At 48.4% G+C, this 115343-nt stretch carries 90 protein-coding genes (1 of these 90 running past the window's edge); 23 read left to right on the top strand and 67 right to left on the bottom strand.

The features are described 5' to 3' along the window. The 8 genes from DXB18_RS05245 to DXB18_RS05210 form a co-directional block, all read right to left on the bottom strand. Nucleotides 1-817: the 5' portion of an undecaprenyl-phosphate glucose phosphotransferase gene (locus tag DXB18_RS05245; protein WP_118540385.1), read on the bottom strand. 605 nt of this gene lie to the left of the window's left edge; only the first 817 of its 1422 coding nucleotides appear in the window; the start codon lies at nucleotides 815-817; its stop codon lies off the left edge, out of view. Between the two features lie 217 nt (nucleotides 818-1034). Further along, complete coding sequence (locus tag DXB18_RS05240; protein ID WP_118706419.1) at nucleotides 1035-2024, bottom strand: glycosyltransferase family 2 protein; 990 nt, start codon at nucleotides 2022-2024, stop codon at nucleotides 1035-1037. Between the two features lie 15 nt (nucleotides 2025-2039). Then, nucleotides 2040-4244, bottom strand: coding sequence for a glycosyltransferase family 2 protein (locus DXB18_RS05235; protein WP_118706417.1), 2205 nt, complete (start codon nucleotides 4242-4244; stop codon nucleotides 2040-2042). An 82-nt stretch (nucleotides 4245-4326) separates the two neighbouring features. Beyond that, a complete protein-coding gene (locus DXB18_RS05230; RefSeq protein ID WP_118540386.1) occupies nucleotides 4327-5268 on the bottom strand; it encodes a glycosyltransferase family 2 protein in 942 nt (313 codons plus the stop codon). A 115-nt stretch (nucleotides 5269-5383) separates the two neighbouring features. Then, on the bottom strand, nucleotides 5384-6331 hold the full coding sequence (locus DXB18_RS05225) for an NAD(P)-dependent oxidoreductase (RefSeq protein WP_118706469.1): 948 nt from the start codon (nucleotides 6329-6331) through the stop codon (nucleotides 5384-5386). A 103-nt stretch (nucleotides 6332-6434) separates the two neighbouring features. Then, on the bottom strand, nucleotides 6435-7775 hold the full coding sequence (locus DXB18_RS05220) for a class I SAM-dependent methyltransferase (protein WP_118706415.1): 1341 nt from the start codon (nucleotides 7773-7775) through the stop codon (nucleotides 6435-6437). After that, nucleotides 7723-8661 (bottom strand): NAD(P)-dependent oxidoreductase, encoded by a 939-nt coding sequence (locus tag DXB18_RS05215; protein WP_118540288.1) that lies wholly within the window; start codon nucleotides 8659-8661, stop codon nucleotides 7723-7725. The genes DXB18_RS05220 and DXB18_RS05215 overlap by 53 nt, the downstream gene beginning before the upstream one ends. Continuing rightward, a complete protein-coding gene (locus DXB18_RS05210; RefSeq protein WP_118706413.1) occupies nucleotides 8661-10616 on the bottom strand; it encodes a thiamine pyrophosphate-binding protein in 1956 nt (651 codons plus the stop codon). The genes DXB18_RS05215 and DXB18_RS05210 overlap by 1 nt, the downstream gene beginning before the upstream one ends. A 470-nt stretch (nucleotides 10617-11086) precedes the next feature. On the opposite strand from DXB18_RS05210, the gene DXB18_RS05205 reads away from it, so the two are divergent. Then, on the top strand, nucleotides 11087-12595 hold the full coding sequence (locus tag DXB18_RS05205; protein WP_118706411.1) for a cell wall-binding protein: 1509 nt from the start codon (nucleotides 11087-11089) through the stop codon (nucleotides 12593-12595). A gap of 282 nt (nucleotides 12596-12877) precedes the next feature. Then, a complete protein-coding gene (locus DXB18_RS05200) occupies nucleotides 12878-13201 on the top strand; it encodes a hypothetical protein (RefSeq protein ID WP_182430481.1) in 324 nt (107 codons plus the stop codon). 73 nt (nucleotides 13202-13274) lie between these two features. Here DXB18_RS05200 and DXB18_RS05195 read toward each other — a convergent pair whose 3' ends face one another. From DXB18_RS05195 to DXB18_RS05185, 3 genes are all read right to left on the bottom strand, one after another. Beyond that, on the bottom strand, nucleotides 13275-13628 hold the full coding sequence (locus DXB18_RS05195) for a hypothetical protein (protein ID WP_118706407.1): 354 nt from the start codon (nucleotides 13626-13628) through the stop codon (nucleotides 13275-13277). Between the two features lie 141 nt (nucleotides 13629-13769). Next, nucleotides 13770-17090: a CocE/NonD family hydrolase gene (locus DXB18_RS05190; protein WP_182430480.1), complete on the bottom strand. Its 3321-nt coding sequence runs from the start codon at nucleotides 17088-17090 to the stop codon at nucleotides 13770-13772. Between the two features lie 44 nt (nucleotides 17091-17134). Next, nucleotides 17135-18436 carry an SLC13 family permease gene (locus tag DXB18_RS05185; RefSeq protein ID WP_118706403.1) on the bottom strand — a complete coding sequence of 434 codons (1302 nt, stop codon included), beginning with the start codon at nucleotides 18434-18436 and terminating at the stop codon, nucleotides 17135-17137. A 215-nt stretch (nucleotides 18437-18651) separates the two neighbouring features. On the opposite strand from DXB18_RS05185, the gene DXB18_RS05180 reads away from it, so the two are divergent. Next, complete coding sequence (locus tag DXB18_RS05180; protein ID WP_118706401.1) at nucleotides 18652-19692, top strand: LacI family DNA-binding transcriptional regulator; 1041 nt, start codon at nucleotides 18652-18654, stop codon at nucleotides 19690-19692. A gap of 12 nt (nucleotides 19693-19704) precedes the next feature. Here the strand turns inward: DXB18_RS05180 and spoVT are convergent, their stop codons facing one another. The 12 genes from spoVT to DXB18_RS05120 all read right to left on the bottom strand — a co-directional run bounded on the left by spoVT (nucleotide 19705) and on the right by DXB18_RS05120 (nucleotide 42737). After that, the gene (gene spoVT / locus DXB18_RS05175) at nucleotides 19705-20253 is read right to left on the bottom strand and encodes a stage V sporulation protein T (RefSeq protein ID WP_118540293.1); all 549 of its coding nucleotides are present in this window, start codon (nucleotides 20251-20253) and stop codon (nucleotides 19705-19707) included. 146 nt (nucleotides 20254-20399) lie between these two features. Next, a complete protein-coding gene (locus DXB18_RS05170; RefSeq protein ID WP_243103184.1) occupies nucleotides 20400-22418 on the bottom strand; it encodes an ATP-binding protein in 2019 nt (672 codons plus the stop codon). 157 nt (nucleotides 22419-22575) lie between these two features. Then, entirely contained in the window at nucleotides 22576-24774 is a 2199-nt protein-coding gene (locus DXB18_RS05165; RefSeq protein WP_118706397.1) for an ATP-binding protein, read from the bottom strand. After that, nucleotides 24764-25573: a transporter substrate-binding domain-containing protein gene (locus DXB18_RS05160; protein ID WP_118540388.1), complete on the bottom strand. Its 810-nt coding sequence runs from the start codon at nucleotides 25571-25573 to the stop codon at nucleotides 24764-24766. Before DXB18_RS05160 ends, DXB18_RS05165 begins: the two co-directional genes overlap by 11 nt. Nucleotides 25574-25769: 196 nt before the next feature. Next, nucleotides 25770-29357, bottom strand: coding sequence for a transcription-repair coupling factor (gene mfd / locus DXB18_RS05155; RefSeq protein ID WP_118706395.1), 3588 nt, complete (start codon nucleotides 29355-29357; stop codon nucleotides 25770-25772). A gap of 5 nt (nucleotides 29358-29362) precedes the next feature. After that, nucleotides 29363-29938 carry an aminoacyl-tRNA hydrolase gene (gene pth, locus DXB18_RS05150; RefSeq protein WP_118706467.1) on the bottom strand — a complete coding sequence of 192 codons (576 nt, stop codon included), beginning with the start codon at nucleotides 29936-29938 and terminating at the stop codon, nucleotides 29363-29365. A gap of 13 nt (nucleotides 29939-29951) precedes the next feature. Then, complete coding sequence (locus tag DXB18_RS05145; protein ID WP_118706393.1) at nucleotides 29952-31658, bottom strand: AAA family ATPase; 1707 nt, start codon at nucleotides 31656-31658, stop codon at nucleotides 29952-29954. 178 nt (nucleotides 31659-31836) lie between these two features. Next, nucleotides 31837-38016 carry a doubled motif LPXTG anchor domain-containing protein gene (locus DXB18_RS05140; protein WP_118706391.1) on the bottom strand — a complete coding sequence of 2060 codons (6180 nt, stop codon included), beginning with the start codon at nucleotides 38014-38016 and terminating at the stop codon, nucleotides 31837-31839. A 151-nt stretch (nucleotides 38017-38167) separates the two neighbouring features. Beyond that, nucleotides 38168-39631, bottom strand: coding sequence for a BTAD domain-containing putative transcriptional regulator (locus DXB18_RS05135; RefSeq protein ID WP_118540299.1), 1464 nt, complete (start codon nucleotides 39629-39631; stop codon nucleotides 38168-38170). Nucleotides 39632-39919: 288 nt separating this feature from the next. Next, a complete protein-coding gene (gene spoVG, locus DXB18_RS05130; protein WP_118540300.1) occupies nucleotides 39920-40201 on the bottom strand; it encodes a septation regulator SpoVG in 282 nt (93 codons plus the stop codon). A gap of 143 nt (nucleotides 40202-40344) precedes the next feature. Next, nucleotides 40345-41466 (bottom strand): glucose-1-phosphate adenylyltransferase subunit GlgD, encoded by a 1122-nt coding sequence (glgD, locus tag DXB18_RS05125; RefSeq protein WP_118540301.1) that lies wholly within the window; start codon nucleotides 41464-41466, stop codon nucleotides 40345-40347. Next, nucleotides 41463-42737, bottom strand: a complete 1275-nt coding sequence (locus DXB18_RS05120; protein WP_118540302.1) for a glucose-1-phosphate adenylyltransferase — start codon at nucleotides 42735-42737, stop codon at nucleotides 41463-41465. Before DXB18_RS05120 ends, glgD begins: the two co-directional genes overlap by 4 nt. 417 nt (nucleotides 42738-43154) lie before the next feature. Here DXB18_RS05120 and asnS point away from each other — a divergent pair, with 417 nt between their 5' ends. The 3 genes from asnS (at nucleotide 43155) to DXB18_RS05105 (ending at nucleotide 47678) form a co-directional block, all read left to right on the top strand. After that, nucleotides 43155-44546: an asparagine--tRNA ligase gene (gene asnS, locus DXB18_RS05115; RefSeq protein ID WP_118540303.1), complete on the top strand. Its 1392-nt coding sequence runs from the start codon at nucleotides 43155-43157 to the stop codon at nucleotides 44544-44546. A gap of 159 nt (nucleotides 44547-44705) precedes the next feature. Next, nucleotides 44706-45776, top strand: a complete 1071-nt coding sequence (locus DXB18_RS05110) for a metallophosphoesterase (RefSeq protein ID WP_118540390.1) — start codon at nucleotides 44706-44708, stop codon at nucleotides 45774-45776. A gap of 3 nt (nucleotides 45777-45779) precedes the next feature. Next, nucleotides 45780-47678: an AAA family ATPase gene (locus DXB18_RS05105; RefSeq protein WP_118540304.1), complete on the top strand. Its 1899-nt coding sequence runs from the start codon at nucleotides 45780-45782 to the stop codon at nucleotides 47676-47678. Nucleotides 47679-47762: 84 nt separating this feature from the next. Here DXB18_RS05105 and DXB18_RS16515 read toward each other — a convergent pair whose 3' ends face one another. The 7 genes from DXB18_RS16515 to DXB18_RS05070 form a co-directional block, all read right to left on the bottom strand. Then, the gene (locus DXB18_RS16515; RefSeq protein ID WP_118706389.1) at nucleotides 47763-49568 is read right to left on the bottom strand and encodes an ATP-binding protein; all 1806 of its coding nucleotides are present in this window, start codon (nucleotides 49566-49568) and stop codon (nucleotides 47763-47765) included. Continuing rightward, a complete protein-coding gene (locus tag DXB18_RS05095; RefSeq protein WP_118706387.1) occupies nucleotides 49565-50248 on the bottom strand; it encodes a response regulator transcription factor in 684 nt (227 codons plus the stop codon). Before DXB18_RS05095 ends, DXB18_RS16515 begins: the two co-directional genes overlap by 4 nt. Before the next feature lie 12 nt (nucleotides 50249-50260). Beyond that, on the bottom strand, nucleotides 50261-50908 hold the full coding sequence (gene phoU, locus DXB18_RS05090) for a phosphate signaling complex protein PhoU (RefSeq protein ID WP_118706385.1): 648 nt from the start codon (nucleotides 50906-50908) through the stop codon (nucleotides 50261-50263). 1 nt (nucleotide 50909) lies between these two features. Beyond that, nucleotides 50910-51659: a phosphate ABC transporter ATP-binding protein PstB gene (gene pstB, locus DXB18_RS05085; RefSeq protein ID WP_118540307.1), complete on the bottom strand. Its 750-nt coding sequence runs from the start codon at nucleotides 51657-51659 to the stop codon at nucleotides 50910-50912. 91 nt (nucleotides 51660-51750) lie between these two features. Next, the gene (gene pstA / locus DXB18_RS05080; protein WP_118706465.1) at nucleotides 51751-52623 is read right to left on the bottom strand and encodes a phosphate ABC transporter permease PstA; all 873 of its coding nucleotides are present in this window, start codon (nucleotides 52621-52623) and stop codon (nucleotides 51751-51753) included. A 32-nt stretch (nucleotides 52624-52655) separates the two neighbouring features. Further along, complete coding sequence (gene pstC, locus DXB18_RS05075; protein WP_118706383.1) at nucleotides 52656-53507, bottom strand: phosphate ABC transporter permease subunit PstC; 852 nt, start codon at nucleotides 53505-53507, stop codon at nucleotides 52656-52658. A gap of 75 nt (nucleotides 53508-53582) precedes the next feature. Continuing rightward, nucleotides 53583-54539, bottom strand: coding sequence for a substrate-binding domain-containing protein (locus tag DXB18_RS05070; RefSeq protein ID WP_118706381.1), 957 nt, complete (start codon nucleotides 54537-54539; stop codon nucleotides 53583-53585). Nucleotides 54540-54750: 211 nt separating this feature from the next. Here DXB18_RS05070 and DXB18_RS16325 point away from each other — a divergent pair, with 211 nt between their 5' ends. Beyond that, the gene (locus DXB18_RS16325; RefSeq protein WP_207664481.1) at nucleotides 54751-54954 is read left to right on the top strand and encodes a putative holin-like toxin; all 204 of its coding nucleotides are present in this window, start codon (nucleotides 54751-54753) and stop codon (nucleotides 54952-54954) included. Nucleotides 54955-55079: 125 nt separating this feature from the next. Here the strand turns inward: DXB18_RS16325 and DXB18_RS05065 are convergent, their stop codons facing one another. Genes DXB18_RS05065 through DXB18_RS05055 form a run of 3 tightly spaced genes read right to left on the bottom strand, consistent with a single transcriptional unit; the run spans nucleotide 55080 to nucleotide 58958 of the window. Then, the gene (locus DXB18_RS05065; RefSeq protein WP_118706379.1) at nucleotides 55080-56258 is read right to left on the bottom strand and encodes a M20 family metallopeptidase; all 1179 of its coding nucleotides are present in this window, start codon (nucleotides 56256-56258) and stop codon (nucleotides 55080-55082) included. 9 nt (nucleotides 56259-56267) lie between these two features. Continuing rightward, nucleotides 56268-57650, bottom strand: a complete 1383-nt coding sequence (locus DXB18_RS05060) for a Na+/H+ antiporter NhaC family protein (RefSeq protein ID WP_243103175.1) — start codon at nucleotides 57648-57650, stop codon at nucleotides 56268-56270. Continuing rightward, nucleotides 57651-58958: a CapA family protein gene (locus tag DXB18_RS05055; RefSeq protein ID WP_182430478.1), complete on the bottom strand. Its 1308-nt coding sequence runs from the start codon at nucleotides 58956-58958 to the stop codon at nucleotides 57651-57653. A gap of 143 nt (nucleotides 58959-59101) precedes the next feature. Here DXB18_RS05055 and DXB18_RS05050 point away from each other — a divergent pair, with 143 nt between their 5' ends. Continuing rightward, complete coding sequence (locus DXB18_RS05050; protein WP_118706375.1) at nucleotides 59102-60052, top strand: LysR family transcriptional regulator; 951 nt, start codon at nucleotides 59102-59104, stop codon at nucleotides 60050-60052. 42 nt (nucleotides 60053-60094) lie between these two features. On the opposite strand, the gene glyA is transcribed toward DXB18_RS05050, so the two are convergent. After that, on the bottom strand, nucleotides 60095-61342 hold the full coding sequence (gene glyA / locus DXB18_RS05045; protein WP_118706373.1) for a serine hydroxymethyltransferase: 1248 nt from the start codon (nucleotides 61340-61342) through the stop codon (nucleotides 60095-60097). Between the two features lie 245 nt (nucleotides 61343-61587). Continuing rightward, the gene (gene recJ, locus DXB18_RS05040; RefSeq protein WP_243103172.1) at nucleotides 61588-63315 is read right to left on the bottom strand and encodes a single-stranded-DNA-specific exonuclease RecJ; all 1728 of its coding nucleotides are present in this window, start codon (nucleotides 63313-63315) and stop codon (nucleotides 61588-61590) included. Between the two features lie 245 nt (nucleotides 63316-63560). On the opposite strand from recJ, the gene DXB18_RS05035 reads away from it, so the two are divergent. After that, the gene (locus DXB18_RS05035; RefSeq protein ID WP_118706369.1) at nucleotides 63561-65198 is read left to right on the top strand and encodes a polysaccharide biosynthesis protein; all 1638 of its coding nucleotides are present in this window, start codon (nucleotides 63561-63563) and stop codon (nucleotides 65196-65198) included. A gap of 107 nt (nucleotides 65199-65305) precedes the next feature. Here DXB18_RS05035 and DXB18_RS05030 read toward each other — a convergent pair whose 3' ends face one another. The 15 genes from DXB18_RS05030 to DXB18_RS04960 form a co-directional block, all read right to left on the bottom strand. Continuing rightward, nucleotides 65306-66196, bottom strand: coding sequence for an ABC transporter permease (locus DXB18_RS05030; protein WP_118706367.1), 891 nt, complete (start codon nucleotides 66194-66196; stop codon nucleotides 65306-65308). Further along, nucleotides 66174-67139, bottom strand: a complete 966-nt coding sequence (locus DXB18_RS05025; RefSeq protein WP_347560854.1) for an ABC transporter ATP-binding protein — start codon at nucleotides 67137-67139, stop codon at nucleotides 66174-66176. The genes DXB18_RS05030 and DXB18_RS05025 overlap by 23 nt, the downstream gene beginning before the upstream one ends. Continuing rightward, complete coding sequence (locus DXB18_RS05020) at nucleotides 67136-69595, bottom strand: hypothetical protein (RefSeq protein WP_118706363.1); 2460 nt, start codon at nucleotides 69593-69595, stop codon at nucleotides 67136-67138. The genes DXB18_RS05025 and DXB18_RS05020 overlap by 4 nt, the downstream gene beginning before the upstream one ends. A 3-nt stretch (nucleotides 69596-69598) precedes the next feature. After that, complete coding sequence (locus tag DXB18_RS05015; protein ID WP_347560853.1) at nucleotides 69599-70747, bottom strand: HAMP domain-containing sensor histidine kinase; 1149 nt, start codon at nucleotides 70745-70747, stop codon at nucleotides 69599-69601. Beyond that, nucleotides 70737-71441 carry a response regulator transcription factor gene (locus DXB18_RS05010; protein ID WP_118540323.1) on the bottom strand — a complete coding sequence of 235 codons (705 nt, stop codon included), beginning with the start codon at nucleotides 71439-71441 and terminating at the stop codon, nucleotides 70737-70739. Before DXB18_RS05010 ends, DXB18_RS05015 begins: the two co-directional genes overlap by 11 nt. 262 nt (nucleotides 71442-71703) lie before the next feature. Next, on the bottom strand, nucleotides 71704-73845 hold the full coding sequence (locus DXB18_RS05005) for an RNA degradosome polyphosphate kinase (RefSeq protein ID WP_118706361.1): 2142 nt from the start codon (nucleotides 73843-73845) through the stop codon (nucleotides 71704-71706). A 3-nt stretch (nucleotides 73846-73848) separates the two neighbouring features. After that, nucleotides 73849-75408, bottom strand: coding sequence for an exopolyphosphatase (locus DXB18_RS05000; RefSeq protein ID WP_243035146.1), 1560 nt, complete (start codon nucleotides 75406-75408; stop codon nucleotides 73849-73851). Between the two features lie 126 nt (nucleotides 75409-75534). Continuing rightward, nucleotides 75535-76659 carry a prephenate dehydratase domain-containing protein gene (locus DXB18_RS04995; protein WP_347560852.1) on the bottom strand — a complete coding sequence of 375 codons (1125 nt, stop codon included), beginning with the start codon at nucleotides 76657-76659 and terminating at the stop codon, nucleotides 75535-75537. A gap of 3 nt (nucleotides 76660-76662) precedes the next feature. Further along, nucleotides 76663-77421 carry a lysophospholipid acyltransferase family protein gene (locus tag DXB18_RS04990; protein WP_118706359.1) on the bottom strand — a complete coding sequence of 253 codons (759 nt, stop codon included), beginning with the start codon at nucleotides 77419-77421 and terminating at the stop codon, nucleotides 76663-76665. 159 nt (nucleotides 77422-77580) lie between these two features. Further along, entirely contained in the window at nucleotides 77581-78048 is a 468-nt protein-coding gene (locus tag DXB18_RS04985; RefSeq protein ID WP_118706357.1) for a hypothetical protein, read from the bottom strand. Between the two features lie 62 nt (nucleotides 78049-78110). Continuing rightward, a complete protein-coding gene (locus DXB18_RS04980) occupies nucleotides 78111-78992 on the bottom strand; it encodes an MBL fold metallo-hydrolase (RefSeq protein ID WP_118706355.1) in 882 nt (293 codons plus the stop codon). A 117-nt stretch (nucleotides 78993-79109) separates the two neighbouring features. Next, complete coding sequence (locus DXB18_RS04975; protein ID WP_118706353.1) at nucleotides 79110-79946, bottom strand: MBL fold metallo-hydrolase; 837 nt, start codon at nucleotides 79944-79946, stop codon at nucleotides 79110-79112. 21 nt (nucleotides 79947-79967) lie between these two features. Then, nucleotides 79968-81458 carry a tripartite tricarboxylate transporter permease gene (locus tag DXB18_RS04970; RefSeq protein WP_118540329.1) on the bottom strand — a complete coding sequence of 497 codons (1491 nt, stop codon included), beginning with the start codon at nucleotides 81456-81458 and terminating at the stop codon, nucleotides 79968-79970. A gap of 13 nt (nucleotides 81459-81471) precedes the next feature. Beyond that, entirely contained in the window at nucleotides 81472-81960 is a 489-nt protein-coding gene (locus tag DXB18_RS04965) for a tripartite tricarboxylate transporter TctB family protein (protein ID WP_118540330.1), read from the bottom strand. Between the two features lie 63 nt (nucleotides 81961-82023). Further along, nucleotides 82024-83016, bottom strand: a complete 993-nt coding sequence (locus tag DXB18_RS04960) for a tripartite tricarboxylate transporter substrate binding protein (RefSeq protein ID WP_118706351.1) — start codon at nucleotides 83014-83016, stop codon at nucleotides 82024-82026. 166 nt (nucleotides 83017-83182) lie between these two features. Here DXB18_RS04960 and DXB18_RS04955 point away from each other — a divergent pair, with 166 nt between their 5' ends. Continuing rightward, on the top strand, nucleotides 83183-84175 hold the full coding sequence (locus tag DXB18_RS04955) for a LysR family transcriptional regulator (RefSeq protein ID WP_118706349.1): 993 nt from the start codon (nucleotides 83183-83185) through the stop codon (nucleotides 84173-84175). On the opposite strand, the gene DXB18_RS04950 is transcribed toward DXB18_RS04955, so the two are convergent. Then, the gene (locus tag DXB18_RS04950; protein WP_118706347.1) at nucleotides 84114-84293 is read right to left on the bottom strand and encodes a DUF4250 domain-containing protein; all 180 of its coding nucleotides are present in this window, start codon (nucleotides 84291-84293) and stop codon (nucleotides 84114-84116) included. The two genes, DXB18_RS04955 and DXB18_RS04950, sit on opposite strands and share 62 nt — an antisense overlap. 175 nt (nucleotides 84294-84468) lie before the next feature. Between DXB18_RS04950 and DXB18_RS04945 the strand changes: the two genes are divergently transcribed. Next, nucleotides 84469-85485 carry an asparaginase gene (locus tag DXB18_RS04945; RefSeq protein WP_118540394.1) on the top strand — a complete coding sequence of 339 codons (1017 nt, stop codon included), beginning with the start codon at nucleotides 84469-84471 and terminating at the stop codon, nucleotides 85483-85485. Nucleotides 85486-85491: 6 nt separating this feature from the next. On the opposite strand, the gene DXB18_RS04940 is transcribed toward DXB18_RS04945, so the two are convergent. Beyond that, nucleotides 85492-86925, bottom strand: a complete 1434-nt coding sequence (locus DXB18_RS04940; protein WP_118706345.1) for a spore germination protein — start codon at nucleotides 86923-86925, stop codon at nucleotides 85492-85494. Between the two features lie 714 nt (nucleotides 86926-87639). Here DXB18_RS04940 and DXB18_RS04935 point away from each other — a divergent pair. Both DXB18_RS04935 and asnA read left to right on the top strand, forming a co-directional pair. Then, nucleotides 87640-88695 carry an ATP-binding protein gene (locus tag DXB18_RS04935; protein ID WP_118706343.1) on the top strand — a complete coding sequence of 352 codons (1056 nt, stop codon included), beginning with the start codon at nucleotides 87640-87642 and terminating at the stop codon, nucleotides 88693-88695. Nucleotides 88696-88839: 144 nt separating this feature from the next. Beyond that, entirely contained in the window at nucleotides 88840-89847 is a 1008-nt protein-coding gene (gene asnA, locus DXB18_RS04930; protein ID WP_118706341.1) for an aspartate--ammonia ligase, read from the top strand. Between the two features lie 72 nt (nucleotides 89848-89919). Here asnA and rpiB read toward each other — a convergent pair whose 3' ends face one another. The 3 genes from rpiB to DXB18_RS04915 form a co-directional block, all read right to left on the bottom strand. After that, nucleotides 89920-90363 (bottom strand): ribose 5-phosphate isomerase B, encoded by a 444-nt coding sequence (gene rpiB, locus DXB18_RS04925; protein ID WP_118706339.1) that lies wholly within the window; start codon nucleotides 90361-90363, stop codon nucleotides 89920-89922. A gap of 24 nt (nucleotides 90364-90387) precedes the next feature. Continuing rightward, on the bottom strand, nucleotides 90388-91467 hold the full coding sequence (aroC, locus tag DXB18_RS04920; protein WP_118706337.1) for a chorismate synthase: 1080 nt from the start codon (nucleotides 91465-91467) through the stop codon (nucleotides 90388-90390). A gap of 90 nt (nucleotides 91468-91557) precedes the next feature. Further along, nucleotides 91558-92619: a beta-propeller fold lactonase family protein gene (locus DXB18_RS04915; protein ID WP_118540342.1), complete on the bottom strand. Its 1062-nt coding sequence runs from the start codon at nucleotides 92617-92619 to the stop codon at nucleotides 91558-91560. Nucleotides 92620-92872: 253 nt separating this feature from the next. Between DXB18_RS04915 and DXB18_RS04910 the strand changes: the two genes are divergently transcribed. The 6 genes from DXB18_RS04910 to DXB18_RS04890 all read left to right on the top strand — a co-directional run bounded on the left by DXB18_RS04910 (nucleotide 92873) and on the right by DXB18_RS04890 (nucleotide 98604). Then, nucleotides 92873-93406 (top strand): cupin domain-containing protein, encoded by a 534-nt coding sequence (locus DXB18_RS04910; protein WP_118540343.1) that lies wholly within the window; start codon nucleotides 92873-92875, stop codon nucleotides 93404-93406. Nucleotides 93407-93540: 134 nt separating this feature from the next. Further along, nucleotides 93541-94617: an ABC transporter ATP-binding protein gene (locus DXB18_RS04905; protein WP_118540344.1), complete on the top strand. Its 1077-nt coding sequence runs from the start codon at nucleotides 93541-93543 to the stop codon at nucleotides 94615-94617. Further along, on the top strand, nucleotides 94610-95422 hold the full coding sequence (locus tag DXB18_RS04900; protein WP_118540345.1) for an ABC transporter permease: 813 nt from the start codon (nucleotides 94610-94612) through the stop codon (nucleotides 95420-95422). The genes DXB18_RS04905 and DXB18_RS04900 overlap by 8 nt, the downstream gene beginning before the upstream one ends. Continuing rightward, on the top strand, nucleotides 95422-96216 hold the full coding sequence (locus tag DXB18_RS16510) for an ABC transporter permease (protein WP_243103169.1): 795 nt from the start codon (nucleotides 95422-95424) through the stop codon (nucleotides 96214-96216). Before DXB18_RS04900 ends, DXB18_RS16510 begins: the two co-directional genes overlap by 1 nt. Before the next feature lie 126 nt (nucleotides 96217-96342). Further along, nucleotides 96343-97470 (top strand): ABC transporter substrate-binding protein, encoded by a 1128-nt coding sequence (locus DXB18_RS16505; RefSeq protein ID WP_243103166.1) that lies wholly within the window; start codon nucleotides 96343-96345, stop codon nucleotides 97468-97470. Nucleotides 97471-97497: 27 nt separating this feature from the next. Further along, complete coding sequence (locus tag DXB18_RS04890; protein ID WP_118706335.1) at nucleotides 97498-98604, top strand: ABC transporter substrate-binding protein; 1107 nt, start codon at nucleotides 97498-97500, stop codon at nucleotides 98602-98604. Between the two features lie 72 nt (nucleotides 98605-98676). On the opposite strand, the gene DXB18_RS04885 is transcribed toward DXB18_RS04890, so the two are convergent. The 10 genes from DXB18_RS04885 to DXB18_RS04840 all read right to left on the bottom strand — a co-directional run bounded on the left by DXB18_RS04885 (nucleotide 98677) and on the right by DXB18_RS04840 (nucleotide 109608). Beyond that, nucleotides 98677-99576 (bottom strand): sugar phosphate isomerase/epimerase, encoded by a 900-nt coding sequence (locus tag DXB18_RS04885; RefSeq protein ID WP_118540349.1) that lies wholly within the window; start codon nucleotides 99574-99576, stop codon nucleotides 98677-98679. A gap of 60 nt (nucleotides 99577-99636) precedes the next feature. Further along, the gene (locus DXB18_RS04880; protein ID WP_118706333.1) at nucleotides 99637-100752 is read right to left on the bottom strand and encodes a Gfo/Idh/MocA family oxidoreductase; all 1116 of its coding nucleotides are present in this window, start codon (nucleotides 100750-100752) and stop codon (nucleotides 99637-99639) included. A 19-nt stretch (nucleotides 100753-100771) separates the two neighbouring features. Next, nucleotides 100772-101266, bottom strand: coding sequence for a D-ribose pyranase (rbsD, locus tag DXB18_RS04875; protein WP_118540351.1), 495 nt, complete (start codon nucleotides 101264-101266; stop codon nucleotides 100772-100774). Nucleotides 101267-101289: 23 nt separating this feature from the next. Continuing rightward, nucleotides 101290-102210, bottom strand: a complete 921-nt coding sequence (locus DXB18_RS04870; RefSeq protein ID WP_118540352.1) for a ribokinase — start codon at nucleotides 102208-102210, stop codon at nucleotides 101290-101292. Nucleotides 102211-102245: 35 nt separating this feature from the next. Further along, nucleotides 102246-102947 (bottom strand): deoxyribose-phosphate aldolase, encoded by a 702-nt coding sequence (gene deoC / locus DXB18_RS04865; RefSeq protein WP_118540353.1) that lies wholly within the window; start codon nucleotides 102945-102947, stop codon nucleotides 102246-102248. A 168-nt stretch (nucleotides 102948-103115) separates the two neighbouring features. Continuing rightward, nucleotides 103116-105323, bottom strand: a complete 2208-nt coding sequence (locus tag DXB18_RS04860; RefSeq protein ID WP_118706331.1) for an extracellular solute-binding protein — start codon at nucleotides 105321-105323, stop codon at nucleotides 103116-103118. A gap of 187 nt (nucleotides 105324-105510) precedes the next feature. Further along, entirely contained in the window at nucleotides 105511-106455 is a 945-nt protein-coding gene (locus DXB18_RS04855) for an AEC family transporter (protein WP_118706329.1), read from the bottom strand. A gap of 191 nt (nucleotides 106456-106646) precedes the next feature. Then, complete coding sequence (ttdB, locus tag DXB18_RS04850; protein ID WP_118706327.1) at nucleotides 106647-107273, bottom strand: L(+)-tartrate dehydratase subunit beta; 627 nt, start codon at nucleotides 107271-107273, stop codon at nucleotides 106647-106649. After that, nucleotides 107273-108175: a L(+)-tartrate dehydratase subunit alpha gene (ttdA, locus tag DXB18_RS04845; protein ID WP_118540365.1), complete on the bottom strand. Its 903-nt coding sequence runs from the start codon at nucleotides 108173-108175 to the stop codon at nucleotides 107273-107275. Before ttdA ends, ttdB begins: the two co-directional genes overlap by 1 nt. A 164-nt stretch (nucleotides 108176-108339) precedes the next feature. Continuing rightward, nucleotides 108340-109608 (bottom strand): SLC13 family permease, encoded by a 1269-nt coding sequence (locus tag DXB18_RS04840; RefSeq protein ID WP_118706325.1) that lies wholly within the window; start codon nucleotides 109606-109608, stop codon nucleotides 108340-108342. A gap of 300 nt (nucleotides 109609-109908) precedes the next feature. Here DXB18_RS04840 and DXB18_RS04835 point away from each other — a divergent pair, with 300 nt between their 5' ends. Beyond that, entirely contained in the window at nucleotides 109909-110790 is an 882-nt protein-coding gene (locus DXB18_RS04835) for a LysR family transcriptional regulator (RefSeq protein WP_118540367.1), read from the top strand. A 157-nt stretch (nucleotides 110791-110947) separates the two neighbouring features. On the opposite strand, the gene DXB18_RS04830 is transcribed toward DXB18_RS04835, so the two are convergent. After that, entirely contained in the window at nucleotides 110948-111490 is a 543-nt protein-coding gene (locus tag DXB18_RS04830; RefSeq protein WP_118540368.1) for an NADH peroxidase, read from the bottom strand. 160 nt (nucleotides 111491-111650) lie between these two features. Next, entirely contained in the window at nucleotides 111651-112844 is a 1194-nt protein-coding gene (locus DXB18_RS04825; RefSeq protein ID WP_118706323.1) for an aminotransferase class I/II-fold pyridoxal phosphate-dependent enzyme, read from the bottom strand. Between the two features lie 169 nt (nucleotides 112845-113013). Between DXB18_RS04825 and DXB18_RS04820 the strand changes: the two genes are divergently transcribed. The 3 genes from DXB18_RS04820 to DXB18_RS04810 all read left to right on the top strand — a co-directional run bounded on the left by DXB18_RS04820 (nucleotide 113014) and on the right by DXB18_RS04810 (nucleotide 115036). Next, nucleotides 113014-113223 (top strand): DUF378 domain-containing protein, encoded by a 210-nt coding sequence (locus DXB18_RS04820; protein ID WP_118706321.1) that lies wholly within the window; start codon nucleotides 113014-113016, stop codon nucleotides 113221-113223. Nucleotides 113224-113318: 95 nt separating this feature from the next. Continuing rightward, nucleotides 113319-114140 (top strand): MBL fold metallo-hydrolase, encoded by an 822-nt coding sequence (locus tag DXB18_RS04815; protein WP_118706319.1) that lies wholly within the window; start codon nucleotides 113319-113321, stop codon nucleotides 114138-114140. Then, nucleotides 114137-115036 (top strand): threonine/serine exporter family protein, encoded by a 900-nt coding sequence (locus tag DXB18_RS04810; RefSeq protein WP_243103164.1) that lies wholly within the window; start codon nucleotides 114137-114139, stop codon nucleotides 115034-115036. Before DXB18_RS04815 ends, DXB18_RS04810 begins: the two co-directional genes overlap by 4 nt. Nucleotides 115037-115343: the final 307 nt, after the last annotated feature.

Raw genomic sequence — 115343 nt, 5'->3', positions numbered from 1 at the left:
GGATATTGATGACCGGCAGTCCCTGTAAATCCTCCGTATATGGCCTGGTCGGGATCACATTGTTATAGTCCGGAATGAACTTCGTGTGAACCCCGGATTTCTCGCAGACTGCCACGATCTTTTCCAGACCGGCATACTCCTTCAGGCTTAAGGTAATGGCAATCTCATCCAGGCGGTTCATGTCCAGGATCGGCTTTAAATCCTTTAATGTGCCGATGACTTTGATCCCGCGGTAATCATATCCCCACTGCTTATGCTCATCGAGAATGCCGCGCACGCGGTATCCCCACTCCGGGTTTGCCAGCACACGGTCAATATAACCTTCCGCTGCCCGGCTGTAACCCACCAGAATAATATGTTTCTGATTGTAGCCCTTTGCACGCATGGAGCGCAGCACAGTGCGGATCAGATTCCGTTCCAGCGTTTCCGCGGTAATGTTGGTCAGAAAGAAGCCTGCTACAAGCCTTGCCGAGAACTCCCGCAGATAAGGGTTCTTTCTTCCTACATACAGGATTGTTCCAAACAGGAACAGTCCGATCAGATTTGCCTTGCAGATGTTCGCAAACTCCTGACGTCTGCCCTGCACCCGCTTCGGCGTAAACAAATGAAAGATTGTATACAAAAGCAGATAGACTGGTATGATCACCACAAGGACCCGCATATAAAACCAGGTCGGCAGGATACCAGCCTCCAAATCTGCTCCGAACAATCCGCTTTTCAATGTAATAAACCAGCTGAACACATAGGCGGCTGCAATCACCAGTGCATCCAGAAGCACATGCAGCCGGTTCAGTCTGGTCTGATTATCTTTTATCATATAGTCCACCCTGATTTTCAGATTACTGTCCATGTATGGCACAGACAGCAACGGATTTTGCCAGGATCCGCGCAAACTGGCGGTCTTTCGGCATCGTAATGGAATCGTAACGATTATACACGAATTTACTGGATTGAGATATTAAATTTCTCTTAACTTTTCTCCCTGCAGCCAGAATCTGCCGTCTGTTCACGCAAGGATGTGCAGCCGGCAGCGCTTAAGCACGCTTGCCTGCCTTCTTCACCTGGCGTCTGGAAAACTCGTAAATATACAGTGCCGCGCCATAGATCAGCTCCCACTCAATGGCAAGATAATTCGTGAAATCTTCCTTGCGGTAAGGAACCTTGCGCGTCTTTTTTACGGTTTTGATTCCCTCAAAAATCCCGGCAATATAGTCTTTTTCAAAACCGAGTTTTTTGAAAAACAGGTACTTTCCGACGATGCCCATGGCGATCGGGATGCTGTTCACCAAAAGCTGTGGTGCCGGCATATTTTTGTAATTCAGATATACGTTATTGCGCGCTGCCAGCTTCACCTTAAAGGAATTATACTTAGAGCCGCTGGTGCCGCTTCCCACATGGAACACCTTCGCAGACGGGCAGTAACGGTTATAGTATCCCGCAATTTTTGCCCGGTATCCCACATCGATGTCTTCCAGGTAGGCAAAATGCATCTCATCGAAGTATCCGATCTCGTCAAATACCTCTCTGCGGTAGATTGCCGCACCGGCACAGGCCGAAAAGATATGGCAGGGGCGGTCATATCGTTCGATTTCCTGCCCCACGCCCCGCTGGTATGCCCAGCCCATAATGCTGTACATATCACCGCCGTCATCCATCAGATCCTTATGGTAAAGCTGGATCATCTTCGGGCTCACGGAGAAGATCCTCGGAGAGCTTTCTATGGCTTTTAAAAGTTCTCCGACATACTCCGGCTCCGCTTCCGTGTCATTGTTTAAGAGGATCACATACGGTGTTTTTGCTGCGCGGATTCCCACATTGACCGCACCGGAAAAACCAGTATTGGTTTCGAGGAAAATCGATGGAAGCCCATGCTCCTTCAGCCATTCCACGCTGCCATCGGTGGAACCGTTGTCCACCACCAGCAGCTCAAAGTCCCGGCAGATCTGCCGATCCAGCGCCGCCATACAGGGTTCCATGAATTTCAGACCATTATAGTTTGGAATGATGATCGTTACTTTTTTCATACGTGCTCCTCCATCCTACTGCTCTTTCAGATCCGGAAGCTTATATGGCTCACCGATCTTCTCTTTTAAGAGATCCCGCAGGGAAAAGTCTGATTTTCGCAGGGTCAGGTTCGGATTGTAGTAAGGATCCCCGTTCTTTAAGATATCCGGCCAGCGGCTTGCCACCAGTGCCCACTCCCGGTTGAAGCGTGCTACCTTCTCCGGTGTATCCTCCAGACCGCGGGACTTGGACTCATAGTGATGCATCACTGCATACGGTGCGTAAACCACCAGATATCCGGCTGCCCGCACTTTCAGGCAGAAGTCCACGTCATTAAATGCCACAGCCAGCTCCTCAGTCAGACCACCGACTTCATGGAAAACCGACTTTTTCACCATCAGGCAGGCTGCCGTTACGGCACTGTAATCCTGTGCGCACATTGCACGGTGGAAATAACTGTTTTCCGCTTCATGCAGACCAATAAAGGTATGACCTGCCACGCCGCCAAAACCGATCACAACTCCGGCATGCTGGATCGTGTCATCCTCATAGAGCAGTCTGGCACCGACAATGCCGACCTCTTTCCGCTGGCAGAAGCCAAGCATCTCCTCAAACAGGCGCGGGGCAATGATCTCGGTATCGTTGTTTAACAGCATCAGGTACTCGCCCTTTGCAAAGGAAGCTCCGAAGTTGTTGATCGCGGAATAGTTGAACTCCCGTTCCCAGCGAACGACCTTCACCTGTGGGAATTCCTTCTGGATCTTCTCATAATACGCGAAGGTCTCCGGCTCGGTGCTGTTGTTCTCCACCACAATAAACTCCAGGTTTTTGTAGGTGGCACGCTCGATGATGGAGCGGATGCAGAGGTCTAAGTCCACGCTGTGATCCTTGTTCGGAATGATAACCGACACCAGCGGGTCGCCCTGGATCTTAAAGGTCGTGTGGTAGATTCCGTAATCGACGCCCTTTTCCACTTTCTCAGCCGGGATGCCCATGCGCTCATAGTGTGCCATGATCGCGCGTGCACCTGCCTCAAACGCATACAGCTTGCTCTCCGGGTTGCTGGCTGTAGACTCCTGGTGACAGCGCCAGTGGTACAGCACCTTCGGGATATGGCAGATTTCTTTCGCATTCTCCGTGCAGCGGAAAATGAAATCGTAATCCTGGGCACCGTCAAACTCGTGGCGGAAGCCGCCTACTTTGTTCAGCAGTTCCTGCTTCACTACAAACAGATGGCAGATATAATTGACGCTGGTTAAAAGGTCCGGGTTAAAATCCGGTTTGAAATGCGGGTCAAACAGCGCACCGCCGTCCATATCCAGCTTATCTTCATCGGAATAGATGACATCGCAGTCCGGGTGCTCGTTGATGGTCTTTGCCACCTCATACAGAGCATGCTCCGGAATGGTATCATCGTGGTCAGCCAGAATGATAAAGTCACCCTTTGCCATCTCCAGGGCCGCATTGGTGTTGCCGGAAATTCCCAGGTTTTCCCCAAGCTCCGACACATGGAATCGGCTGTCCTTCTTTGTATATTCCGCCATAACGCGGCTGACAATGGCTCCCTCGCCCTTCGGGCTTCCATTTGCCACGCAGACTTCCCAGTTTTTGTAGGTCTGCGCCAGAATGGAATCCAGCATCTCCCGCAGGTATTTCTCCGGAGTCTTGTACGCCGGAATGACAATGGATAACAGCGGCTCCTTCGCAAATTTTGTCTCACGCTGGGCAGCCAGTTCTTCTTCCTTCGGGCGGGTCAGCTCATACCACTCACCATAGTCATAATCATTATCCAGACCCTGCAGCTTGTGGCGGGACTTCAAAATCAGTGCCTTTAAGCCATACTTCTTTCCAAACTCCAGTGCCACATGAACCGTTTCCATGTTCATAAGATCCTTGATCTTTTCCATGCGCTTGTGTGCCACACTGGCGCGCTTTGCGATCAACTCCTCATTGTATTTCACACGGGCAGTCTTTCCATCACAGCGGATCACCAGCCAGTAGTCCGCCCCACGCTCATACGGGAACTGGATGTCAAAGCCATAATCCCGGTCATAGACCTGCTTATAGTAGATCTGGCTCACATCATCCCTGCGGGTTGCCACATATTTGATCGAAAGCGGCTTTTTTTCCTGATCCAGAACCTCAAATTCCGCTTTGGACTCCGGTGTCTTTCCGATAACCCAGCCATTTAACTGAATCGAATTTTCCCGGATCCGCACTACGTCAATCTTGTATTTCATATGAATTTTTCTCCTCACAACGGCTCCACACCGTTTCCGCATGGACCGTTATTCCTCCTCAAACAGTTCTGTGTTCGAACCATTATTTCTCCTCAAAATTCAGGCGTTCTTCCTCCACGACCAGCGGACGGTGCATCACGCGCTGGTTAATGGAGAGCACATACTCGCCCACCATGCCGATGAAGAAAATCTGCACTGAGCCTAAAAACAGCATACCGATCAACATCGGTGCCATGCCTGCCGGGAAACGGTCCCACCAGATCAGCTTCATGACCAGGTAAATGATCGCAACTACTATACTTAAAAATGCGCTGATGGCTCCCACAAACGTAGCCAGACGTAAGCCTGCTTTCGTGTAAGAAGTCACACTGAGCATGGCTGCATCGTACAGACGGTAAAAGTTATTGTGCGTTTTTCCGGCACGGCGTTTCGGCTGCTCGTACGGGATTTCCTTCCGCTTATAACCAAGCTCCGCCACAATTCCGCGCAGAAACGGGGTCGGATCATCCAGATTTCTCAGCACCTCGATAAAATCCCGGTCATACAGTCCGGAACCGGTAAAGTGCTCAATCTGCTCCACGTCAGACAGCTTCTTGATGGTTTTATAATAGAAACTTCTGAGCGCATACATGATCTTGTTTTCCTTGCTGCTTGTCTTGATGCCGATAACGATCTTGTAGCCCTCTTCCCAGGCTTTCACGTATTTCGGGATCATATCCACCGGATCCTGGAAATCTGCCACCATCTCAATGACGCAGTCTCCAGTCACCTGCAGCATGCCATAATACGGAGAATTGAACTGTCCGAAATTGCGGGCATTGAAGATGGCCTTGATCTTCGGGTTTTCTGCACAGAGTCTGCGCAGGATCGGGCGGGTTTCATCGGTAGAATCGTTGTCGATGAACACCAGCTCATAGTCGTACTGCGGCAGATCCCGTGTCAGGGTCTCCAGTACCGCCTTGCTGATTGCCTCTACATTTTCCTGCTCGTTATAGCAGGGGATCAGCACACTGATCTTTTTCATAATCGTTTCCTTCCATATCGTTTCTTGTAACTTGTTTGCCATCGCTGTCATTGTCCAGATCCAGAATGACAATTTTCCACAGAAGTTGATGCTTCTGTTTGTTTTTTCCACATTTTTATGCCAGTATCTGTGGAAGCATCCTTCGGATTCCCTCCGCAAAAGAGACCTCTTCCTTCCAGGTTCCGTCCGTCAGTTTCTTTATATTTTCATTGACCGGACAGATGGAAAGGGCACCTTCCTTTGCCTGGATGAAGCTTCCGTATTCCAGGTTTCCGCGACCGCCGCACAGCGTGTGGATCTCCTCAACAAAGTCCCGCAATACCCGGGTATCTTCCGAAGCCACATTCACAGCATGGCATTCGCCCGGATGGCTGTCGCTGTAGCGATACAGTTCTACGACTGCCCGGGATGCATCTGCGATATCCATAAAATTCCAGCGGTGCCTGCAGGCACTTAAGGAAACCGTTTTTCCTTCCGGCAGTTCCCGCGTCAGCGTGGAAATGATGGACCACGGATGGTCCCCTTTTCCGTAAACGCTGAAGAAACGCAGGTGATAATAGGTCATCTGCATGTCCCGGCAGAGTTTTTCTGCCTGTTCAAAAAAAGCAAGCTTTGCCTTCCCATATTCATTGACCGGATGGCACGCCATGGACTCTTCCATGGTGCCATCGGAAGTAATGCCATATTCTACCCGGGAACCGGCATCCATAAACACCTGGCAGCCCAGAAGCTTTGCTGCTTCCAGGCAGCGAAGCGATCCATCAATATTCGTTTTCTGTACTTCAGGTGAGTCAATCTCCTGGCGGTTCACGCCGCGCCACGCAAAATGCAGAAACGCGTCCGCATGTCCGATCTGCGGGACACACGCTACCGCCTCATCCATCTGTGCGGCGATCCGGTGCAGGTGCTCATGCACCGGAAGACAGTCTGTTTTTTGCGACTGCGGGCGCACCAGGCAGTAAACCTCCGCACCCTCTTCCAAAAACCACTTTGCCACATGGCTTCCGATAAAGCCGGTAGCTCCGGTCATCACGATCCGTTTTCCGGAAAAATTCTGTATCATATTCCATACTCCTGTCGTTTTCTGCCGTTCCTGCTTTTTTACTCCATGCCAGATCCTGTGCAGGCACTGCATGAATCAGTAACGTTTCTTCTTCCTTGCGGTCTCAGAGATGCTCAATCCGGTTCGTGCGCAGAGTCATGACCTCCACACCCGCACCGAACTTTGTTCTTATGATGCCCGCGATCTCATCGGTATAACCCGGTGCCACGATCAAAACTGCATCCACCGGTTCCTCAAAATAATGGTCCGGTGCCACGATCGGCACGTGGGAAGCCGGTGCAAAACGCCCCTGTTTAAACGGAGCAGAATCGATGATATAAGTCAGAGACTCCCCAAGACCAGAAGTCGATGCCAGGGTAAATCCCTGATGGCTTGCTCCCCACATGGCAAGACGTCTGCCTTCCCGGTTCAGACGTTCTGTCAGTGCGCGGATTTCTCCGCTTACCACCGCATAGCCGTCGGTCAGAGGGGCGATGATGCCTGCATCTGCAGCGTCTTCACGCTGTGCCTTCGCTGCTTTTTCTGCATGTTCTCTCTGTGCACCAGTTTCTGCTTCCAGACATTTCGAAGTTGTCTGTACACCTGATGCTGCGCGTTCCAGACCCGCAAGATCATCCTGCTCCATTTTCCCGTCTTCCGGCATGGCGGTTTTTCTCACCACCATGGAAAGTGTATCGCGGTTGATCATCTCCTCCTCGAGCACCTCAAAACCGCAGTGGTTTAATAATGCACGAAGTGTATCAAACGTGTAATAAGCGATATGATCACGGATCAGTTCATAATAGCTTTCCTTCTCCAGAATGTATTCCAGGCTCGGCACGGTGACCAGCCCCATGCCATCCTCAGCCAAATTGTTCCAGATGGCTTTCAGCATAACATCCGGTCTTGGCTGGTGCTCTAAAAAGTTAAAGGATAAGAACACATCAAACGGTTTTTCCGGTACGCTCCAGCCACGCTCCGGCAGCATGGAGGCTTCCTCAGAATATCCGAATTTCTGGTTTTCCCGCTCCGGGAACTCTCGCCAGACACGAAGTCCCTCTGCCTGCGCTGCCGCAACCAGATCCGCCTTGTGCTCTATTCCGTAAATCTCAACCGGAAAGTCCTGTAAAAACTTCAAAAATTCACCCCGGCCGCAGCCAGCCTCCAGAAAGGTCTTTCCCTCCAGATGGTAGGTTTCGATCAAATGACGGTACTGGCTGGTCCGTAATTCCCGCATCGTGGAAGAACCGCCTCCGGCGCGGATCACATCGCGGTAATAAGCCACCGGTTCACAGTCAAACTGAACCAGTCCGCAGCCGCTGCACTGATGCAAATGCAGGGCAATGCCCTGATCGTCCTTCACTTCATCCGTATCCGGAATGTCCTGCGCCGATGCCGGTGCATTTTTCAAACTAAAGAGACTCTTTTCCGGCAGGATCTTCCCGCAGGCTATGCAATGTTTCATAAATTCCCTCCGCAAATGTCCTGGCAGGGCGCCAGCTGGTTTCCCGCAGGATTTTGCTGATATCCGGCATCAGATCTGCCGGACCTTCCGCATTCTGCGGCCGTTCTCCATAGGTAAAACTCCCCCGATGTCCGCACAGTGCATACATTTCTTCGATATAATTCCTAAGCGGTCTGGTATCGCTGCTGCCAATATTATAGACGCCGGTGCTGCCTTCTGTCAGCAAAGCAGCGAGTGCCGCCACCGCGTCATCGATATAAAGAAAATTCCAGTTCTGTGTACACTCGCCCAGTTTCATGCTGCCGCCCTCCAAAAATGTGCGAAGGCAGGACTGAACCAATGAATATGGGTGGTCTCCCGGACCGTACACGCTGTATATTCTCGTATGAATATACTCCATATTCTTCCGTTTGCAAAGTATTTTCGCTTTTTCGCAAAAATCAACCTTTGCCTTGCCATATTCAGACACCGGATGACAGGGGGTATCCTCTGCTACTGTCTGGTGCCAGACTCCGTATTCCGCCTGGGATCCGGTAAACAAAAAGCGGCGGCACCCAAGCGCTGCTGCTGCCTCCACTGCATCCAGGGCATATGTTACGTTTTTCTGCTGCACGTCACGTTTGGTCCGGTTGTCGCTTCCGGCACCATCCCAGCCGGTGTGGATCCAGGCATCCGCAGCAAAACCGGTCAGTTCCCGGATATTTGCCAGGTCCAGCTGGCGGATGACAAGAGACCCACGGTCTATGCCCTCCGCCATCTTTTCCAGATGCTTCATATTAGAAGAAGCGGGGCGGACCACCGCAAAAACCTGGTGCCCCGCCTCTAAAAGTTGTCTTACTGTTGCCGCGCCGATAAAGCTGGTCGCGCCTGTTACTACAATTCGCATTATTTTATCCTCGGAATGATCATCAGTTTGTCCATCTCCTCATCTGGAAGGAATGGAGAAAGATCCTCAAGCGGCGGAGATACTAAAGTACCGTCCGGCAGACGCTTTGCGGAGGACTTCGGCTCAAAGTTCTGGTCCGTCGTCACAAACAGCTCACAGATAGCCGGTCCCTCCATGGTCAGAGTCTTTTCTACTGCATCAGGCAGCTCCTCATTGTGATATGCTGCCACATACGGATAACCGTAAGCCGGGGCAAGTTTTCCCATATCCGGGAAGCTTAAATCGTGGCTGTCTACGCCGATTCCGACCAACGGCTCCCCGAAGAAATTCCGCTGGGTCTGGCGGATGGAATGATAGCCGCCATTGTTGATCAGGAAAATCTTGATCGGCATCTTGTGGTGGATGATGGTCTGCAGTTCCTGAAGATTCATCTGGATGCTGCCCTCACCGGTCAGCAGGATGATGTCGTGCTGGCTGTATCCGTCCCCCTCAAATTCCGGATCATGGGCTGCCATGCAGGCACCGATCGCTGCCGGCAGATCGTAACCCATGGAAGCAATCGCGGAGTTGGATAAGAACCGCTGTCCTTTCTTCATGATATAAGCATGTCCTCCGACCACGCAGGCAGAACCATTTCCGACTACCGTGATCTGATCCTCGCTCAAACGGCTGCTGAGTGCTTCTACCACCGCGTAAACATTCGCCTCGCGGGTCGGATCCGGTTTTAACTGTTCTTTGCGGATCGTCGGATATTTCTCCCGGTACATCCGGCAGGTCTCGCTCCAGGTCATACCCGGAAGGCCCTCGCCGCCGTCAAATACCGGGGTTTTGTCGTATTCTTCCCGAAGAACAGCTGCCATCGTCTCCATGAGATCCTTTGCATCTGCCTGAACCGGCATATCCACATGGACACTCGGCTTCTTTAACTCCTCCGGATCGATATCGTTCATGATCACATACGCCTCGCGCGCCCAGGTCTTATAATTGTATCCGACCTGACGGATGCTTAAGCGGCTTCCCACGGAAAATACCAGGTCACTGTTCTGTACAGCCAGGTTGCCCGGACGGTCGCCCATATTGCCCGGTCTGCCCACATACCACGGACAGTCATCGTACATGCAGTCATTTGCATTCCAGCCTACGACTGCCGGAATTCCCAGACCGTCTGCCACTTCCATAAAGGCATCAAACGCACCAGCAATGCGGATTCCGTTTCCGGCATACAAAATCGGACGTTTCGCACTGCGGATTTTCTCGATGATCTCTCTTGCCAGTTCTTTCGAAACCGGTTTCGGAAGTACCTGACGGTGCTCCCCTTTTCCAGCGTAATCCTCCGGGATTGCATGAGCCGGTTCAGCTTCTGCCCAGCCGGTGCCGCCAGCCTCATAATCTGCCGCATCAAATCCAACCAGGTCATCGGTATCTACATATGCGCCCTGGACATCTAACGGAATGTCCAGCCAGGTCGGACCTGGACGCCCGGAATAAGACAGATAAATGGCTTTTTCCAGACAATAGCGGATACGCAGCGGATCGATCACCATCTCGCTGTACTTGGTCATGCAGTCGATGGATTTTACAATATCAAACTCCTGGTCACCCATGGCACGGATGCCGACACCAGACCAGCGTGCAGTGGTGTCGTAGCGCACCTGACCGGATAAGATCAGCATCGGGATGGAATCGAGCCAGCCGCCAACTACGCCGGTGATGGCATTGGTACCGCCAGGGCCTGTCGTCACGCACAGGGCTCCGATCTTGTTGTGGATTCTGGCATAGGCCTCTGCCGCAATGGCACATGCCTGCTCATGGTGCTGGTACAGGCAGTGCAGCCCTTCCTGATGGCCCAGTGCATCGTTCAAATGCATGGCGCCTCCTCCTGTAACCGTAAAGACCTGATTGATCCCTGCCTCAACCAGCTTTCCGGCAATGTAGTTTGATACCTTGATCTTCATTTGGAATCTCCTCCTGTTTTCATATTCTCTCATTCTTATATCGGTTCCTGTTCACGCGTTGCGCAAACAGAAACTTATATCGCACATCTGCCACTTCACGTTTTCCGTTCCCGTTTGCATCTGCGCGTCAATAACATCTTTAATAGCAATAGTATACCATATTCTCCCGTATCCTGCACCCAAAAATCACAGCGCTTCACACGTTGCGCAGACAACCGCGGTTTTTTCCAATTTCTGCATTCCAGATCAGCCGGTTTTCCCTGTTGGCAGCACGTGGTTTTCTTTCCAGTAACCTTCACTTTTCAAGATGTATGAAATCCGCTATAATCAGCACCGTAATGCAACTGCGGATTTTCGGCCAAACTGCAAACCGGCTTCGTCCGTCTGTAAATGCTTTCCTTTCTGACAGGCAAACATCCAGGCATCAGACGTTCTCGGTTTCCACAAGAAAAAAGGAGAATCATAAAGTTATGAACAAACATTGCAATTTACTGGCTGTATTATCCACCGCGGCAGCAATGTCAGCGGCAACCCCTGCACTCGCGCTTTCCATTCCGGGCAGCGTTTCCACCGTTCTGGCATCAACTGCCGGATGGCTCACGGAAGACGGAGAACTCCGCTACAAGGACAGCGAAGGCTACTACCTGACCGATTCCTGGAAAAAGAAAGATGGCGAGTGGTATTACTTAAACGAAGACGGCTACCTTTCCCGTTCCTGCAAAATTGATGAATATTATGTAAACGAGGACGGCCGCCGCGTCATGAACCAGTGGATCAGCGAAGCAAACGAGGATGAGTGGGATTCTGACGCCCCGGATACTTACTGGTACTACTATGGAAAAGACGGAAGAAACGTCATCTCCAAATGGCAGGAGATTGACGGAAAGAATTACTATTTTAACGAAGAAGGCCACATGCAGACCGGCATGCTGGAATTAGACGGTTTTACCTACTACCTCGGAGAAGAAGGCGACGGCGTCATGAAAACCGGCTGGATCGAACTGGAAAATGAAGACGAGGAGCTGGATCAGGATACCGTATGGCATTTCTTTGACAACAATGGCCGTATGGTCATGAACCAGATCGACCGCAAGATTGCCGGTTCCTACTACACCTTCCAGAACGGGATCCTGCAGACCGGATGGTTCCGGGTACCGGAAAGTGTTGCTGACAGCGCAGCAAATGCTGCTCTAGCTGCTGACGACACAAACTCTGAGATCAGCGCAGACACAGCCGACAGTTCTGTTTCCAGTGACATCGCAAGCGAAAAAAACAGCTCAGATGCTGAAACCGCAAGCAATGCCAACGCTGAGACAGTCAATCACACCGACAACATTGACAACGTCCAGGTCACTGCTCCGCTCATCGCATCCTACCAGTTCTACGAGGCAGACGGAAAGCGCGGAAACGGCTGGTACCAGATGGAAGGTGCACCGGAGATCAGCGAAGAAGGCGAGACCTTTATCTTCTATATGAAGAATGGTCGTCCTTACTACGCAACCCAGGGTGTACAGGTCTTCACAGTCGATGGAAAACGCTTCGGCTTCAATGACCGTGGCGAACTGCAGACCGGACTTCAGAGTGTCATTACCGAAGACGGACAGATCTGCAATTACTACTTTGGTACTGACGGTATCATGAAGACCGGCAAGCAGACCATCTACGATGAAGATCTCGGTGAAAACCAGACCTGGTTCTTCTACACCGACGGCGGAAACAAGGGACGCGGGTTCCACGGCGTCCGCGACAACAATGTTTACGTGCAGGGACTCCGCCAGGATGCAGACCGCGACCTGCGTTTTGCTCCTGCCCAGTTAGACGGCGTATCCTACCTGGTCGGTACCAATGGTGCCATTCAGAAAGCATCTTCCTCCTCCAAGTCTGCAGTAAGACCTGATCTTGGAAGCGGCTATAAAGATGTCAAAGACTCCAACGATAAAATCTGGACCGTTGACGTCAATGGAATCATCCAGGAATAAAAACCATAAACCGCAACCTGAAATTAAACAAAAGGACATTCCTGTACAAACGAAAAAAGTAAAAATATTTCATCCGTTCACACAAAGAGGGCATGTCACCGGCATGTCCTCTTCTCTTTGTTCTTTTCCCTGATCTTCTCACTGCCTCCTCTCTTCATCTTCTCTCTGTTCATAACGTTTTTCTTACGATTCCACCTATTTCCTTACAATCCCGCCTTTCCTCTTGTCAGCAGAAAACATGGCTGTTATAATGAATTTGCAGAGAGAGAAAGGATGATCACTATGAAGAAAAAAACAGGACTCACCCTCATCTTAACCATCCTGTGTTTTCTGATGAGCGCATTCCCTGCTATGGCAGGTGAGTGGCACAAAACCGCAGAAGATCAATATCAATATATCAAAGACGACGGAACCAAGGCAACCGGTCTTCTGGAACTGAAGGACGGCACTTATTACCTCGACGAGAAAGGCAACCGTAAAACCTCCTACTGGCTTCGCTACAAAGGCGACTGGTATTTCTTCGGAGAAGACGGACAAATGGTTACCGACGCCTGGGTCGACAATTACCATGTTGACTCCGATGGACAGATGGATAAGATGCGTTAGGCGAAAAAACAGGGCAGCAGATTTCCCTATTTGGAATCTGCTGCCCTGTTTTTATTATGTCACCAAACCAGACCTATCCCAGCAGGATCAGCCGCGCTACTGCCAACGGATCATCCTCCGGGAACGACTGGACGCAAACCATGATATCCCGCACCAGTTGTCCCTCGATACCAAGCATGGAGGCGATTTCCTCTGCCTGATGTCCTGCCCCGGAAAGCTCCATGACCTGTTTTACCTGTGCAGCCATTTCTTCTAACTGTCCGGCAATCCCAGTCCCATCTGACAAACCAGACTGCTTTTCCGGTGCTTCTTCCGGCTCCAGGAAATCCTCCAGACGAAGTTCTTTTTTCCCTGTTTCTTCTTTATAATAGTCTTCGGACAGTTCCCAGTCTTCCTGCTGTCCACCATTTATCTGTTCTTTCTGCATAAGCGATCCTTTCCTCTATATTCTTATTGCAGTTCATGCGCTGCATAAACTGCAACGAATTTTTCCTGCTTACGCACATTCTACCATAAAACTCCCTGGCATACAAAAAGAAGTTCCGCAAAGCAGAACTTCCTTTTTGTGTTATTTGTCGTATATATCCGGCATTACAATCCGGCAGCCATCTTTCCCACCTAATACCAGATGGTATCCAGGTGCCACTGTATCCGGATTTTCCTCATAGGCCGATCTTCCAGCATAATAGGTTCGGTCCATCGAGTTGGTGATTGTCACCATAAGGCTATGCCCTTTTCTGATCCGGTAAAATACAGGCGTCAGATCGATTGTCACCTGATATGTTTCTCCCGGCTTCAAATACTCGTTGTCTCCCTTTTTATTTTCATGCCATGGTAAACCAAGAAAATCATACGGGCAATTCGGACTTTCCTTACGAAGAGAAGATCTCAGCCAGCCATTGCCAAACTGGAACATTTCCTTTCTTTCCGGATCATAATCGGAAAGAGAAATGAAAAAGTCCAGATCACACTGCTGATCCATATTTCCCATATCATCCAAAACAAACGTCAGATTTGCAATCGGATGACCAATATACTCCGTATCATTCCGGAATGGTTCTGTGAAATAATTCAAGCCAAGCTGAGCGGCTCCTTTCCCTGAGCTGTCCGAAAGAGAATTCGACTCCACGCTGGATTTTACCCCGTAAGCTGCCCGGTAAAACTGCTTTGCAGACTGGACAGCGGAATCGGAAAGCAAATACGAGGAGGAAAACTCTTTATCACCGGAAGGTTCTTCTGACAAATAAAACATATCACGTCGTCCCTCATGGAGCGGCCATTGGGTTTCTCTCCGATAATATCCGGTTCCATCTCCCTGATATGTATGATTTTCAAAATCGTACTGTACCACCCGCAAGGTTATTGGTTTTTCAGCCATCACGCCATTTTCAATGCCTTTTAGCCAGTAATCTGCCCAGCGCAGCATCTGGGTCCACGGTTCCGGCGTTTTCTTTGGTCCTACATGATCCCACGGACCAAAAATCAGTTTTTTGTTCAGGGTCAGATTATGGTACAGCATGATCGTATCCCGCTTAAATACGTCCTGCGTACCTCCATCCAGATACACTGCCACCCCAGAATCATTGATATCTTTCACATAAGTACTTGCACTTAATATGTTCCAGAACTCTCCGTCACATTCCGGCGAATAACTGTCGCGCCATAAATAATCGCGCTGAGCCTTGGTCTGTGTTCCATTTTCCAGATGCTCTTCGATTGCCTTATGCAGCAAAACACGGTCTTCATCACCATCTACAGGCACAGTTGACGCTGTAACCCGGTCTACCGTTTTTTGTTTTTCTTCCTCTGTAGTTCCCCAGTCAATATCCGGTCTGCTGCCAAATGCTCTCGGAATTCCATTTCTTACCCAGCCATCATATCGGTTAAAATCCGTCTTTCCAATATAAGAAGCCACAAGATGCTCCGGCTTTTGGGATATGATTTCCAACTGTGTCTGACCATTATAGGACTGTCCTGCAGTCATGACTTTTCCATTGCAAAATGACTGTTTTGCCAGCCACTCTACTATAAATGCCCCGTCCTTCGCTTCCTGCCTGGAACATACGACTTTCCTGACTCCAAACGAAGCTCCGCAGCCACGTACATGTGCAAATACCACAACATATCCATATGGCAGCAAATTTCGGATTCCTATACTGTCTGCGAACGCAATCACAGTTTCTCCGTTTTCATCCTTTTTATAGACGAGATGGTCATATGGTGTATATTGCATCACAACCGGAAGCGGTCCTGCGTCAACCTTATTTTTTGTCGGAATATGAATGACTACGGAAAGTTTCGTGCCGTCCTCCACTTCTACATAACGGTGAATATATCGACTCCCATCATATTCTGATTTTGGAAATGACCGGTCTGGTGCTTTCTCAATTTCATGGTATTGCTGGAAAAACGGAGCAAATACCTCATAATCTTTTCTATGCCATGCCATTTCCTGATGCCACGGCACGTCAATCAGCATACATGCTTTATTCTCCAGACGATGCGGATCCCAATGCGGAATTCCGTCATGGTTTGGATCACCGGTTCTCAGAAACTGTCCCCAGGTATGCTGTACCTGACGTCTCAACTGCTTGGGCGCTGCTGATGGGATTTTCTTATTTCCAAACACAAATGCGCTGGGCGCCCCATGCGGTGCACGTCTGTGGAATTCATCCTCCCACCACTTAAACCAGAACTGATAACAGGTGCTTCCTCCTTTTACCAGTGCATCTGTCAGCATCTGCTCTGAAGAATGCATAAAGAATTCATTGTAAATATCAAGATATGCCTGTTTTCTGGTACGTTCCGGATCATGCTCCGTAAATGCTTTTATCATGTCTGGTGTCACATTTTCTGGAATGCGTGACAGGATTACGCGAAGCATCTCCTCCTCATCCGGTTCCCGCATAAACATCTGGTCATACTCACCATCACTGCATCCCAGCATGATAATCTTATCTGCCAATCTTCCACCCAAAATTTCCTGAATCGAATCTTGCGGAACCGTAAGCCCATCCGGGACAGGCGAAAACAGCTTTCCTTTAAATCCCTCAAATTTCACGGTAAATAACTGCTTTTGGACCTCCAGGATACGTTCTACAGGAATGGTTTTTAGTTCTTCTTTACTGTGTACAGAAAGCAATTCTAAAACCTTATCGCTGATTTTTCTGCTCCACTCCAAAGAGGTCTGGCCACATCCCGTAAAAAAAGAACTCTGGCAGATTGCTTTTTTATAATATTCTCCCGTCTCGCGTGAAAGCAGCAAATGCGTTACGGAATTGGAACCGGAAGAATGACCATACAAAGTTACGTTTTCCGGATCTCCGCCAAATGCAGCAATGTTTTCATGGCACCACCGCAGTGCCTGGATCTGGTCCATAATGTAAAGGTTATTGCTGTAGCGATATTCTCCCTCCGGGTCTATGGAAGAAAAATTCATGGTTGCGAGCAGACCTTCCCGGTGATTGATCGTAACCAGCACAATATCTTCATTTTCGACGAGATTTCTGCCGTCAAACTGCGGGCTTCTTCCATAACCTTTGATAAAAGCACCGCCATAAATCCAAAACAATACCGGTTTCTTATCTCCAGGTTTTCCTTTTGTCCAGATATTTAAAGTGAGGCAGTCTTCTGACATTTGTTCAATTGGTTCATATCCGCCAAAATTCATAGGATCGACTACTTCATCAAAGTTCTGGCACGGAATATCGCCAAACTCATACGCCTCGAAATCATCTAATTTTTGTGCAGGAACCGGCGGCTTCCAGCGAAGCTCGCCTACCGGAGGACATGCATACGGAATTCCCTTAAAGATGGAAATACCCTCTTCTGATATTCTTCCTTTGATTGTTCCTGCATCACAGCTTACTTTGCATATTTTATCATTCATTTCTATCCCCGTTCCTCCTACATTACACATCGATCAAGCATCCATTATAACGGCAGTTTTCCGATCAGAAGCATAAACACGGTAGTCATAATAGAGAAGCCCCAGCACGGAAGGAACGAATATTTCAAATGATCTTTCATTTCCACACCAGCCAGTCCAAGTGCAAGGTACGGGCTTGCATTAAACAGGGAAAGGTTTGCTGCAACCATACCTGCAGCCCAGGTCGGCGGCATGATCTGTACAGGCGTAAGTCCTGATCCTGCTAACACTGATACCAGTGCAGGAACAAGAACAGCTCCCTTTGCGTTTCCAAACACCATGGAAAGCGGAAGAGAAAAGATACAAAACACAAGCAAAATCCAGGTAATGGAACCAGTCGGAAGATTTGCCACAATGGTATCAGCCAGTTCATTCATTGCACCGGTCTGACCGTTGATACCAACCAGAACACCGACACCAAGCATCGTAAATGCCATTTCAAATGCAGTCGGTGCATTCCGCTTAATATATTCTTTCTGATCATTTACTTTCGGATAATTCACAAACAGCAGGATTACAAAGCCAAGACCAAAACCAAGATTCGTCGGCAGTTTCCCGGCAAGAATTAAAGCTACCATAAGAAGTGTAAATACACCGTCAAAAATTGCAATGCCTTTGCCGAATTTGAAATCGATCGGCTCATCCATTTCTGCTTTTACTTTCTGGAACTCTTCATCTGTCATTCCAGCGCCATGGCGAATTTCCACCATAGAAAGCGGAATATTTAAAAGAAGAAATGCAATCACACAGAAGATCAGCACTGGAATCATATACTGGTATGCCTCATAAACATCCAAATTTACATAAGCAGTATTTTCCACAAATCCAGGCATGTACGGCAAAAGTAAAAGTACGCCAGAACCGATGGACTCTACCAGCAGCAGCGCCTCCATACGAATATGCTGTCGTTCAAATAACGGCTTCATACTTGGGATAGTCAGCAATGCTGTCGTTGCACCAGAACTGTCAAGCTGGGTCAGCATAGAAATTAACTGTGCGATAAAAATGGTGCTTGGAACGCTGTTCTTTAAAAAACGGGTCAAAAACTTGATCAACGCCTTAAAAACTCCAGCATCATGCAGCATTCCAAAAAACATAACCGCAAATACCATCAGGAAGGTAGTTCCAGAAATAGACTGAAGACCTTTTCCAATAAACCCATTAATATCTTTCAACGAAAACCCCATTAATAAAGCAGCAATAATCGGAACTCCCGTAAAAATAACACCAGGTTTGCTGACATTTTTCAGCAGCAGTACAAGAATCACAACAAACATCAATAACGTGATGATAACATTGAGTGACATCTTCTTTCCCCCTTTTTCTTGTTTTATTTTCGCTTGTTGCTTTTGGTTAAACGTTTAACTTTGTATCTATTATACTTTTCTTCTTTTTTGTTGTCAATATTGCTGTTTTCATTAATATTTCTTCGTATTTTTGTGCATTTTAAACACCTTATTTTTTATATCCGCATTCATTTAATTTAATCGTTTCACAATTGATTATTTTTTCTCTTTCGTTTATGATAGAATTAACTTATGATATTACATTAGAATTGCAGGTTAATTTTATGAAAGTTAAGATTACTGATGTGGCAAGAAAGGCCGGTGTTTCCACTGCGACCGTTTCCTATGTCATCAATAACAGCCGAGCAGTCGGTGCCGAAACGAAAAAGAAAGTAGAAGACGCAATCCGGGAATTAAACTATGTACCAAACCTGTCTGCGCGTAAATTAAAAAAAGGGAAAAGCCATCTGATCGGACTCATTCTGCCAAACTGCTACAGTATTTCCAGCATTTCTATTATAGAATCTTGTGAACAATATTTATCCGAGCACGGTTACCATATATTGCTCATGACTACCAATCAAAATCATGATGCCGAAAAAGAAGCACTTCAAATTTTCAGCAGCGGTATTGTCGATGGGATCTTGCTTGAAAGTTTATGCGATACTCCTGATGCTATCATACAAGAACTTCCGGTGTATCTGCCTGCCGTAGTAATCGATAACTGCTACAGCGGTTTGCCTGTCGATCGAATTGGATATTCTGCAAATTCTGTTATGCAGGAAGCGGTTGCCTCATTGATAGCAAAAGGACATAAAAAAATCGGATTACTTTCCGGTCCCCGGTATTTAAGTGGTACACAAGATACTCTGACCAGTTTTCAAAATGCCACTGCTCATTTCGGTCTTTCAAAAGAAAACAGCCCTTTCGTCTGCACCCGTCGAAGTGAGGGGCGCATCCGTCAGGCTGTTTCGGAATTGCACGCAAATGGCTGCAGTGCTGTTATTTTTTCAAACTTTAACATGCTGCTCGATAGCTTTCAGGATCCTTTAACCGGACAAATTTCCATTCCATCAGATATGGAAGTACTCAGTTTTTACGAATCTTCCACCGACAAGGGTTTTTATGAATCCATTTCAAAAATCTATCGTCCCAGCGACCAGATGGCCAAAATTGCCTGTCGGCTCCTGCTTAACCGAATCCAGGGCGATACCAGTCCAATACAATCGATTAATCTCGAATGTGTATTTTCTCCTCACACCAAAGCCAATCTGTAAAAACCTTATTTTTTACCCTTCCATCTGCCGCCCCAGAAAACCGGCGGCAATGGAAACCAGCTTAAGTTCCGTATCTCCCGGCTTTGTTTTTGGATCGCGGCTCAAAAGTGCAACCGCTCCGATCGAGTCACCCTCACAGATGATCGGCGCGATCACCTCTGCGGTCACTCCGTCTATCTCATCTCCCGCAACCGGAATAAAGTTCTTGCTATCCCGTTCTGCCACAATGGTTTCCCGCTCATGGATCGCCTGCTCCAACGGCTTACTGATCATCTTCTGTAGCACGTCTTTTTTCGGGCCGCCGGAAACCGCGATCACCTGATCCCGGTCTGTGATACAGACCAGCATGCCGGTGGACTGCGCCATCGCATCCGCGTACTGCGTGGCAAATGCCGCCAGCTCCACCATGGGAGAATATTTTTTCAGGATGATTTCTCCCTCGCGGTCTGTAAAAATCTCCAGCGGAGTCCCCTCCCGCAGTCTCAGTGTCCTTCGTATCTCCTTCGGAATTACGACACGTCCCAGATCATCGATCCTTCTCACAATTCCTGTAGCTTTCATAATGTTCCTCCTGCATACCGCTTACTCTGTCAAGAAACGGTTCATACCGCTTCTTAACATCCTTTCCATATCGTGTGTCTTATGGACAGTATGTGGAAACATCTGAAATTTATGCATAAATTCTGGTCAAAAACCGGATTCGACCATCAATATCCGGTACCAATGATCTGCTCCAGCGTGGTAAACAGCGCCTGCACGTCCACCGGCTTTGCAATGTGACCGTCCATCCCTGCTGCAAACGCTTTCTTCCGGTCTTCCTCAAACGCATTTGCCGTTATGGCAATGACCGGAATCTTGCGGTACCCATTCTTCATGGCACGAATCGCTCTGGTGGCTTCATAGCCGTCCATGTTCGGCATCTGAATATCCATCAATACTGCATCGTAATAATGCTCCGGTGCGCTGTTTAACAGTTCCAGACACCGTACACCATCTTCCGCACGCTCAGTCTTTACCCCATGCTCTTCCAGTATCGTCATGGCAATCTCCGCGTTTAAGTCATTGTCCTCTGCCAGAAGAATGCGTTTTCCCTGAAGATTCTCCGCCATGATCTCTTTCTGCTTCTCCAGACTCTTTTGAATCTGACCTTCCGAAGCGATCGGGAAGGACAGGTAAATGAGAATTGTAGTTCCCACGTTCACCTGACTTTTTACAACGATTCTGCCATCCATCAGATCGATGAGGGTCTTTACGATCGGAAGTCCCAGACCGGCACCCAGCACTTTACTTTCTGTGCTGCTCCGCTCCCTGGTAAACTCCTCGAAAATATGCGGCAGATACTCTTCACTCATGCCAATTCCGGTATCTTCTACCAGAATCCGGTAAGAAGCATACTCCGGATGTTCTGGCTCTGTTTCCGTGATCGTAAGGGTCACCGTTCCGCCCTCCGGCGTATATTTGATGGCATTGCTCACAATGTTCATAAGAATTTCCCAAAGTTTGGTCTTATCACAAAGCACATATTCATGCTTCTGCTCTAACGTACATTGGAATTTCAGGTTTTTCTGTACTACTACCGGTTCAAATGCTGCCTGTACCGCATCCATGAGCCGTCTTAACTGACCCACCTCCGTTTTCAGCGTCGTTTTTCCGCTCTCAATCCGCGCTATCTCCAGCACGTAATTGATGAGGGAAAGCAGCATTTCGCTGGAGGAACGGATTTTTTCGATATACTCGCTCACCCGGTTTTTTTCATCCAGATGCTTCTCCAGAAGATTGGAAAAACCAATAATCGCATTCATCGGTGTCCGGATATCATGGCTCATGTTGAAAAGGAACCGGCTTTTTGCTTCGCTTGCCGCCTCGGCGCGCTTGGCCGCCTCTTCCATTTCCATGGAATGGAGCACATCTTTTCTGCGCCACTGCTCAAACTGCCAGTACACAACCGTCAGAAGAAATGCCATGCTTCCTGCCAGAATCAATTCCGCAATCCTCTGGGTCCGGGTGATCCAGCCGTTTTTCGGTACAATTTCAAAATACCAGGTATCATTTGGAACGGCACAGGGCACCTGATACGTATCCCCCTTTGCAGGTGTGGTGCACTGCGCAATGACGATCTGTTCTTCTGTCTCCAGGTTTTTCTTCCAGATCTGGTAATGATAAGACGCATCTTCCAGACGGTCCAGATCAATTTCCTCCAAAAAACGCTCCCAGTTGATCACCAGAATGGAAAATCCCCAGAACCGGGACTGACCATCCTGATCCGGCAAATAGATCGGATCAAACAAAAGTGCTCCCGTACCGCCCTGCTGCAGCGCAAACGGTCCGGCAATGGTATACTGTCCGCTGTCCCGTGCCAGCCGTGCTTCTTTGCGGCGCGCCGGATGCTCCAGCATATTTAAGCCCATGGCTTCCTCATTGCCCTCAAGCGGATAAATCCGGTTTACGATGCCATCTTTTGCGAGCTCATGTGCCTCAATCACATGATTTTCATCCTGCATCAGAGCGGAAAGAATGTCAAATTCTTCCTCAGTCACCTCATAGCCGCTCTCCAGCATCCGCTTCATCAGATTGGACTCTGCCAGATATTTATTCAGTTGAGATTCGACCCGGCTTACCGTAGATTCCGCGGTAAATGCCGCCTGGATTTTTTCATCGTTTTCCTGATTTTTATTCACCAGACTGGCACAGCCAAGAACTGCCAGAAATGTGAGCATAAATACCATCACAATACGCAAAAAAGCCATTTTTTTGTTCTGTATAAGAAATCTTCGCACAACAGAACCTTGTCCTTCCTGTGCTTCCTGCTTTTTCAATTCATCTTTCATCTTACTGTTTTGTCCCACTTGTCTTTTCATTTTCCTGCCGCATTGCACCGTCCTGCTATGCTTCGTGCTCTGTCTGCGATTCCCCGCCCGGCTGCGCCTTCTCCCTGCGGTAGTTTGCAAGCACTTCTTTCATCTGCCGGCTCTCAAGGGGCTTTGCCAGATGCTCATTCATGCCTGCCTCAAACGCACGCTTACGGTCCTCCGCAAATGCATTGGCTGTCATGGCAATGATCGGAATTGTTTTCGCATCTTCCCGGTCAAGCGCACGGATCGCCCTGGTTGCCTCAAATCCATCCATGACCGGCATCATCACATCCATAAGGATCACATCGAACGTTCCCGGTGCAGAAGCCTGAAAACATTCCAGGGCTTCTTTTCCGTTCATGGCACGACTTAGTACTGCCCCGGCACTCTCTAAGACAAACTGGGCAATTTCCATGTTCAGTTCATTGTCTTCCGCGATCAGGATATGCATGCCGCAGATCGATGTGTTCTTTTCTTCCGGCACCATGTTTTCCCGTGCTGCGGCATTCTGATCAATCTTTAAGGGCACTGTGAGATAAAACGTACTGCCCACGCCTGGTTCGCTCTCAAACGTAATGGTACCACCCATTTTTTCTATCAGGTTCTTTACAATGGCGAGGCCCAGACCGGTGCCGCCGTAGGAAGTCCGCGCCGTATTGGATTCCTGCACAAACGGGTCAAACACGTGCTTTTGGAACTCCGGTGTCATGCCGATACCGGTATCCCGGCAGATAAATGCAATCTCGGCAATATCTTCCCGGTTGCTGATCTCCCGGCACTCCACAAAAATTTTTCCTTTATCCTTATTATATTTCACGGCATTGCTCATGATATTCATATAAAGCCGTTTCAGATGAAGGGGACTGCCAAGCAGATGCCAGTGACGGACTTCATATTCCCGGACCACGATCTCGATTCCACGCTCTCTCGCCTGTTTGGATACGATTTCTACCATGCCATCCAAAAGTTCTTTCAGTTCAAACGGCCGCTCCTCCAGGGTTACTTCTCCGGATTCCAGCTTTCCCATATCCAGTACATCGTTGATCAGTTCCAGTAAAAAGCCCGATGCCTCCCGTATTTTATTCCGGCACTCCGTCTGCTTTTTCAGGTCATCCTGATAATAATCCGCCATCTCCAGCATACCGCGGATTCCGTTGATCGGAGTCCGGATATCATGGCTCATGCGCTGTAAAAATTCCGTTTTCGCATGATTTGCCCGCTGTGCCTCCCTGGCTTTTTCCTCCAGATTTTTCTGGTATTCCCAGTCACGGCGACTCTGCTCCTGCTGGTACTCCTTTGCCGCTTTCTGACGCAGCATCAGCGCCACCAGAAGCACCAACGTATACAAAATCAGAACAGAAAATACGTTGGATTTCAAATTTTTAAAAATAGAAGCTTCATTAAAATACACATAAATATAGTAATTCCGCCCAACAGCCCGGCCGCCATAGTAGCCGGCAGAATCCGCATGAATATGGATCAGCTCACCAGCCCGCTCATCCTGACCGCGCAGCTGCGCAAGGACCGGCTGGTCTTCCACCTGCATCCCAACCAGGTTTTCTTTATTCGATGCAATGATCCGGTTTCCATCGGTAATGGCTATGGTACTGCCTGCATAGGCACTGTAACCGGAAAGCACACTCTGGATCGACAGCTTATAATTCCGGCTGTACTGAAGCGGCGTGTGATAATAACACACAACCACACCCGGCACATTTCTGCGCGCAGTTGCTGCCAGATCCGTCAGGGAACCATCGGAAATATCCAACCGGGTCGTATAATATTTCAGTGGATAACGGGCAGCATTCAGAAGCGCCTCTTTTTTCAAATGCTCTTCCAGTTCGTCCCAGCCTTCATCATTCTGGCGATATTCACAGGTAATGTTTCCTTCTGGGTCCAGAAGAACAATTCCGGTCAGACGAAGATCTTCCGCACAAGCCTTCAGCACTTCCTCGTTCACATGATCTCCCGCCAGTTCCAGGTCCCTTCGCACCTGGCGCACCCGCTCTACCATACGGTCCAGGCTCTTGGTCGTACTGTCTGCGTTGAATTTATCGCAGATGATATACTGACCGCCAACATAATTGATGGTATCCTGCATAACCCAGGCTGCACGTCTTAAATCCGCACGGTATGAGACAAAACCAACGCCGCAAAGAATCATAACACCAAGCAGCATCATAACACGGAAAAATCGTTTATCCTGAAAAACCAGCTTATTAATCTTCACTTTGCCCTACCTCCAGATATTTTTCCGCATCTGGCAGATAGTGCCCTATGATCTGTGCGGATGTCCCATCACGCCGCATCTGCTCCAGCGTTTCTGACAGCTGCCCGGCAAGCTGCCGGTCATCGTCCCGGTCGAATGCCACTCCGATTCCGGTCGTCAGGATTTCCTCGTCCAGAATGCGGAAATCTGCCCCGTAGTCTTTCATGTACTGGGCTATGGCAGTCTCGTGGGCCGCGATAGCATCCACATACCCTTTTCCCAATGCTGTGTAGATCAGTTCCCGATCCTCAAAGCTGTATACACCGCCCACTTCCGGAATTTTGCCCTCATGCTTTAAGAAAATATCCTCCGGCTTTGTGGTCGACTGGACTGCGATCATCTTTCCCTTCAGGTCATCCAGATGGTAGATCTCGCTGCGCCGGTCCACAGCCACAACCTGGCGGCTTACCATATACGGTCCAGCCCAGAGATAACGGTCCTCCCGCCCATTCATCGAAAAACAGCCCCAGACACAATCCACGGCTTTTTCCTTCAAAAGACGGTCTTTTTCCTCCCAGTCTATGCCGACAAACACAGCCTGGTAGCCCATCCGCCCAAACGCCTCCCGCGCCAGTTCCACATCGATTCCGGTTGGGGAACCATTTTCATCCATATAATTATAGGGCGGGTATACATCACTTCCTACGATGATTTCCGGACGATGATCCACCTGTCTGGTCCCAATCGTCGAAGAAGTACAGCCACAGACTAGACACGCTCCCAGCCATGTCAACACCAGAATCCTGAACATTTTTTTCATATCACCAGTTCCTTTTTTCCTGATATTTCTGAACTGCCACACATTTTATAGAAATATCAGGGATTTTCATTCCTTACTTCCTATCATTATAAAAAAAACCAATGCGTTTTGTCCATTGCGTTTTCCGGTAACGTCGTTCATTTTCTGACAAAAGCATGCACGGAAATGACAAATATTTTTTTTGTCTTGTCATCCGTTATTCCAAAGTCTCCGAACCCGTGACTTCCCTGTTCTCCCCGGTCTGCACAGTTCCAGGCGCAGCCAGCGCTCCTAACTGTCCAAGCATCGTCCGCGCAAGCTCCATCATCGCCACGCAGTCCTTCTGTTTATTTCTGCGGTCCACATATAAGAAATACGGCTGCTCCGTCATGGCAAACTTCAAATCTCCGCCATAGGAAGCTACAAAATCCGGGATTCCCTCTGTATTTAACTTCGCATTCTGGTACATGGTAAGGCGGATTTCCTGCCGGTTGATGCGCACCTCGGTCACATACGCCCTGTGCGCCATCGCTTTTAAGAGCGCTACCTGCAAAAGATTTGCCACCGCCTTCGGAATATCGCCGAAACGGTCCAGCAGCTCATCCTGCATGTCCAGGTACTCTTCCTCATTCTCAATGCCGGAAATACGCTTGTACACATCCAGCTTCTGATACTCATTCTTAATATAGGAAACCGGAATGTAGGCATCCACATCGCACTCCACCGTGGAAGTAAAGTCTTCCGTCTCGTCCCGGCGCCCCTGGATCGCCTGCACGGCCTGGTTCAACAGCTTACAGTAAAGATCGTATCCCACCGCTTCCATGTGCCCATGCTGCTCCGCACCGAGGACATTGCCCGCGCCGCGGATCTCCAAGTCCCGCATGGCGATCTTGACACCGGAGCCAAGCTCCGTAAATTCACGGATCGCCTGCAGACGCTTCTCCGCCTCTTCTTTTAACAGCTTGTCACGCTTATACATCAAAAATGCATAAGAAGTCCGACTGGAACGTCCCACACGACCGCGCAGCTGATACAGCTGGGACAGACCCATGCGGTCCGCATCCTGGATGATCATGGTGTTGGCATTGGGGATATCCAGCCCCGTTTCAATGATCGTGGTGGATACCAGCACATCAATGTCGCCGTTCACAAAGTCAAGCAGGATCTGCTCTAACTTATGCTCCGGCATCTGCCCGTGCGCATAAACGACCGTGGCATCCGGCACCAGTTCCTGCACATGATGCGCCACTTCCTCGATGTCCTTTACCCGGTTGTATACATAGTAAACCTGTCCGCCGCGCGCCAGCTCCCGGTTCACTGCCTCGCGGACCATCTCATCGTTATGCTCCATGACGTAGGTCTGGATCGGTACACGGTCCACCGGCGGCTCCTCCAGCACACTCATATCGCGGATACCGACCAGGCTCATGTGCAGCGTCCGTGGGATCGGTGTTGCTGTTAAAGTCAGCACATCGACATTTTCCTTCATCTGCTTGATCTTTTCCTTGTGCGCCACGCCGAAGCGCTGCTCCTCATCGATGATCAGAAGACCAAGATCCTTGAATTTCACATCCTTGGAAAGCACACGGTGGGTACCGATGACAATGTCCACCTGCCCTTTTTTCAGATCCTCAATCGTCTTTTTGATCTGCCCCGGCGTGCGAAAACGCGACATAAGCTCAATGCGCACCGGGAAATCCTTCATGCGCTGCACAAAGGTATTGTAATGCTGCTGCGCGAGAATGGTCGTCGGCACCAGGTATACTACCTGCTTGCTCTCCTGCACCGCCTTGAAAGCTGCGCGCAGGGCAATCTCGGTCTTGCCATAGCCCACGTCCCCGCAGATCAGACGGTCCATGATCCGGCGGCTTTCCATATCGCGCTTCGTATCCTCGATCGCCGTCAACTGATCCTCCGTCTCCTCGTAAGGGAACAATTCTTCAAACTCCTGCTGCCATACCGTATCCTCGCCGTACTGGTAACCGCCCAGCTCCCGGCGTGCCGCATAAAGCTGCACCAGATCCCGTGCGATTTCCTTCACGGCCGTCTTGACCTTCGCCTTCGTGCGGTTCCACTGCTCCCCGCCCAGCTTGTTTAACTTCGGCGCCTTCGCATCGGAGCCCGCATACTTCTGGATGCCATCCAGCCGGGTTGCCGGAAGATAGAGACTGCCGTTGTCCGCATACTCCACTTTCAGGTAATCTTTCACGACACCGTCGCGCTCAATCTTCTCGATTCCGCGGTAAATACCAAGACCGTGATCCTCATGCACCACATAGTCCCCCACGGAAAGTTCGGTGAAACTCTGGATCTTCTTGCCCTCGTACGAAGTCTTCTTCCGCTTGCGCTTTTTCTTCTCCTTGCCGAACATATCGCCTTCGGTGATGACCGCAAACTTGATCTGCGGGTACGCAAAACCGCGGTGCAGGTTTCCGAAGGTCACCAGGATCTCGCCCGGCTGCACCTGCCGCTCCTCATCGTCCGTGCAGAACGCACTTAAGTCATACTCCCGCAGGTCCTCCGCCAGACGGCTGGCACGCGTGCGGGAACCCGACAACAGGATCACCCGGTAGCGTTCCTTTTTCCAGCTGGTCAAATCCTTGATCAGCATCTCGAAGCTGTTCTGGTAAGAATTCATGTTCTTAACATCGAACGAGAACCGCGCCTCGGTCGTCATGCCCGGAAGCTTCTGCTCCAGGCCGGTCAGATAAACCGTATCCTTGCGCTGCGCCCTTGCCAGAATCTCACGCGCCGGATACAAAAGCCCGGTCTGTCCCGGAAGCAAATATCCCTTCTCCAGACGGTGCTCCATACTCTCCCGAAACTCCAGCTCCACGGCCTCGCCCTGCTCCTTTAAGCGCAGCGGCTCATCGATAAAGATCATGCTGCGCTCCGGGTCAAAGTAATCCAGAAACGAAACCGTTTCCTTATTAAAATACGAAATCCAGGCATCCAGACCAGTCTGTGTCAGACCTTCCCCGATGCCCTCTGTCAGTTCCTGTGTAATTCTGGTAATGCGGTACGCTTCCTCGGTGCTTCCCTGCTTTCTCAGCTTTTCCGCAAAGGTCTTCGCCTCTTTGCGGATGCGCTCCACACCTTCCTTCGCCTGCTTCTTCGTCAGCACGATCTCCGTAGCCGGGTAGATGTCGATCTCATCTAACTGCTCGATGGAACGCTGGCTCTCGATATCGAACGTGCGGATGGAGTCCACCTCGGTATCCCACAGTTCAATGCGCACCGGAAGCTCCTCCGTCAGCGGATAAATATCGAGAATGCCGCCCCGCACGGAAAACTGCCCCATGCCGTCCACCTGCGCCATGCGCTCATAACCGAGCTCTGCCAGGCGGATTTTCCACGCCTCCAGATCCAGCTCCTGTCCCGCTTCCAGATGCAGCACCTGCTCTTTCATGCAGGCAAGCGGAAGCAAATGGTCCATCAGGCCGTCCATAGTGGTCACCACCACGCCGCCCGCATCCTCCATCAGATGACGCAGCACCTGCAGGCGCTCCCTTGTGATCAGGTTTCCATGGATATCCGCACTGTAAAACAGCAGGTCCTTCGCCGGATACAGCCACGCGTTCTCCGTAAAGCATCCGAAATCCTCATAAATCTCTTTCGCCCTGGCATCGTCATAGGTCACAACCAGCTTCCATGGACACTCCGCCATGGTCTCGTGCATCAGGTGCACCTTCTGGGAATCCAGACAGCCGCTGACCTGCACCGGTCCCTTCTTCTTTTTCAGACTCTCCTGAAGCTGTTCAAACTCCGCCAGCTCTGTAAGTGGATTTGCAAATCCTCTGCTCATGATACCTACTCCGCTTTCTTTTTGGCGTTATAATGATTCATGGCACGCTCCGCTCCTGTCGTCATCATCATGACAGCCGCCTCAGCCGCCTCTTGAAACGCCTCATCCATCACCTTCTGCTCCTCCGCGCCAAAGCGGCTCAGCACATAGTCCGCCAGATCCATCTTCGGCGGCTTCGCGCCGACGCCAACCTTAATGCGCGGAAACTCCTGCGTCCCCAGGTGCGCGATGATGTTCTTAATGCCATTGTGCCCGCCGGCACTTCCCTTTAACCGGATGCGCAGCTGCCCCGGCTCCAGGCTGATATCGTCATAAATGACAATGATCTCCTCCGGATCGATCTTGTAATAATCGACCGCCTCCCGGATGCTCTCGCCGCTTAAGTTCATGAAGGTCTGAGGCTTTAAAAGAAGCACCTTCTCCCCCTCGATCACGCCCCTGCCGCACAGCGCCTTGTGCTTGCGGTCGCTCACATCAATATTATATTTGTCCGCCAGCACATCGATCACTGAAAAGCCAACATTATGTCTCGTTTTATCGTATTCCCGTGTGGGATTCCCAAGTCCTGCAATTAAATACATCATTTTATCCTTCCTATAGTTGTTCAGCAATAACCCGGCACCGTTTTTTACAAAACGCGATTCCATATGCCAGAATATCACTACGACCGTCCTTTTTTAAACGGTCCGCATATCTTCGGTCTTTAATCTGCTCCATCGCCTTTTTACAGGCATTTTCCAAACCGGAAAAATCAGATGCGTACTTTAACTCAATCACAATTCCCATATCCGGATCTTCCGGTTCAATCAAAATATCACTGAATCCATCGCCAGACTCTGCATTTGACAAGATCAGCCAGTCAGACTCACTGCGCAGCAAGCCAAGCAGCAGCCCATGATAAAATATTTCTTTTTCCTCATTTCGTGCCTTTGTATCCAAAATGCTGATCATATTGTTCAGAATCCTTGTTAACTGCTTTTGAATTTCATCGGAATCCCGCTCCAGAAATGCCTTGCAAAATGTCTGCATGGATCCCGTTTCTTTTCTGATTTTTTCTTTAAACCACTCCTGTATCTGGGTGATATAAACCTCCCGCACCTCTCTGTTTGGAATAGCCAGCCGATAAATGCCATTTACAGGTTTTCCGATCCTTGTCAGATAACCGGTCGTAAACAGCACACTCCATAAATTGTCAATGCTCTGATCAATCTCGTCATACGTTAATTCCAGACGTATTTCTTTTTCCACGGATTCCCCGGCAATCAGTCGTTCCATTTCATCACGCGTTGTCTTATCTGCCCTGTTCACAAACCGCTTCACCAGATCATTCCCGCTGGTATTGATCCAGTAGGATTGCGGCTGCGCCCCCGGTTCTCCGCGAAGCCTGTCCACATGATTGATCACATCCCATGGACAATAAACATCTGCACCGCCAATATGATATCCATCGTACCATTCTTTTGTTTCCGCCTGATGTTCTTCCAGGTGATACGTCTCCAACAATTCTGACACTTCCTGTTCCGTAAAGCCAAATTGTTCATCAAAACGGGCATCCGTAATAGCGAGTACTTTAAAATTATTCAGTCCTGTAAAAATACTTTCCTTCGATACCCGCAGACATCCCGTCAATACCGCAAACTGCAGCGCATCATTGGTTTTTAAAGCCTGTCCGAATACTCCACGGATCAGGGAAACCATTTCCTTATAATAACCATGCTGGAATGCTTTGTCCAGTGGAACATCGTATTCATCTATCAATATTATGGTTTTCTGTCCGTAATGCCTGTATAAAAGCTGTGACAGCAGCTGCAGACTGGACACAAGAATTGTCTCATCCATAGTATAACGCCCATGGTCAAGCGCAATCAGGGCCTGATACCTGCTTTTTTCATTTTCAGAAAGCTTTTTACTATCTGACAAAAATAAAAAGCGTTCCGCTTCCGCAGCAACCAGTTCTGTCAGGCGATACTTTGCATCTGCAAAAGTAAGACCATCCACATTCTTTAAAGAAAAAAACACCACCGGAAACCTTCCCATATAGGCATTGCAAAGTTCCTGATTTTTTGAAATGTCCAAACCGTCAAACAAAGAACGATCTGCTCCTATTTCAAAAAAACAGCGAAGCATGCTCATATTCAAAGTCTTTCCAAAACGGCGCGGCCTGGTAAACAGATTCACCTCTCCCCACTGTTCCAGAAGCTGCTCGATCAATGTGGTTTTATCCACATAATAAAATCCATCTTTCCGGATTTTCTCGAAGCTGTCTACCCCCACCGGCAATTTTAATAATGAAGATTTCATGGCTCACATTCCCTTCTATGCTGCTTTCTGTAAACATGGTTTTTATGAATATAGAATAGCAAAATTCGGAATGTATTGCAATGAGAACGGCTCGACAAACTTTTAGATACCAGAAAAGCACCGGGAGCATTCGCTCCCGGCGCTTTCTCTGTATTTCTTATGGTTGAAAACGATTCCATTACTTATCGTCTTCGCGTTTCTTGGTCACTGCCACAAATGCTGCAAGCATCATGCTGGACAGGAAGAATACCAGTCCGTTTGTTCCGCTCTGGCCGGTCTTCGGAAGTGCTGCTAACGGCACATCCTCATCATCGATCATAAGCAGATTGTCTGCTCCGTCTTCGTTCGGCAGGTTTGCTAACGGAACTGCATCCGGGTCAATGGTTACGGTTGTTGTTCCCGGGCCGCCGGACGGTGTAGAACCGTTGTCTCTCGGGCCAGAAGAACTTCCGCCGCCACCGCCAGAGGAGTTTCCGCCACCTCCGCCGCCATTGCCGCCGCCATTACTGTTGGCAGCCCACTGTGCGGTGTAAACAATGTCACCAGTTACTCTGGATTCAATGGTCTTATCCCAACCAGTGAATCTGTAGTTACCATTTGCAGTCTTGTCACCACTGAATCCCGGAGTCTGACTTCCGTAAGATACGGTGTAGGTCTGAGATTTGAAGGAACCATGATCACCAGGTGCATAAGTTACCTTGAATACCTGTTTGTAGTAAACCTTCAGTACCAGGCTGTTGTCTCCAGCAATTGTGCCTTCCAACACATTTCCTGCATTCTGGTCAAATACATATCCACTTGTCGGCAGATAAGTCTCTGCTGCTACAGTTGCCTTAGTATCAGTTGTACCTGCCAGAGTTTCGGTCTTGCTCGGAACTGTTGAATACTTGCCCTCATGCTCGTAATATACCTCTACCTTATAACCTGTGTCGCTATTTGCTGTAAACGAACCACTGATTACGACATCCTCAGCCGGCATCGTAAAGTTCTCGCTTCTGCTCCAGCCGCTGAATGTGTATCCAGGTGCGTTTGCCGCTTCTGCCACTGTTACTTCTGCTCCATACTTATAGGTTTCTACTGCCGGAAGGCTACTTGCCCCTACAGGTACCGTTCCTGTATACTCATAGGTTACCTTATAAGTATTTCGAACGTAGTACAGTTTCAGAACGAGACTTCCATCTCCAGCAATGATTCCGCTGCGTTGAGTTCCTTCTACATTTGCATCAAAGGTATAACCTTTAAAGGTTGTTCTCGGATTTGCGGTAGCTTTTGTATTAGTTTCACCTTCCAGGTTTTCTACAACTCTCTCTGTATAAGTTGTTCCATCCAGGTTCTGCAGATAATGAATTACTTTATATGGTGTATCACCATTTGCTGTAAACGAACCGCTGATTACAACATTCTCAGCCGGCATTGTAAATGTCACTGGCTTATTCCAACCACTGAATGTATATCCAGGTGCGCTTGCTGCTTCTGCTACTCTTACCCGTTCTCCATACTTATAGGTTTCTACTGCCGGAAGGCTACTTGTCCCTACCGGTACCGTTCCTGTATACTCATAGGTTACCTTATAAGCATTTCGAACGTAGTACAGTTTCAGAACAAGGCTTCCATCTCCGGTTACTGTTCCGGATGCTATGGTTCCCTCTACGTTAGAATCATAGGTAAAGCCTTCGTAGTTTTTCTGAGTTGCTGTTACGGTCGTATCAGTTGTTGCCTTCAGATTGTTATCTGTATCAGCAAGTTCATAACTTCCGTCCAGCGTCTCCTTATAGTGCTCTACCTTATAACCTGTGTCGCTATTTGCTGTAAACGAACCGGTGATTACGACATTCTCAGCCGGCATTGTAAAGTTTTCACTTCTGCTCCAGCCACTGAATGTATATCCAAGTGCGCTTGCTGCTTCTGCTACTGTTACTTCTGCTCCATACTTATAGGTTTCTACTGCCGGAAGGCTGCTTGCCCCTACCGGTACCGTTCCTGTATACTCATAGGTTACCTTATAAGTATTTCGAACGTAGTACAGTTTCAGAACGAGGTTTCCATCTCCGGTTACTGTTCCGGATGCTATGGTTCCCTCTACATTAGAATCATAGGTAAAGCCTTCGTAGTTTTTCTGAGTTGCTGTTACGGTCGTATCAGTTGTTGCCTTCAGATTGTTATCTGTATCAGCAAGTTCATAACTTCCGTCCAGCGTCTCCTTATAGTGCTCTACCTTATAACCTGTGTCGCTATTTGCTGTAAACGAACCACTGATTACGACATCCTCAGCCGGCATCGTAAAGTTCTCGCTTCTGCTCCAGCCGCTGAATGTGTATCCAGGTGCGTTTGCCGCTTCTGCTACTGTTACTTCTGCTCCATACTTATAGGTTTCTACTGCCGGAAGGCTACTTGTCCCTACCGGTACCGTTCCTGTATACTCATAGGTTACCTTATAAGCATTTCGAACGTAGTACAGTTTCAGAACAAGGTTTCCATCTCCGGTTACTGTTCCGGATGCTATGGTTCCCTTTACGTTAGAATCATAGGTAAAGCCTTCGTAGTTTTTCTGAGTTGCTGTTACGGTTGTATCAGTTGTTGCCTTCAGATTGTTATCTGTATCAGCAAGTTCATAACTTCCGTCCAGCGTCTCCTTATAGTGCTCTACCTTATAACCTGTGTCGCTATTTGCTGTAAACGAACCGCTGATTACGACATCCTCAGCCGGCATTGTAAAGTTTTCACTTCTGCTCCAGCCACTGAATGTATATCCAGGTGCGCTTGCTGCTTCTGCTACTGTTACCTGTTCTCCATACTTATAGCTCTTTTCTGTCGGCAGTTCACTTGCTCCTGACGGCACTGTTCCGCTATAAGTATAAGTGACCTTATAGCTATTCTTTCTATAATAGAAATTAATCTCATTCTTGCCATCTTCCTTAACAACAATTTGCTGTTGAGCATTACTTACCAAGGTATAACCAGGAACTGAAATTGCATTTTCTTTTATAATTGTTCCTGGTGTTCCTGCTGGTTGATTTTCCTTAGAAAACGCAACTTTCGTTGTTGTACCTTCCTCATAATAGTTAACCGTATATTTCAAGTCTGATCGCACATATTTCGCATAAAAATCAAGATTTGTGCTACCTACTTTATACGGGAACTTTACCGGGGTTCCAGTACATGCCTCATTGTCATACCAACCTACAAAAGTATAGATTTTGTTATTAACAGTCTTAGTAGCTGGATAATTTTTCTGAGGCTGTGTTTCACCTGTATTAACCTTAAAAGTCTTTGCCTCAACCTGATCGAACTGTGTAGCGCCTGCATCTAACAAATGATATTTAGCCGTTACTACTTTCTTGCAATTGATATCAATTGTGCAATCCACATGGTATCTCTCATTATCAGATATCTTATACGGTTTCAGTATAATACTTTCGACATCTGCACTCTCAATATCTACTCCAAGTTGCTGAGATAACTGCCCCTTCCAGTAGCTCACAATTTCATTCCATGCTTCACTGCCGCGCACCACATTGTAAGATGTACCAGTGCTTCCATCAGGCCATGCTACAACACGATTTGCTACATTATCATACGAATTCTTGCCAGTAAATGTTGCGCCAGTAAGATCGATTTTTCCGAAAGCATTTGATCCACCAAGCTGTTTTCCCCACTGATCCTTGCTATTAGAATCCTTATCCGATGTCGGAGTTTTAAGATAATAGAATTCTGTTTTATCGTAGGTATATATTCCAGTGACAGTTACAGTTGTTGATGCCGTCAAAGTACCAGACTGAGCTGCTATCGTCACAGTTCCCGGCTTTACTCCTGTTACCTGCCCATTTGCATTCACAGTTGCTATGCTGCTATCGCTTGTTGTCCATGTAATGATTGCATTCTGTGGTTCCAGTACTGTCGGAGTAATCGTTATATTCGAGTTGCGGACAACCGTCGCTGTTTCTGGAAGTTCTAACTTTGTCGCCGATACAATTTGGTCTTTCACAGTGATAGTTGCAGAATCCGATTTCAGCTTTCCATAATCATTGTAATAACTGCATGTAATCTCTGTTTTTCCAGCTGTTTTTGCTGTCAAAGTCGCTGTTGGTCTCCATTTATAACTATCAGTTGATTTTACATCTGCAATATCCGGGTTCGAAGATGACCACTGACCATCTCCATAAGCTTCTGATGTATAAATAATAAGACTATCGCCAACATAAATAGTCATATTTTTCAATTTTACATCTGCATCCCAATAATAACTACCTGTAACCGCATAAATCGTAAAGTGCTCTGCCTTAAATCCAACTTCGTCTACTGCAGTTCCCTCTACGTTCTGCTCGCCGACAGTCTCCAGCTTCAGTTCGCTTGCTTCTACCTCAGCTGCGTTTTCTGCGCTGAGTTTGGTTGCGCTGGTATCGTCAACTGCTACGATCTCTACGGTGTCAGCGGACTCGGACATTTCCTGGATCGGAGCGCCGGTGAAGGTTACGTCTACGTAGCCGTTCTCGGACCAGCTGTTGTCGAGTTTGTTTCCATCATAAAGAAGATTGATGTCGTATGCTAATACGGTGTTGACTGCAGCACCCTCGGACTCGCTCTCCATCTTTTCCTTGATGGTGTCGCCCAGTTCTGCGGTTACTTCGGTTACTTCAAGCTCGGTGCCTTCCGGAAGGATGCCTTCTTCTGCATGCAGGCTGATGGTTACGCCATCGCTGCTCACATAAGATGCGTTGAATTCCGGATGTGCCACGCCGTCGATCTCTTCCAGGGTTGCAACAATTTCCAGATCCTCGGTTACTTCTGCTACGGCATAGACATGCTCGTACTTTGTAAGGTTGGATGCGCTTGCTACGCCTGCTGCATCGACTTCTTCTACGTCTTCACCGTTGGCGGTTACTTCGGTGATCTCGTAGCCCACCTGCGGGTCTACTGCAAAGTACAGGGTCTCGCCTTCGTTTACGGTGTGTGCGCCTTTGATCGTTGCTGCACCCACCGGATCTACGGAGTAATCTACGCTGTACTGACCCTCTACTGCTGCCTCACCGGTCAGGTCCTCGGCCTTTACCACATACGCTCTTGCGTTTGCGCTGCCCCAGATGGTTACGGTGTTGTATGCCTTACCATTCAGCTCGCCTGCCAGTTCAATGGAGTCATCCTCCAGGAACTGCTCGTCGTTGTCAAAACCAATATTCTCGCTGCCGTCGTTGTCTGCCGGCTCTTCTCCGTTTGTTTCATCCGGAGCGGTAACGTCTTCAGTCGGAGCCTCAGTCTCATCGGTGAGCTCGCCGTCTGTCTCATCGGCTGCGGTGGTCTCGTCTGCCTGAGTCTCGTCTGCAATGGTTTCCTCCGTGCTGTCATCAGCAACGGTTTCTTCTGCGGTAGTCTCTACAGGAGCCTCAGTTTCTTTTTCCGGCTCCTCTGCTTCGGTCTCTTCCTCAGCGTCTGCTGCCGGAGCTTCCCCTGCTGCTTCTGCGCTGGTGCTTACACGGAATACCTTCTTTGCGGAGATGGATGCGCTTGCGCTTCCCTCTTCCGGAGTAAGTTCAATTTCTTTCTCAGCCTCGTCTGCTGCCGGTGCCTCTGCCTCGGTTTCCGGCTCAGTCTCTGCTTCGGTCTCGGCTGCTTCGGAGGTTTCTGTCTCAGCAGCTTTCTCTGCGCCGGTGGTCTCCTCTGCCTCGCCGTTCTCGGAAGCGTTTTCGCTCTCGGTTACGTCTGCTTCGGTCTCGGCTGCTTCGGTTTCGTCAGAAGTGCTCTCGGATTCAGATGTTTCGCCTTCCGGCTTTACAACCTCTGCCTGCGGCTTCTTTTCATCGTCCACCATGGTGGTGCCGCTGTAGTCTTCCGCGTTCTCCACGCCCTCTGCATCTTCGATGTTGGTGGTGTTCGGATTTACGGTGACACGTGCAGTTTCATATCCACTTACGTTTGCGCGGAAGGTGACTGCCATGTCGCTCTCGTTGATGAACAGGAATACCACATCGTCGGTGCCTGCGTTGTAGAATACCTGCAGATCTGTATGCTCTGTCGCATAACTGCTGTCGATATCTACATCGAGCTGATACACCTTTCCGGCCTTGCTTCCTATCAGCTTTTCATAGGAAGTCTTAAGGCTCTTTTGTTTTGCTTTCAGCTCCAGAGATGAAAAATCGAACACATCTCCACTTTCCAGAGCTGCGCTGATCGCATCCTCAAGTTCGCTGCTGTTAAGCAGGAACAGAGAGCTTTCTTCTTCGCCTGCCGCAAATGCTACGGTCAGGTTGGTGCCAAAGTTGGTCACAACCATGGCTACCGTCAGCATAAACGCCACGATGCGTTTATACTCGTGCCTGAGCATTTTTCTCAGGCCCAATGTTTTCGCTTCGAGTCCTTTCATACTTCTCTCTCCTTTTCCCTTAAATTTGACTATCTGAAGGTGAATAATAGTAAAAATCAGACAATGGTTTCATTGTCATTTTTAGTATACGCTGCCAGGCGTTACATGAACTGTTACTTTCTGCATTTTTCCTAACTTTTTTTCACAAAAATCAGTTTTCCCAGTCTGCCTGTGCGGCACGTTCCTGAGCCTGCGTTTCCAGTTCCTTGACGTTCTTTCCCATGTTCTTTTTTAAGCTGTCCCCGTTTACCGCCATGGCCGGTCTGCAGGCATAGTATACATCGATTTTCCGGCGGCGGTTGACGTTGTGGAAGTTTTTGCATACACGGTCTGCCGCGATCTTGCAGCCTTTCTGGTCGGTGCTGGTCACCAGGACCAGGAACTGGTTTTTGCCGTAGCGGGTATACAGATCGGAGCGGCGGACTGACCGGATAATGGAACGTTCCAGCCGCTGCCGTACTTCTTCCAGCTGCTCAGAGGATTCCAGCGGTTCTCCTTCCCGGTCGATGAGGGTAAAGAGTACCAGATGCGCCCTGGTATCTTCACGTCCCAGTACCCAGACAATATAACGGTAAATATCAATGAACGTCAGGTAATCGCACCGGGTTGCGCCAAATACATTCGGATCCGGTCTTAAGTGCTGCTGGATCTCATCGAGGTTGTTCATCTCGTACTGGATCATATTGCGGATGGCGCGGTAATGTTCCATCATCTCTTCCGACATGCTGATGCCGTACTCCTGTTGGGATTCCTGCGCGATCTGTTCGTAATACTCGACCGCTGTCTGATACTCCTTCATGGCGGTCAGGCATTCCAGTTTGACCAGCTGCCACTCCTCATACGGATAACGGCTCAAAGCCTGCTCACAGTACGGGAGCAGTTCCGTGTAACGATTCTGTTTTTTCAGCAGCCGGGTCAGTTCGCGCAGCACCTTAAAATAAAGCTCCTGATACTTCCAGTTTGCGGCAGAAACCCATTCATCCGCGATCATGAGCGGCAGGAACTCTCCTTTATAGAGGGCACAGGCTTCTTCCAGCAACGCGATCTCCTTCATCGGATCTTTTTCTTCCAGAGCTGCCATCACCTGCTTCTGGAAGATTTCCACATCCAGTTCCACATCGACATGATCTGCTGTCCACATGTATATGCCGCCTCTGGTGGAAATATACTCCCCATCCGGAAGTCCGGCCGCTACCAGGCTCTTTCTCAAACGGAAGATCATGGCGCGCAGGGAATTGGCTGCCTGCTCTGTGTCGCTGTCCCCATAAAGCTGCTCCAAAAGTCTGGTCCGGCGGATCCCCTCCCCGCGGCTGTAGATCAGAAGCATTAGAAGATGAAGCATTTTGCTGCTGAGACTCTTTCCCAAAAGGATCGGCTGTCCCTGATAGGTCATACTGAAGCCCCCGAGCATCTGGATATAGATCACATTCGGATCGTTCTGTGGTCTCTGCCATTTGGATGCCGTGGCTTCTTCCCTGTTTTCATCCTCTGTTTCATTTTCTGTCATTTCTGCCATTGCATTCTCGTTCTTGTTTTCCGTTATTTTCTCTGCCGTCTGGCGGTCTGTTTCCGTTACTTCTATGTTCAACCGGTCAAGGTCTTTTGTCTTTTTCATAATGTTCCCCTCCTTTTCCTCCAATATAGCGCGCAATTCCAGACGATGCAAGCACTTCGCCAGAATTGGTCAAACTTCGGCAAAATTGGTCATATTTTTGATGCAAGAAAGAATGTGCCTTGGCACATTCCCGCGCCGAGGCGCGGTTGCCGAGGCAACCATCTACCCTTGCGCCGAGTGCGCATCCCCGCGGAGCGTTTTTGTTTCATAGGACGCACTTTCCTATGAAATAAAAACGCCCGGCAGTTTTTCTCCTGCCGGGCATGTCTTTTTGTTATTCGCTGATGATTATGCCAGTTCTTCCTGCTGACTTTCCAGTGCCGCACTCTCGTATTTATCAAGAATAATGGTCTGGATCATATCGCGGGTTCCTGAATTGATCGGATGAGCGATATCGCGGTACTCACCATCTGCAGCCTTGCGGCTCGGCATGGCAATGAACAACCCTTTCTCTCCTTCGATGACTTTAATGTCGTGAACGACAAATTCGTTATCTATGGTAATAGAAACGATTGCCTTCATTTTCCCTTCTTTTTCAATCTTTCTCACTCTCACATCTGTTATCTGCATGTGGAAACCCTCCCCCGATTTTGCACGGTCACTGCAGGCAGGTTTCAATGCCTGTCCAGGTCAACCGGCTGTGTGTTTGATCATGTCACTACGATGTCTGCATTCTGTTCTGTGTCAGTCGCATGTCTGCACAGACAGTTCGTCTACAAAGTATAGCGCTCGTTTTTCTCAATAACGATCTTAATATCCTCCGGAGTACCGATGTACGTGGTATTTGCACGAATGGTATCCCGGCTCTCTACGATACAGTTTTCAATGACGGTATTGTCGCCAATGTAAACATCGTTCAAAATAATGGAATTCTTGATCACACAATTGTTTCCGATATATGCTTTCTTAAACAGAATTGAGTTTTCAACGGTTCCGTTAATGATGGAGCCGCTGGAGATCAGGCTGTTTTTCACCAGGGCACCCGGGTTATACTTGGCAGGCGGAAGGTCGTCCACCTTGGAGTATACATCTGGATATTCTTTGAAGAAGTAGTTGCGCACTTCCGGTTTTAAGAAGTCCATGTTGGTCTTGTAATAGGAATCTACGGAAGCGATGTTGCTCCAGTAGGTGTCCAGTTTGTATGCGTAGATACGTTTTAAGTTCTTATAACGTACCAGAATATCGCGTACAAAATCCACACGGTCTTCTGCTGCGCAGCGCTCGATGAGTTCGATGAGCTGGCGTCTGCGGACAACGTAAATACCGCAGGAAATGGTGTTGGATGTGGAAACCATAGGCTTCTCGTCGAAGTCGATGATGCGGCCGTCATCGTTCAGCTTTACCTGACCGAAGCGGGTGACATCTTCTGTCTCCGGCATATCCTTGCAGACTACGGTAATGTCTGCTTTCTTTTCGATGTGATATTCCAGAACCTTGTTGTAGTCCAGCTTGTAGATACCGTCGCCGGCAGCAATGACCACATAAGGCTCATGGCTGTTCTTTAAAAAGGTAAGATTCTGATAAAGGGCATCTGCGGTGCCGCGGTACCAGTCACTGTTCTCTGCGGTGATGGTCGGAGTGAATACATAAAGTCCGCCCTGTTTTCTTCCGAAATCCCACCACTTGGAGGAGCTTAAATGCTCGTTTAAGGAACGGGAGTTGTACTGGGTAAACACCGCCACGTTCTGGATATGGGAGTTGCTCATGTTGCTGAGCGCAAAGTCAATGCTGCGGTAGCTGCCTGCAACCGGCATTGCGGAAATCGCACGTTTGTTGGATAATTCCCGCATTCTCTTACTGTTTCCGCCTGCTAATACAATACCAATCGCTTTCATCGTACGCCACCTGCCTTTATAATGTAGTCTCCGCTTGCCAGTGCTCCGTCGGTATAGTCCTCCGGAGTGGTGACGCCGGAAATTGCGGTATTCTTACCAATTTTTACATGATCCGGGATCACGCTGTGCTCACCGATGGTAACCAGGTCGAACTGGTAAACCTTCTGGTCATATTTACTCGGTGCGTACTCGCCAACACCAAGCTCAGCGCCTTCGCCCACTGTGGTATCTTCTGCGACGATGGCCTTGTTCACTTTTGCGCCTGCCTTAATCACACAGTCACGCATGATGATGGAATCGTGTACCTCTGCCCCCGGCTCAATGGTAACGCCTGCGCCGATGACGGAATTGGTAATAGTTCCATGTACCTCGGTTCCCTCGCCGATGATGCTGCGCTCAATGACTGCGTCTGCCGCTACATACTGCGGCGGGATGATGTCGCTCTTGGTGTAGATCTTCCAGTATTCCTCATAGAGGTTGAACTCCGGAATAATATCGATCAGCTCCATGTTTGCTTCCCAGTAAGAGCCTAAGGTACCGACGTCCTTCCAGTAACCGTTGTACTCGTAAGCGAAGATGCGTTCGCCCTTTCCGTGGCAGTACGGGATGACATGCTTACCAAAGTCACAGCCCGGCTCCTCGGACATAGCGATGAGTGCTTCCTTTAATGCCGGCCAGCTGAATATGTAGATACCCATGGAAGCCAGGTTGCTGCGCGGATGCGCCGGCTTCTCCTCAAACTCGGTGATACGGTTATTGTCGTCGGTGATCACGATACCAAAGCGGCTTGCCTCTTCGATCGGCACCGGCATACATGCGATGGTGACATCTGCGTTGTTTGCTTTATGATATTCCAGCATAACCTCGTAATCCATCTTATAGATATGGTCGCCGGAAAGAATCAGAACATAATCCGGATTGTAGCTTTCCATATACTCCAGGTTCTGATAAATCGCGTTTGCAGTACCGGTATACCAGTCGCTGCCTTTGCTGCGCTCGTATGGTGGAAGAATGGTAACTCCTCCGACATTACGGTCTAAGTCCCACGGAATGCCAATTCCGATGTGACTATTCAGACGTAATGGCTGATACTGTGTTAAAACGCCAACTGTGTCAACGCCAGAATTGATACAGTTGCTGAGTGGAAAATCGATGATTCTGTATTTGCCGCCAAACGACACTGCCGGTTTCGCGACTTTTTGTGTTAATACCCCAAGGCGGCTGCCCTGTCCCCCTGCCAAAAGCATGGCAATCATTTCCTTTTTAATCACGTTATCACCTCGCTGTAGTGTTTTCTTGTATCTACCATTATAACACACATTTCAGAAATAGTGAACAAATAATTGTATTATTTTCAATAATTTTTGTACATTTTCCGACACTTTTTGTGTTATTTCGAGCATTGTCTATATATGGTAGCTGGTAAAAAATATAACACTATTTCTGCGATTGGCCGGGCCACTTTGCAAAACGGTGCTTCCAGCTTGCTGCATCTGTACGTGGGGCATGCCCGGCGGCACCTGCAAAATGCCTGTATTTCGATAATTTTTCTTGAATCACTTAATAAAATGAAGTATAATCTTGATTAAGTGTGGAAATCATTCCATAAATATCTGTTAAAACAGGAAAACACAGGGATTCATCGAAGAATCTGCTGCGAAAAGAACACAGATCAAAGGAGAAGCATCATGAATTTAGTTACTGTAAGAGAACTGTATAAGAACCGGGAGGCTTACCTCGACAAAGAAGTTTCCATCGGCGGCTGGGTGCGCAGCGTGCGTGCTTCCAAAGCGTTTGGCTTTATCGTAGTCAGCGACGGAACCTATTTTGAGACCCTTCAGGTCGTTTATCATGACAATATGGCAAACTTTGCTGAGATCAGCAAATTAAACGTAGGCGCTGCCATCATCGTAAAAGGCACCCTGGTTGCTACCCCGGAGGCAAAGCAGCCGTTCGAGATCCAGGCGGCTGAGGTTACCGTAGAGGGTCCGTCCGCACCGGACTACCCTCTTCAGAAAAAGCGCCACACCCTGGAGTACCTGCGTACCATCACCCATCTGCGTCCGCGCACCAACACATTCCAGGCTGTATTCCGCGTGCGTTCCCTGATCGCATACGCCATTCACCAGTACTTCCAGGAGCGTGACTTCGTATACGTTCACACCCCACTTATTACCGGAAGTGACTGCGAGGGTGCCGGCGAGATGTTCCAGGTAACCACCATGGATTTAAACAATGTTCCGAAGAACGAAGACGGTTCTGTTGACTACACTCAGGACTTCTTCGGCAAACCAACCAACTTAACTGTAAGCGGCCAGTTAAACGGCGAGACCTACGCTATGGCATTCCGCAACATCTACACCTTCGGGCCGACCTTCCGTGCTGAGAATTCCAACACCACCCGCCACGCTGCCGAGTTCTGGATGATCGAGCCGGAGATGGCATTCGCTGATCTGGACGACAACATGGAAGTTGCAGAAGGCATGTTAAAATATGTCATCCGCTATGTGCTGGAGCACGCTCCGGAGGAGATGGCATTCTTCAATAACTTCATCGACAAGGGTCTGTTAGACCGTCTGAACAATGTTGTAAATTCCGAGTTCGGCCGCATCACCTACACCGACGCGGTGAAGATCCTGGAAGAGCACAACGACCAGTTTGACTACAAGGTATCCTGGGGCTGCGACCTTCAGACCGAGCATGAGCGCTTCCTGACCGAGCAGATCTTCAAGAAACCGGTATTCGTGACCGACTACCCGAAGGAGATCAAAGCCTTCTACATGAAGATGAACCCGGACGGAAAGACCGTCGCTGCAGTAGACTGCCTGGTACCGGGCATCGGCGAGATCATCGGCGGCAGCCAGCGTGAGGATGACTTAGAGAAGTTAAGCGCACGTATGAAAGAGCTTGGTCTGAAGGAAGAAGATTACAGCTTCTACCTTGACCTGCGCAAATACGGTTCCGCACGCCATGCAGGTTTCGGTCTTGGCTTTGAGCGCTGCGTGATGTACTTAACCGGCATGGGCAACATCCGTGACGTGATCCCGTTCCCGAGAACCGTTGGAAACTGCGATCTGTAAATTTTGAAAATCAATGCGGGTATACTGCGCAGGACGAACTGCCGGCATACCCGCATTCTATTATAGTGCATATCAGGAAGGCGCCATGGCACACTTGCTATCGCACCGCATATCATGGAGGCGCCAGCAGCGCATCCGCTGATCAACAAGGAGAATCCCATGAAATTTATTCACATTGCCGATGTCCACTGGGGCATGAACCCGGACAGTGACCGGCCCTGGAACCGCGAGCGGGCCCAGGCCATTCACGACAGCTTTGCTGAGGTCGTACGACAGGCCAAGCTGCGGGACGCGGACTTTCTCTTTATTGCAGGAGATCTGTTTCACCGTCAGCCGCTCCTGCGCGATTTAAAAGAAGTCAATTATCTCTTTTCCACGATTCCCGGTGTGAAGATTGTCATCATCGCCGGAAATCATGACCGCATCCGCTTAAATTCCGCACTCATGAGTTTTACCTGGTGTCCCAATGTTACCTTCCTCATGTCTGAGGAGCTGAGCTCTGTCTATTTTCCAGATTTCAATCTGGAGGTACACGGATTTTCCTACTACACGGCTGAGATCAATGAAGCCCGCTTAAACGGCATCAAAGCGCCGGATGATTCCCGCATCCATGTACTGCTGGCACACGGCGGCGATGCTTCCCATCTTCCGCTCGACAAGGGCAGTCTCGCCCGCACTGGTTTTGCCTACACGGCACTTGGGCACATCCATAAGCCGGAACTTGCACCGGATTTTTCCTACGCATATCCTGGTTCCTTAGAGCCGCTTGACAAAACTGAGACCGGTCCGCACGGCATGGTAGTCGGCGAGATCCAGCCCGCCTCCGGCCAGGTCATCTCCCTGGAGTTTGTCCCGGTAAGCCGCGTCCAGTACATTCCGCTGGTCGTCCATGTCACTCCGGCTACCACGAATGCCGAGCTTTGTGACCGCATCACAGATGCCGTAAAAGAACGCGGACTGGAAAACATTTACCGTTTCCGCATCCGCGGCATGCGCGACCCGGACATTGTCTTTGACTTAGAACCACTGGAGCGCCGCCTGCAGATTGTGGAGGCGGTCGATGAATCGGAGCCGCAGTACGATTTCTGCCAGCTCTTTGCAGAACATCCAAGCGACATGATCGGTTTTTATATCCAGGCATTTCAAAAGGATGATCCCAGTCCGGTTGAAAAAAAGGCGCTGTACTACGGGATCGATGCCCTGCTTCGCACCAAAGACGAGAGGAGTTAGACTATGCGGATACTAGATTTACATATCGACGGATTCGGCAAGTTTCACGACCTCTCCGTCTCTTTCGACAAAGACTTAAACGTAGTTTACGGCAAAAATGAAGCCGGAAAATCTACCTTGCATACGTTCATCCGCTGTATGCTGTTTGGTTTGGAACGCGGGCGCGGACGTGCTGCCCGGGGCGACCTTTACAGCAAATATGAACCATGGAAGAACAAGGGCGTCTACGGCGGTCAGATGCGGGTAGAAAAGGACGGGGTCATCTACCGCCTGGAACGCAATTTCCAGAAGGATCAGAAATCCTTTGTGATCGTAAATGAAACTGCCGGAAAACAGGTGGAGCCCACCAAAAGCTTCCTGGACTTTCTCTTAGGCGGGCTCACAGAAACCGCCTACAACAACACCATCAGCATCGGTCAGCTCAAATGCGTGACCGAGGGCGGCATGGTGACCGAACTGCGCAATTACATTGCCAACATGAATACCACTGGCAATCTTTCCTTAAATATCACAAAGGCTTCTTCCTATTTAAAAGGGCGCCGGAAAGAGTTTGAACGGCAGCTCACCCCGGAGGCAGCACGCACCTACACTGCGCTGCTCACCGAGATCAAAAACATGGAAAAAGAAATTTCCGCGCCGGAATACGAAAACCAGCTGCGGACCTACCAGGATCTGCGCTCGCAGGTAAAGAACCAGCTTTCCGAAAAGCAGACCGAGCGCGAAACCCTGCTCCAGAAAATCGCAAAGGGCCGCCAGGCTTTGGAAGGCGCGCAGTTTACCGATGAGGCTTCCATCCACGCTTACCGGGAAAATGCGCAAAATACTTACAACCATTATCAGGAGTTGTCCGAAACCGCCTCCAAAAAAGGGCGCGCGCTCCTGCCGGTCATCATGCTCGTGCTGGCTGTCTGCTCTGCCATTGGCGCGGGAGTCCTTGGTTTTTTCAGTTCCCAGCCAATCGATACTGCCGCATCCGGCGTGGGGGCACTGATGTCCGTATCGACTGGCGTGTCCCGCTACACCATATGGCTCATCTGCATCTTAAGTGCTGCTGCAGTCTTCTTCTTCGCTGTCGGGCTCATCTTCTTTATGAAGAACCGCAGCCTGCGCCAGGAACTCTCCATGACGGAAAAGCTGCTGCAGGAAATTTTCTCCCGCCACTTAGGCGATTCCTCCATCTCTGAGGAGGCAATGAAGGCTCTCGAGGGACGCATGGAAGAATTCATCCGCTTAAGCCAGGTACTGGAACGCTCTGAGCAGTCCGTAAAAGAACAGGCTGCCGAGATCGCCGCCCTGCAGGAGAAAGAAACAAGCTGCGACGATGTCATCTCCCGCCAGCAGAAAACCCAGTGGGAGCTGGAGAAAAAGCTGGACCACCTGGCTCACTGCAAGGACCAGACCGAATCCTTAAAGCAGGTTCTGGCTGAAAATGAGCGGATCCGCGAAGAGATCACTGCCATTGACCTGGCTTTGGAAACCATGACCGAACTCTCCGCCACCATCCGGGATTCATTCGGGCTTTACTTAAATAAGACTGCATCCGACTTAATCTCCGGCATTACCGGCGGAATCTACGACAGCATGAGTGTCGATGAAAACTTAAATGTCTTCATGAACACCCGCACGCGCCTGGTTCCGGTGGAACAGGTATCCAGCGGCACCATGGACCAGATCTACCTCGCCCTGCGTCTCGCCGCGGCAAAGCTCATCCAGCCGGATGGCGACTACATGCCGCTGATCTTCGACGACAGCTTCGTGCTCTACGATGAAGACCGGCTGCACACCGCCCTCAAGTGGCTGAAGAAGGCGTATCCGGGTCAGATCATCATCTTTACCTGTCACCAGAGGGAAGCACAGATGATGACCGCCGACCAGATCGCATATCACCTCGTTACAATGTAACAATTTATTTCACTTTAATAGGGCCGTGTGAGTTGCCTTTCGGCAACTCACACGGCCCTTGTCATATACTTAAATTGTTATTTTTTAGAACGTAATCCGCACAGTGGTTCCTTCACCGAGCGCACTCTTGAGCTCTACCTTTGCCTTATGGTAGATGGCTCCGTGCTTTACGATGGAGAGTCCCAGTCCGGTGCCGCCGATCTGGCGGGAATGGCTTTTATCGACCCGGTAAAAACGCTCAAAGATGCGTTCCTGGTCTTCCGGCGGAATGCCGATTCCGTCGTCTTCCACGGTGAGGACCGGGTGGTCTTTGATCATGGCGACATTGACTTCGACTTCACCAAACGGCTTGTTGTATTTGATGGCGTTGTCGCAGAGGTTGTAGATCATCTCGTCGAGGATCTGCGGGTTGCCGTTTACCACGGTTGGTTTTCCGGTGAGCATCAGTGTAACCTGATTTTTCTTTGCCACGTCCTGCAGGCGTTTTACCACGTCGGAGGCAAGGAGGTGTAAGTCGACCGGACTTTTTTCCATCTGGACTTTTTCTTCATCCAGCTGGGACAGGCGGATGATATCACCTACCAGCGTGATCAGGCGCTGGGCTTCTTTGTAGATCTTTCCAGAGAAGCGGCCCATGTCGGCGGGCTGTACCATGCCGTTCATCATGATTTCTGCGTAACCGGAGATGGAGGTCAGCGGAGTCTTTAATTCGTGGGAGACATTCGCGGTAAATTCGCGGCGAAGTTCCTCGCGGCCCTGCTGCTCGGTGACATCCAGAATGACTACGACGGCACCGCTGCGTTCTTCGGATTCTGCCACCGGGTTCGCGATGATCTGGTAATGACGGTTTCCGACATCCAGCATTTCCTCACAGTGGCCGCCCTTTAAGGCTTCATCCACGACCCTGCGGAAGTTTTCGGAACGGTTGATGCTGATGATGTTTACATTCGCTTTATGTCGTTCCGCGTCATTATGAGTTCCTGTGTTTTGACTGTTTGCAGGTAAATCCTGTGACAGTGTGCCTTCCTTGCCCGGATCGGTATGTTCTTCCCACGCCGCATTTCCATGGCGGCTTAGCATTCCTTCCTCTCCTTCTGGGATTCCCAGCAGTTTCAGCGCACTCTTGTTGTAAGACATCACATCGCCTTTGCTGTCTACCACAAGAAAACCTTCGCGCATATTTTCTGTGATCGCAGAGAATTCTTCCTGTTTTTCTTTTAATATCTCCATCTGCTGACGGATGGTTTCCTTCTGTTTTTCCAGGCGGCGCACCAGCGGTGCCAGCTCATCGTACACATCTCCTGCCTGCGGATCGTCCGGATTCATCTGGTTGATCGGCGCGATGATCCGCTTGGTCTGGAACTCAGCCAGGATCAGGACTCCAAGCACAATCAGAATCGCCATGGCAATCATGATCGGAACGGTGTGGAACACGGTTGCAAGAGCGCTCTTGGTGGTGCTTGCCACGCGGATAACGCTGCCGTCTGTTAAACGGGCTGCGTAATAGTAGGTCTGTTCCGCAAGGGTGCGGGAAGTACGGACACTCTCACCGCGTCCATTCTTTAAAGCTGCCGCGATCTCCGGGCGGTCTTTGTGGTTTTCCAGGCTCTCGCTGTCCGCATAGCTGTCATAGAGCACGCTGCCGTTTTCATCGACCCAGGTAATGCGGTTGACGCTGTTGCCATCTCCACGGCTTTTTAAATGAACCAGGTAATCTTTGCCGGATACCTCCATGGCGGACTCCAGATACCGTACCTCGGTCATGACAGCCTGGCGCATCTGGGTCTGCAGATCCTGGCACAAAAGGAGCGTCGTGATCAACGCTGACACCACCATGGTCAGAAGTGCTACCAGACACAGATTCCAGTAGATTTTTCGTTTGATCTTCATGTTTCTGATTCCTCCAGCTTATATCCAACCCCGCGGATGGTCTCGATACAGCGGCTGGCCTCGCCAAGCTTCTGTCTGAGTGTCCGGATGTGGACATCCACCGTGCGGGTTTCTCCATCAAAATCATATCCCCAGATTTTGGATAACAGCTGATCCCTGGTTAAGACCATGCCCTTATTTTCGATCAGATAACAAAGCAGTTCGAATTCCTTGTACGTGAGTGCCACAACAGTTCCGTCTACTGTTACCACATGGCGGTTTAAGTCCACATGGATCGGTCCGGCAGTGCAGGCATCGGTGCGTTTTTCGTGTTCCGGCTCTGCCCGGCGCAAAAGGGCACGCACCCGGGAGACCAGCTCCATCATGCCAAACGGCTTTGGTATGTAATCGTCTGCGCCGCTGTCTAAGCCGACTACCTTGTCATACTCGGTTCCTTTTGCAGTCAGCATAATAACGGGAAGCCGTTTTGTGGGACCGGCATCCCGCAGCTTCTTTAAGATGGTCAGACCATCTTCATCCGGAAGCATAATATCAAGGAGCACCAGGGACGGGTACTCCTGCTTCATGGCATTCCAGAAATCCTTCGCGCAGGGAAACCCCTTTGCAGTAAGACCCGTGGTCTGCAGCGTATAGATTACAAGTTCCCGGATACTTTCATCGTCTTCAACCAGATAGATCATGTTCTTCTCCTTTTATTCCAGGTGGGTTCCCGTGATGGAATACTCCACCCACTCTGCAATGTTGGTAGCATGATCTCCGATTCGTTCAAAGTATTTGGCGATCATCAGCATATCAATGCAGAACTCGCCCATCTTCTCATCGGTGCTTCCGGCACTCAGCATGCCGATCAGCTCCTCTTTTACTTTGCCGAACAGATCATCCACCACATCATCGTACTGGACCACTTCTTTTGCAATGTTGAGATCCCGTTTTACATAGGAATCGATGCTCTGGGTCACCATGCGCATGGTCGCGTCGGCCATGTCGCGGATGTGCAGACGGCTCTTTGCCTCACGGTCACCCACGAAACTGCAGATTTCCGCGATGTCGGATGCCTGGTCGCCGATTCGTTCCATATCGGAGATCATTTTCAGTGCGGAAGAAACCTGACGCAGGTCCTTCGCTACCGGCTGCTGCTGCAAAAGAAGACGCATACAGAGATTCTCGATATCGCGCTCCTTCTGATCAATCTCGTGGTCGGCCTTGTAGACATCCTTGGTAAAGTCACCCTCACCCATCAGCGTGCGGGACGCGTAAGAGATCGCATCCTCACACAGTGCTCCCATGCGGATCAGCTCCACATTCAAAAGCTCCAGCTGTTCATCAAATCGATTGCGCATATCAGCCAAACCTCCCCGTAATGTAATCTTCTGTTTTCTTGTTCTTCGGCATGGAGAAGATCTGCTCGGTCTCGCCGAACTCGATCACTTCGCCCATCAGGAAGAACGCGGTCTTGTCGGAGATTCGTGCTGCCTGCTGCATGTTATGGGTTACCATGACGATAGTATAATCTTTTTTCAGTTCCACCGCAAGGTCCTCGATCTTGGAAGTTGAGATCGGGTCCAGCGCGGAGGTCGGCTCATCCATCAAAAGTACTTCCGGCTGCACGGCCAGTGCTCTTGCGATGCAAAGACGCTGCTGCTGTCCTCCGGAAAGTCCCAGCGCGCTCTTTTTCAAGCGGTCCTTTAACTCGTCCCAGATTGCTGCGTCGCGCAAGGATTTCTCCACGATGTCATCGAGCTGTGCCTTGGAGCGGATGCCGTGGGTACGCGGTCCATAGGCAATGTTGTCATAAACACTCATCGGGAACGGGTTTGGTTTCTGGAACACCATACCGACCCGCTTTCTGAGAAGGTTGATGTCCATATCGCCGTAGATGTCTTCGCCGTCAAGCAAAATGCTTCCGGTGATGCGGCATCCTTCTACCAGGTCATTCATGCGGTTTAAGGATTTTAATAAGGTGGATTTTCCGCAGCCGGACGGACCGATAAACGCCGTGATCTCGTTGGCCTGGATATTTAAATTGATTCCTTTTAAGGCTTTAAAATCGCCGTAATACAATTCCATGTTGCTGATTGTTAGCTTATCCATACGTTACCTCTCTGTTTTTGGATGCCGCGGCACCTTTTGCGCCGCAGCCAGAATACTGAGCCGTCTTTCCAGATTGTTCTTCCACCGGAAATTAAGCGGTCTTTCCGGATACTTTCTTTGCAATGAACCCGGATACTGCGTTGATACAAACTACGATCACCAGCAGCACTACTGCCGTAGCGTAGGACTGGTTGGTGTAAAGTCCTTCATTGGTCAGCACGTACATGTGCACTGCCAGGGTTCGGCCAGAGCCGAATAAGTTGGATGGAATGCCTGCAACGGTTCCCGCTGTATACATCAGTGCCGCGGTCTCGCCTACAATACGGCCAACCGCCAGAATGATACCTGCCAGAATTCCAGGTACTGCCGATGGCAGGACCACCTGGAAAACGGTGCGGAGACGTCCGGCACCAAGGCCGAAGCTTCCTTCCCGGTAAGAATCCGGGACCGCTTTTAATGCCTCCTCCGTGGTTCTCATGATCGTTGGAAGGATCATGATCGCCAGTGTCATGGCGCCGCCTAAGATGGTGTAAGACCAGCCAAGCGCCACGGCAAACAGAAGAAATCCAAACAGACCATATACAATGGATGGAATGCCGGTCAGGGTCTCTGCGGTGATCCGCACGATGCTCACCAGCCGGTTGCCGCGTTTGGCATATTCCACCAGATAGATGGCCGCGAAAATGCCAAGGGGAACTGCGATCAGCAGGGAAAGTCCTGTCATGATCACCGTATTGACGAGTGCCGGCATGAGAGATACATTTTCACTGTTGTATTCCCACGCAAACAGGCTCGGAGTCAGATACGGGATTCCCTTGATCAGAATATAAGCCAGTAAAAACAGTAACGTCATCACCGTCAGAAGTGCCGATGCCGATACCAGGATCAGAAGCACCAGAGACTGCGGACTGCGTTTATAGGACTTTAACCGCTGCCCGAAGGTCTGGCGGTTGATCGCCTGCATTTCGATATTTTTCTTTTCCATAGCTGCTTCCATTATGCATTCGCCTTTCTGCTGATAACTGAAAACGACAGGTTAATGATCAGAATGAATACGAAGAGGACTACCGCCGTGGCGATCAGCGCTTCCCGGTGGAGATCCGTTGCGTATCCCATTTCCAGAACGATGTTTGCCGTCATGGTGCGGACGCCCTGTAAAATGCCCTTCGGCATACGTGCCTGGTTTCCGGCTACCATGATAACTGCCATGGTCTCACCGATGGCACGGCCAACACCTAAGATCACACCGGCCAGAATACCGGATTTTGCCGCCGGAAGTGTAGCGAAGAATACGCTTCGCTCATGGCTGGCACCCAGTGCCAGGGAGCCTTCGTAATAACTGGACGGTACGGCATTGATCGCGGATTCTGACACGCCGATGATGGTCGGCAGGATCATGATTCCAAGCAGGATCGATGCGGTCAGCATGCTCTTGCCGCTTCCGCCAAACAGGGTGGAGACAACCGGTACGATCACAACCATACCGAAGAATCCATATACAACCGAAGGAATTCCGGCCAGCAGATCAATTGCCGGCTTTACAATCTTGTAAACACGCTTCGGACAAAACTTCGACATAAAGACTGCAGTCAGAATGCCAATCGGCACTCCGATTATGACGGCACCGGCTGTCACGTAAATGCTGCCTAAGATCATCGGCAGGATGCCAAAGAGGTTATTGCCCGGTTTCCACTTTTCGCCGGTTAAGAAGTTCAGGACTCCGATCTTTCCGATCGCCGGAATACCATTTGCGAACAGGAATACACAGATCATGGCAACACACAGAATGGACACGCAGGCACTGAATAAAAATACCGCGTGCATCAGCTGTTCTTTCAGATTTTTCATGGTTCTCACTTTCTTTATAAAAAAGCAGGGCAGCTTGTTTTGTCTTCCTAGCTGCCCTGCCGCACATTTCTACTGTTACTGAACGTCTGCCCAATCGGTAATCTCACCGGTGAAGATGTCTTTTACGTTCTCACTGGTCAGCTCGGTAACCGGGCTCTCATTGTTGACTACAACTGCGATACCATCCATTGCGATGACGGTCGGGGTCAGACCAGCTTCCAGTTCGCTGTCCTTTAAGTCTCTGGATGCCATACCGATATCACAGACACCTTCGATTGCGGAAGTCATACCAGTGGTGGAATCAGACTGCTGAACCTCGATCTCCACATCCGGGTTTACAGCTACATAAGCCTCTTTCAGTTTCTCCATAACCGGAGTTACGGAAGAAGAACCTGCAACAACAACCTTGCCCTTTAAACCAGAAGCGGTGTAAGCACCCTCGTTGCCCTGGCTGATGTAACCGTTATCCTCAACAACCTTCTGACCATCCTCGCTCATGATGAAGGTGATGAAATCAGATGCAACATCGCTTAAACCATCTTTTACTGCAATGTTGAACGGACGTGCTACCTTGTACTCGCCAGCTTTGATTGCATCGACGCTTGCCTCGGCGCCGTCAATCTCAACTGCCTTTACGGTGTCATTTAAGGAACCAAGGGAAACATAACCGATTGCTCCTTTGTTGCCTGCGATGGTGGTCATCATAACGGAGGTGCTGTTGGTGATCTCTGCATCCTCAGTGGTGTTGTCTACCTTCTCGCCTGCATCGTTCTTGGTCTCAATACCGAACAGCTCGATGAATGCGCCTCTGGTGCCGGATCCATCCTCACGGGAAACCACGGTGATCGGGCCTTCTGCCTTGCCGCCAGCTGCTTCGGTGGTCTCTTCTGCTTTTGTATCTGCCTCGCTTGCTGCCTCAGTCTTTGCTGCCTCGGTAGCTACTGCAGTTGTCTCTGCCGGTTTGCTGCTGCATGCAGTCAAACTTGCAATTGTCATACCCATTGCTAATACCATTGCTAATGTCTTCTTCATAATACGTGTTCTCCTCTTTTCTTTGTTTATGAACTCATTTCAGTTACTTGCATGTTTACTGTGGTTTCCGGGATTTTCTTTCTTCTCTCTCAACCACAAGTGCATTGTAAAATTTGAATGTAAAATCAAAAAGAGGGGATATGTTAAATCGAGGTAAAACAGAAAAAGTATCATACAAACCATCTGCCTTTTCCTCTAATATAATTGTCTAATGAACCATCTTATGATATACTTGTTGAACGGAAAGTCAAAACACCTCAAGGCGGTCTACCCTCCACTCCCGGAGGGGCTTACCCTCCAGTTTGAAAGGAGGGCGATGCCAATGTACGTTACATATTCGGATCTGATCCAGATAGGTATCTTCATTGTTGCACTTATAGGTCTCATTTATGAGATCTTTAAGGGAAAAAAATAAGCCGCCACTACTCGCAATAGTGACGGCAGGTCTCATAAGAGACTAACTTTAATCTGTTTTCGGGTAGGCCATGTGTCTTTGGCTTTCCCTTTTCATATTTAATATAACATGAACCTTTTTAAGAGTCAAATTCTATTTTTCATTATTAATTCTTTTTGGTAGGTAAAATCATCCTGAACAGCACGAAATTTTTCATCATCAGTCAGAAGGTCATAAACGGTCGCAGCCAGGATCTGACTACCCAGAGCAATTGCATGATGTGCCTGCAGTGTCTTTCCCCAATCCAGATATTCCTGAGAGTGAGAAGAACTTCCTTCCGGTACAAAAGCAACTCGAATACATGCACCTGGAATCATATGCATTACATTAGCAAAATCTGTAGATCCCGTTTTTTCCCGGTCAGGCTTACAATTTGGTGCATTGTAAAAAACAGCATTTCTCATTAACAATTCATTTAGCTTTCTGGCTGGAATTTTCCCTTCGATACGCTGATGGTAACAAATATCACAGGTTGTCTCAGTCATCATGGCCGCTCCCTTTACAACCAATTCAAACCGACGAATTAGTTCATCCAGATAGACGGAGTCGTAAGACCGCAAACCATATTCACCAACTGCTTTTGCAGGTACAACATTCATTGCTCCTCCGCCATCCGAAATAGCATAGTGCATTCGACTATCCTCTCGGACATGTTCCCGCAAAAACTCAATTCCCTGAAAAGACAATAACATTGCATCCAACGCACTACGTCCAGCTTCCGGTTTCAGCGCGGCATGGGCACTTTTTCCATGGAAAGTAACCGTAGCACTGATCTTTGCCATAGATTTGATATCCGTCTGAGTAGCAGGACCTCCATGCATCATAAGAGCGATATCCATATCTTTCAGATACCCTTCGTTCAGCATGATCACTTTACCGCCCTTCCCCTCCTCAGCCGGAGTTCCGTAAACAATTAAACTATAACTTTGCTCTGTAAAGAGTTGTACTATGGCAGCTGCCGCACCAAGAATCGCCGGTCCCTGCAGTTGATGACCACAGGCATGACCATTTGGAAGCGCATCGTATTCACAAAGCAAACCTATCCTGGGTCCACCACTGCCTTGGGTATATTCTGCACGAAAAGCGGTATTTAAAGTTCCAAGTCCCCGCTGAACCAAAAAGCCCCTGACCTCCAACCAATCTTCCAGAACACCCGCAGCAAATTTTTCCTGAAATGCCATCTCAGGTCTGTCATAAATTTTGTCTGCCATATCTGCTAACTCTGGCAGCAATTCCTCTACAAAATCTTTTATTTTCTGTTTCATAAGATCTCCTTATGCCCCGTAACCAATTATCTGCGCAATAGAACACAAGATGCTTCCAAGAAGCAGCCAGATAACAAACAACTTCCACATAAACTTCATCCAACGATCATATGGAATATTTGCAGCACCTAAAATACCCATCAAAGCGGAAGAATGAGGCAGAATATAATTACAGAAACCATCACCAAAGGTAAATGCCAGTACAGATGTTTGCCGGGTAATGCCAACAAGATCTGCAAGAGGTGCCATGATCGGCATAACCGCTGTAGCCTGTCCACTGCCAGAAACAATCACCAAGTTTACAAGAACATTTACCAGGAACATAGCAGGTCCTAACAAAAATCTCGGCACATGGTTCAGCAGATTACTGGAAGCAAAAATAATGGTATCGATAATACCGCCAGCTTTCAGCACGGAAGCAATGGTCCCTGCGAAACCAATGAGAAAAGCGGCACCCAACATGGTTTTACATCCATTGATAAATTCAGAAGCAATCTGGGATGGTCTCAATCCCAGTAACAGACCTTCCACCAAAGTAACAACAAGGAACAGAGCCGCATATTCTTCCAAATCCCAGCCCAATTTCGTATTTCCAACAATTAAACCAATTAACGAAGCCAGAAGGACGAGAAGAACGCAGACCTTTCTCCAATCCATTTTTCCAAAAACACTCAGATCTGCAACCCTGTCTTCCCGTTTCTGGTCAATATCATATACTGGACTAAGTTCAGGATTTTTACTGATCTTTCTGGCATAATTAACCAGGTACAGGCAAGTCACAACCAAAAATACCACAAAACAAAACGCACGATAGCGCAAACCGGAATAGACTGGAATTTCCGCAATTTTTTGAGCCAATACCGCTGTATTGATGTTCAAACCAGCAGTAGAAAAACCAATCGCACCACCTAACAGAATAATGGCCACTCCCACTATAGAATCAAATCCCATTCCCATAGCAATAACGACCATAACCGGTGCAAAAGCAATAAAATGATTGACCGCTTGCGTAGAACAAATTACAGCAAAAGCAGCAGTCATAACGGGAACAAACAAATATGCCTTATTACGGAATTTGCCTGCTGTGGAACCAACCAGGACCTGCAGAGCACCGGATTTTGCAATCATATGGAAGGCTGCACCAGCAAAAATAACCGTGTACATCAGATCGATTTTTGAAATCAGAGATTCTACGATCATCTTTGGAACTTTGAGCAGACTGACTGGAGAACTTTCCAAATACTGAAAAGAAGCAGGATCAACCACTTTTACGCCTTCTGCATTTTCAATACGTGCAAACTGACCAGCAGGTACAATCCAGGTCATTACAACGGCCAGTAAAATAATCATTACCATAATAACCAGTGCGTGAGGCATTTTGAACTTTTTCATTTACTTCTCCTCCATTCGTATTTTGATCATTTCATTTTCCATATACAATTCCGTACCCAATGGTGCACTGAGACGAACCAGTGTCTGATAAATAAGCCTGCTGTCAGCTTCATTGGCAGGAGTTGGAATTGCTTTAAAAGAACGTGACCGTTCATATCCAAGAGAAATCGGCATCATCTCAATACCAATACACTGATCATCTTCCATGATTATCCGCGGCAGCACAGACAGGAAGTTTTCTTTTGACTGCTGACCGCCGTTTCGAGCCTTGGACTTTCGATAGGCAATGGCTTCCCGTGCAGTAGTGGTATATGGAAGCTTGTATTTATCCATGAAATCTGGCGGCAGAACATCAACAAACTCATTCTGATAAATAAAATTACCCAGGGAATAGAAAATTGGTTTGCCTTTGTAAAGTTCAATCCCTTTCAATTGATGGCATCCTCCACCCAATACGATACTGGCCCCGGCATCAATAAACGCATGGGAACATTCCTTGACAAAATCCTCAATGGATTCCATATTATCATCTTTCATTTCATGAGAATGAAGCATGACCACAACATGTTCCACCTCTCGTTTTAATTCCCTAATTGCACGAAGAGTCCGATCCAAATCTACAGCGGAAGGAATCGTGATTTTCCCCTCCTGATCATTAAGACAGAATTTCATGTCTTTAAATTCAAAGATACTATCATCTTCCTGAAGTTTATAGCCTGTTTTCAATCTTCGTTTATTCTTCACGTTCACATCACAGACATCGGCAATTTTCTTTAACTGCTCCATATGCTCTTTATTTAGTAAATATCTCTGTTCAAAACGCATAGGATTAATACCAGGACGGGCTGGAAGATAAGGTCCCTGGACTCCCGCTCTGGCCGAATCATCGAAAGTGGACGTAAGCGCAATCAACGCGCTTCTTCCAGCCGATGACTCTGTGATTGCAGCTTTTGACGCCTGCTCCAGGCTTTCGCCTGCACCGGTAAAGGCAAGCTTGCGTTCACGAAGAGTCGAAAGTGTCTGAAACAATCCAGGATACGAATAGTCCAGCATGTGGTTGTTGGCAATACCAAAAAGATTAAAGCCAAAATTTTCCAGACTTTCTAATACTGATGCTTCCGCAGTCAACCATGTCCCACCAGAAAATGTAGAAGGATAACAGTTTTTATCGGTGATGGTAGTTTCAAGATTAACAATTCGAAAATCACCAGTCTGCAGATAGTCCCGAATCTGCTTCTGTCCTGGATAATTTGGCGGAAGACGATGCATAATCAATGCGTCTCCACAAGTAGTAAATACCGTTTTCAAATGATTCATCCCTCCTTTATATTAATATCCGATATCATAATTGTATCAAACAGCCCTTGCCAGAGACAGTACATTATGTTAATCTATAATTAAGGAAAACTTAATCATCATATTTACTTATTTTTAATAGAAGGGGAATTATTTTGTCACTGAAAGATGAAAAATATGTATGTGCTCTTGCGAAATATGGCACCATTCGAGAAGCAGCCGAAAAACTATATATTTCTGCCCCTGCGCTTAGTATGTATATAAGCCACCTTGAAAAAGAGCTCGGAATTGATTTATTTTGCAGGCACAAACAACGCTTCGTCCCAACCGATATTGGTAAAAAATATATCGAGCGCTGCCAAAAAATCTTGGAAATTGATCAGGATTTTTCTACGCAATTAGGAAGATTGCATAACAGAAAAGAGAATTGCATATCCATCGGTATGTATAAGCGATCTGCCGCTTATCTATGGATTCCTCTGCAAGAAACACTCCACACGATATTTCCGAATCTGGAACTCCATCTGACCGTGGACAAAGCAGACCGGTTGCGGGATATGCTCAACAAAGGCCAATTAGATATGATTCTGCTTACCACACCCGGTATGCCAAAATTTCAACAGGTTTTTGTTGGGAAAGACGAACTTCTTTTCGCCTGCCCTGCAACATGGAATCTGGGTCATGAATATCTCGGAGAAAATCGTTTTCCACTGACAGATCTGACCAAAATTCCCAGGGAACAGATTTTTCTTCCGGGAGAAACACAGAATATATATTCCTTTGTAATTCAGTTTTTAAAAACAAATAACATTGACTATTCCCATTTCTCTACATTAAACAACCTGGAAATATCCATGCAGAATGCAGCTGCAGGAATCGGATGCTGTTTTACGTTTAGGAGTTATCTGAATACTTTTCCATCATTATCCAATATTGCATTCTACTCCCTAAGTAAAAAACCCATCCGGGTTAACTGGTATCTGGAATGCCTGGATCATGTAATGGATGGCAAATATTTCCACACTGTAAAAAAAGAAATTACAAAACTGCTTTGTGATTCACAGCGCTCCATCGAAAAAACACCGTCGAAAAGCCAGCTAAACTAGGCTTTTCAACGGTGTTTTTTATGCCGCAATGATCATTTGATTTTATTCGTACAGCGGATATTTCTCGCACAGCTTCATTACTTCGCCGCGGATGTAATCTGCCTTGTTCTCGAAATCGGTTGCTGCCAGCCAGATACACTCTGCGATCTTCGGCATATCCTCTTCCTTTAAGCCACGGGTGGTAACAGCCGGAGTTCCGATGCGGACACCAGAGGTTACGAACGGGCTTCTCGGCTCATTCGGAACGGTGTTCTTGTTCAGGGTGATGAAGACTTCATCACAACGGTTCTGAAGTTCCTTACCAGAGATATCCATGCCGCGCAGGTCTACTAACATTAAGTGGTTGTCGGTACCGCCGGTTAACAGCTTGAATCCCCGTTCAACCAGTGCTGCTGCCAGTGCCTTCGCATTCTTGCGAACCTGTTTCTGATACTCGGTGAACTCTGGCTTCAATGCCTCGCCCAGGCATACTGCCTTTGCTGCGATCACATGCTCTAACGGACCGCCCTGGGTTCCCGGGAAAATGGCTTTGTTGAAGTTGAACTTGTCAGCAGACTCCTTGCTTGCCAGGATCATGCCGCCTCTCGGTCCGCGCAGGGTCTTGTGGGTGGTGGTGGTTACCACATCTGCGTACGGGATTGGGCTCATATGCTCGCCTGCTGCTACCAGACCTGCGATGTGTGCCATATCTACCATGAGGTATGCGCCAACCTTGTCTGCAATCTCGCGGAAACGCTTAAAGTCGATCTCTCTTGCGTATGCACTTGCGCCTGCAAGGATCAGTTTCGGCTTATGCTCTACAGCCAGACGCTCTACCTGGTCGTAATCGAGGAAGCCCTCATCGTTTACACCATAGGATACGATGTTGAAGTAAAGACCGGAAAAGTTCACTGGGCTTCCGTGAGACAGATGACCGCCATGGTCGAGGCTCATGCTGAGTACGGTGTCACCCGGTTTTAACATAGCCAGGAATACTGCCATGTTTGCCTGTGCGCCAGAGTGCGGCTGAACGTTGGCATACTCACAGCCGAACAGCTTCTTTGCACGCTCGATTGCAATGGTCTCTACCACATCGATGTACTGGCAGCCGCCGTAATAGCGCTTTCCAGAGTAACCCTCTGCATATTTGTTTGTCAGTACGGTTCCCATTGCCATCATGACCGGCTCAGATACGATGTTCTCAGAAGCGATCAGCTCCAGATTTCTTCTCTGACGTGCGGCTTCCTGCTCGATTGCCTTGCCGACTTCCGGGTCATAGTTTTCGATAAACTTCATTACCTCATTTACCATGGACTTTGTCTCCTTTTCCGCAGATACCCGCTCTCTGGTTCTCTCCAGGCATCCACTTTCCTTTGTTGTGATTATGTAACCTCAAAGAAATAAAACCGTTGCACCATGCGGCAATTCCGAAATGCCGGACTGCCATGTTGTGACAAAGGCACTGGATCATTGCCATTTACAGGTTTTTCCAGCGCCTTCGCAGTTATTTACAGTCGATTATAGTACAGTGCTTTCCATGTGTCAAGAAAGAAGATTCAAAAATGTAGCTTATATGCCCGCACCACAATCTGCAGTGTGCGGTTCCCATTATACTCATTGATATCCGGGTAGTAGACCACATCGATGCTCCGGCTTGCTTTTGCCTCTTCCACGAACTCGTCTGCCACGGTGAAGACCATAGCTTCCATGGGTCGCCCCTGCTCGGTCACCACCGTCATCCGGACGGCATTGTTGTTGCGGCCGATGGCCCGCACACTGCGGATACGCAAATTTTTCTGGGCAAACTGCGGCTTTTCATTGCCCTGCCCAAACGGCTCCAGGCTCTTTAACTCGTTTACCAGCGCTTCGGATATGCATTCCAGCGGCATTGCCACATCGATCCAGATCTTTGGAATGAAATCTTCTTTCGTAAGTGTGGACTGCTCATTTAAGCGGCGGCGGAATGCTTCCACATTTTCCTCTTTTAAAGAGAAACCGGCTGCCATCGGATGGCCTCCGAATTTCAGAAGCAGATCCTGCACACCGCACAGTGCCTTATACATATGGTAGCTTTCAATGGAACGTCCGGAACCTTTTACACAGTCCTCACCCTTTGTCAGTACAAACGAAGGCTTATTGTAAGCTTCGCGCACTCTTCCGGCAATAATTCCCGCCAGGGATTCGTGACAGTCCGGCAGGTATACGACCAGAACATCGTCCTCGGAAAGCTCAGTATCGACCTGCTCAAAAGCCTGCTCCATACCGGCCTGGGTCATGTCCTTGCGCTCCTCGTTCAGATTTTTGAGTTCTGTCGCCAGCGCTTCTGCCCGGGAATCATTCTCTCCGCACAGCAACAGCTCCAGTGCCAGCTGTGCGGTCTTTAACCGTCCACTCGCATTTAGGCATGGTCCGATCACAAAGCCGATGTGATACGCTGTCAGGTCGAAGATATCCAGACCACAGGCTTCCACCAGCGCCCGCAGACCGGCGCTGGCGGTATACGGCATCTGCTTTAAGCCCCAGCGCACAATGATGCGGTTCTCATCCTGCAGCTTCATCACATCACCGACGGTTGCAATGGCTGCAAATTCCAGCATGTCCAGCCATTCCTGCTTTGGTAGCCCGCTCTGTTCATAGAGCACCTGCACCAGTTTGTATGCAACAACACCACCGCAGATTCCGGCAAACGGGTACGAACAGTCGTCCCGGTGCGGGTTCACGACTGCATCTGCCTGTGGCAGAATCTGGCTGCCGTCCTCCGCGCGGACTACCTCATGGTGATCGGTCACAATCACCGTCATGCCAAGTTCTTTTGCCAGCTTGATCTGTTCCAGCGCCGCAATGCCGTTGTCACAGGTGACAATGGTGTCGATGCCGTCTTCCTTTGCCTTTTGGATGATGGATTCGTTGATCCCGTACCCATCGCGGATGCGCTCCGGAATCTGGTAATCGACCTGCCCGCCGCACCGGGTCAGTCCCCGATACAAAAGATAGGTAGAACACACCCCATCGATATCGTAATCACCCACAATGCGGATGCGGACCCCCTGCCGGATCTTTTCCAGGATCAAAGCAGCCGCCTTGTCCATATCCTTCATCTGGTGGGGATCGTAAAGCTGGTCGATGCTTCCATTTAAATAACGGTCAATCGCTTTCTCGCCTTCTACATCACGGTTCCGCAGGATACGCGCCGTGACCGGACTGATATGAAAGCGTGTGGCGATTCCGTTAAAATCTGCCCGTTTTGTCTGAAGCATCCAGACAGACTCCTGATTATTCTTCATATAATATCATGATCCTTTCATAACTATCAAAACATGCCGCGACCCAACGAAAATCCATGCTCTGCCAGACTTGTCCGTCCGGAACAAGCCAGGTCACAACAGTAATCATTCTACCATATCTCCCCTCCCATTTCCAGATTGCAATCATACCGCCGATGGGATATACTGTTACTGTTCCGGCAAAACTTTTTCTATATACAGATATCGTTTTGTCCAGATGCAATTACTAAAGGAGAAATTTACGTATGGGTAACAATAAGGAAAAATCCGACTCCGGCAACTTCCTGGTACAGGGAAGCATTCTCGCCGCAGCCGGTATCATCGTCCGCTTTATCGGACTTCTCTACAAGATTCCCATGACCCGCGCCATCGGAGACGAAGGAATCGGTTACTACAACACAGCCTACGAAATTTATAACATTGGTCTGATCCTGTCTTCCTACAGTCTGCCGCTCGCCATTTCCAAGCTGATCGCAGCAAGACGCGTGCACGGCAAGATTCAGGATGTCCAGCGTGTTTTCCGGGCAGGTCTGCTCTTTGGCCTTATCGCCGGTGGCCTTATGACCCTGTTTTTGCTGTTTGGCGCAGACTGGATCACCGTCCACATCTTTAACAGCCCCAACAGTGCCCTGCCGCTGAAAGTTATGGCACCGACCATTCTGGTCTTTTCCATTATGGGTGTGGTGCGCGGCTATTTCCAGGGACTTGGCAATATGGTACCGACCTCCATCTCCCAGGTTATTGAGCAGGTCGTAAATGCCGTCATCAGCGTAGCTGCTTCCTTTGCTTTCATGCACTGGTTTGCAAACCGGGAAACTCCGGCTGCCTACGGCGCTGCGGGCGGTACCCTCGGTACCCTTTCCGGCGCACTGGCTGCCTTTGTATTCCTGACTCTTTTGATGTTCCTTTACCGCAAACAGAATGCGGCAGCTTTCCGGAAGCCGCAGACAGACCGCCTGGAAAGCTGGCAGCATATATACACCGCGTTATTTCTGACTCTGACCCCGATCATTCTCAGCCAGTTTGTGTATCAGTTAAGTGGTTCTGTGGATAACTCCATGTTCGGCTTCTTGATGAGTGGAAAAGGTCTTACAGAAAAAGAACGCCTTTCCCTCTTAGGCATCTACGGCGGCAAATACCGCCTGCTTTCCAATGTACCGGTAGCCGTAGCTTCCTCCCTGGGTACTTCCATGATCCCAAGTATCGTGCGCTCCCGCGCCCAGAAAAACAAGGCGGATGTCATGTACAAGATCCGCCTCACCATCAAATTCAACATGCTGATTGCGATTCCCTGTGCGTTCGGCATGGCGGCACTGGCAACTCCGGTTCTGCGGCTGATTTTCCACGACAGCCGTCAGCTGACGACCAACCTGTTGATGTTAGGATCCCCGGCTGTCATTTTCTTTTCCCTCTCTACCGTCACCAACGCGGTTTTACAGGGAATTGACCTGATGCGCAAATCCGTAACGCACTCTGCAATCTCCCTGGTGATCCATGCCGCACTGGTCTATGTCATGTTAAAGTATTTAAACTGGGGTGTCTATGGCCTGGTCATCGGCAATGTAAGCTTTGCCCTGGTGGTCTGCCTCTTAAACTGGCGCGCCATCGGAAGAGCACTCCACTACCGCCAGGAAGTGCGGACGACCTTCCTGCTTCCGGGAATTTCTGCCGCATTGATGGGTACCGCTGCCTTCCTGATCTATAACGTGATCGAACATGTCACCGGCTATTACCAGCTGGGACTTCTCGTCAGTGTTCCGGCCGCGATGGTCATCTACGGACTCCTGATCATCCTGACCAAAGCCGTCACCGCCGAAGAACTCCCGGACATGCCATTCGGAATGCGGATCCTGCGCCTGTGCCGGAAACTGCACCTCATGTAAACAATATCGCACAGTAAGTATCAAAGGGGCGAAAGTTTCCACAGCCGCCATGCATGGCGGCTGCGGGAACTTTCGCCCCTCGTTCATTATCGTGCGATATTGTTTATTTAGGACCTGCTCCTCTCCACGGCCCGCACGGCGCAGTATACAAACAGCACCGCAAGACACATCTGGATCCCCATGCTGATTCCCATCCAGTGCGTTATGAGCGTTCCCTTTGCCTGATTGCCGAACCAGGTTCCTACCTGGACCCAGTTCTGGTTCCCGGCGGTCAGACGGCCGATGACCTGTGCAAAGGTTGCAATGGGATTCACAAGCAGGATATACAAAAGAGGACCCGAACCACCCGATACGCTGCCGGAAGCAGCGGCTGTCAGATAAGCTCCCATATGCATCTGTTTCATATATACTGCCAGGAAATTGAAGCCGTAAGTCCCGGCTGTCAGCACAGCCGTCACAGCGTAGGCTGCCACAGTCGCTGCAGTCGTACGACCAAACAGCGCAGAACAGCACAGACCAATGCTTCCCATAAAAACAGCTGCTGCAAAGAAGCAGCATAAGAGCAGGATCAGATCCGAAAAAAGTACCCCGCCATACACAAAGACCATGGCAAGGACCGGAAGGCTGGACACCACCATCAGAAACATGGTTCCAAGCGCTGCCTCCAGCTTTCCAAGCACAATATCCGCCGGTGTCATGCAGGTCGTCAGAATCAGATCCAGTGTCTGGCGCTCCCGCTCCCCGCTGATGCTTCCCGCGGTCACCGCTGGCATGATCAGGATCAGCATCAGAAATTCCAGTGCCGCCACAAACATGTAGAGGTCCAGAAATCCGGTATACTGCACCTCTGCAGTCAGGCGGACCTGGGTCAGCGCCGAATACATATTTAAGAGTGCCACCAGTGCCAGAATTCCATTAAAGACCAAAAGCACCAGCGCCAGCTTAAAGCTCCGGGCACTCACCATGCATTCCCGCTTATAGACCGGATTCGTCTTCATAGGACAACACCACCTTTTCCTTATTATGATCCGTGATCTGCATGAAGATGGATTCCAGACTGCCCGGCTCGCGCGCAAAGCCGCACACCGGAATGCCGGCTTCGATCATCTGCTTTAATAATTCACTTTCCATCTGTTCGTCCCCGGTAAAGCCCACCATAATGTCTTTCTCGCAGATGGTTATGGTACGGACCAGCGGGTTGTCTTTCAGGAAAGCAATTGCCTTTTCCATCTGTCCCTGCACGCGGATCATGATCTGTTTGGAGGTATAGATCCGCTCCATAATTTCATCCATACTGCCGGACAGCACCATTTTCCCGGAATCGATGATCCCGATATCGGTGCACAGTTCAGAAAGTTCTGCCAGGTTGTGGGAACTTAAGAGAATGGTCTTTCCCTGTTCGTGAAGTTCCCAGACCATCTGGCGAAACTCCAGATGCGTCCGCGGATCCAGTCCGGCCGTCGGCTCATCCATGATCAAAAGCTCCGGATCGTGGATCAGGGCACGGGCAAGGCAGAGTCTCTGCTGCATGCCGCGGGAAAGACCATCCACGAATGCATTCAGCTTATCGCCCAGTCCTACCTGTTCCAGCAGATTGCGGGAGCGCTTTCTCGCCTCAAATCCTTCCAGATGATAGCAGGAGGCAAAAAACTCCATGTATTCGGAGACCTTTAAATTGTCATACATTCCAAAATGATCCGGCACATAGCCGATTCTGGTCCGCAAAGTTACAGCATCTGCAAGCACATCCCTGCCATCTAACGTGACCGTTCCCTGATCCGGTTTTAAAAGCCCTGTCATGATCTTGATCGTGGTAGTCTTTCCGGCGCCGTTTGGTCCTACGAATCCAAACAGGACGCCGTCCCCAAGTTCCATGCTAAGTCCGTCTAAGGCATGATAATTTCCATATTTTTTATGTAATCCCTGAATCTTCAGCATCATCGTTCCCTCCCTGCCACCATCGGCATCGGAAGCTGGATCGCATCGTAGCCTCCGCCATTGTAGGCATAACGCACCGTTAACGTATTGCCCGGAGAAAGGTACGGCTTTAACTGCTCCACATTCAGCGTCTTTCCTTCTAACTCCATCTTGTCGAAATTGCCGGTTCCATAGTTATAGAAATAAATGCTTCCGGTAAAGATCCGGCTCAGACTTCCATTTCCAGTATCCGAAAATTCTTCCGAAACAGTTTCGAAGGTCAGGCTTTCCACTTCGATATCGGTTCCAAACTGGTATTCCAGGGTCAGCGGTTCTGCTCCGCTCATGGAATTTGTCTCCGCATCATAGCTTCCGCCGGTCACCTTCGGCGTTTTCATCAGCACAGAGCGGTAGATGGAACGGTCCCTGGACGCGTTGACCGGTACCGTCTGCGTCAGCATGGTAATCCCGTACGTCTCCTCCGACGGATTTTTCAGGAACTGGCTTTCCTCTTTCTGGGTGCTGAAAGCGATCACGCGCGCGTCGGCGGTATAACCGTTTAAATAGTTATCCAGGTAAAAGCGGGTCAGGTTCGAGCGCTCCACGGCCAGCATATAACTCTTGTTCCGGATATCAGCCGCCGCATAGGTATCCTCTTCGGAAATGCGTTCTGCTGCCAGATAAGAATCACCCAGCGGATAACGAAGCAGCTTGTAATCCTCCAGTTTTTTCGTTTCGCCCGGCTCCATGCGTCCGATCTGCACCATATTGCCATACAAAATCAGCGTTGCGTTCTCAATCGGATAAGGAAAACGGTTGGTCAGGCTGCCCTGGATCTGCCCCTCAAAGTAATCGACTTCCCCCGTGATTCCTACCTGATCCGTATTTTCTGTGCGGCGTTCCATACGGAAATAGCGCGGCGTAAAGGCGGAAATATTCTGCCCCTTCACTGTCAGGGCATCTTCCCCGGTACGGATCGCGATCTGGTACGGTTCGTCGACATCCAGTGACTCTGCGCCCACGGTGTACTGGCTGCTCCTGGTGATCGGAAGCAGACGGTACTCCGGATCGAGTTCTACCGTGTAAGGACGGTTGTAAGGATTCCGGATATTGATGTAAGTCGTATCGGTGACATAATCATCGGTTACATCCTGAATCGTTGCATAGGTATAGAAGGTGGAGCGGAAACGAGTCGGCATTCCCAGCACATATACCAGACCGGAAAATGCCACTGCCACGATCACCACGCCCTTCCGGTACAGATTCTGAAGGCCGCGGCTGCGCAAAAACAAGTATAAACCCGGTCCGAGAATGATCAGGTACAGACCGGTTATCCCCACATACAGCCAGAGGTTCGGGAGCTTATCCACATCTCCGGTGTTGATCAGTCCCTGAACCGACCAGAAACAGCCGGAATTTCCGCTGTATACAACCTCCGCCAGCTGGTTGATCCGCTCTTCGCCCAAAAGGTTCGTAAACAGATAGTCCACATAGGAGGTCTGTTTTTCGCAAAATTCTGCAATATCGCCCAGGTCAAAGGCCGCCACGGCAACCATACCCTGCTCTTTTGCAGCCGCAGTCAGAAGCGGGAAGCCATTGCTGGAGAGAATGACGTTGCCGCCGTGAAGCGGTACATCCACACAGGATATCGCCAGCATCCCGGCGCCCGGCTCATTCACCGCGGTAAAATCTTCTGCCAGATTGATATGTGTGATATTCGGTGTGCCATAGGAATCGTCCAGAAGCTCCGGTGCAAAGCGCCCCAAGGTATCATCTACCCGGTCCCCGGTTCCCAAAATCAGCACGCCGCCATTCTGAACCCAGTTCATGATCGCCGATGTCTGACCGGCAGAAAGATCCCTGAGTTTATAATCGTTCACAACCAGTACATCGAACTGGCTGAGTCCGACTTCATCTTCCGGGAACTCTGCGCCGTCAAGCTCAAAAGTCCTGGTCCGCAGCGTACTGTAATTGACGCCGACTCCGTTTAAGTAATGCAGTTCCCATGGATTATCGGATAAGATACCGACAAACAATTCCGGGACATCCCGGCTGACATTCAGCTTCACCTTACGGTTTAAGAGTACGGTCTCGGATGCATCGACCAGGGAGAGTACCAGCTCATCGGCTGCCGTCCCAAGTGGGATATAATAGCATTCCTCAGCACGCGCTCCTGCTTCCACGCTGACATGGTAATCGTAACGGTAGACCGTTTCATCCGACTCCCTGGTCTTGATCTCCAGGGTCCCATCCACCGGGATTTCCTGGTTATTTCCTATGCTAACATGCACCGGAAGGTAACGCCCTCCTTTGGCACTGTCCTCATAGCCATAGTTGATATCCATACTTACCGGATCTTCCTGTGCCCAGGCCGGAGCGCAAAAAGCCAGACCGCTAAGAAAGCCGGCCGTCAAAACTGCAACGGCGGCTTTTTTTAATGGTCTGACTGTCCGGAGTTTTAAAATTCGATCGTTTGTCATGTTTTACCGTTCTCCGAAATGTTCTTTCTCTACATCAAAATTTACCTGCAGCGTTACCGTAAACACGGTGCCGTTTAAATCGCTTTTTACCGTGATGGTTCCGCCGTGCATATCTACGATATTCTTTACAATGGCAAGGCCCAAACCAGTTCCCCCGGTATGGGTCGAGCGGGACTGTTCTACCCGGTAGAACTTGTCAAAGATCAGCGGAAGCTCCTCTGCCGGGATCACATAGCCATAGTTCGCAACGGAAACCTGTACGGTATCTGCCTCTGCCGTCACCTTCACCGTCACCCGTTTTCCTTCAGCGCCGTACTTGATGGCATTGTTAATGAGGTTGTCAAACAGGCGCGCCAAAAGATTTCCATCTGCCGTGATGATCTTCGCCGGTACATTGCTCTGAAGCTCATAGGAAAGCCCTTTGTTGGCAAAATTCGGGTACGATTCCTCCAGAAGCTGCCCTAAAAGCTTGACGATATCCACCTTCGACACATGCATGGCCAGCTTTCCGTAATTCATCTTGGTAAAACCAAACAGGTCCTCGATCAGCTTTTCCAGGCGCTTTGCCTTGCTGTAAGCAATATCTATGTATTTTTTCTGCATATCCGGCGGCAAAACCACCTGTCCGGATAAAAGCTCCAGATATCCAATGATGGACGTAAGCGGTGTGCGCAGGTCATGGGCAACATTGGTGATCAGCTCGTTTTTTGTGCGCTCCGACTCCCGCTCCTTGTCCATCAGCCGGCGGATATCTTCCACCATCTTATTCAGATTCGATGCCATGGAAGAAAATTCATCGTCCCCGACCACTTCCACCTGCGTATTTAAGTCTCCTTCGGAGATTCGTTCTACTGCATCGGAAATCCGCCCGATATATGCCGCTGACTTTTCCTGCAAAAGCAGAAACGTGATTGAAAAAGCCAGAATGCCGATCAGCACATAAACCAGGATAACTACCACGTCCGACTGTCTGACCATATTTAACAGGGCACTGGACTGTTCTGAACGCTGTGCATACTCCGCCAGCATCGTCAGGTTTGTAACCAGAAACAGATCGATCAGGCAGGCCACCAGGGTACTGTAGATGATATTGGTGATGACCCGCGTATGGTAACGGTGGCTCAGATCGGTTTTTCTGCCGTTATTTTTCAATTTTGTATCCTACCCCCCACACTGTGGTGATGATCTTGTCCTGACGCTCGTCTTCTTTCATTTTGCCGCGGAGACGGCGGATATGTACCATAACCGTGTTGTTTGCCTCGTAAACCTTCTCATTCCAGACCTTCTCGAAGATCTCGTCAGTACTGAAGACCTTGCCCGGATTGGATGCCAGAAGATACAGAATATCAAACTCAATCGGGGTCAGTTTTACTTCCTCATCGTAAACGGTTACCTTGTGATTGTCCTTGTTGATCGTGAGACCGCGGATGCTGATCTCGTTCTTTGCAGCCTCATGCACATTGCTGTTTGGGTTTAACTGGGTATAACGGCGCAGCTGGGATTTTACCCGGGCCGTCAGTTCCAGCGGGTTAAACGGTTTTACCACGTAGTCATCGGCGCCGGTTCCAAGTCCCAGGATTTTGTCGAGATCCGTGGATTTTGCACTCAGCATGATGATCGGGATATTGTTGGTCTCCCGGATCTTTTTGCACATTTCCAGGCCATTCATGCCCGGCATCATGATATCCAGAAGGCAGAGGTGAATGTCCTCCTTATCCAGAATGTCAAGTCCTTCCTGGGCATTGGATGCCTTAAATACCTTATATCCGTCGCTGACCAGGTAGATTTCCACCAGATCGGCGATTTCCTGTTCATCGTCCACTACCAGAATGTTGGTTTCTGTCATAACTGATTCCTCCTCGTGTATCTATCGTTATTCGGGAACCCCTGCAGTTATGCCGGTCCCTGCTGCTGCTCAGGCAAATGCCAGCAGCAACATACTTTCCTAAGCTTAAGTGTACCATAAATCAGGTCTTACTGCCTTACTTTTTTATTACATTTCCGGAAAGAAGAGGAAAAACAACACAAAAAGGAATGCACCTTCCTGTGGTCGCATTCCTTTCTATGCTTTCTAGCTTTCTATGACTCTCGTTTTTATCTGCAATTTCTTAGTGGCTTTCTGCCGGCACAAATACCCGGGTATTGTGCACATCGTCCTGTTTTACAGCTGCCTTTGCCATGGCGATTGCCTCCTCGCAGAACTGCTCCTGCGCGGTTACAAGAACTTTGCCCCGCTTGTCGATCTTTTCGTAAGTGCCATCCGGCTGCAGGATGTGAGCCTTGACATTATCCTCCAGCTGCACCTTCAGGATGTGGATCACCTGCTCTTTTAATACCGGATCCTCCACCGGGAACATGATCTCGACACGCTTGTCTAAGTTACGCGGCATCCAGTCGGCACTTCCCATGTAAACCTCCGGGCTTCCGCCGTTCTCAAAATAGAAGATCCGGGCGTGCTCCAGGAAATTGCCTACGATGGAATGTACCGTAATATTTTCGCTTAAGCCCGGCACGCCTGCTTTCAGACAGCAGATACCACGGACAACCAGCTCGATCTTCACACCGGCACAGGATGCCTCATACAGGCAGGCAATGATCTCGCGGTCGCAGAGGGAATTCATCTTCGCCATGATGTGCGCTGGTTTGCCTTCCCGTGCGCGGGCAGTTTCCCTGCGGATCATGCGGACGCAGCGGTTGCGCAGCCACAGCGGTGCCAGGATCAGGCGGTTCCAGGTCGGCGGCTCAGAATAGCCGGACAGCATGTTAAAGACTGCCGTTGCATCTTCCCCGATCAGCGGATGGCAGGTCATAAGACCACAGTCCGTGTAAAGCTTTGCAGTGGAATCGTTGTAGTTTCCGGTTCCCAGATGGACATAACGGCGGATGCCATCTTCCTCACGGCGTACCACCAGCGTGATCTTGCAGTGTGTTTTTAAGCCAACCAGACCATAGATCACATGGCAGCCGGCCTTCTCTAATTTCTTTGCCCAGTTGATGTTGTTTTCCTCATCGAACCGCGCCTTTAACTCTACCAGAACCGATACCTGCTTGCCATTTTCTGCTGCCTCTGCCAAAGCTGCCACGATCGGAGAATGACCGCTGACACGGTAAAGTGTCTGCTTGATTGCCAGCACATCCGGGTCCTTTGCAGCCTTCTGTACCAGTTCTACAACCGGATCAAAGGTCTGGTATGGATGATGCAGGAGAATATCGCCCTTGCGGATATTCGTAAAGATATCGTCGTCATTCATGAAGGCCGGTACCGGCTGCGGAGTATAGGACGGTGCCTTTAAGCTGTCAAATCCACTCATGCCGTACATTTTCATAAGGAACGTCAGATCCAGCGGACCGCTGATCCCGTAAATGTCCTCATTGCTGACTGCGAGCTCCCGCTTTAAGATCTTAAGCAGGCGCTTGTCCACCTTTTCTTCCACTTCCAGGCGGATGACTTCGCCCCACTGGCGTTTCTTTAACTGCTTCTGGATCTCTTCCAGCAGGTCCTCAGCCTCTTCTTCATCCAACGTAAAGTCCGCATTTCGCATGATCCGGAACGGATGGGCACTGACAATGTTGTAATTTAAGAACAGATCTTTCATGTTGCGCTCGATGATCTCTTCCAGGAGAATGACGCGGCGTTCTCCATCTGCGCCTTCCGGAAGTTCCACAATACGCGGCAGCACAGACGGTACCTGCACCATGGCAAATTCCAGTTCCTCTTCCTCACTGTCCTTCTTCTGGACCAGAGCCGCAATGTTTAAGGATTTGTTGCGGATGAGCGGGAACGGACGCGAAGAATCGACTGCCATCGGGGTCAGCACCGGGTATACATCTTCCCGGAAAAACTGATCCACAAAGGCCCCGTCCTTTTCAGACAACTCCTCATGCTCGCAGATGACCTGCAGTCCCTGCTGCTTTAACGCAGCCAGAAGAGAGCGGTTGTAGGTGGAATACTGAAGATTCACCAGTTCATGCGTTCTTGCCCCGATCAGTTCCAGCTGCTGCTCTGCCTTCAGCCCGGCAATGTCGGTTTTCTTATATTTTGCATGGACCATATCCTTTAAGGATGCCACACGCACCATGAAAAATTCATCCAGGTTGGAAGCGGTAATACTTAAGAACTTCAACCGCTCAAACAGTGGAATGGACTTGTCCCTCGCCTCGCCCAGAATCCGGAAATCGAATTCCAGCCAGCTCAGCTCACGGTTTACATAATTTTCAGGTTTCAGATATTTTTCATCAATCTCTGCCATGGCCTACACTCTCCTTTTTTGTCTTAAAACCGGACGGATTCCAAAAATCTCTTCAAAGAAATCTCCCTTATCTGCAATCGATATGGATTCCAGTGTTACATCTGCTGCACATTCTGTCTGAATCAGAAGCTGACCATCTTTTACGTTCAGACGGCAGTCCTTCAGTTTTCCCGCATGCCCACGGTCCATGGAATTGGCAAGCCGCAAAATGGCGGTCAGCTTTGCAATTACAATAGAAAGATCTTCCGTGGAAACCAGGCGGCTGTCACGGGATAGCTTCTCGGATACCTCCACCTCGTTATAGCGGAATTTCTGCTGGTGGTACTTTACTACATTCGCCACAATTTCCCGCTCCACATGCGACAGACCAATGATCTCAGTCGCCATAATGATATTGTAACCACAGTCTGTAGAGCCGCGCATGGTAACAAACTTGCCGCAGGAATGTAAATTTGCCGCGATCTGCAAAAGCAGGCGTTCCCGCTGTCCCAGACCATGGTATTTCTTTAAGCTGTCAAATACCTTCAGCGCAGCCTCTTCCACATTCTGGATATGCGGCATATGGCACTTATAACGCTTTGCCATATTGCGAGATGTCACGATAATATCATTTTCAAAGCTATGGTTAAAGCGGATCAGTTTTTTGTCCTCCGCATATTCGGCAGCCATGCCATCCGTCATGCGGATGCCCGGTACCCACATAAGCTCCGCCCCCGTGATCTCCAGCATCCGCTTGTAGATGGCTGCTGCCGGGAACAGAAGGCTTGCGTATTCCTCGTTTACATCAAAAAAGTCTTCCGCCTGAGCCAGGGTCATGCCCTTTAACCGCTCATAAAACTGGTTGAAGTCCTGAATCGTAATCTGCTCGGAGCGCTTTCCGCCATCCATCTTATAGTAAAGAGGAAGGATCGGTTCCCCAATTGCGATCAGATTTTTCACCTCACGGTCTTTTAAATACATTTTCCGGTAAGTAACCAGTTCATTGTCGATCAGTTCTGCGATCAGGTTCTGTGCCCCCTGCTGAGTGAGCTTCTCATGCGCGATCAGCTCCCGCAGGCGCAGCACACCGAGCGGCAGGTTCTGGGTGGAAACCAGCGCGTCTTTATCAAACAGGGATGCCTGCATGCTTCCAAAACCAACATCCACGATGGCAGTTCCGCGCTGGATGTTTTTCTGGAATTCCGCATCCTTTGCAGCGATCGCCTTGTAGCTGATAAAACGCTGCTCCGAGTTGCTGATGATCTTTACGTCCACACCGGTCCGGACCCGGAGCTGTTCCAGCACGATCTGACTGTTTCTTGCCTCCCGCATGGCGCTGGTCGCATAAGCCCGGTATTCCTTCACCTGATACTCCTTCATGATCTGCACAAAATCCTTTAAAACCTGGCACATTTCCTCTACCAGGCGATAGCTGATCTTTCCAGTGTTGTAGGTGTCCTTGCCGAGTGCGATCATATGCTTTACCTGATCGACCGAACGGATCACCCCTTTTTCTGTAATTTCATAGATGCCCAGTTCCAGTTCAAAAGAACCGACATCGATTGCTGCAAATGTCCGTACCATAAGCTCTCCTTCCCTGCCCGAAAACGCACACACCATCCATTTCTGCTTCCAGGCAAACCTTCCAAATGCGCATAACGGCCCGGCAAATCCGCACTGCCTCGTGCGGTTTTACCGAACCGTTATGCATTAGTAATTGCCAAGGATCTTAAAATTCAATGCCTCCGCGCCGATTCCGCGCAGTGCATTTGCCACACCTGCATCCTGCAGGCTTCCCTCAATGTCTACAAAGAAACGATACTCCCAGTTTTTCCCCGGGACTGGCCGGGACTCGATCATCATCATGTTGACATGGTTGAAGATAAAATGTCCCAGCATGTTGAACAGGGAACCGCTGGTGTGCGGAAGTTCAAAGCAGATGCTGACCTTTCCTGCATTCTTACAATAAACTTTCCGGTTTGTCAGAATGATAAACCGGGTCGTATTGCCATGATTGTTCTGAATGGCCATCTTTAACGGCTCTAATCCGTAAAGTTTTCCTGCGATCTCGCTGGCTATCGCCGCCTGGGTCTTGTCCCCCTCCGCAATGACGCGCTTTGCAGCTACCGCCGTGTTTTCCACGCTGATCTGCTTTAACCCATTATCATTCAAAAACTCCGAACACTGCATCAGTGCCTGTGGATGGGAATACACCGTCTTAATATCGGAAAGCTTCGCTCCAGGCACGCCAAGCAGCACATGATTGACCGGGACAAACGTCTCTGCCACAATGTAATTGTCATAGCGGGTCAGCAGATCATACATATTGACCACCGCTCCAGCCGATGAATTTTCAATCGGCATAACCGCATAATCCGCATTGCCCAGCTGGACTTCCCGCACCGCATCCTCAAACTGCGGTACATGGTACATATTGGCATGTTCCCCAAAATACTTGATCGCCGCAGCGTGGCTGTAGGCACCTTCTACGCCCTGGTAGACCACGCGCACACCTTCCATGGGAAGCTTATCCAGGCAGTCAAAGCCCAGCTTGGTACCCACACCATGCTGCGCCAGAATGGAATACTGGTATTTCCGGCTGATGGTCATCATCTGGGAAAACAGTTCATGCACCGCAATCTGGTTAAATTCACTGTTTGCCAAGGCACTCACCGCAGCCAGCTTCTGTTTTTCCCGCTCTGCATCGTATACCGCCATGCCGGAAGCGATCTTGGTTTCTGCCACTTTCCCACAGATTTCCATGCGTTTTTCAAACAACTCTACAATTTCTTTATCAACTTCATCTAATTGCATTCTGTACTTCGTTAAATCCACGATTTATCCCCTCCGCATCTGCCGGCGTTCTTCCTGCTCTCTTACCAGCATTTCTTTGATTTTTGCCTCGGTGTATGCACCGGCACGTTTCCGGTCCTCCGCTGGGAGTTCTTTGATGTAAAATGGCTCTCCAAATTCCATCGTCACATGAGACGGGCGGATAAACGGGAAATGCTGTTCCAGAATCTCAGCAGTACCGGTAATGGCTACCGGAACGACCGGACAGCCGGACTTCTCCGCAATCTTCAAGCTTCCTTCTTTAAAACCCAGAAGTTCCGTCGGATCCTCTGCCTTGCAGCGGGTTCCCTCCGGAAAGATCCACATGGAGGAACCGCCTTTTACCTTTTCAATTCCTTCCAGGATCGTCTTTAAACCTGCTTTGATGTCCTTACGATCCAGGAACAGACAGTTCACGTTGCGCATCCAGTCACGCAAAAGCGGAATCTTTTCCATTTCTTTTTTTGCCACAAAGCCAGTCTGCCCCGGCACAACAATATAGCCGCTCACAATATCAAAATAGCTTCTATGGTTGCCCACATAAAGCACCGGCTTATCCGGAATGTTTTCAAATCCTTTTACCGTTAACGTAGAACCAGTCAACCGGAAGATCATATAAAAAATCTGCTTCACTACCTTTAACGCATATTCTTTCTGGCGGTTTTCGTTGTTCTTCCAAACATATTTTTCTCCGATCAGAAGCGGCAGTGCACTCACCAGGAGAAATACCACAACTACCAGGAGAATCAGTATTACTCGTATCATCCCACACCTCATTTGTCTCGCAACTGTTTTTTGTTGCAGTTCACGCGTTGCGCAAACAGCAATGTTTTCTCACTGCTCCATTTTTAGATTTATACCGTAGATTCCAGTATATAAAAAAAGAGAGGCAAAAACAAGTCATTCGCCTCTCTTTTTTTCATCTCAGTTCTCTTTCTGTTTCCGCCCGGGCAGACATCTGCTCCGGATCATGGTGATCCGTTCAAATAAGAGTCCTGCCAGAAACCACAGCGGCGCAAAATCCAGACGGATCAGACCATTCACACTCGTCTGATACCCCGTGTAGTCCCAGGGGCAGATTCCTTTCGACTGTAAAAAAGCACCGGACAGATACTCTGCCGTGAAAATAAGTACCATATACAACAGACCATGCCGGATGATCCAGTCCGCCGGACTAAGCGGTCCGTCACCGATCCAGCGGTCAACCAGTCTGCCGATCGGTGCCAGAACAGCCCCGCAGCCATAAATCGGAAACATCAGAAGCGAGGTCTGCCCCATCAGCCGCCAGTCATGGGCAAGGATGGACTCTGTGGAAGTAAAGATTACTTCCAGGCACCAGCCGGTAACTCCACACAGGAAAAAATGAAATAGAAATCGTTTTAATGTGTTCATACGATTAATATAACGTTTTTTCCTGCATTTTATTCCGTTCAGATTTCCTGTTTTTTTATTTCTTATTCTGCGGCCGGGTTTTCTTTCATGAATTTCAGCAGTGCATCACGCTTCTCATCCAGATAACGTCCCCACTCTTCCGGATCGATCCATACGGTGCGATCCGCTCCGTTTTTGATCGCTTCCAGTTTTTCCGGCATGTGATTGTTAATGCAGTGGTTTCCTAAGAAGAAATCCACATGCTCGTTCCGTACTTTTTTGAGAGATTCCAGATAAACCTCGCGCATATGGCACTTTGGATCCCCGATCTCGGTCAGATAATCGGTTGCCAGGGTATTGAAGCCGAAACCGCCATAATATCCTGCACGCACGGTACGGTCTCCTTCTGTCACATCAAAGAAGATTGCAATGCATCCTTCGGTGTGTCCCGGTACCAGGTAAAACTTCATGGTGACATTGCCAAAGGTCATCTCATCGCCATCGCGGATCACACCATCCGGTTCACACGGAGCATCCACAAGATCCGGGCTGTCCTGGATAAAGGATTTTTCCGGATGTTCGCGGTACATAATCGCATCCGGTTCGCCCATATAAATCTTTGTGCCGAACATATCGCGCATAAATTTTACGCCGCCAACATGATCGACATGACCGTGGGAAAGCAGGATCCACTTCACATCAGCCGGATCAAAACCAGCTTTCCAGATGGAATGGATCAGCATGGCGGTATTGCCGCAGTTTCCGGCATCGATCAAAAGAAGTCCGGCCCCGGTATCGATCAGATGTACACAAACCCAGCTGTCTCCTACATAATAAACATTTCCGAACATACGAAACGGCTCCATATAACGCTCTGCCTGCTTCGTCCAGTATTTGGACATCGGATTCTTTTCAAATTCTGCTCTTTTTGCAAGATAGTTTTCATAATCTTTTACAATGCTCATGATAATCTCCTCTCTCTATTGTAAGCTGCATCGGCAATGATTTACCGAAACCTTCTGCTTATCATCTTATAATCCAAAAACGCGGCACAAAAGAATCCTCCCTGTGCCGCGTCTTCCTTATTTCATCAGTTCGCGCACCTGACGTACACGTTCCGTGATAAAATCTGCCCATACCGTATCATCCAGATATGGCTGATTTTCATGGGTATACTGTCCTGCTCTGTCTACGATCTCAATCTGGTTCGGATGACTCGGCAGTGCAATATCTACATGAATCTTCTTTAACTTCTCTGCATCCTCAAAGAAGCGGTCACGAAGAGCCGGAGTTAAATACTTGCTGGTCGCATAGTACTTATCGTTCATGGTATTCGCTCCGACACCACCGTGCATGGCAACCACATACTCATCACCGGTTACCGGGTTTTTCTCTTTCCAGAAAAAGCTGGTACAGCCAATGGTATGTCCCGGAGTCAGCATGGTCTGGATGCTGATGTTTCCGAGCGTTACCGGTTTCTCATCGGAATAGAACTCATCCGGTTCAAAGTTCTGTACATGGGAGCCGGAATCCGGAATCATGGTTTCCTCCGGACAGCTCTTCATGAATACATAGTCCTCTTTGGACATATAAACCTTTGCTCCGGTCAGCGCCTTCATCTCAGCTGCTGCTCCGCAGTGATCGAAATGCGCATGGCTGATCAGGATTTTCTTAATATCAGTCGGCTTGTATCCCAGTGCATAGATAGAATCTACAAGCAGATACGTGCTCTCCGGAATTGCGCTGTCGATCAGGATCAGTCCATCGCCTGTATCGATCAGATAGCAGCCAACCCAAGTCTGACCTGCTACATACCAGGTGTTCGGAGATACCTGAAACGGCTTGATTGCCAGTGTCCACGGCTCATGTACAAGAGTTTCTACCGGATGTGGGATTGCCGGGCTACAATGAAATGACATAATTTTTCTCCTAACTAACTATTATTTTGCCTTTTTTGTTTTTGCAAGAATGGTACGGATGATCGGTGAAAATACGCATCCGATACCGATCAGCATCATGATGCAGGAAATCGGTCTAGTGAAGAAGGTTGCTGCACTTCCGGTGTACTGGAATGCCTTTAACATATTGCTCTCCAGAGTCGGTCCCAGAATGAATGCCAGGATCAGCGGAGCAGTCGGCATACCGGCATAAGCCATGAAGATACCAACAACTGCGAATGCAAGCATCATGCCGCATTTGTACAGGCTTCCGGAATCAACATAGGCACTGACCATAGAGATGATCAGCAGTGCCGGATACATGTAATGATACGGAATCTTTAAGATCTGCGGGAACAGACGGATACCGAAAATCTGCATAACCAGTACCAGACATGCAACAACTGCAACCGTTGCAAACATCAGATATACGATATGACCACTGTTTTTGAATACCATCGGGCCCATCTCAAGGCCATGGATGGTCAGGGCACCAATTAACAGTGCAGTGGTGGAGTCTCCCGGGATACCAAGTGCTGCCATTGGGATCATTGCTCCGCCGATGGAAGCGTTGTTTGCAACCTCCGGAGCCCAGATACCAGCCGGATTACCTTTACCAAAAGAATCCGGATCCTTGGAAGCATTCTTTGCGGAAGAATATGCAACCAGGTTAGAAAGACCAGAGCCCATGCCAGGAAGGAAACCGATTCCAAGACCGATCAGGAAAGAACGGATGATATTCACGATCTGCTCTTTAAACTCTGCCAGGGTAATACCAAGACCACGTACACTCTTTGTGTCTACCTCCGGCAATGCGCCGAAACCTTTTGCGTAAGCAACTACGATGGTGCTGACACTGAATACACCGATTAATACGATGGTCATGCCAAGACCACTCATCAGATACATATTGTCAAATACAAAACGCGGTGCTGCATCGATTGGAGAATATCCTACAGATGCAAACAGAAGACCGATACATGCGGAAGCAAGACCTTTAAACATATTGCCCTTGGAAATAGCAAGTACCATGGTAATTGCTACGAAACAAAGTGCGAAATACTCCCACGGTCCCATTAAGAATGCCACATCTGCTACAAACTCGCTGCAGAACGATGCGATGATGGCGCTGAAGAAAGTACCGGTGAAAGATGCAAACATACCAATTGCAAGTGCTTTACCCGATTTACCCTGCTGGCTCATTGGGTAACCATCCCAACAGGTAGATACTGCAGATGCAGAACCAGGAATGCCAAGAAGAACGGAACCGATAAATGCACCGGAACATCCTCCGATCCAGAGTGCAAGCAGGAAAATAACTGCTGTGCCGGAATTCATGCTGTATGTAAGCGGCATAAACAACATAACTGCCAGTGTGCCGGACAGACCCGGAATTGCACCGAAGATAATTCCGATTGCAGTTCCCACAATCATCAAAAGGATGTTAAAGGGCTGTGCCAGCTGTGAAATGATATAGGGAAAATTAGCTATCATAAATTCTTACCTCCTAAAACAGCGCGCCGCTCGGCAGGCTGAGTCCGAATACGTAGATGTAAACTACATAGATAATTGCAGTGAGTAGTACGGAATAAATCACTCTTCCTTTTACCGTGCTCTTGCTGCCTTTCGCAAACAATGTAGTCAGACCATAGGTAACAAACGGGGTAGTAATCAGATAACCGATCAGGCTGGCAGCAAATACATAAACTGCTAAAACAACCATGGCAACCAATGCCTTAATCCAACCCTGCTTTGATAAAAACGGTTTTTCATCTTCCAGCTTTTCCTTGCAGCCCTCTAAAAATACTCCGGCGCCGCAAACAACAAAACCAAATGCTGCGATCATCGGCAGCGCTTTCGGTCCCGGGTAAGACAGGGTAAATGGAACAGAAAGCTGATTCGTCATCACAAATACGATGATTCCGAGGATTACCAGCACTGCGCCGGCAACCTGATCTCTCTTTAACTTCATAGAAACCTCATTTCCTTTCTTCATATCTTGAAACGAATGGGGCTGCCCTGCGGCAGCCCCATTTTGCCTGCATCTACTGCTGCAATATTATTTCTGTTTCAGACCAAGCATCTCAACAACGCTGTTTAAAGAATCTCTCTGAGCGGTCAGTTTCTTCATGCCCTCTTCCTGGCTGAAGAAAGTCATATCAAATCCTGCAGGTTTTAATACATCCTGTACATCCTTATTTACTACAGCGCTCTCAAAGTAATCATGTAAAGCGGTAACGGTCTCTGCTTTCATATCCTTCGGTCCAAGTACCAGGAACAGAGTAGAGAATGTGCAGTCATAACCCTGATCTACCAGGCTGGTAACACCCGGAAGAATGGTGCTCTCGCCGCCGTTCTCATCAACAGAGAAGCAAGCAAGTGCTTTTGCCTTACCGGACTCAACATACTGTTTTGCCTGGTTCTGGTTTACAAATGCTGCGGTAATGCTGCCGCCAACCAGTGCAGTCAGTTTCTCGGTATCGGAACCTGCTTCTACATATTTTACCTCGATTCCTGCTGCCTGTGCGAACAGACCAGACATGATGTGGGAGCTGCCGCCGGTCTCAACACCTAAAAGAACGCTTCCCGGAGCTGCCTTTGCTGCCTCTACCAGATCATCGGTGGTGTTGTAAGGAGAATCACCCGGTACTACTAATGCATATCCGGTCTTCTCGGTGCCCTCACCTACTGCGATTACGGTGAAATCATCTACTGCATTGTGGTCATATACACCCGTTGCAGATTTAATTAACATGGTTGTATGGAAGAATAACAGGGAGCTTGCATCCGGTTTTGCAGTACGGATCTTCTCCATTGCTACTACGCCGCTTCCATCTGTATTGTTCTGAACGGTTAAGTTGCTTCCGGAATCTTTTGCTACCTGGGTAGCGATTGCTCTTGCAACTACGTCGGTACCGCCGCCTGCTTTTGCCGGAACCTGTAACTCAATGTTCTTCGGAAGACCACTTCCTGAAGAGCTGCCGCCGCAACCAGTCAGAGCTGTCATTGCCATAACCCCTGCCAGCATCACACTTAATAACTGTTTTTTCATAACCCATTTCTCCTTCTCGCTTGTTTTAAAAACTTACATATTTTTATCGATATGCTTGTTTTTTTTGGATATTTTGATTATACTTCTTTTGTCATCTTAATTCAACTTATCATATTTTATATTTTTTCTTAGTTCAATTAAGAGGTATATCAAAGGGGGATTTATTATGGATTTAAAACAGATTGAAAATATGATCGCCATCGAGCAGGAACAAAGTATTTCCAGAGCTGCGGAAAAGCTTTTTCTGACCCAGTCAGCACTGAACCAGCAGTTATTAAAATTGGAAAAAGAACTCGGCACGCCACTTTTTGAGCGGCGCAAGCACAGCATGATCCCGACCTTCGCCGGGCGCATTTACCTTACAACCGCCCACAAGATGGTCGATATGAAAAAAGAAACCTATAAAATCATTTCCGATATTTCCGGAGAAAACCTTGGAGAGATTGCTGTTGCATATACGCCCGAAACCGGTGCTGCCATGTTTTCTAAGATCTATCCTGTTTTTCACCGGCAATATCCAAATATCACATTCCGAATCCGCGAAGAACGCGTGAAAAAAATGGAACAGCTGGTTCTGAAAAACGAAGTGAACTTTGCTTTTCTGACCTATGTAGAAGAAATGAAACATCCGGACCTGGATTATCTCGACATGGATACCGAGCACATGGTTCTCGGGCTGCCTATCAACCATCCGCTGGCACACCTTGCCGGAAAAAACAGCCATGAAACGCTTCCGCTGATTGACTTAACATTACTCAAAAATGATAGTTTCATCCTTTTAAGCAAAGAAACCCGCATGCGCGACATGATCGACCATGCCTTCGCCCATGCAGGTTTTCACCCGAATGTTTTATTTGAGTCTGTAAGCACCCACACCGTGATCAATATGGTAAAAGAACAGATCGCTCCCGCCTTTTTCCCGCAATCCTATGTAGACGGTTCTGCACCGATTGCTTACTTCACCGTGGCCCCAAATCAGCGTTGGTCCCGCAGTGTTGCCTTCTTAAAAGGATGCTATTTCACACGCCCGGAAAAATATTTTATTGCTCTTGGCACCGATTATATGCGCGGCAAACTGCCGGAACACTTAAGAGGACTCACACAAACTGATTCTTTTGTGGATCGTAATGATAATCAATCGCATCCAGTTTACTGCTGATTTCCTCTTGGCTCAAATCGTAAACCGCGCACAGTTCGTTCAGGCTGTCATAATTGTCCCGCAATTGGGTGTTTAAAAAGCTCATCAACATAACCGGATCTTTTGGAATTGCTGCCATAATTTTTTATTTCCTTTCTTTTTGCAAAATGCTATAATATTGTTATTGTTCAAATCCGTTGCAGCTTCTCCATGCATGGGCTGCAGCACAATATTATAATAGAACGAATTGACAAAGATCACAAGTTTTTTGCAACAGGAGGCCAGACCCAAATATGAAAACCCCAAAGAAGAACCTGAAACGTATCCTTATGATCGCCACCGGCGGCACCATCGCCTCCAAGCGCAGTGAGGATGGCTTAAAGCCACTGATTACATCAGAAGAACTCCTCGGCTATGTCCCGGACGTAAAAGAATTTTGTGAAGTGACCGCCATGCAGGTCATCAACATCGACAGCACCAATATCCAGCCAAAACACTGGCTGTTAATTTCTTCTACCATTGAAAAGTACTACGATCAGTTCGATGGCTTTGTGGTCTGCCACGGCACCGACACCATGGCTTACACCGCATCTGCGCTCTCCTACCTGATCCAGAATTCACCGAAACCGATCGTTATTACCGGCGCGCAAAAACCGATCGATCTGGAGATCACCGATGCAAAGACCAACTTAAGCGACAGTTTTCTCTTTGCCAGCTGCGATAAAGCACACGGTGTCAACATTGTCTTTGACGGTAAAGTCATTGCCGGTACCCGCGGCAAAAAGGAACGCACCAAAAGCTACAATGCCTTTTCCAGCATTAACTTTCCTTATATTGCTACGATCCAGGACAACCACATTATCTTCTATCTCGACGATAAAGACCGTCTGACCGAGGAAGTCACCTTCTATCACAAGCTGGACAGCAAGGTGACTCTGTTAAAACTGATCCCGTCCATGAACGGCAGCATCTTGGACTATCTGTTCAAACACTACGATGCTGTTATCATTGAATCCTTTGGTGTGGGCGGTATTCCTTCCTATGAAGATGACAGTTTCCACCGGGCGATCGAGCGCTGGGTCAATGCCGGCAAGTTTGTCATCATGACAACGCAGGTCACCAACGAGGGAAGCAACATGTCCGTCTACGAAATCGGCAAAACCATCAAAAAAGAGTTTGGTCTCCTGGAAGCTTACGACATGACCCTGGAAGCTACCGTCACCAAACTCATGTGGATCCTTGGACAGACCCACGACCCGGATATGGTAAGGGAAATGCTTTACAGCACCATCAACCGGGATATTCTGTATACAACGAAGTGGAAAGCATAAGAACCATCAGCGGTTCTCATCCGCGTTCTGGCTTTCCGGTATTACCGGAAGCCGTCCGCGGAAGAACCGCTTTTTTAATTCCTTCCAGCTGAACGGAATGATTGGGTAGATATAACTCTTTCCGGCAATCGTCTTGTTAAACACAATCGCACAGACGGAGATCACAAAGCCGATCACATAACCCCACACGTCAAACACCGCGGTAAACAACAGCATGATGATCCGCATAAATTTCAGTGCATATCCCAGTTCAAAGCTCGACTGGCTGTAATTTGCAATCGTCACAAATGCCATATACAGCATAGTCTCCGAGTTGAACCAGCCGGATTTCACCGAATATTCTCCCAGTACGATGCCCGCAATGACGCTGAGCGGCGTTGTCAGCATATTTGGCGTGTTGATCGCCGCCAGACGCAGACCGTCAATCGCAAATTCCAGGATCAAAAGCTGAAAGATCAGCGGCACATAAGTCACATCCGAAAGCTTGGTAAAGGCCAGCCACTGCGGCAGTGCATCCGCATGCATCATGGCAAGAAGCCAGGTTGGCGTCAGTAAAAGACATAATACTGCTGTTGCCATACGGGACAGCCGCAGATACGTCCCCGTCACAGGTGGAAAATAGTAATCATCTGCTTCCTCAATAATGTCAAACACGGAGGATGGCAGCACCATAGCCGCCGGAGAGTTGTCCACCAGAATGACGATATTTCCTTCCAGAATACACGCTGCCGCAGTGTCCGGGCGCTCCGAAAACTTGAATTTCGGAAACGGGTTAAACCATTTATGAGGGAAAATCCCCTCCGCCAGACTCTCCTGGTTCATCGTCAGCGCATCCACCCGCAGGTTTTGGATGCGGTTCCGGATCTTATTTAAAAGCTCTTCATCGACGCGTCCATCCATATAGCAGACCGCAATGTCCGTGTGGGAACTGTTTCCGGCTGTCAGGATCTCCATGATCAGCTTCGGGTCCCGGATCCGGCGGCGGATCAGCGCCGTATTAAAGATCAGCGTCTCCACAAAACCGTCCCGGGAGCCGCGCAGAACCTTGTCTTTTTCCGGTTCCTCCACACCGCGCGCCGGGTAAGTACGGCAGTCCAGCATCAGGCATTTGTCGTACCCGTCAACCAGAACCGCCGTGATTCCGCTCAGCAGCTGTACGATCATGTCCTTTTCGTTGTCGACCAGGCTTACTTCTCCATAAGGCATATATTTTTTGGAAAAACCGTGCGCGTCTTTTGGCATATTCTCCGGCTTAATGCTCCACCACGCCTGTAATACCTTTAAAAGGACCTCATCCTTGGTCAGCCCATCCACAAAAAGCAGACACGCCTGCTTTTCTCCGATCGTGATCGCCCGGTAAACTACATCGAAATTCTTTTCCAGGCTCAGCGTCTGTTTTAAATGTTCCAGATTTTCTGACAGATTTTTTGAAAACTGCATGCTGCAGTTCCTCCTTTCTTTCAAGAAACACGTTCCGTTCTTTCTGTTTCTCATATGGCATATCTGAAATACGCATAGAATCATTCCATTTTCCGTATAGTATGTCAGAATTCCCCTGTCTTATACCCGGCGCTGCCTCATGAAACTTGCACAAAGAATTTCCTGTTTCAAGCCCTAAAAAAAAGTTTTTCTGTCACATTTTTTGTTTTTCTTTAAGATGCACACGAACATCTTTGCATAGCGGACACGTGTATACAATTTGAGCAGTTTTCCCTCTCCAAAGTGCACAATCTTCTTAAAATTGCACAATTTTCCTTGACGCTACCACAAAACAATGATATAGTGTGTTTTGTAAGAAAGACATGAGCGCCATCACTCCGGCGCCTTTTATTTTCTTAACTGGTATGGGGATACCAAGCGAAGACTGTATTGTGTAACGGTTTTTGATCGTGACCAGGAGCTGCTTTCTGTGGGGGAAAAGCGGCTCCTATTTTTTTGTGTTCATAGGAGTTTCTTGACATAAAATAATACAAATGTTAATATCATATCATAAAGTTATCCAGAGTTATGAATAGTTATCCATCAGTATATAAGTTATCCAAAGTTATGAACAGTTATCCATTTATGCCAAACTGCAAGCAGATAGCTGCAGTACGTTCACACATATATGCAGACTCACTGCTGAGCATGCATGTCCAGATTTAGGAGGCTCATATGAAACGAGACAATCCCTTCACCCTCACATTCGGAAAACAGCCAATCAAATACATTAACCGTTATGAAAGCACCGATAATATCCTTTCCACCTTTGAGGCAGATAACCCGATCAGCCAGACTTATCTGATCAGCGGTATCCGCGGAAGCGGGAAAACGGTGCTTATGACTTCTGTTTCCAATCAGCTGCGGAACTCTGACGAATGGGTCGTAGTCGACCTGAATGCCACCCAGCCTCTGCTGCAGGAGTTTGCCATGCGTCTGCTCGATGCCAGCAAGCAGATTCCAAACATTTTTGAAAAAGGATTCGAGATTTCTGTCGCAGGCTTCGGAATCGGATACAATGGAATTACAGAAGAGCGGGACAGCGTGAGCAAAATCGAAACGCTTCTGGACAGACTCAATAAAAAAGGAAAAAAGGTACTGATCACCATCGACGAGGCTGTCGCAAACGAAAATATACGAATCTTCGCCAGTCAGTTCCAGATCTTTATCCGAAAAAACTATCCGGTATTCCTGATCATGACAGGACTCTATGAAAACATTTACGAAATCCAGAATGACCCGGTTCTGACCTTTTTGCTTCGTGCTCCCAAGATCATTCTTGGTCCGTTAGGCATCAATCAGATCAAAAACGAATATCAGAATATCTTCCAGATTGATGACGAAAAAGCCCGGCAACTGGCTAATATCACCATGGGCTATGCTTTCGCTTTTCAGGCGCTTGGCATGCTATACTGGGAGTATCACGATGAAAAACCACTTGACTGGATTCTAAAGGAACTGGACGGTCTTCTGGAAGACTTTGTTTACCGGAAAATCTGGAGCAGTTTATCTCCACTGGAAAAACAGATTGTCTCGGCCATGCCAGAACAGGGTACAAAAATAAAAGTAAAAGAGCTTTGCGATAAGCTGGAAATGAAAGGCACTACCTTTTCCAAATACCGGGAACGCCTGATCAACAAAGGGGTGTGCATTGCACCAGAATATGGCTATGTTGCACTGGCACTGCCAAGATTTAAAAATATTACAGAGTCTTACATCGAAACAATATGATTCTCGAAATTGAATAAACTGCTATAAAATAAGAAAATACTTGTGATTTTATTCCAAAAATGCTACCATTAAGTATCATGCGGAGTTTTGCTCAGGCAAAACTCCTTTTTTTAAAACCTAACGCAATACAGGGAGGAAAGAAACATGGCATTGATCATTCCAGCTAACTATGATCCCCATCTCACCGTGCGTGAGACTCAGGAAGCGATCAAATATATTCGCGACACATTCCAGAAAGAATTTGGCAAAGAGATGCACTTAGAGCGCATTTCCGCACCGCTGTTCGTCACCCAGTCCAGCGGTTTGAACGATAACTTAAACGGCGTAGAGCGTCCGGTCCAGTTCGACATCGCTGCAATCCCGGGAGAGACCGTTGAGGTCGTACATTCCCTAGCAAAGTGGAAACGTATGGCTTTAAAAGAGTATGGATTTGAGCCTGGCGAGGGTCTTTACACCAACATGAACGCGATCCGCCGCGATGAGGAGCTCGACAACCTTCACTCCTGCTATGTAGACCAGTGGGACTGGGAGAAAGTCATCACCAAAGAGGAGCGCACCATTGAAACCCTCGAGGCAACCGTTCAGACCATCTTCAAGATCATCAAGCACATGGAGCATGAGGTATGGTACAAGTATCCGCAGGCAGTAAAGCATCTGCCGGAGCACATCACCTTCATCACCACCCAGGAACTGGCAGACCGCTATCCGGACAAGACGCCGAAGGAGCGTGAGAACCTCATCACCAAGGAATACGGCTGCGTCTTCCTGATGAAGATCGGTGACAAACTTGCAAGCGGCGAACCGCACGACGGTCGTGCACCGGACTACGATGACTGGCAGTTAAACGGTGATATTCTCTTCTGGTATGACCAGTTAAACTGCGCACTGGAGGTTTCCAGCATGGGTATCCGTGTTGATGAAAAATCCTTAGAGGAGCAGTTAAAGAAGGCCGGCTGCGAGGAAAGAAAGAACCTTCCATACCACAAGATGCTCTTAAACGGCGAGCTTCCGTACACCATCGGCGGTGGTATCGGACAGTCCCGTCTGTGCATGCTGCTCTTAGACCGCGCCCATGTCGGCGAAGTTCAGGCAAGCCTGTGGCCGGACGATATGAGAAAGATCTGCAAAGAACATAAGATCATTTTATTATAATTAGAAAAAACAATGGGTCGTGTGAGTTGCCGAAAGGCAACTCACACGACCCTATTAAAGTGAATCAAATTGTTATTTATTCTCAATATCGAAGATCATATCAACTCTTCTCTGGTGGCGTCCACCCTCATATTCGTTGTCCAGCCACTCATCTACGATCATCTTCGCCATCTCGACACCAACTACGCGGGCACCGAAGGTCAGGACGTTGGTGTTGTTGTGTCTGCGGGACATTCTCGCGCTGTACGGCTCGCTGCAGGTGCAGACCAGAACGCCTTTTACCTTGCCTGCTGCCAGACCGATACCGATACCGGTTCCGCAGATTGCGATGCCGTAATCCGCCTCACCGGATGCTACCGCACGTCCAACCTTCTCGCCGTATACCGGGTAATCGCAGCTTTCGCTGGAGTTGGTTCCGAAGTCGATGACCTCGTAACCCTTCTGCTCTACGTATGCCTTGATGGCTTCTTTCATTTCTACTGCGGAGTGATCATTTCCCATTGCAATCTTTTTCATAATATTATCAACCTCACTAAAAAATTAATCTAATTTTGCATTCTTTCCCATTAATAACAGATCAAGGATTGTCAGCGCCGTCATAGCCTCTACTACCACAACCGCTCTCGGCACCACCACCGGATCATGACGTCCCTTGATGGCGATCTCTACATTCTCGCCATGGTTGTTCGCTGTTTTCTGTGGCTGCGCGATTGACGGAGTCGGTTTGAAAGCCGCACGCAGCACGATCTGGCTTCCATCGCTCATGCCGCCTAAAATACCGCCTGCATGGTTGGTCTTTTTCACAACCTTACCATACGCATCGACATAAAACTCATCGTTATTCTGGGATCCAAGCGCTTTTGCTGCTGCAAAGCCATCCCCGATCTCGAATCCTTTTACGGCGCCGATGGACATGATTGCTCTCGCCAGGCTTGCATCCAGCTTATCGAATACCGGCTCGCCAACACCAACCGGCATGCCATCTACCAGACATTCTACCACGCCGCCCACGGAATCCTGTGCAGCGATCATGCGCTCTAAAAATTCTGCAGTTTCCTCTGCTGCCACCTTATCCGGCATGTTCAGGCTGTTGTTATCGCGCTCAGAAAGATCAAAGCGCTTCGGATCGATCTCAAACTCGCCGATGCTTTTCACATAAGCGGTGACCGTAATGCCATAATGAGCCAGCAGCTTACATGCTACCGCCCCGGCTGCTACCCGGGCAATGGTCTCTCTTGCGGAAGAACGTCCGCCGCCCCGGTAATCACGGAAGCCATACTTCTGTTCAAAGCAGTAATCTGCATGCCCCGGACGGTACACATCCATGATCGCGCTGTAATCCTTGGAGCGTTGGTCGGTGTTGCGCACCATCATGGCGATCGGGGTTCCGGTTGTCTTTCCCTCAAATACGCCGGAAAGGATCTCAACCTGGTCTCCTTCGTTTCTTGCGGTGGCAAATTTGCTCTGTCCCGGCTTTCTTCTATTTAAATAAGTCTGTACATCTTCCTCACAAAGCGGAAGTCCCGCCGGGCAGCCGTCGATGGTAACACCGACGCCTTTGCCGTGGGATTCTCCCCATGTCATGATACGGAAGATGGTTCCATAGGTTGATCCTGCCATAGTTTCCTCCGCTGTTTTCCCATTTTTCTTTCACACAAAGGTACAAACGCCTGACGGCCTTGCACAGTGCTGCCAGATTTTTCGTCTTAATCAGTCGTCCACTTTCACAATGATGCAGCTGTTCGGCTCGTTGCACTTGATCGCATTGGAGCTCATGATCAGCAGTTTTTTCTCGTAATCGATCTTGAAAAATGTGATGGTATTGCTCTCATGGTTGATTGCCGCAATGTGCTTATCATCCGGGAAGACTGCGATATCCTTTGGATATTCTCCGCTGATCGGCAGACAGCACATCAGGGTCAGAAGACCGGTCTTCTCGTCTCTGCTGTACATGGCCACACTCTCGTCGCCTGCATTGCTGCAGAACATATGCTTCTCATCCGGAGAGAAGCGTAACGAGCAGGCTGCTGCCAAAGAGCTGTGCTTTTCTCCCATGGTAGAAATCGTCTGGATCTTCTCCACATTCGGGACACGGTCTCCGGTCTCGTAGGTAAATACGTCAATGACATTCTTCTGCTCATACATTAAATAGAAGAATTTGCCATCAGAGCTGAAGCGCAGGTTTCTCGGTGCAGATTCCATCTCACACGGGATGGTGTCTACCTGAACCAGATGCTCGTCCTTCTCGCTGAAGCGGTAGATCTTTACCTGGTCCAGACCGGAATCTACGATCATGACAAATTTGTTATCCGGAGTACGTCTGCAGCAGGTTACATGCGGGCGAAAATTACGCTCTGCTACGCTGCCCAGTCCCTTATGGAACACACCGTCCACGATCTCACCGACCCCGCCATCCTTGCGCAGGCGCAGTACCGTTGCCTTGCCATCATGGAAACCAGACACGAATACATACCGGTCTTCCTTATCCATGGACAGGTGGCAGGCTCTCATGCCTTTGGTCTTTGCGCTGTTTAAGCGGGAAAGACTTCCGTTTTCCAGAATACGGAATGCCACAACACCCTCATCCGCAACAGAATACAGGGTTTTATTATCATTGGATGCTGTTACATAGGAGGAATTGTCCACTTCCACCTCGCAGCGCTCTGTAAATGTTCCTTTTTCCACGTCTACATCGTAAACCGTGATTCCCTTGGCTTTGCCGTTGTACGAATAGGAACCGACATATGCCATATACTTTCCTTCAAAAGCCATTGCTCTTCCTCCTGTCACGCCTTCAAGTTTCTGCGTTTTTTAACCCGGTCTGCGCATAAAATGCGCAAACGTTCCAATCGTAAACAGCATACCACACATTCTCAAAAAAATCTATTCTGAATCTATTGACATACAGATATTTTCCAGTATAATGAATCTTGCTTTGTGTTTACTAAAGCTAAACTTTAAAGTGCATTTTACATTCATTTAATATTTCTAAACTTTTCGGATAGTATTATCATGGAGGACTGTTATGGATATCGGATCAAAATTAAAGGAGATACGGACGCTAAAGGGTCTGACCCAGGAAGAACTGGCAGACCGGGCAGAGCTTTCCAAGGGTTTCATCTCCCAGCTGGAACGAAATTTAACCTCTCCTTCCATTGCGACACTCACCGACATCTTACAGTGCCTCGGCACGACGCTTGGTGAGTTTTTTAATGAGACTCCGGAGGAGCAGGTCGTATTCGGAAAAGCAGATTATTTTGAAAAATACGATGCGGAATTAAAAAATGAGATCCGCTGGATCATCCCGAACGCACAGAAAAACATGATGGAACCGATCCTCATTACCTTAGAGGCCGGCGGCTCCACCTACCCGGACAACCCACATGAGGGCGAGGAATTCGGATATGTACTGCAGGGAAGCATCAACATCCACATCGGAAGCAAGACCTACCGGGCGAAGAAGGGCGAGTCCTTTTACTTTACCCCGGACAAAAAGCATTACCTTACGAGCCGTCACGGCGCATCGCTGATCTGGGTCAGCACGCCGCCAAGCTTCTAAAGCTGACCGGAGCGAACATCGCAAAGGCCGGTAGCCCGCTTTTGAGAGGGCAGCTGCATATGCAGTCAGCCCAGAGATTGAATATCACATGTAAATGAAAACAAATGTAACCATACTTTAGGAGGAATAATGCGATGGCTCAGCCCCTGATTGACTTAGTCAACATTTCAAAAAGCTTTGACAACACCATGGTCTTAGACGACCTCAATCTTTCCGTTAAGGAAAATTCTTTCGTAACATTACTGGGTCCCAGCGGCTGCGGCAAAACCACAACCCTGCGCATCATCGGCGGATTTGAGACGGCCGACACCGGAAAGGTCATTTTCGACGGAACCGATATCAGCAAACTTCCGCCGAATAAGCGCCAGTTAAATACCGTATTCCAGAAATACGCCCTGTTCACCCACATGAACATCGCGGAAAATATCGCATTCGGCTTAAAGATCAAGGGCAAATCCAAAGCCTACATCGATGACAAGATCAAGTACGCGTTAAAGCTGGTAAACTTAGACGGCTATGAGAAGCGTACCGTAGACTCCTTAAGCGGCGGCCAGCAGCAGCGTATCGCCATTGCCCGCGCCATCGTAAACGAGCCGCGTCTTCTGCTTTTAGACGAGCCGTTAGGTGCCCTGGACTTAAAGCTGCGCCAGGACATGCAGTATGAGCTGATCCGCTTAAAGAATGAGCTCGGCATCACCTTCATCTACGTTACCCACGACCAGGAAGAAGCGCTGACCATGTCCGACACCATCGTTGTCATGAACCAGGGCTACATCCAGCAGATGGGAACCCCGGAGCAGATCTACAATGAGCCGGAGAACGCATTCGTGGCAGACTTCATCGGCGAAAGCAACATTGTCCCGGGCATTATGATTCGCGACGAGCTGGTTGAGATCTTCGGTGCCAAATTTGCCTGCGTGGATAAAGGCTTCGGCAACAACACTCCGGTCGATGTTGTCATCCGCCCGGAGGATATTGACCTGGTAGACCCGTCCGAGGGCACGCTGGTCGGCACCTGCACCCACTTGATCTTCAAGGGTGTTCATTATGAAATGGAAGTCACCACCCCGGACGGCTTCGAGTGGCTGGTACACAGCACCGATATGTGCCCGGTCGGCAAACAGGTCGGCATCAAGGTGGACCCATTTGACATCCAGATCATGAACAAACCTGCATCAGAGGATGAGGAGGCCGTAGGAGTTAATGAATAAGAAATGGTTAGCCGGACCGTATCTGGTCTGGATGGTTGGTTTCATCGTCATTCCGCTGATCCTTATCGTGTATTACGGACTGACCGATAAATCCGGAGCATTCACCCTTGCCAATGTGCTTTCCATCTCCACACCGGAGCATGTGAAGGCCCTGTGGCTCTCCCTGGGACTTTCCCTGGTAAGCACGGTGATCTGCCTCGTACTTGCTTACCCGCTTGCCATGATCCTGCGTAACCGCGGCATCGGCCAGGGAAGCTTTATCGTCTTCATCTTCATTCTTCCGATGTGGATGAACTTTCTGCTGCGCACCCTGGCATGGCAGACTCTTCTGGAAAAGAGCGGTGTGATCAACGGCATCTTAAGTGCCCTGCACCTGCCAAACCAGAACCTGATCAATACTCCGGGCGCGATCGTGCTTGGTATGGTTTATAACTTCCTGCCGTTTATGGTCCTTCCGATCTACAACGTGCTTTGCAAGATCGATGATAACACTATCAACGCGGCAAGAGACCTTGGCGCAAGCTTTACCCAGACACTTCTGTGGGTATGGCTTCCGCTTAGCGTACCGGGCATCATCAGCGGTATTACCATGGTGTTCGTACCGTCCCTGACCACTTTCGTAATTTCCAACTTACTGGGCGGCAGCAAGATCCTCCTGATCGGTAATGTCATCGAGCAGGAATTCACCAAGGGCAGCAACTGGAACTTAGGCTCCGGCCTCTCCCTGGTCCTTATGGTCTTCATTCTGATCAGCATGGCGCTGATCGCAAAATACGATAAAAACGGCGAAGGGAGTACATTCTAATGAGTAAGATCCGACAGAATTTCCGGCGTATCCTGCAGGACTTCTACCTGGTGATCATCATGGTGTTTTTGTACGCGCCGATTGCCACCATGGTGGTATTATCCTTTAACAGTTCCAAATCCCGTACCCAGTGGGGCGGGTTCACCCTGCAGTGGTACACCCAGATGTTTGCAAGCCGCAACATCATGGCGGCCCTGCAGAATACTTTGCTGATCGCATTCTTGTCCGCGCTGATCGCCACCATCATCGGCACCGCGGCATCCATCGCGATCAACGGCATGAAACAGATTCCCCAGACCATCGTCATGGGGATCACCAACATTCCGATGCTGAATGCCGATATCGTAACCGGTATCTCCCTGATGCTGGCTTTCCTTGCTTTCGGTATTTCCCTTGGCTTTAAGACCGTGCTGATCGCGCACATCACCTTTAATATCCCGTACGTGATCCTAAGCGTCATGCCAAAGCTCAAGCAGACCAACCGCTACACCTATGAAGCGGCCCTGGACCTCGGCGCAAGCCCGATCCGCGCTTTCTTCAAAGTCGTGTTCCCGGATATCTTACCGGGTGTGCTGTCCGGCTTTTTGCTGGCCTTCACCATGTCTCTGGATGATTTTATCATCACCCACTTTACCAGAGGCGCAGGCATCAACACCCTGTCCACCCTGATCTACAGCGAAGTTCGCCGCGGCATCAAGCCGTCTATGTACGCGCTCTCCACCGTGATCTTTGCGGTGGTACTGGCACTGCTGCTCATCAGCAATTTTGCACCGAAGAAAAAGCAGGAAGCCTGACACGTTTTGATTTACCAAACAAAACAGGCAGGATATCTGACCTTTTTTGATTCACCAAACACCATTTGCTGCTCTGCGAAATGTCAAACAGACAGCACACAACCACACCACTAAGAGGAGATGACTATGAAAAAAAGAGTATTTGCAATTTCCATAGCAGGTCTGACTGCCGCTTCCACTCTTCTTTCCGGCTGCGGTGCATCCGGATCTGCAGGAGGTTCCACTTCTGCTGCCAATTCCGGCAGTTCTGACGCAGGCGAGCTTTATGTTTACAACTGGGGCGAGTACATTGACGAGGATGTCATTTCCCAGTTCGAGGATGAGACCGGCATCAAGGTTATTTACGATATGTTCGAGACCAACGAGGAGATGTACCCGGTCATCGAGGCCGGCGGCGTCAACTACGATGTTGTCTGCCCGTCCGATTACATGATCCAGAAGATGCGTGAGAACGACCTGCTTGCTGAGATCAACTTCGACAATGTGCCGAATATCGACCAGATTGACCCAGCTTACATGGAAATGTCCAAGTCCTTTGACCCGGAGAACAAATACTCCGTTCCTTACTGCTGGGGAACCGTAGGCATCCTTTACAATACCAAGCTGTTAGACGAGATCGGCGTACCGGCTCCGACCAAATGGGCAGATCTGTGGGATGAGCGCTTAAGCGGCGAGATCCTCATGCAGGACAGTGTCCGCGACGCCTTCATGGTTGCCTTAAAGAAAGATGGCTGCTCCATGAACAGTGCAAATGAGGACGAGCTCCAGCAGGCGAAGCAGGATCTGGTAGACCAGAAACCGCTCGTTCAGGCTTACGTCATCGACCAGGTAAGAGACAAGATGATCGGCGGTGAGGCTGCAGTCGGTGTCATCTACTCCGGCGAGATGCTCTACATCCAGGACGAGGTTGCAAACCTGGGACTGGATTACGAACTGGAATATGTCATTCCGGAAGAGGGAACCAACCTGTGGCTGGATTCCTGGGTCATTCCGAAAAACGCGAAGAACAAAGAAAACGCAGAGAAATGGATCGATTTCTTATGCCGTCCGGAGATTGCAAAAGCAAACTTTGAGTACATCACCTACCCGACCCCGAACAAGGGCGCGTTCGAGCTGTTAGACGAAGACCTGCAGAACAACAAGGCAGTCTTCCCGGATATCGATTCCCTGAACAATTCTGAGGTTTACGAGTATCTCGGCGATGAAACCGACAATATCTACAACGAACTGTGGAAAGAAATAAAATCCAACTAAAAATAAAAGACAGAGGAGATTGAGAAAATGAAAAAAAGATGGATCGCATCTGCTGCGGCTTTATCCGCAGCGGCACTTACTGTAACCGGCTGCGGAGCTTCCGCTTCCGGCACTGCTCCGGCTGAGGGCTCTGGCTCCGGCGATGCCGGTGAGCTCTACGTTTACAACTGGGGCGAGTACATTGACGAGAGTGTCATTGATGAATTCGAGGAAGAAACCGGCATTAAGGTTGTCTACGATTTATTCGAGACCAACGAGGAGATGTATCCGGTCATCGAAGCCGGCGGCATTGCTTACGATGCGGTATGCCCATCCGATTTCATGATCCAGAAGATGCGCGAGCATGACCTCTTAGCCGAGATCAACTTCGACAACGTGCCGAACATCGACCAGATCGATCCGCTTTACATGGAGCTTTCCAAATCCTTCGACCCGGAAAACAAATACGCAGTTCCGTATACCTGGGGCACCATCGGCATCCTCTACAACAAAGAGCGCCTGCAGGAGCTTGGCGTAGAGCCGCCGACCAAATGGTCCGACCTGTGGGATGAGCGCTTAAGCGGTGAAATCCTCATGCAGGACAGCATCCGCAGTGCCTTCATGACCGGCTTAAAGAAAAACGGCTACTCCTTAAACAGCACCAATCCGGATGAGATCAACAAGGCAAAGCAGGACCTGATCGACCAGAAGCCGCTGGTACAGGCTTACGTTGTAGACCAGGTAAGAGATAAGATGATCGGCGGCGAGGCTGCAGTCGGCATCATCTACTCCGGTGAGATGCTTTACATCCAGGGCGAGGACGGCACCGACAATCTCCAGTACGTGATCCCGGAAGAAGGCACCGACCTCTTCATCGACTGCTGGGTCATCCCGAAAAATGCAAAGAACAAGGAAAACGCAGAGAAGTGGATCAACTTCCTGTGCAGACCGGACATCGCAAAGAAGAACTTTGAGTACATCACCTACTCCACCCCCAACAAGGGCGCATTCGAGCTGTTAGACGAAGATATGCAGAACAACAAGGCAATCTTCCCGGACATCGACTCCATCAAGAATGCAGAGGTTCTGAAGTACCTTGGCGACGATGTGGACGAGATCTACAATGAGGCATGGAAGGAAGTAAAATCGAAGTAATCCTGCCTTATAATATAAACAAAGACGACCGGCATACGCAACGCGTATGCCGGTCTTTGTTTATTCAGGTACTTATACTCCCATCTTTTTTAACGTATCATCAACAAACTTTTTTGCCCTCGGGATGTCACTCTCATCAATATGCTCGATAATAATCGGAATATTTGGATGATTCTTTGCCAGCCGCTGAACATACAGCGGATAGTTTAAAACTCCAAGACCCGCTCCCGGCAGCTCTACAGCACCAGCGCCACGGAAACTGTTGTGTTCTGCTGAACCACCACCAAACTTTTCTTCCAGGTTTACCGCCCGCTTACAGTCCTTTGCATGTGCAATTTTGATTTTATCATCCAGAACATGGAAAATCTTTTCAATTGTCGGATCTACATCATCAATATTTGAACCATCAAAATAATTGGTCGGATCACATAAAAGTCCTAATCCCGGATGATTCACTTCCTGCAGCAGACGTGCTACCTGATCTACGGAGCCCACAATGTTATTTACATAGTTTTCAACAAGGAATACTGCATCATGATCATATGCAAACTTCGCCAGGTCAATTGCTACTTTTTTAAATTCCTGATAAGCTTCTTCTGTATAGTTCTTAGGATCTGCCGACCAGTCACTTTCTTCATTGTATGTGCCGGTCTCACTAACTACGTAAGGTGTACCAAAATCTCTGGCGTGTGCCAGAATTTCTTTTACATAATCAATATTCTCCTGGCGTTTTTCCGGATCCGGGTGCACAAGGTTTGTATAAGCAGAAATCGCTACGATCGGAAGATTGGCATCACGGAATGCGTCTCGAACCTGATTGGCTTTTTCTTTTGTGATATTGCCTCTGGAAAGGTCAATATCTTTGAATTCCAGGTCTAACTGCACGCAACTCATTCCATCCTTTTTCGCACGTTCAATCGTTTCTGCCAACGTATATGGATAATATCCTGTAAAAATACCAACTGAGATCATAAAAAACTCCTTTCCCTGTCCGTTTCAACAGCATCATACATTCCATCTGCTATATTACAATTACGCATTCAGAATCTGGTCCAGATAAATGGTTTTCTCCTGTGCAATGGACTGATAACATGCCTCTACGCATGCAAGTGTCTTCACGTTATCACGTGCACTGATTTCCGGATCTGTTCCCTTTTCTACTGCACACAGCAGATTTGCCATCGTTCCAACAAAAGCATCCGGGAACCACTGTGTCGTCCACTTTGGTTCAATCCACTGGTTCGGATAAGATTTACATGCAAGCTTCAAGGTACTGCCGCAGAATTCCGGAGCCCGCTTATGCCAGCCAAATTCTCCCTCTGCAAACCCTTCTGTGCCCTCTACCCGCCAGTTAATGTAATTGTGTTTCTCACACGGCTCTTCCGGCCATGCCCAGACATCATCCAGACTGGTTGCCATTAGCCCGTCCTTATACTGATAAGTATACTGTACAATTCCATCCGTGTGTTCAAATTTGGTTCTCGGATCGGTTCGGCATAATGCTGTTATTTTTTCAGGATCACCAAAGAGATAACGGAAAATATCCAGATGATGAACGGCCATCGCATAAATCTCCAGTTTATGATATTTCTGTAAAAACGTCTGCCAATCCGGAATGGCACGCATATCGATAGAAGCAATAACCGGTTTTCCAATCAATCCCTTATCCAAAATTCGTTTCAATGCGCGCATAGACTGATCATAACGCATATTGGAATTCACAGCGATCGGAATTCCAGCTTCGTCTCCCAGCGAAACAATCCGTCTTGCTTCTTCCAGGGACATCGCAATCGGTTTCTGGCACAAAATACCTTTTACATGATCTGCTGCATGTCTGCAGATATATTCAACGATATCCGGCTGTACATGCGGCGGAACTGCAATATCAATAATTTCTATGGATTTATCATCCACCAGTTCTTTCCACGTCGGATATACTGTCTGAATCTTATGTAATGCAGCTACTTCCTTACTCTGTTCCTGATCCAGCGAAGTAATGGCAACCGGATTAAAGCCGGCTTTTCGATAAGCTTCCAAATGACAATTTCTCACAATAAAACCGGCTCCAATAACACCAATCCGGTAATCAAGACGCTTTGGCATTTCCGGCAGTGTCGCCAGTTCCAGTTCCCGTTTGATTTCCTCCATGTTCTGTCCCCCTTTTCCTTTATAAAGCCGGAACCTCATTTTCTGATATACGTTTTCTACGCTCTACATATGCAGGAAGAATGGTAACATCTTCTTCCGTAAACCAGGCAAACGGATCTGTACTGCAGGTCAGGGCGAAATTCGCCCAGGCATTTAATGATCCGGAACGAATCACAACTTTTGCCTTTGGTGCAATTTTTTCCACAAGCTGCTCATGCGGAATTCCTTTAAAAACCGCACCGGATCCCGTATAGATTTCCTGGATATCCTGATACAATGCAGGATGATGTGTCTTTACCTCCGGTGCAAATGCTACTTCCTCCACAAAAATTTCCTTACGGAGCATCCTTAAAATATCAAGCACATCGACTGCTCCTGCATAATATCCCAGGTCAATGCGATTTGCATCTTTGGGTATCGGAAAACCTGCATCTGTTACAAGAATAATATCTGTATGTCCACATGTAGCAAGTGCTTTCGCTAATTCCGGGTGTAGAATACGTCCTGGTCTCATTATAGCATCTCCTCTCCAAATTGTCAGACAGAATGTATCTTTATAAATTCATCCACTTCTTTTGCAGTGTGATAGGACGGTACTGTTTCCCATTTTGTACAGCAAAGACCAGCCACGGCATTTGCATACGCTACCGCATCCTTCATGGAAGCTCCGTCTGCCAGTGCAACGGTTAAACCGGCATTAAAGCTGTCTCCAGCACCATTCGAATCCACAACATCAATTTTATAAGAGTCAACGTGGGCGCTTTCTTCCAATGTATGAATATCCACTCCATCTCCGCCCAAAGTCATGATCACCTTCTTACATCCAGTCTGCAGCAGTTTCGTTGCAACCTGCCTGTGGGTCAATGGTGCATCCGGCAATTCTCCAATTGTAATTCTCGCCTCTGTTTCATTCGGGGTAATGATGTCAACAAAACTCAAATCACGTCCCATCAGATTTACTGCCGGTGCCGGGTTTAAAATAGTCGTCTTCCCCAGCTCTTTCGCCCGCTTCAGTGCATACAATGCAATGTCGATCGGAATTTCCAACTGGGTCAGAACAACATCTGCATTCTGAATCTGATCGATATGGGCTTCAATGATCTCTTCAGAAATCAGTTCGTTTGCTCCCATTGCAACTACAATCACATTATTCGCTTTTACATCTTTCACAATAAAACCGACCCCTGTCGGTTTTTCGTCTGTGATCAGAATGCCCTCTGTATGTACCCCCTCCTGTTTCATAAGGTTTACAAACTCATGTCCAAACGGATCATTCCCTACCACACCAATATAACCAACCTCTGCACCAAGGCGTGCAGCCTGAACTGCCATATCGGAACCTTTGCCGCCATAAGTTTCCCGGTAATCATAGCCAATTAAAGTCTCACCTAGCAGCGGGATTCTGTCTGATGTCATGACTAAGGCCTTTGCATAACTTCCAATGATACATATCTTCACTTCCGTTCCACCTCCGTCATCCGAAATGTAAAGTTTTAATATGCATTAATATCTCCTACAAGCCCGTCTACAATAGCCGGACCGGAACTGGTACCCACAAGTTCCGCACCTGCTTCAAACATTATTTTCATCTTTTCCAGGGTATTTACCTTACCGGATACTTTGACACGGCATGGAAGTGTAATGTTTTCTTTCAGGATTTTCACGTCCTCAGCAGTAGCCGGGCATCCGCCGACGCCCCAGCCGCTCGACTGTTTTACCCAGTCAATTCCTGCTTCACACGCAAGCTGTGCTGCTTTTTTCTTTAATTCCGGGGTCGTAATATAACCAAATTCCAACATTGCTTTTACAATGACACCACTCGCATGCGCTACTTCAACAATCTGGCGCATTTCCTCAAAATATGCTTTTTCTTCCCCACCTAACAGCAGACCCGGGTTCGGCGGAAAATCAAACTGGTCGACACCGGTTTTGATCATTTCTTTCAATGCTGCAATCTTCATAGGTAATGTATCATTCGCAATTGGAAAATTCAGCGTCGATGCAACCTGAATTCCGGTTCCTTTTAAAACATCTTTTGCCAGTTCGATATAGCACGGTGCAACCATTGCTGCCTGAAAATCATATTTCATGCATGTTTCCAGATGTTTCAGCATTCCATCTCTGGTAAGGTTTGGATTTACATTCGTGTACTGAATTGCTTTCGCCACCTGCCGCTTATCATTAAAATCAATCATACCGTTTCTCCCTTCTTTTGACGTTTCATGAATCGTTTCATGGTTTTATGATATACTATCACCATCAAAATTACAATAGAATGTTTTCATAAAAAAAAGAAGAAATATTCAGCATTATCGCTAAATACTTCTTCTGTATCTTCTCATCTTGTCGTCCCAACGAAACAATTACCATGATCCATTCGCAGGAGTCATGATTTTACTTTTTATATGTTTCTCCATATTGATCAATGCTTCTTCTTCCGATATTTCGCCATATAAAATCCGATTAATCTCATGCGGAATGATGCGCGTATAAAGTTCGTTTTGCTGATAATCCTTCAACATTGGGGAAAAACGCCGTTTTCTGCTTTTTTCATAACTTTCCGGAATCTGCTTTTTCCACGGATAAATTTCTTCCATATCCGACCTCTGATAAAAGCTTTTTCTAACGGTTGATCCTCCGAGTAAAGATAACGGAATGCTGTTATATTCACTGCATACCCATTTCAAATATTGAAAAGCTTCTTCCTTTTGGTGTCCATGCTGATTCAGACCCAAACTCCAACCGCCAAGCACCGATACTCCTCCTGGAATCATAATACTGCCAATATTTCCTGCCACTTTGGATTTCGTATAATCATTGATCCGCATCGCGTGGGAATCATAAAATACAGCCATTGCTGTATCCCCTTTGCAATATTCTTCCACTGCGGCATCCCAGGAATTTATGTTTCTGTCCGGATTTGAATATTGAAAGCTTTTTATATAATTTCTCAAAGCAGTCACTGCATTGGGACTATGAATCGTCAGGTTTCCATCTAAATCGAAAATATCTGCACCATACGACCAAAGACGGTTCAAAAATCCAATCGTATTATAAATATTCTCTCCCCTGACAGAAATGTTTCCATAATGTACCGGAGACTTTGAATTAAAACTTCTTGTAAAAAACTCAGAAACAAGATTATATTGTGCCCAACTTTCCGGCAGACATAACTCCTGACCATAATTTCTGAAAAACTGACGTTTCAGCGCAGCATCTTCAAACAGGTCTTTTTGATAAAGTAATATCTGGGTACCTGACATAAACGGCAATGCATACAGTTCATTTTCATACATTCCATATTCTCGTACCATTCCATCAATAAATCCGTCCAGATACTCCCGGTTATTTCGGAATTGATCAGTTAAGCAGGCAATTCCACCGCTCTTAGCAGCTTCTTCCACCCAGGATATATCAATCATAAAACCATCATATTCACTTTCCTTTTCTCTCGCACTTCTCAATATCAGAGTTTCCAATTCTTTATATTCCAGCAGATCTATAAAAATCCGGATCCCCGTATTTTTCATATACAGATCAGAATACATCTGTAAACCTCTTGCTGCCGGGGAATCATATAAAGCAAATTTCAAATGAACATTCTCTTTCTTCTCTAACTGAGGCAGTGCCTCTTTATATTCGAAAGTCCCCGTAATATTTTGTGTCAGATACTCATGTGTATACGACTGTTCCAATGCATCCATCAAACGGTCCACAGCCCCTTGCGCAACTACATTTTGAGAGACATTCGCACAACCGATGCTGCAAGTGTTTTGCTCTGCCCATTGACTCTCCTTACAGCAGAAAATAACAACATCTTTTCGGTCTAATAATTCAAGTGCGCGTTCAATTCCAGCTTCAATTTCGCTATTGCTTGCGATAATTCCCCTTACTTCCGGATTTTGATGTAAAAGTTCATATGCAGCCTGAAACGCCCGTTCCCTGCTGTCTACAATTTTTGTATAGTTTGTAAGCTGATAGGAATGTACGTATTCTGTTGCATATAAAAAAAATTTCATAGAATCAAATATAAATCCTATATTCTGTATTCCAAGCTGCAGCATTTTTTTATAAGCCTGCTCAACAGCAGGACGATAATCAATCTGGATCAGATCTCCTGTATACCCAGATAATGGATATTTCGTAATAATCACATATGGAATTTCTTTTTTCTCTTCCGGAATGGTAAGCTGCTCTTTGGCGGGTGAATACCAGATTATTCCATCTACACATTGTTCCACACACTGCATCAGACTTTTCTTTTCTAAAAGCCAGTTATTATTACTGATTTTAAGTATCAGTCCATATCCTTTTTCTCTAAGAAAGTTCTCCAGGCTGGAAAGAAAGTGTGCATGATCTGACTGACATACTTCTGGCATAATAACGCCAATCAACTTACTTTTTGTATTTTTCAGGCTTCGTGCATTGGCATCTGGCCGATAAGATAATTGATTGATTGCATTTTCTACCCGCTCAATTAATTCATCGTTTGATGTTTTTCCATTTAAAACATTCGAAACCGTTCCAACTGAAACTCCGGCTAACTTTGCTACTTCTTTTATCGTCGCCATAAAAACTCACTCCTTGAATCTTTTCCGCTCTATTTCATGAGTTGTTCTGTGATATCCGCATAGGTTATTCGATGCACATTTCCCATATAATCTGAAAAATATATATGGCTGCATTAACATTATTTATAATGTAGCATGCAGCCATGTTTTAATCAATTGAATTTTCGTTATTTATGATTTCCACGCCTTAGATCAGTGCCAGCGTCTTCAGCACATACAGCCAGAACGTCAGGGAAAATGCACTTCCCAGCGTAGTAATTGCCACAATGCTGGAACTTAAAACACCACTGTGTCCCATATTCCGTGCCATCACATAACTGCTGACCGTCGTGCTGGAACCCAGCATAACCAGGATTGCGATAAGTTCTGCTTCACGGAAGCCCAGAAGTACAGCCACTGGAAGAAACAGCGTGCACAGACCAAACAGCTTCATAAAGCTTGCCACGAATGCTGGTCCCATACCGGTTTTCGCCTCACCCCAGTTAAAAGCAGCGCCCATCGTCATCAGACCAAGAGGCGTCGTCAGACTGCCAAGATTGGAAACCGTCTTTGACAGAATAGTCGGCATCGGAAGCCGGAGAAGTGACCATAACGCACCAGCCAGAATCCCCAGGATAATCGGATTGGTCACAATTCCTTTCAGTGTCTTTTTGAGCAGTTCCGGACTCATACCGTTCTGCCCCGGCTTTGTAAAGGAAAGAACCAGAACCGCCATGATATTATAAAGCGGCACACTGCCGATGATCATGAGCGGTGCCATACCAGAATTGCCATAGATATTGGTGATAAACGCAATTCCTAAAATTGCCGCACTGCTGCGATAAGCGCCCTGGATGAATTCGCCCCGCTGGGACTTATCTTTCAGCGCCATGGACATCAATGCTACAAGGGAAATGCTAAGCAGTGTCGCCATAAAACAAAATGCCACAAACTTTCCATCCCATGCCTTAGAAAAATCCTGTTTTGCCAGATCTCCGAACAGCAGCACCGGCAAGGTTGCCTTAAACACAAACTGGTTCAGCCCATTGATCATGTTTTCTTTTAAAAGTCCCACTTTTCTGAAAAATACGCCCAGGACCATAAGCAAAAAGATTGGTATGGTCGCATTCAGACTAAATATCAGATTATCCATGTACCTCATTTCCTCCCATTTCCAATTGTAACGTTCTCTTTGTGTAAACTTCCATTTACCGTTACCTATTATAATCTTGACCAATACAATTGACAAGCGAAAAAGGCGCTGCAGGGAACAACTTCCCCGCGGCGCCTTTCTGGCAGTAATCGGACATTACATTTGTTGCATTCTTCTGTTTTACACGAATCTTATTTAATGAAGCTTACATGTTTGCAGATCTCTTCGATCGCTTTTTCTTTTCTCTCGTTGAAGACTACCTTGTTCTCCTCGAACAGGTTGCGTCCCTCGGTATCGATGGATACGATCAGCGGACCAAACTCTTTGACACGGCAGTGCCATAAGGTCTCCGGCATACCCAGATCTCTCCACTCAGCTTCCATGATCTCCTCTACCTCGGTAGCAGCTACAACTGCATTGCCGGCCGGGAATACACAGTGGATTGCCTTGTAATTCTTGCAGGCATACTCGGTATTCGGACCCATACCGCCCTTGCCAATGATCACTTTTACACCGGTCTTCTCTACAAATTCTTTCTCGAATTTTTCCATACGCATGGAAGTAGTCGGTCCTACAGAAACCATCTCAAACTTATCATTCTCAAGCAGGCGGATGATCGGACCTGCATGGAAAATTGCAGCATCACGTACATCAACCGGCAGCTCCCGGCCCCCTTCTACCAGACGGCGGTGTGCAACGTCACGACAGGTTGTCATACTTCCGTTTAAGTAGATAATATCGCCAATATGAATGTCTTTTAAATCCTCCTCAGAAATCGGAGTCGTCAAAATTTTCTTTCCATCTTTCATTTCCAGCATTATAAAGTCACCCCCGAATGTGTAGTAATGGTATAGTTCAGATCCTTATCAAAGATGATGTGTCCGCGGCGGTGGGACCAGCATCCTACGTTGACAGCCACACCAATGGTGGATGGATGTCTTGCAGTGTTCTCGATATGTACGCCCATAACGGAGTACTTACCGCCCATACCCTGCGGTCCAAGACCTATCGCATTGATACCGTCTTCCAGAAGTTTCTCCATGGAAGCTGCGCGCTCGTTCTCGTTGTGGCTTCCAAGCGGACGCATCAGCGCTTTCTTGGAAAGCAGAGCTGCGGTCTCTACGGAAGTTGCAACACCAACACCAACTAAAAGCGGCGGGCATGCGTTTAAGCCATAGGAGGTCATAACATCCATAACGAAACGGGTAACACCCTCGTAACCTGCGCCTGGCATCAGAACCATTGCTTTACCCGGAAGGGTGCAGCCGCCGCCTGCCATGTATGCGTAGATCTCGCACTGGTCGCTGTTTGGAACGATATCCCAGAATACCGTCGGAGTTCCCTTACCTACGTTCTTACCGGTATTGTACTCATCGAAAGTCTCAACGCTGTTGTGACGGAGCGGTGCCTCGAAGGTTGCTTTCACAACGGCTTCCTTTAACAGCGCCTCCAGCTCACCGATTAACGGGAAGTTGGTGCCGCATTTTACCCAGAACTGTAACACACCGGTGTCCTGGCAGCTTGGACGGTTCAAGGTCTTTGCCAATACCTGGTTCTTCTTCATTGTTTCATAGATTACTTTGGACAGTGGGCTGTCCTCCTTCTCTGCCAGCTCGTCTAACTTGGCAATGATGTCATCCGGCAGCACTTTACCGATATAGGACACGAAGTTCGCCATATACGTGGTAAGCTGCTCAACCTGTTTTTCTTTGCTGCTCATCGTTTTATTCTCCTTTCTTTGTAAAGCGTGAATTCATGTGAATATGTTGGGTTTATCATTTCTGGCAACTGCAATCTTGCGATTGCCTGGCACATATGCATGACAATCGCAGTTTGCGCGACAATCGCAGTTTGTGCAACAGTTGCGGTTTATGACAATTCCGTTTACGGGAAAAACGGAAATGCAATCGGTAAAATCACCATGCTGACAATCGTCGCAATGACGATCAGCGGCAGTCCGGATTTGACATAATCCATAAAGGTATATCCTCCGGCTCCCACCACCATGGTGTTTGCAGGCATGCCGGTCGGGGTTGCATAAGCGCAGGAACCGCCGATAACGCAAGCCATCAGAACTGCTCTCGGATCCGCGCCCATTCCCTGGGCAATGGAGAGGCAGATCGGAACCATAAGGGCTGTGGTCGCTGTATTGGACATGAAGTTTGTCATGATACAGCAGAGGATGAAGACCACAAAGGTAAGAACATAAGGGGATGGGCTTTCTCCCAAAGCACCCATGACCGTTTCCGCGATCATGGCACCCGCTCCTGTCTGGCATAAGGCAGATGCCAGGGACAAGGTTCCGCCAAACAGGAAAATGGTTTTTAAGTCGATGGATTTTAATGCATCTTTCTCGGAGATGACTCCGGTCAGGATCAGCGCCAGTGCACCCACACATCCGGAGATGCAAAGCTTGATGCCGATCTTCTTTTCAAAGATCATGGCAAGCAGGGTCAGCACCAGGATCACCAGAGATAACGTCTGCTTCCACTTCGGTACATCGTCAAAGTTCTTGGTGTCATCGAAGGTTCCGCCGTCTCCGCTTACCTTCTTATTAGGAAGGAACCGGTAACCAACCGTTGCGTAAAAGAGGATTCCGCAGATCAGGATTGGCATTCCGACAATGGCATACTCAAAAAATCCGAAGCTTAAGTTCATCTCCTCCAGCGCACTCTGGGCGATCAGGTTGCCCGGCGCACCGATCAGGGATAAGTTTCCTCCCATCGCTGCTGCAAATACCAGCGGCATCAGCAGTCTGGAACGGGAATACCCGGATTTTGCTGCAATTCCGATCACCACCGGGATCAGCACTGCAGCGGTTCCTGTGTTGGAAAGGACACCACTCATCAGTCCGACGATCACCATGATGGCAATGATCAGCATCTTCTCTGTCTTCGCAAACTTTGTTACAATTCCACCGATTTTATTCGCCATGCCGGTCTCAAAAAATGCTCCTCCGACAATAAACATGGCAACGAATAAAATGACGTTGCTGTCGATGAATCCGGCAAATGCCGTCTTAACATCTAAAACCCCAGTCACGACCAGTCCACAGCAGACGATCATGGATGTCACTCCAAGCGGTATCTTCTCAAATACGAACATGACTACCGCAAAGAGAAGAAACAGTAATGTGATTGTTGTTGGATTCATACTTACCTCCCATACTCTTCAATGCATTCTTCGTTCAAGAATTTCTGTTACAGATGCATGAAACATAAGAGCAATAAGGCGGCCGTGTTATTCCCTGTTGTTCATGATTCGATTATATCTGGTGCACTTTCATTTGTACATTTACTAAAAGTGATGTATCCATAAAAAAAGATTATTTTACTCGTCTTTTTTCGTCACATTCTCCTAGTTTTATGCTATAATTTCAATCAATAAACACTGTTTTTTGGTGTATTTTTCCCAATAACCCCCCATTCTCAAAAAGGTGAAAAAAGGCATCCCATGAAAATTGTCCAGTTAGAATATTTTTGTGCTGTAAGTCAATGTCACAGCATTACCCAGGCTGCCCAGAAGCTTTATGTAACACAGCCCGCGATTTCCAATGCAATTAAGGAACTAGAAAAAGAATTCTCTGTCAGTCTCTTTGTCCGCTCCAAAAACCATATGACACTGACAACAGAAGGCGAACTTTTTTACCAGAAAGCCAGCGAGCTTCTGGATTCCGTAAAGCAGACAACGCAGCAGTTTTACGACCTTGGCAAACAGATTCCTCCGATCCGTATCGGGATTCCCCCTCTTTTGAGCACGATTTTTTTCCCTGATATCCTGATTGATTTTCAAAAAAAATACCCGGACGTTCCGGTAGAACTATTTGAATACGGCTCCATACGGGCTGCCTCCCTGGTACAGGATGAAAACCTGGATCTGGCTCTGGTGAATCTTCATTTTTATGATATTGACAAAATGAATTCCCTGCTTTTGCAGACAGAACATCTGGTATTTTGTGTCTCCAGGGATCATCCTCTTGCAAAAACAAAGGAATTGTCGATTGAAATGCTGGAAAATGAACCGATCATCATGTACAATACCGATTCGGTTCAAAATGCGAATCTGACTTCCCGCTTTGAAAATGCAGGCATCAAACCCAATATTATCATGCATGCAAGTCAGCTCTATACGATCGAACGGTTTTTACGAAACGGGAACTGCGGAGCTGTCCTTTATTCTTCCCTGGTAAAAAACATGTCCGGGATCAAAGGAATTCCGATCACACCGATCATCCAACAGGAAATCGGCATTGTATGGAAAAAGGGGAAATATCTCAATGGAAGTGTGGAAAAATTTTTGGATTTTATGAGAGAACAGCAAAAGACCGGCAAATAAATCAACAAAACACAACCATATTGCTGTTATGGCAGACAGAACGAAGATTACTGTTTGGGCAATGCATGACCAATAACGAAAGAAAGCCGCAGGGGAAACCTCTCCTGCGGCCTTTTTCTATCATAAGAATCGAATTTTTATGGTTTTGAATTCCGGATTAGCCAAAGTATCTCTTTAACAGACCCTCAAATGCTCTTCCGTGTCTTGCCTCGTCTTTTGCCATCTCATGAACAGTGTCATGGATTGCATCAAGATTTGCAGCTTTTGCGCGCTTTGCCAGGTCAAACTTGCCCTCGGTTGCACCGTGCTCTGCAGCAACACGCATCTCCAGGTTCTTCTTTGTGGAATCGGTTACGACCTCGCCCAACAGCTCCGCAAACTTTGCAGCGTGCTCAGCTTCCTCGAATGCTGCCTTCTCCCAGTAGAGACCAATCTCCGGATAGCCTTCTCTGTGGGCAACTCTTGCCATCGCCAGATACATACCAACCTCAGAGCACTCACCCTCGAAGTTTGCGCGAAGATCAGCTAAGATATCCTCGCTGACACCCTGTGCAACGCCTACTACATGCTCAGCAGCCCAGGTCATCTCACCTTCCTGCTCTTTGAACTTGGAAGCCGGTGCCTTACAAACCGGGCAAAACTCCGGTGCAGCCTCTCCCTCATAAACATAACCACATACAGTACAAACCCATTTCTTCATAACTCAGATCTCCTTTTCTTAATATAATGTGTGATATTCTAACTTGTGTTCCTTTATTAATATTAGTAATTGTTACTGATATTAATTTAGCACAGGTCGCCGCGTTTGTCAACACTTTTTTTATAACAATTTCGCCCTTTTGACTTACTGTGCAATATTGTTAAAATACATACTGCTCCAGCCGCCCAAACGCCTCTTTCACTCTGCTCAGCGGCAATGCCAGATTCATCCGGATATGGCACGGTCCATGGAACGGGCGACCATCCTGCCAGATCACCCCCACTTCCACCCCGGCTTTTAAAAGTTCATCGATACTTTTCCCATGCTTCTCGCACCACGTTGTGCAGTCCAGAAACAGCATGTAAGTACCTTCCGGTTTTGATACTTCGACTCCGTCAAAATGTTCCTGAATAAAATTGCAGGCGAATTCTGCGTTCCCGGTCAGAACCTGTCGCAGCTCATCCACCCACTCATAACCTTCCTGCTTGTATGCACCGATCAGGGCATGCATGGACAAGACATTCATTTCATTATAATGCGACAGAGAGGACTCTTTCAAAATCCGCTCCCGCAGCCAGTCATTGTAAATAATATGATAGCTTCCCACAAGTCCCGCCAGGTTAAATGTCTTGGACGGCGCATACATGGCAACGGTACGGTTTCTGGCATCTTCACTGACCGACTGAGTTGGAATATGTTTGTGTCCTTCCAGAATCAGGTCCGACCAGATTTCATCAGAAACCACATAAACATCGTGTTTCTTGTAGATTTCCATGGCTTTCTCAAGTTCCCAGCGTTCCCAGACGCGGCCACACGGGTTATGCGGAGAACAGAATACCGCTGCATGAATATGATTTTCCACAATTTTCTGTTCCATGTCCTCGAAATCCATACGCCAGATGCCGTTTTCATCCTTTACCAATGGCGAATGAACAATATGATATCCGTTATTCTCAATACATCTGGTGAAACCGATGTAGGTAGGGGAATGCAGAAGTACATGATCGCCCCGTGAGCACATCACGTTCAGAGCACTGACTACGCCGCCCAGAACCCCGTTTTCATAACCGATATGCTTTGGCTCCAGCCCGGTTACCCCATTTCGTTTCTCCTGCCACTGGATAATGGAACGATAATATTCTTTTGTCGGAGTGAAATAACCGTAAGCCGGATGCTGGACACGCTCCATCATAGCTGCCGGTATGGTTGGCACCGTTGGGAAATTCATATCTGCCACCCACATCGGAATGCGGTCAAAGCCCGCTTTTACCTGCGCTCCCGGAATCGGGATCTGATCTGCCGCGATGGAATCTCTTCCTGCACGGTCCATAATGGAAGTAAAATCGTATTTCATAGTTTTCTTTTGTCCTTTCGTTCGTATCATAAATCTGATTTCATTTTACTGCGTTCTGCAATAATCTGCAATCATTGCCGGATTTTTCTGATAGAAAGCTTTCTGATAGAAACACCATGTATAATTTTTTTCTTTCTGCGCAGAATGATTCCTGTAAGGAGGGAATCTCATGAACAACAAAGCTATGGATTGCACCGCGCTGACACTTACCATCATCGGCGCCGTCAACTGGGGACTGATCGGATTTTTTAACTTTAATCTGGTTGCATTTTTGTTTGGCAGCATGACCTGGATTTCCCGGATCATCTATGCCCTCGTCGGTCTTTGTGGGTTATATCTTATTAGTTTCTATATGAAAATCGGAGAGGTGGAAGCGTGAATGCGCTTCCACTTTTTTTCTGCTTATGTTATGATAAATGTAGATTCACAGCTTCATTTCCCTTGAAAAGTTACTAAGAAAGTGAGCAATCTATCATGAAGATCACATACATAAAACACAGCGGCTATCTTCTGGAAACAGACCAGGCACTGCTGCTTTTCGATTTCTGGAAAGGCACCCTGCCGCCCCTGGATCCGGCGAAAGACCTGTTTGTATTTGTCAGCCACCGTCACGAAGATCATTTTAATCCGAAGATTTTTGATCTGGCTGCCACCCATCCAAACATTCACTATGTCCTCTCTGACGATATCTGGCAGAACAAGGTTCCAGAACATCTGCATGGCCTGACCTGGTTTGTGGATCCCGGAAAGATCCGGGAATTCAAAGAGGGAGGCGGTATCCGCATTACTGCATTTAAGTCTACCGATGAAGGGGTTGCTTTTGTTGTGGAGACCGGGATTTTTTCTCCCGGCACCAATTCAAGCACAGATTCTGGACTGGGACCAAAAATTGCTTTGACAAATCAGGAACACTTCACCATCTACCACGCCGGTGACTTAAACAACTGGCGCTGGAATGGAGAACCGCTTGCCTGGAACAATAACATGAGCACCAACTACCGCCGGGAACTGGAAAAGATCAAAGCAGCCGGGTTTCATCCGGATGTCGCCATGGTTCCATTAGATGGCCGGCAGGAAGATTTGTTTTACCTGGGACTTGATGATTTTATGCGTACAGTCGGCGCAAAGATGGTATTTCCCATGCACTTCTGGGAAGACTTTCGCATGATTGACCGGTTAAAAGAGATGGAATGCAGCGCCAGTTACCGAAATCGCATCGCAAACCTTACAAAAGAAGGGCAGAGTTTCTGGTATCCAGAGACTTCGTCTGATGGTGAAGCAGGAGTTCTCTCATGATGACCAGGCACCCTATACCCGGAATGCTTCCAGATTCACAGGCTGATCGTTCGGATCATGCTTTTGCCAACATTTCCACCACGGATTCAACACAAAACACAAAATCCGGAGCTGAACTCGCTCTCGCGCAGGAAATCCTGCTGCTTGCCATGAAGGCCGGACAGATCCAGCTGGAAAACGGAGCGGAAATCTTCCGCGTGGAAGATACGATCATGCACATCTGCCGTGCCTACGGACTCCACTCCGTCAACACATTTGTCTTAAGCAATGGAATCTTTGTAAGCTGCGGAGATGAAACAGAACCTCAGTTTGCAAAAGTCCAGCAGATTCCGGTGAACAATACCAATCTGCGCCGGGTTGCAGAAGTCAATCAGCTTTCCCGCCGGATTGAAGAAGAAAAGCTCAGTCTGGAAACCGTCCGCCAGGAGCTGAAGCGCATCGAGGAACAGCCTGGCTTTCCTGCTGCCCTGCAGATTGCAGTGGCTGGAATTTCCGGTGCATGCTTTGGTGTCATGTTTGGCGGAACCCCACGGGATTTTGTTTGTTCGCTTCTCATCGGAGGCCTTTATCAGGCCTATGCGCTGTATCTGGGCAATCCGCATTTTAGCCGGATCGTACGAAGCATTCTCGGCAGCGCATGGATTACCTTTTTGTGCATTCTCTGTTACCGGTTCGGTCCTGGGCAGAACTTCGATGCCATGATCATCGGCGGCATTATCCTGATGGTGCCGGGCGTTGCCTTTACCAATGCCATCCGCGATATGGCTGACAGCGACTACATTGCCGGTTCGGTCCGCATGATGGATGCCATACTGGGATTTTTCTGCATTGCGATCGGAGTTGGCTTTGTGATCGCACTGTACGGAATTCTGGCGGGCGCTCCGCTGCTTCCCTGAATACTTCAAAGTGTTCCAGATTGCTTCTGAACTATCCTGATCGCTTCAAAACGTTCCGGACTGCTTCTTCTGAACTGTCCTGACCACTTCGAAACGTTCCAGATTTCCTCATGATGTTCCAGACTGCATTCCCGGCTTAGGATAACAAGCGGGAATCCTCGGTTATTCAATTGCCGAGATGAAAGCGTCTGAAACGCAAACGAAATCGAAAGTTTGTTCGATTTTGCTTGCGTTTCCTTCCGTATGACAGTATACTATGTGTATGAAAGAAAAATTAATACATTCAAGAACTTGTGTATACAATATC

This window comes from Clostridium sp. OM02-18AC (assembly GCF_003481825.1).
Taxonomy (GTDB): domain Bacteria; phylum Bacillota; class Clostridia; order Lachnospirales; family Lachnospiraceae; genus Brotaphodocola.
This window is presented reverse-complemented; position numbering and strand designations above follow the sequence as displayed.

Coding starts and splice junctions, on each gene's coding strand:
- DXB18_RS05035 (WP_118706369.1), top strand. CDS start 63,561: ATGGGTAACAATAAGGAAAAATCCGACTCCGGCAACTTCCTGGTACAG.
- pstA (WP_118706465.1), bottom strand. CDS start 52,623: ATGCAGGCGATCAACCGCCAGACCTTCGGGCAGCGGTTAAAGTCCTAT.
- DXB18_RS05185 (WP_118706403.1), bottom strand. CDS start 18,436: ATGTCACTCAATGTTATCATCACGTTATTGATGTTTGTTGTGATTCTT.
- rpiB (WP_118706339.1), bottom strand. CDS start 90,363: ATGAAAAAGATTGCAATGGGAAATGATCACTCCGCAGTAGAAATGAAA.
- DXB18_RS16515 (WP_118706389.1), bottom strand. CDS start 49,568: ATGAAGATCAAACGAAAAATCTACTGGAATCTGTGTCTGGTAGCACTT.
- asnA (WP_118706341.1), top strand. CDS start 88,840: ATGGCATTGATCATTCCAGCTAACTATGATCCCCATCTCACCGTGCGT.
- DXB18_RS05105 (WP_118540304.1), top strand. CDS start 45,780: ATGCGGATACTAGATTTACATATCGACGGATTCGGCAAGTTTCACGAC.
- DXB18_RS04990 (WP_118706359.1), bottom strand. CDS start 77,421: ATGATACGAGTAATACTGATTCTCCTGGTAGTTGTGGTATTTCTCCTG.
- DXB18_RS05000 (WP_243035146.1), bottom strand. CDS start 75,408: ATGGTACGGACATTTGCAGCAATCGATGTCGGTTCTTTTGAACTGGAA.
- pstB (WP_118540307.1), bottom strand. CDS start 51,659: ATGGATAAGCTAACAATCAGCAACATGGAATTGTATTACGGCGATTTT.
- mfd (WP_118706395.1), bottom strand. CDS start 29,357: ATGAGCAGAGGATTTGCAAATCCACTTACAGAGCTGGCGGAGTTTGAA.
- DXB18_RS05025 (WP_347560854.1), bottom strand. CDS start 67,139: ATGATGCTGAAGATTCAGGGATTACATAAAAAATATGGAAATTATCAT.
- DXB18_RS04855 (WP_118706329.1), bottom strand. CDS start 106,455: ATGGATAATCTGATATTTAGTCTGAATGCGACCATACCAATCTTTTTG.
- DXB18_RS05005 (WP_118706361.1), bottom strand. CDS start 73,845: ATGGCAGAGATTGATGAAAAATATCTGAAACCTGAAAATTATGTAAAC.
- DXB18_RS04975 (WP_118706353.1), bottom strand. CDS start 79,946: ATGTCATTTCATTGTAGCCCGGCAATCCCACATCCGGTAGAAACTCTT.
- DXB18_RS05210 (WP_118706413.1), bottom strand. CDS start 10,616: ATGAAGATCAAGGTATCAAACTACATTGCCGGAAAGCTGGTTGAGGCA.
- DXB18_RS05065 (WP_118706379.1), bottom strand. CDS start 56,258: ATGAAACAGAAAATAAAAGATTTTGTAGAGGAATTGCTGCCAGAGTTA.
- DXB18_RS05195 (WP_118706407.1), bottom strand. CDS start 13,628: ATGCAGAAAGAACAGATAAATGGTGGACAGCAGGAAGACTGGGAACTG.
- DXB18_RS04940 (WP_118706345.1), bottom strand. CDS start 86,925: ATGCAGTTTTCAAAAAATCTGTCAGAAAATCTGGAACATTTAAAACAG.
- DXB18_RS05225 (WP_118706469.1), bottom strand. CDS start 6,331: ATGATACAGAATTTTTCCGGAAAACGGATCGTGATGACCGGAGCTACC.
- DXB18_RS16505 (WP_243103166.1), top strand. CDS start 96,343: ATGAAAAAAAGAGTATTTGCAATTTCCATAGCAGGTCTGACTGCCGCT.
- DXB18_RS04810 (WP_243103164.1), top strand. CDS start 114,137: ATGATGACCAGGCACCCTATACCCGGAATGCTTCCAGATTCACAGGCT.
- DXB18_RS04880 (WP_118706333.1), bottom strand. CDS start 100,752: ATGGAGGAAATCAAACGGGAACTGGAACTGGCGACACTGCCGGAAATG.
- pth (WP_118706467.1), bottom strand. CDS start 29,938: ATGTATTTAATTGCAGGACTTGGGAATCCCACACGGGAATACGATAAA.
- DXB18_RS04820 (WP_118706321.1), top strand. CDS start 113,014: ATGAACAACAAAGCTATGGATTGCACCGCGCTGACACTTACCATCATC.
- DXB18_RS04830 (WP_118540368.1), bottom strand. CDS start 111,490: ATGAAGAAATGGGTTTGTACTGTATGTGGTTATGTTTATGAGGGAGAG.
- spoVT (WP_118540293.1), bottom strand. CDS start 20,253: ATGAAAGCTACAGGAATTGTGAGAAGGATCGATGATCTGGGACGTGTC.
- DXB18_RS04840 (WP_118706325.1), bottom strand. CDS start 109,608: ATGAATCCAACAACAATCACATTACTGTTTCTTCTCTTTGCGGTAGTC.
- glgD (WP_118540301.1), bottom strand. CDS start 41,466: ATGAAAGCGATTGGTATTGTATTAGCAGGCGGAAACAGTAAGAGAATG.
- DXB18_RS04900 (WP_118540345.1), top strand. CDS start 94,610: ATGAATAAGAAATGGTTAGCCGGACCGTATCTGGTCTGGATGGTTGGT.
- recJ (WP_243103172.1), bottom strand. CDS start 63,315: ATGAAGAATAATCAGGAGTCTGTCTGGATGCTTCAGACAAAACGGGCA.
- DXB18_RS05235 (WP_118706417.1), bottom strand. CDS start 4,244: ATGAAATACAAGATTGACGTAGTGCGGATCCGGGAAAATTCGATTCAG.
- DXB18_RS16325 (WP_207664481.1), top strand. CDS start 54,751: ATGAACCATCTTATGATATACTTGTTGAACGGAAAGTCAAAACACCTC.
- DXB18_RS04835 (WP_118540367.1), top strand. CDS start 109,909: ATGAAAATTGTCCAGTTAGAATATTTTTGTGCTGTAAGTCAATGTCAC.
- DXB18_RS05145 (WP_118706393.1), bottom strand. CDS start 31,658: ATGAAATCTTCATTATTAAAATTGCCGGTGGGGGTAGACAGCTTCGAG.
- DXB18_RS04915 (WP_118540342.1), bottom strand. CDS start 92,619: ATGGCTTTTGAAGGAAAGTATATGGCATATGTCGGTTCCTATTCGTAC.
- DXB18_RS04960 (WP_118706351.1), bottom strand. CDS start 83,016: ATGAAAAAACAGTTATTAAGTGTGATGCTGGCAGGGGTTATGGCAATG.
- DXB18_RS04885 (WP_118540349.1), bottom strand. CDS start 99,576: ATGATCTCAGTTGGTATTTTTACAGGATATTATCCATATACGTTGGCA.
- rbsD (WP_118540351.1), bottom strand. CDS start 101,266: ATGAGACCAGGACGTATTCTACACCCGGAATTAGCGAAAGCACTTGCT.
- ttdB (WP_118706327.1), bottom strand. CDS start 107,273: ATGCTGGAAATGAAAGATGGAAAGAAAATTTTGACGACTCCGATTTCT.
- asnS (WP_118540303.1), top strand. CDS start 43,155: ATGAATTTAGTTACTGTAAGAGAACTGTATAAGAACCGGGAGGCTTAC.
- DXB18_RS05020 (WP_118706363.1), bottom strand. CDS start 69,595: ATGACAAACGATCGAATTTTAAAACTCCGGACAGTCAGACCATTAAAA.
- DXB18_RS04970 (WP_118540329.1), bottom strand. CDS start 81,458: ATGATAGCTAATTTTCCCTATATCATTTCACAGCTGGCACAGCCCTTT.
- DXB18_RS05230 (WP_118540386.1), bottom strand. CDS start 5,268: ATGAAAAAGATCAGTGTGCTGATCCCCTGCTATAACGAGCAGGAAAAT.
- DXB18_RS04955 (WP_118706349.1), top strand. CDS start 83,183: ATGGATTTAAAACAGATTGAAAATATGATCGCCATCGAGCAGGAACAA.
- DXB18_RS04965 (WP_118540330.1), bottom strand. CDS start 81,960: ATGAAGAAAGGAAATGAGGTTTCTATGAAGTTAAAGAGAGATCAGGTT.
- DXB18_RS05070 (WP_118706381.1), bottom strand. CDS start 54,539: ATGAAGAAGACATTAGCAATGGTATTAGCAATGGGTATGACAATTGCA.
- DXB18_RS05240 (WP_118706419.1), bottom strand. CDS start 2,024: ATGAAAAAAGTAACGATCATCATTCCAAACTATAATGGTCTGAAATTC.
- ttdA (WP_118540365.1), bottom strand. CDS start 108,175: ATGAGCAGCAAAGAAAAACAGGTTGAGCAGCTTACCACGTATATGGCG.
- DXB18_RS04815 (WP_118706319.1), top strand. CDS start 113,319: ATGAAGATCACATACATAAAACACAGCGGCTATCTTCTGGAAACAGAC.
- DXB18_RS05180 (WP_118706401.1), top strand. CDS start 18,652: ATGATAGAATTAACTTATGATATTACATTAGAATTGCAGGTTAATTTT.
- DXB18_RS05060 (WP_243103175.1), bottom strand. CDS start 57,650: ATGAAAAAGTTCAAAATGCCTCACGCACTGGTTATTATGGTAATGATT.
- DXB18_RS05135 (WP_118540299.1), bottom strand. CDS start 39,631: ATGAAAAAGACAAAAGACCTTGACCGGTTGAACATAGAAGTAACGGAA.
- DXB18_RS05215 (WP_118540288.1), bottom strand. CDS start 8,661: ATGCGAATTGTAGTAACAGGCGCGACCAGCTTTATCGGCGCGGCAACA.
- DXB18_RS04890 (WP_118706335.1), top strand. CDS start 97,498: ATGAAAAAAAGATGGATCGCATCTGCTGCGGCTTTATCCGCAGCGGCA.
- DXB18_RS04910 (WP_118540343.1), top strand. CDS start 92,873: ATGGATATCGGATCAAAATTAAAGGAGATACGGACGCTAAAGGGTCTG.
- DXB18_RS05010 (WP_118540323.1), bottom strand. CDS start 71,441: ATGACAGAAACCAACATTCTGGTAGTGGACGATGAACAGGAAATCGCC.
- DXB18_RS05220 (WP_118706415.1), bottom strand. CDS start 7,775: ATGAAACATTGCATAGCCTGCGGGAAGATCCTGCCGGAAAAGAGTCTC.
- DXB18_RS05095 (WP_118706387.1), bottom strand. CDS start 50,248: ATGATCTATCTGGTTGAAGACGATGAAAGTATCCGGGAACTTGTAATC.
- DXB18_RS05205 (WP_118706411.1), top strand. CDS start 11,087: ATGAACAAACATTGCAATTTACTGGCTGTATTATCCACCGCGGCAGCA.
- DXB18_RS05170 (WP_243103184.1), bottom strand. CDS start 22,418: ATGGTATTTATGCTCACATTTCTGGCAGTTCTTGGCTGTGCCAGTCTG.
- DXB18_RS05030 (WP_118706367.1), bottom strand. CDS start 66,196: ATGAAGACGAATCCGGTCTATAAGCGGGAATGCATGGTGAGTGCCCGG.
- phoU (WP_118706385.1), bottom strand. CDS start 50,908: ATGCGCAATCGATTTGATGAACAGCTGGAGCTTTTGAATGTGGAGCTG.
- pstC (WP_118706383.1), bottom strand. CDS start 53,507: ATGAAAAATCTGAAAGAACAGCTGATGCACGCGGTATTTTTATTCAGT.
- DXB18_RS04905 (WP_118540344.1), top strand. CDS start 93,541: ATGGCTCAGCCCCTGATTGACTTAGTCAACATTTCAAAAAGCTTTGAC.
- deoC (WP_118540353.1), bottom strand. CDS start 102,947: ATGATTGATTTTAATGATAAGCGGCAGGTGGCGAAAGCAATTCAGTAC.
- DXB18_RS04860 (WP_118706331.1), bottom strand. CDS start 105,323: ATGGCGACGATAAAAGAAGTAGCAAAGTTAGCCGGAGTTTCAGTTGGA.
- DXB18_RS04980 (WP_118706355.1), bottom strand. CDS start 78,992: ATGAGCATTGTAAAAGATTATGAAAACTATCTTGCAAAAAGAGCAGAA.
- DXB18_RS16510 (WP_243103169.1), top strand. CDS start 95,422: ATGAGTAAGATCCGACAGAATTTCCGGCGTATCCTGCAGGACTTCTAC.
- DXB18_RS04935 (WP_118706343.1), top strand. CDS start 87,640: ATGAAACGAGACAATCCCTTCACCCTCACATTCGGAAAACAGCCAATC.
- glyA (WP_118706373.1), bottom strand. CDS start 61,342: ATGGTAAATGAGGTAATGAAGTTTATCGAAAACTATGACCCGGAAGTC.
- DXB18_RS05160 (WP_118540388.1), bottom strand. CDS start 25,573: ATGAAAAAAATGTTCAGGATTCTGGTGTTGACATGGCTGGGAGCGTGT.
- DXB18_RS04950 (WP_118706347.1), bottom strand. CDS start 84,293: ATGGCAGCAATTCCAAAAGATCCGGTTATGTTGATGAGCTTTTTAAAC.
- DXB18_RS04825 (WP_118706323.1), bottom strand. CDS start 112,844: ATGAAATACGATTTTACTTCCATTATGGACCGTGCAGGAAGAGATTCC.
- DXB18_RS04985 (WP_118706357.1), bottom strand. CDS start 78,048: ATGAACACATTAAAACGATTTCTATTTCATTTTTTCCTGTGTGGAGTT.
- DXB18_RS05190 (WP_182430480.1), bottom strand. CDS start 17,090: ATGAATGATAAAATATGCAAAGTAAGCTGTGATGCAGGAACAATCAAA.
- aroC (WP_118706337.1), bottom strand. CDS start 91,467: ATGGCAGGATCAACCTATGGAACCATCTTCCGTATCATGACATGGGGA.
- DXB18_RS05140 (WP_118706391.1), bottom strand. CDS start 38,016: ATGAAAGGACTCGAAGCGAAAACATTGGGCCTGAGAAAAATGCTCAGG.
- DXB18_RS05110 (WP_118540390.1), top strand. CDS start 44,706: ATGAAATTTATTCACATTGCCGATGTCCACTGGGGCATGAACCCGGAC.
- DXB18_RS05200 (WP_182430481.1), top strand. CDS start 12,878: ATGAAGAAAAAAACAGGACTCACCCTCATCTTAACCATCCTGTGTTTT.
- spoVG (WP_118540300.1), bottom strand. CDS start 40,201: ATGCAGATAACAGATGTGAGAGTGAGAAAGATTGAAAAAGAAGGGAAA.